The organism is Variovorax xiamenensis (genome assembly GCF_050916385.1).
GTDB lineage: Bacteria > Pseudomonadota > Gammaproteobacteria > Burkholderiales > Burkholderiaceae_C > Variovorax.
The window spans coordinates 6,417,020-6,532,362 of the sequence record NZ_CP139038.1; the positions used below are offsets into that span (position 1 = coordinate 6,417,020).

92 protein-coding genes, 2 tRNA genes, 3 rRNA genes and 1 riboswitch (2 of these 98 running past the window's edge) are annotated in these 115,343 nt (G+C 67.6%); of the genes, 45 read left to right on the forward strand and 52 right to left on the reverse strand.

What is annotated here, in order from left to right; translation table 11 throughout:
- The 5 genes from SFB74_RS29445 to iaaH form a co-directional block, all read left to right on the forward strand.
- Positions 1-795 carry the 3' portion of an acetyl-CoA C-acyltransferase gene (locus SFB74_RS29445; RefSeq protein ID WP_432727946.1) on the forward strand. The gene continues 390 nt to the left of window position 1, outside the view, so only the last 795 of its 1,185 coding nucleotides appear in the window; its start codon lies beyond the left edge, outside the window; it ends in the stop codon at positions 793-795.
- An 87-nt stretch (positions 796-882) separates the two neighbouring features.
- Complete coding sequence (locus tag SFB74_RS29450; protein ID WP_432727947.1) at positions 883-2,133, forward strand: glutamate carboxypeptidase; 1,251 nt, start codon at positions 883-885, stop codon at positions 2,131-2,133.
- 43 nt (positions 2,134-2,176) lie between these two features.
- On the forward strand, positions 2,177-3,307 hold the full coding sequence (locus tag SFB74_RS29455) for an acyl-CoA dehydrogenase family protein (RefSeq protein ID WP_432727948.1): 1,131 nt from the start codon (positions 2,177-2,179) through the stop codon (positions 3,305-3,307).
- Entirely contained in the window at positions 3,304-4,143 is an 840-nt protein-coding gene (locus SFB74_RS29460; protein WP_432727949.1) for a metallophosphoesterase, read from the forward strand. Before SFB74_RS29455 ends, SFB74_RS29460 begins: the two co-directional genes overlap by 4 nt.
- Before the next feature lie 98 nt (positions 4,144-4,241).
- Positions 4,242-5,753, forward strand: coding sequence for an indoleacetamide hydrolase (gene iaaH / locus SFB74_RS29465; RefSeq protein ID WP_432727950.1), 1,512 nt, complete (start codon positions 4,242-4,244; stop codon positions 5,751-5,753).
- Between the two features lie 17 nt (positions 5,754-5,770).
- On the opposite strand, the gene SFB74_RS29470 is transcribed toward iaaH, so the two are convergent.
- Complete coding sequence (locus tag SFB74_RS29470; protein ID WP_432727951.1) at positions 5,771-6,520, reverse strand: response regulator transcription factor; 750 nt, start codon at positions 6,518-6,520, stop codon at positions 5,771-5,773.
- Between the two features lie 131 nt (positions 6,521-6,651).
- Here SFB74_RS29470 and SFB74_RS29475 point away from each other — a divergent pair, with 131 nt between their 5' ends.
- The 3 genes from SFB74_RS29475 (at position 6,652) to thiC (ending at position 11,087) form a co-directional block, all read left to right on the forward strand.
- Positions 6,652-8,475, forward strand: coding sequence for a hybrid sensor histidine kinase/response regulator (locus tag SFB74_RS29475; protein ID WP_432727952.1), 1,824 nt, complete (start codon positions 6,652-6,654; stop codon positions 8,473-8,475).
- 70 nt (positions 8,476-8,545) lie between these two features.
- Entirely contained in the window at positions 8,546-8,965 is a 420-nt protein-coding gene (locus tag SFB74_RS29480; protein WP_432727953.1) for a YchJ family protein, read from the forward strand.
- Positions 8,966-9,006: 41 nt separating this feature from the next.
- Positions 9,007-9,112: riboswitch (TPP riboswitch) on the forward strand.
- Between the two features lie 91 nt (positions 9,113-9,203).
- Entirely contained in the window at positions 9,204-11,087 is a 1,884-nt protein-coding gene (gene thiC, locus SFB74_RS29485; RefSeq protein ID WP_432727954.1) for a phosphomethylpyrimidine synthase ThiC, read from the forward strand.
- Between the two features lie 66 nt (positions 11,088-11,153).
- On the opposite strand, the gene SFB74_RS29490 is transcribed toward thiC, so the two are convergent.
- The 6 genes from SFB74_RS29490 to glyQ form a co-directional block, all read right to left on the reverse strand.
- Positions 11,154-12,128: a YgjP-like metallopeptidase domain-containing protein gene (locus SFB74_RS29490; protein WP_432727955.1), complete on the reverse strand. Its 975-nt coding sequence runs from the start codon at positions 12,126-12,128 to the stop codon at positions 11,154-11,156.
- A gap of 38 nt (positions 12,129-12,166) precedes the next feature.
- Positions 12,167-12,940 carry a lysophospholipid acyltransferase family protein gene (locus SFB74_RS29495; protein WP_432727956.1) on the reverse strand — a complete coding sequence of 258 codons (774 nt, stop codon included), beginning with the start codon at positions 12,938-12,940 and terminating at the stop codon, positions 12,167-12,169.
- Positions 12,940-13,533: a D-glycero-beta-D-manno-heptose 1,7-bisphosphate 7-phosphatase gene (gene gmhB / locus SFB74_RS29500; RefSeq protein ID WP_432727957.1), complete on the reverse strand. Its 594-nt coding sequence runs from the start codon at positions 13,531-13,533 to the stop codon at positions 12,940-12,942. The genes SFB74_RS29495 and gmhB overlap by 1 nt, the downstream gene beginning before the upstream one ends.
- A 25-nt stretch (positions 13,534-13,558) precedes the next feature.
- Positions 13,559-15,712, reverse strand: a complete 2,154-nt coding sequence (gene glyS / locus SFB74_RS29505; protein ID WP_432727958.1) for a glycine--tRNA ligase subunit beta — start codon at positions 15,710-15,712, stop codon at positions 13,559-13,561.
- Between the two features lie 98 nt (positions 15,713-15,810).
- The gene (locus tag SFB74_RS29510; protein ID WP_432727959.1) at positions 15,811-16,362 is read right to left on the reverse strand and encodes a metal-dependent hydrolase; all 552 of its coding nucleotides are present in this window, start codon (positions 16,360-16,362) and stop codon (positions 15,811-15,813) included.
- A 25-nt stretch (positions 16,363-16,387) separates the two neighbouring features.
- A complete protein-coding gene (gene glyQ, locus SFB74_RS29515) occupies positions 16,388-17,311 on the reverse strand; it encodes a glycine--tRNA ligase subunit alpha (protein ID WP_125949599.1) in 924 nt (307 codons plus the stop codon).
- A gap of 150 nt (positions 17,312-17,461) precedes the next feature.
- Between glyQ and SFB74_RS29520 the strand changes: the two genes are divergently transcribed.
- On the forward strand, positions 17,462-18,280 hold the full coding sequence (locus SFB74_RS29520) for a phosphatase PAP2 family protein (protein ID WP_432727960.1): 819 nt from the start codon (positions 17,462-17,464) through the stop codon (positions 18,278-18,280).
- Between the two features lie 89 nt (positions 18,281-18,369).
- On the opposite strand, the gene SFB74_RS29525 is transcribed toward SFB74_RS29520, so the two are convergent.
- Positions 18,370-19,440, reverse strand: coding sequence for an asparaginase (locus tag SFB74_RS29525; protein ID WP_432727961.1), 1,071 nt, complete (start codon positions 19,438-19,440; stop codon positions 18,370-18,372).
- Positions 19,441-19,603: 163 nt separating this feature from the next.
- On the opposite strand from SFB74_RS29525, the gene SFB74_RS29530 reads away from it, so the two are divergent.
- Positions 19,604-20,281 (forward strand): TetR/AcrR family transcriptional regulator, encoded by a 678-nt coding sequence (locus tag SFB74_RS29530; protein ID WP_432727962.1) that lies wholly within the window; start codon positions 19,604-19,606, stop codon positions 20,279-20,281.
- Positions 20,282-20,471: 190 nt separating this feature from the next.
- Positions 20,472-21,599: a hypothetical protein gene (locus SFB74_RS29535; RefSeq protein WP_432727963.1), complete on the forward strand. Its 1,128-nt coding sequence runs from the start codon at positions 20,472-20,474 to the stop codon at positions 21,597-21,599.
- Between the two features lie 26 nt (positions 21,600-21,625).
- Here SFB74_RS29535 and SFB74_RS29540 read toward each other — a convergent pair whose 3' ends face one another.
- The 6 genes from SFB74_RS29540 to SFB74_RS29565 all read right to left on the reverse strand — a co-directional run bounded on the left by SFB74_RS29540 (position 21,626) and on the right by SFB74_RS29565 (position 27,364).
- A complete protein-coding gene (locus tag SFB74_RS29540) occupies positions 21,626-21,940 on the reverse strand; it encodes a hypothetical protein (RefSeq protein ID WP_432727964.1) in 315 nt (104 codons plus the stop codon).
- A gap of 129 nt (positions 21,941-22,069) precedes the next feature.
- On the reverse strand, positions 22,070-22,543 hold the full coding sequence (locus SFB74_RS29545) for a hypothetical protein (protein ID WP_432727965.1): 474 nt from the start codon (positions 22,541-22,543) through the stop codon (positions 22,070-22,072).
- 193 nt (positions 22,544-22,736) lie between these two features.
- Positions 22,737-23,753, reverse strand: a complete 1,017-nt coding sequence (locus tag SFB74_RS29550; protein WP_432727966.1) for a Csu type fimbrial protein — start codon at positions 23,751-23,753, stop codon at positions 22,737-22,739.
- Positions 23,750-26,077: a fimbria/pilus outer membrane usher protein gene (locus SFB74_RS29555; protein ID WP_432727967.1), complete on the reverse strand. Its 2,328-nt coding sequence runs from the start codon at positions 26,075-26,077 to the stop codon at positions 23,750-23,752. Before SFB74_RS29555 ends, SFB74_RS29550 begins: the two co-directional genes overlap by 4 nt.
- Positions 26,078-26,111: 34 nt before the next feature.
- A complete protein-coding gene (locus SFB74_RS29560) occupies positions 26,112-26,843 on the reverse strand; it encodes a fimbrial biogenesis chaperone (protein ID WP_432727968.1) in 732 nt (243 codons plus the stop codon).
- A 14-nt stretch (positions 26,844-26,857) separates the two neighbouring features.
- A complete protein-coding gene (locus SFB74_RS29565; RefSeq protein ID WP_432727970.1) occupies positions 26,858-27,364 on the reverse strand; it encodes a Csu type fimbrial protein in 507 nt (168 codons plus the stop codon).
- Positions 27,365-27,660: 296 nt separating this feature from the next.
- Between SFB74_RS29565 and SFB74_RS29570 the strand changes: the two genes are divergently transcribed.
- The 7 genes from SFB74_RS29570 (at position 27,661) to SFB74_RS29600 (ending at position 34,650) form a co-directional block, all read left to right on the forward strand.
- Positions 27,661-28,248 carry an NAD(P)H-dependent oxidoreductase gene (locus SFB74_RS29570; protein WP_432727971.1) on the forward strand — a complete coding sequence of 196 codons (588 nt, stop codon included), beginning with the start codon at positions 27,661-27,663 and terminating at the stop codon, positions 28,246-28,248.
- On the forward strand, positions 28,245-29,522 hold the full coding sequence (locus SFB74_RS29575; protein WP_432727972.1) for an amidohydrolase family protein: 1,278 nt from the start codon (positions 28,245-28,247) through the stop codon (positions 29,520-29,522). Before SFB74_RS29570 ends, SFB74_RS29575 begins: the two co-directional genes overlap by 4 nt.
- 17 nt (positions 29,523-29,539) lie before the next feature.
- The gene (locus SFB74_RS29580) at positions 29,540-30,403 is read left to right on the forward strand and encodes a creatininase family protein (RefSeq protein ID WP_432727973.1); all 864 of its coding nucleotides are present in this window, start codon (positions 29,540-29,542) and stop codon (positions 30,401-30,403) included.
- Positions 30,404-30,471: 68 nt separating this feature from the next.
- The gene (locus tag SFB74_RS29585) at positions 30,472-31,455 is read left to right on the forward strand and encodes an ABC transporter substrate-binding protein (RefSeq protein WP_432727974.1); all 984 of its coding nucleotides are present in this window, start codon (positions 30,472-30,474) and stop codon (positions 31,453-31,455) included.
- 160 nt (positions 31,456-31,615) lie between these two features.
- Complete coding sequence (locus SFB74_RS29590) at positions 31,616-32,452, forward strand: ABC transporter ATP-binding protein (RefSeq protein WP_093206002.1); 837 nt, start codon at positions 31,616-31,618, stop codon at positions 32,450-32,452.
- A complete protein-coding gene (locus SFB74_RS29595; protein ID WP_432727975.1) occupies positions 32,449-33,258 on the forward strand; it encodes an ABC transporter permease in 810 nt (269 codons plus the stop codon). Before SFB74_RS29590 ends, SFB74_RS29595 begins: the two co-directional genes overlap by 4 nt.
- 9 nt (positions 33,259-33,267) lie before the next feature.
- Positions 33,268-34,650 carry an FAD-binding oxidoreductase gene (locus tag SFB74_RS29600; RefSeq protein WP_432727976.1) on the forward strand — a complete coding sequence of 461 codons (1,383 nt, stop codon included), beginning with the start codon at positions 33,268-33,270 and terminating at the stop codon, positions 34,648-34,650.
- A 3-nt stretch (positions 34,651-34,653) separates the two neighbouring features.
- On the opposite strand, the gene lnt is transcribed toward SFB74_RS29600, so the two are convergent.
- From lnt to SFB74_RS29620, 4 genes are all read right to left on the reverse strand, one after another.
- The gene (gene lnt / locus SFB74_RS29605; RefSeq protein WP_432727977.1) at positions 34,654-36,219 is read right to left on the reverse strand and encodes an apolipoprotein N-acyltransferase; all 1,566 of its coding nucleotides are present in this window, start codon (positions 36,217-36,219) and stop codon (positions 34,654-34,656) included.
- Positions 36,219-37,097: an HlyC/CorC family transporter gene (locus tag SFB74_RS29610; RefSeq protein WP_126023798.1), complete on the reverse strand. Its 879-nt coding sequence runs from the start codon at positions 37,095-37,097 to the stop codon at positions 36,219-36,221. The genes lnt and SFB74_RS29610 overlap by 1 nt, the downstream gene beginning before the upstream one ends.
- Before the next feature lie 118 nt (positions 37,098-37,215).
- The gene (locus tag SFB74_RS29615) at positions 37,216-37,944 is read right to left on the reverse strand and encodes a GNAT family N-acetyltransferase (RefSeq protein WP_125949617.1); all 729 of its coding nucleotides are present in this window, start codon (positions 37,942-37,944) and stop codon (positions 37,216-37,218) included.
- 109 nt (positions 37,945-38,053) lie between these two features.
- Complete coding sequence (locus SFB74_RS29620) at positions 38,054-38,527, reverse strand: Lrp/AsnC family transcriptional regulator (protein WP_093206014.1); 474 nt, start codon at positions 38,525-38,527, stop codon at positions 38,054-38,056.
- Between the two features lie 154 nt (positions 38,528-38,681).
- On the opposite strand from SFB74_RS29620, the gene hppD reads away from it, so the two are divergent.
- From hppD to SFB74_RS29645, 5 genes are all read left to right on the forward strand, one after another.
- On the forward strand, positions 38,682-39,809 hold the full coding sequence (gene hppD / locus SFB74_RS29625) for a 4-hydroxyphenylpyruvate dioxygenase (protein ID WP_432727978.1): 1,128 nt from the start codon (positions 38,682-38,684) through the stop codon (positions 39,807-39,809).
- A 36-nt stretch (positions 39,810-39,845) separates the two neighbouring features.
- Positions 39,846-40,652: a transporter substrate-binding domain-containing protein gene (locus SFB74_RS29630; RefSeq protein ID WP_432727979.1), complete on the forward strand. Its 807-nt coding sequence runs from the start codon at positions 39,846-39,848 to the stop codon at positions 40,650-40,652.
- A gap of 26 nt (positions 40,653-40,678) precedes the next feature.
- Entirely contained in the window at positions 40,679-41,554 is an 876-nt protein-coding gene (gene phhA, locus SFB74_RS29635; protein WP_432727980.1) for a phenylalanine 4-monooxygenase, read from the forward strand.
- A 123-nt stretch (positions 41,555-41,677) separates the two neighbouring features.
- Positions 41,678-43,375 carry an AMP-binding protein gene (locus tag SFB74_RS29640; protein WP_432727981.1) on the forward strand — a complete coding sequence of 566 codons (1,698 nt, stop codon included), beginning with the start codon at positions 41,678-41,680 and terminating at the stop codon, positions 43,373-43,375.
- 3 nt (positions 43,376-43,378) lie between these two features.
- The gene (locus SFB74_RS29645; protein WP_432727982.1) at positions 43,379-44,311 is read left to right on the forward strand and encodes an MBL fold metallo-hydrolase; all 933 of its coding nucleotides are present in this window, start codon (positions 43,379-43,381) and stop codon (positions 44,309-44,311) included.
- A gap of 86 nt (positions 44,312-44,397) precedes the next feature.
- On the opposite strand, the gene rrf is transcribed toward SFB74_RS29645, so the two are convergent.
- The 5 genes from rrf to SFB74_RS29670 form a co-directional block, all read right to left on the reverse strand.
- A 5S ribosomal RNA gene (gene rrf / locus SFB74_RS29650) occupies positions 44,398-44,510 on the reverse strand.
- Between the two features lie 126 nt (positions 44,511-44,636).
- A 23S ribosomal RNA gene (locus SFB74_RS29655) occupies positions 44,637-47,507 on the reverse strand.
- Between the two features lie 317 nt (positions 47,508-47,824).
- Positions 47,825-47,900: transfer RNA gene (locus tag SFB74_RS29660), tRNA-Ala, on the reverse strand.
- A gap of 30 nt (positions 47,901-47,930) precedes the next feature.
- A tRNA-Ile gene (locus tag SFB74_RS29665) sits at positions 47,931-48,007 on the reverse strand.
- Between the two features lie 87 nt (positions 48,008-48,094).
- A 16S ribosomal RNA gene (locus tag SFB74_RS29670) occupies positions 48,095-49,629 on the reverse strand.
- The 16S, 23S and 5S rRNA genes sit together here with 2 tRNA genes alongside, the layout of an rRNA operon.
- A 724-nt stretch (positions 49,630-50,353) precedes the next feature.
- Between SFB74_RS29670 and SFB74_RS29675 the strand changes: the two genes are divergently transcribed.
- Positions 50,354-52,255: an ATP-binding cassette domain-containing protein gene (locus SFB74_RS29675; RefSeq protein WP_432727983.1), complete on the forward strand. Its 1,902-nt coding sequence runs from the start codon at positions 50,354-50,356 to the stop codon at positions 52,253-52,255.
- An 87-nt stretch (positions 52,256-52,342) separates the two neighbouring features.
- Positions 52,343-54,070, forward strand: coding sequence for a phospholipase D family protein (locus SFB74_RS29680; RefSeq protein WP_432727984.1), 1,728 nt, complete (start codon positions 52,343-52,345; stop codon positions 54,068-54,070).
- Positions 54,071-54,079: 9 nt separating this feature from the next.
- Here the strand turns inward: SFB74_RS29680 and SFB74_RS29685 are convergent, their stop codons facing one another.
- The 4 genes from SFB74_RS29685 to SFB74_RS29700 form a co-directional block, all read right to left on the reverse strand.
- Positions 54,080-55,000: a copper chaperone PCu(A)C gene (locus tag SFB74_RS29685; RefSeq protein WP_432727985.1), complete on the reverse strand. Its 921-nt coding sequence runs from the start codon at positions 54,998-55,000 to the stop codon at positions 54,080-54,082.
- A gap of 32 nt (positions 55,001-55,032) precedes the next feature.
- Positions 55,033-57,324, reverse strand: a complete 2,292-nt coding sequence (locus SFB74_RS29690) for a TonB-dependent receptor (protein WP_432727986.1) — start codon at positions 57,322-57,324, stop codon at positions 55,033-55,035.
- A gap of 116 nt (positions 57,325-57,440) precedes the next feature.
- The gene (locus SFB74_RS29695) at positions 57,441-57,812 is read right to left on the reverse strand and encodes a DUF2946 family protein (RefSeq protein WP_432727987.1); all 372 of its coding nucleotides are present in this window, start codon (positions 57,810-57,812) and stop codon (positions 57,441-57,443) included.
- 11 nt (positions 57,813-57,823) lie between these two features.
- Positions 57,824-59,026, reverse strand: coding sequence for a TraB/GumN family protein (locus tag SFB74_RS29700; protein ID WP_432727988.1), 1,203 nt, complete (start codon positions 59,024-59,026; stop codon positions 57,824-57,826).
- Between the two features lie 64 nt (positions 59,027-59,090).
- Between SFB74_RS29700 and SFB74_RS29705 the strand changes: the two genes are divergently transcribed.
- Positions 59,091-59,504 carry a VOC family protein gene (locus tag SFB74_RS29705; RefSeq protein ID WP_432727989.1) on the forward strand — a complete coding sequence of 138 codons (414 nt, stop codon included), beginning with the start codon at positions 59,091-59,093 and terminating at the stop codon, positions 59,502-59,504.
- Between the two features lie 4 nt (positions 59,505-59,508).
- Entirely contained in the window at positions 59,509-60,681 is a 1,173-nt protein-coding gene (locus SFB74_RS29710; protein ID WP_432727990.1) for a toxin-antitoxin system YwqK family antitoxin, read from the forward strand.
- Between the two features lie 117 nt (positions 60,682-60,798).
- Here the strand turns inward: SFB74_RS29710 and SFB74_RS29715 are convergent, their stop codons facing one another.
- The 3 genes from SFB74_RS29715 to SFB74_RS29725 are packed head-to-tail and all read right to left on the reverse strand — an operon-like array spanning position 60,799 to position 63,779.
- Positions 60,799-61,773: a Bug family tripartite tricarboxylate transporter substrate binding protein gene (locus SFB74_RS29715; RefSeq protein ID WP_432727991.1), complete on the reverse strand. Its 975-nt coding sequence runs from the start codon at positions 61,771-61,773 to the stop codon at positions 60,799-60,801.
- Positions 61,774-61,815: 42 nt separating this feature from the next.
- The gene (locus tag SFB74_RS29720) at positions 61,816-62,031 is read right to left on the reverse strand and encodes a hypothetical protein (protein ID WP_093206474.1); all 216 of its coding nucleotides are present in this window, start codon (positions 62,029-62,031) and stop codon (positions 61,816-61,818) included.
- The gene (locus SFB74_RS29725) at positions 62,028-63,779 is read right to left on the reverse strand and encodes an FAD-dependent monooxygenase (protein ID WP_432727992.1); all 1,752 of its coding nucleotides are present in this window, start codon (positions 63,777-63,779) and stop codon (positions 62,028-62,030) included. Before SFB74_RS29725 ends, SFB74_RS29720 begins: the two co-directional genes overlap by 4 nt.
- A gap of 98 nt (positions 63,780-63,877) precedes the next feature.
- On the opposite strand from SFB74_RS29725, the gene SFB74_RS29730 reads away from it, so the two are divergent.
- A complete protein-coding gene (locus tag SFB74_RS29730) occupies positions 63,878-64,660 on the forward strand; it encodes a LuxR C-terminal-related transcriptional regulator (RefSeq protein ID WP_432727993.1) in 783 nt (260 codons plus the stop codon).
- 14 nt (positions 64,661-64,674) lie between these two features.
- Here SFB74_RS29730 and SFB74_RS29735 read toward each other — a convergent pair whose 3' ends face one another.
- On the reverse strand, positions 64,675-65,775 hold the full coding sequence (locus SFB74_RS29735) for a fumarylacetoacetate hydrolase family protein (protein WP_432727994.1): 1,101 nt from the start codon (positions 65,773-65,775) through the stop codon (positions 64,675-64,677).
- 140 nt (positions 65,776-65,915) lie between these two features.
- Here SFB74_RS29735 and SFB74_RS29740 point away from each other — a divergent pair, with 140 nt between their 5' ends.
- On the forward strand, positions 65,916-67,109 hold the full coding sequence (locus SFB74_RS29740) for a DUF3108 domain-containing protein (RefSeq protein ID WP_432727995.1): 1,194 nt from the start codon (positions 65,916-65,918) through the stop codon (positions 67,107-67,109).
- Between the two features lie 114 nt (positions 67,110-67,223).
- Positions 67,224-67,535 carry a BTH_I0359 family protein gene (locus SFB74_RS29745; protein WP_432727996.1) on the forward strand — a complete coding sequence of 104 codons (312 nt, stop codon included), beginning with the start codon at positions 67,224-67,226 and terminating at the stop codon, positions 67,533-67,535.
- 84 nt (positions 67,536-67,619) lie between these two features.
- On the opposite strand, the gene SFB74_RS29750 is transcribed toward SFB74_RS29745, so the two are convergent.
- Positions 67,620-68,675, reverse strand: a complete 1,056-nt coding sequence (locus tag SFB74_RS29750; RefSeq protein WP_432727997.1) for an AbrB family transcriptional regulator — start codon at positions 68,673-68,675, stop codon at positions 67,620-67,622.
- Between the two features lie 78 nt (positions 68,676-68,753).
- Between SFB74_RS29750 and SFB74_RS29755 the strand changes: the two genes are divergently transcribed.
- Positions 68,754-69,635 (forward strand): ChaN family lipoprotein, encoded by an 882-nt coding sequence (locus tag SFB74_RS29755; RefSeq protein WP_432727998.1) that lies wholly within the window; start codon positions 68,754-68,756, stop codon positions 69,633-69,635.
- A gap of 73 nt (positions 69,636-69,708) precedes the next feature.
- Here SFB74_RS29755 and SFB74_RS29760 read toward each other — a convergent pair whose 3' ends face one another.
- The 5 genes from SFB74_RS29760 to SFB74_RS29780 all read right to left on the reverse strand — a co-directional run bounded on the left by SFB74_RS29760 (position 69,709) and on the right by SFB74_RS29780 (position 79,528).
- Complete coding sequence (locus tag SFB74_RS29760) at positions 69,709-75,027, reverse strand: beta strand repeat-containing protein (protein ID WP_432727999.1); 5,319 nt, start codon at positions 75,025-75,027, stop codon at positions 69,709-69,711.
- Positions 75,028-75,106: 79 nt separating this feature from the next.
- The gene (locus tag SFB74_RS29765; RefSeq protein ID WP_432728000.1) at positions 75,107-76,516 is read right to left on the reverse strand and encodes a CsgG/HfaB family protein; all 1,410 of its coding nucleotides are present in this window, start codon (positions 76,514-76,516) and stop codon (positions 75,107-75,109) included.
- Between the two features lie 12 nt (positions 76,517-76,528).
- On the reverse strand, positions 76,529-77,047 hold the full coding sequence (locus SFB74_RS29770) for a hypothetical protein (RefSeq protein ID WP_432728001.1): 519 nt from the start codon (positions 77,045-77,047) through the stop codon (positions 76,529-76,531).
- A 432-nt stretch (positions 77,048-77,479) separates the two neighbouring features.
- A complete protein-coding gene (locus tag SFB74_RS29775; RefSeq protein WP_432728002.1) occupies positions 77,480-78,055 on the reverse strand; it encodes a methylated-DNA--[protein]-cysteine S-methyltransferase in 576 nt (191 codons plus the stop codon).
- 138 nt (positions 78,056-78,193) lie between these two features.
- Entirely contained in the window at positions 78,194-79,528 is a 1,335-nt protein-coding gene (locus SFB74_RS29780; RefSeq protein ID WP_432728003.1) for an aminotransferase class III-fold pyridoxal phosphate-dependent enzyme, read from the reverse strand.
- Positions 79,529-79,602: 74 nt separating this feature from the next.
- Here SFB74_RS29780 and purU point away from each other — a divergent pair, with 74 nt between their 5' ends.
- Entirely contained in the window at positions 79,603-80,469 is an 867-nt protein-coding gene (gene purU, locus SFB74_RS29785) for a formyltetrahydrofolate deformylase (protein WP_432728004.1), read from the forward strand.
- Positions 80,470-80,539: 70 nt separating this feature from the next.
- Here the strand turns inward: purU and SFB74_RS29790 are convergent, their stop codons facing one another.
- From SFB74_RS29790 to SFB74_RS29805, 4 genes are all read right to left on the reverse strand, one after another.
- Positions 80,540-80,914, reverse strand: a complete 375-nt coding sequence (locus tag SFB74_RS29790; protein WP_432728005.1) for a YXWGXW repeat-containing protein — start codon at positions 80,912-80,914, stop codon at positions 80,540-80,542.
- A gap of 152 nt (positions 80,915-81,066) precedes the next feature.
- Positions 81,067-82,386 (reverse strand): SGNH/GDSL hydrolase family protein, encoded by a 1,320-nt coding sequence (locus SFB74_RS29795; RefSeq protein ID WP_432728006.1) that lies wholly within the window; start codon positions 82,384-82,386, stop codon positions 81,067-81,069.
- A gap of 65 nt (positions 82,387-82,451) precedes the next feature.
- A complete protein-coding gene (locus SFB74_RS29800; RefSeq protein ID WP_432732020.1) occupies positions 82,452-85,748 on the reverse strand; it encodes a carboxyl transferase domain-containing protein in 3,297 nt (1,098 codons plus the stop codon).
- Positions 85,749-85,761: 13 nt separating this feature from the next.
- Positions 85,762-87,375, reverse strand: coding sequence for an AMP-binding protein (locus SFB74_RS29805; RefSeq protein WP_432728007.1), 1,614 nt, complete (start codon positions 87,373-87,375; stop codon positions 85,762-85,764).
- Positions 87,376-87,460: 85 nt separating this feature from the next.
- On the opposite strand from SFB74_RS29805, the gene SFB74_RS29810 reads away from it, so the two are divergent.
- From SFB74_RS29810 to SFB74_RS29820, 3 genes are all read left to right on the forward strand, one after another.
- On the forward strand, positions 87,461-88,150 hold the full coding sequence (locus SFB74_RS29810; protein WP_432728008.1) for a TetR family transcriptional regulator: 690 nt from the start codon (positions 87,461-87,463) through the stop codon (positions 88,148-88,150).
- 28 nt (positions 88,151-88,178) lie between these two features.
- Entirely contained in the window at positions 88,179-89,435 is a 1,257-nt protein-coding gene (locus SFB74_RS29815; RefSeq protein WP_432728009.1) for a branched-chain amino acid ABC transporter substrate-binding protein, read from the forward strand.
- 142 nt (positions 89,436-89,577) lie between these two features.
- Entirely contained in the window at positions 89,578-92,796 is a 3,219-nt protein-coding gene (locus tag SFB74_RS29820) for a bifunctional cytochrome P450/NADPH--P450 reductase (protein ID WP_432728010.1), read from the forward strand.
- Positions 92,797-92,799: 3 nt separating this feature from the next.
- Here SFB74_RS29820 and SFB74_RS29825 read toward each other — a convergent pair whose 3' ends face one another.
- Complete coding sequence (locus SFB74_RS29825; RefSeq protein WP_432728011.1) at positions 92,800-93,444, reverse strand: hypothetical protein; 645 nt, start codon at positions 93,442-93,444, stop codon at positions 92,800-92,802.
- Between the two features lie 189 nt (positions 93,445-93,633).
- Here SFB74_RS29825 and SFB74_RS29830 point away from each other — a divergent pair, with 189 nt between their 5' ends.
- Genes SFB74_RS29830 through SFB74_RS29850 form a run of 5 tightly spaced genes read left to right on the forward strand, consistent with a single transcriptional unit; the run spans position 93,634 to position 99,022 of the window.
- Positions 93,634-95,922, forward strand: coding sequence for a type VI secretion system Vgr family protein (locus tag SFB74_RS29830; RefSeq protein WP_432728012.1), 2,289 nt, complete (start codon positions 93,634-93,636; stop codon positions 95,920-95,922).
- A complete protein-coding gene (locus tag SFB74_RS29835) occupies positions 95,915-97,087 on the forward strand; it encodes a DUF2169 family type VI secretion system accessory protein (protein WP_432728013.1) in 1,173 nt (390 codons plus the stop codon). The genes SFB74_RS29830 and SFB74_RS29835 overlap by 8 nt, the downstream gene beginning before the upstream one ends.
- Positions 97,084-97,431 carry a PAAR-like domain-containing protein gene (locus tag SFB74_RS29840; RefSeq protein ID WP_184607300.1) on the forward strand — a complete coding sequence of 116 codons (348 nt, stop codon included), beginning with the start codon at positions 97,084-97,086 and terminating at the stop codon, positions 97,429-97,431. The genes SFB74_RS29835 and SFB74_RS29840 overlap by 4 nt, the downstream gene beginning before the upstream one ends.
- Complete coding sequence (locus SFB74_RS29845) at positions 97,431-98,600, forward strand: hypothetical protein (protein WP_432728014.1); 1,170 nt, start codon at positions 97,431-97,433, stop codon at positions 98,598-98,600. The genes SFB74_RS29840 and SFB74_RS29845 overlap by 1 nt, the downstream gene beginning before the upstream one ends.
- Complete coding sequence (locus SFB74_RS29850; protein WP_432728015.1) at positions 98,597-99,022, forward strand: hypothetical protein; 426 nt, start codon at positions 98,597-98,599, stop codon at positions 99,020-99,022. Before SFB74_RS29845 ends, SFB74_RS29850 begins: the two co-directional genes overlap by 4 nt.
- A gap of 57 nt (positions 99,023-99,079) precedes the next feature.
- On the opposite strand, the gene SFB74_RS29855 is transcribed toward SFB74_RS29850, so the two are convergent.
- From SFB74_RS29855 to SFB74_RS29875, 5 genes are all read right to left on the reverse strand, one after another.
- A complete protein-coding gene (locus SFB74_RS29855; RefSeq protein ID WP_432728016.1) occupies positions 99,080-99,859 on the reverse strand; it encodes an esterase/lipase family protein in 780 nt (259 codons plus the stop codon).
- Between the two features lie 88 nt (positions 99,860-99,947).
- Positions 99,948-100,583, reverse strand: coding sequence for a TetR/AcrR family transcriptional regulator (locus SFB74_RS29860; RefSeq protein ID WP_432728017.1), 636 nt, complete (start codon positions 100,581-100,583; stop codon positions 99,948-99,950).
- A gap of 26 nt (positions 100,584-100,609) precedes the next feature.
- Entirely contained in the window at positions 100,610-101,068 is a 459-nt protein-coding gene (locus SFB74_RS29865) for a phasin family protein (protein WP_432728018.1), read from the reverse strand.
- Between the two features lie 55 nt (positions 101,069-101,123).
- A complete protein-coding gene (locus SFB74_RS29870; protein WP_432728019.1) occupies positions 101,124-101,681 on the reverse strand; it encodes a hypothetical protein in 558 nt (185 codons plus the stop codon).
- Positions 101,682-101,847: 166 nt separating this feature from the next.
- Positions 101,848-103,575, reverse strand: coding sequence for a WS/DGAT/MGAT family O-acyltransferase (locus SFB74_RS29875; protein WP_432728020.1), 1,728 nt, complete (start codon positions 103,573-103,575; stop codon positions 101,848-101,850).
- Positions 103,576-103,789: 214 nt separating this feature from the next.
- Here SFB74_RS29875 and SFB74_RS29880 point away from each other — a divergent pair, with 214 nt between their 5' ends.
- The 5 genes from SFB74_RS29880 (at position 103,790) to rocF (ending at position 110,443) form a co-directional block, all read left to right on the forward strand.
- Entirely contained in the window at positions 103,790-105,859 is a 2,070-nt protein-coding gene (locus SFB74_RS29880) for a prolyl oligopeptidase family serine peptidase (RefSeq protein WP_432728021.1), read from the forward strand.
- Between the two features lie 619 nt (positions 105,860-106,478).
- Positions 106,479-107,153 carry a response regulator transcription factor gene (locus SFB74_RS29885; RefSeq protein WP_432728022.1) on the forward strand — a complete coding sequence of 225 codons (675 nt, stop codon included), beginning with the start codon at positions 106,479-106,481 and terminating at the stop codon, positions 107,151-107,153.
- On the forward strand, positions 107,150-108,526 hold the full coding sequence (locus SFB74_RS29890; RefSeq protein WP_432728023.1) for a sensor histidine kinase: 1,377 nt from the start codon (positions 107,150-107,152) through the stop codon (positions 108,524-108,526). The genes SFB74_RS29885 and SFB74_RS29890 overlap by 4 nt, the downstream gene beginning before the upstream one ends.
- Positions 108,523-109,503 (forward strand): sterol desaturase family protein, encoded by a 981-nt coding sequence (locus SFB74_RS29895; RefSeq protein WP_432728024.1) that lies wholly within the window; start codon positions 108,523-108,525, stop codon positions 109,501-109,503. The genes SFB74_RS29890 and SFB74_RS29895 overlap by 4 nt, the downstream gene beginning before the upstream one ends.
- A gap of 13 nt (positions 109,504-109,516) precedes the next feature.
- Positions 109,517-110,443, forward strand: a complete 927-nt coding sequence (gene rocF / locus SFB74_RS29900) for an arginase (RefSeq protein WP_432728025.1) — start codon at positions 109,517-109,519, stop codon at positions 110,441-110,443.
- Between the two features lie 130 nt (positions 110,444-110,573).
- On the opposite strand, the gene SFB74_RS29905 is transcribed toward rocF, so the two are convergent.
- The 5 genes in view from SFB74_RS29905 to SFB74_RS29925 are tightly spaced (at most 55 nt apart) and all read right to left on the reverse strand, a layout consistent with a single transcriptional unit that may run on beyond the window.
- Entirely contained in the window at positions 110,574-111,137 is a 564-nt protein-coding gene (locus SFB74_RS29905) for a DUF805 domain-containing protein (RefSeq protein WP_432728026.1), read from the reverse strand.
- Positions 111,138-111,192: 55 nt separating this feature from the next.
- The gene (locus SFB74_RS29910; protein ID WP_432728027.1) at positions 111,193-112,578 is read right to left on the reverse strand and encodes a DUF58 domain-containing protein; all 1,386 of its coding nucleotides are present in this window, start codon (positions 112,576-112,578) and stop codon (positions 111,193-111,195) included.
- Between the two features lie 10 nt (positions 112,579-112,588).
- Positions 112,589-113,584: an AAA family ATPase gene (locus SFB74_RS29915; RefSeq protein ID WP_019657549.1), complete on the reverse strand. Its 996-nt coding sequence runs from the start codon at positions 113,582-113,584 to the stop codon at positions 112,589-112,591.
- 14 nt (positions 113,585-113,598) lie between these two features.
- A complete protein-coding gene (locus tag SFB74_RS29920; protein WP_432728028.1) occupies positions 113,599-114,858 on the reverse strand; it encodes a DUF4350 domain-containing protein in 1,260 nt (419 codons plus the stop codon).
- On the reverse strand, positions 114,855-115,343 hold the 3' portion of the coding sequence (locus SFB74_RS29925) for a DUF4129 domain-containing protein (protein ID WP_432728029.1). 315 nt of this gene lie beyond the right edge of the window; 489 of the gene's 804 nt are visible here — the last part of the coding sequence; its start codon lies off the right edge, out of view; the stop codon is at positions 114,855-114,857. The genes SFB74_RS29920 and SFB74_RS29925 overlap by 4 nt, the downstream gene beginning before the upstream one ends.

Below are 115,343 nucleotides of genomic sequence, written 5' to 3' on the forward strand. Positions count from 1 at the left end.
GGCGGCTACCGCATGGGCCACGACCGCATCTTCGACCACATGATGCTCGACGGCCTGGAAGACGCCTACCAGCCGGGCCGCTCGATGGGCACCTTCGGCGAGGACTGCGCCGCCAAGTACAAGTTCACGCGCGAGCAGCAGGACGCTTTCGCCATCGCCAGCGTCGAGCGCGCCAAGAAGGCCACAGACACCGGTCTCTTCAAGGACGAGATTGCGCCCGTCACCGTCAAGGGCCGCGGCGGCGACACCGTGATCTCGGTCGACGAAGGCCCGGGCAAGGTCAAGCTCGACAAGATCCCCACGCTCAAGCCCGCGTTCAAGAAGGAGAACGGCACCATCACCGCCGCATCGAGCTCGTCGATCAACGACGGCGCGGCCGCGCTGGTGATGATGACCGAATCGCACGCGAAGAAGATCGGCGCGAAGCCCATCGCCCGCGTCGTCGGCCATGCCACGCACGCGCAGCAGCCCGAGTGGTTCTCCACGGCGCCCGTCGGTGCCGTGCAGAAGCTCTTCGCCAAGACTGGCTGGAAGGCGCGCGACGTCGACCTGTGGGAGGTGAACGAAGCCTTCGCCGTGGTGCCGATGGCGCTGATGCACGAACTCGACGTGTCGCACGACATCGTCAACGTGCACGGCGGCGCCTGCGCGCTGGGCCACCCGATCGGCGCCAGCGGCGCGCGCATCATGGTCACGCTGATCCACGCGCTGAAGGCACGCGGCAAGACGCGCGGCGTGGCCACCCTGTGCATCGGCGGGGGCGAAGGCACCGCAGTGGCACTCGAATTGCTATAAGAGCAGGGCCGGGAGCGTCCGAGCACGGACTCTCCCGGCTTTTTTCATCCAGACATCCAAATAGAAATGCGTAGAGCAGGAGATTTCATGCGCCCATCCATCCACCGTACCGCCCTTGCCGCCTTGCTGGCCACCGCCTTCCTGGCACCTGCCGCCAGCTGGGCCCAGAAGCGCGACAACGTGCTGTTCCAGGCCGCCACCGACGAGCAGCCCGCGGTGATCAAGACGCTGGAGAAGCTCGTCAACATCGAGACCGGCACCGGTGACGCCGAGGGCATCGCCGCCGCCGGCAACTACCTCGAGGGCGAGCTCAAGAACCTGGGCTTCACCGTCACGCGCAGCAAGTCGGCCGGCCTCGTGGTGGGCGACAACATCGTGGGCAAGATCAAGGGCCGCGGCGGCAAGAACCTGCTGCTGATGTCGCACATGGACACGGTGTACCTGAAGGGCATCCTCGCGAAGGCGCCGTTCCGCGTCGAGGGCGACAAGGCCTACGGCCCCGGCATCGCCGACGACAAGGGCGGCAACGCGGTCATCCTGCACACGCTCAAGCTGCTGAAGGACTACGGCGTGCGCGACTACGGCACCATCACCGTGCTGTTCAACACCGACGAGGAAAAAGGCTCCTTCGGCTCGCGCGACCTGATCCAGGAAGAAGCCAAGCTGGCCGACTACGTGCTCTCCTTCGAACCCACTAGCGCCGGCGACGAAAAGCTCTCGCTGGGCACCTCGGGCATCGCCTACGTGCAGGTCAACATCACCGGCAAGGCCTCGCATGCGGGTGCTGCGCCCGAGCTGGGCGTGAACGCGCTGGTCGAGGCCTCCGACCTGGTGCTGCGCACGATGAACATCGACGACAAGTCGAAGAACCTGCGCTTCAACTGGACCATCGCCAAGGCCGGCAACGTCTCGAACATCATCCCCGCGAGCGCCACGCTGAACGCCGACGTCCGCTACGCGCGCAACGAAGACTTCGACGCCGCCATGAAGACGCTGGAAGAACGCGCGCAGCAGAAGAAGCTGCCCGAAGCCGATGTCAAGGTGATCGTCACGCGCGGCCGCCCGGCCTTCAATGCCGGCGAAGGCGGCAAGAAGCTGGTCGACAAGGCCGTGGCGTACTACAAGGAAGCCGGCGGCACCCTGGGCGTGGAAGAGCGCACCGGCGGCGGCACCGACGCCGCCTATGCCGCGCTCTCGGGCAAGCCCGTGATCGAAAGCCTGGGCCTGCCGGGCTTCGGCTACCACAGCGACAAGGCCGAGTACGTGGACATCAGCGCCATTCCGCGCCGCCTGTACATGGCAGCGCGCCTGATCATGGATCTGGGCGCCGGCAAGTAAGCAAGAAGCAAGAAACGCAAAGAAGAAAACTGGAGACAACGCCATGCTGCTCAGCGCAGACCAGGAAGCCATCCGCGACGCGGTGCGCGACTTCTCGCAAGCCGAACTCTGGCCCAACGCGCCGAAGTGGGACCGCGAGCACAGCTTTCCCAAGGAGGCCCACAAGGGCCTCGCGGCGCTGGGTGCCTACGGCATCTGCGTGTCCGAGGAGCATGGCGGCGCGGGCCTCGACTACCTCACGCTTGCGCTGGTGCTGGAGGAAATCGCGGCCGGCGACGGCGGCACCAGCACCGCAATCAGCGTGACCAACTGCCCGGTCAACGCCATCCTCATGCGTTATGGCAACGCGCAGCAGAAGAAGCAATGGCTGGAGCCGCTGGCGCAGGGGCAGATGCTCGGCGCCTTCTGCCTCACCGAGCCGCAGGCCGGCAGCGATGCATCCAGTCTGCGTACCACGGCGCGCAAGGACGGCGACGGCTACGTGATCGACGGCGTGAAGCAGTTCATCACGAGCGGCAAGAACGGCCAGGTGGCCATCGTCATCGCGGTGACCGACAAGGGCGCCGGCAAGCGCGGCATGAGCGCGTTCATCGTGCCGACCGATGCGCCCGGCTACAACGTGGCTCGCCTCGAAGACAAGCTGGGCCAGCACAGCAGCGACACCGCACAGATCAACTTCGACGGCTGCCGCATTCCGCGCGAGAACCTGATCGGCGCGGAGGGCGAGGGCTACAAGATCGCGCTCGGCGCGCTGGAGGGCGGGCGCATCGGCATCGCTGCGCAGAGCGTGGGCATGGCGCGCAGCGCCTTCGACGCCGCGCTGGCCTATGCCAAGGAGCGTCAGGCCTTCGGCGGTTCGATCTTCGACCAGCAGGCCGTGGGCTTCCGCCTCGCCGAGTGCGCGACGCAGATCGAGGCCGCGCGCCAGCTGATCTGGCACGCGGCGAGCCTGCGCGATGCCGGCCTGCCCTGCCTGAAGGAAGCCGCCATGGCCAAGCTCTTCGCCAGCGAGATGGCCGAGCGCGTGTGCAGCGCGGCCATCCAGACGCTGGGCGGCTATGGCTACGTGAACGACTTCCCGTTGGAGCGCATCTACCGTGACGTGCGTGTATGCCAGATCTATGAAGGCACGTCGGACATCCAGAAGCTGTTGATCCAACGCGCGCTGGCGTGAGCGAACGCCGGAGGCGACGTCCGGGCTGGTGGTACGCCGCGGCATTCGTGCTCGCGGTGCTGGCCGTCTGGAGCTTCGCCATCGAGCCGCGCTGGGTGGCCGCGCGCGTCGAGCCCCTGGGCTCGGAACAGTGGCAAGCGCCCGCAGGCCTGAAGGTCGCCGTGGCGGGTGATTGGCATCTCACCACGCGCTCCGCATGGCGCATCACCAGCGTCGAGCGCGCCACACGCATCGTCGGCCAGATCAACGCGGCGCAGCCCGACGTGGTGCTGCTGCCCGGCGACTTCCTCGCGGGCACGGGCGAGGACGACGAGCCCCTGCCCATCGAGGACATGGCTGCCGTCCTCGGCAAGCTGAAGGCGCCGCAGGGCGTGTACGCCGTGCTCGGCAACCATGACTGGTGGCACGACGGCCAGCGCACCGCGAAGGCACTTGCCGCGCAGGGCATCCGCGTGCTGGAGAACGCCTCGGTGCGCCTGCCGGGGCACGACATCTGGGTGGTCGGCATCGGCGACCATTCCACCGGCCATTCGGAGCCCATGCGCGCGCTGGCCGGCGTGCCGCCCGGTGCCGCGACGCTGGTCATGATGCACGACCCCTTCAGCTTCGCGACCATGCCTCGCACGCGGGGCCTCGTGGTCGCCTCGCACACGCATGGCGGTCAGGTGAGCATTCCCGGCTACGGCGCGCTGGTCGTGCCCGGCGCCGCTCCGCGCGAGTGGGCCTATGGCTGGATCACGCACAAGGACAGGCGCATGTACGTCACCAGCGGGCTGGGCGTCAGCATCCTGCCGGTGCGCTTCAACATGCGCCCCGAGTGGGTGATGTTCCGCTAGAAGCACGGCAGCGCCCGCGCCTGTCATCGGTTTCGACGACAGACAGCCGCGCGCCGCGGGCGCAGCATGGCGGCCTTCTCTTGTCGGAGGTCCTTGCCATGCCCATCTCGAAGAAAGCTCCAGCAACGCTGGCCCTGTTGTTCCTCGGTGCTTCCGTGCCGGCCGTGTTCGCACAGCCCGCGGCGCCAGACATCGCCACGCTCACCGCCAGCGAGGCGGTTCGCCAGCTGTGCGCGGGCACCGTCACCAGCGAGCAGCTGGTCACGGCCTACATCGCGCAAGCCAAGGCGAAAGCGAACCTCAACGCGTTCATCACCCTCGACGAGGCCGGCGCGCTGAAGCAGGCACGCGCGGCCGACGCACTGCGCAAGCGCGGCGGCGCATGCAAGCCGCTCGCAGGGCTGCCGGTGGCCATCAAGGACAACATCCAGGTGCAGGGCCTTCCCGCGACGGCCGGCACGCCCGCGCTCAAGGGCTTCGTGCCCGCCGCCGACGCGCCGGTGGTCGCGAAGCTGCGTGCCGCCGGCGCCATCGTGCTCGGCAAGACGAACATGCACGAGCTGGCCTTCGGCGTCACCGGCTACAACCCCGCCTTCCAGACCGGCCCCGACGTGGGCGTGCGCAATGCCTACGACCCGGGCCGCATCGCGGGCGGATCGTCGTCGGGCAACGGCACGGCGCTGGGCGCGCGAATGGCACCCGCCGCGCTGGGCACCGACACGGGCGGCTCGGTGCGCATTCCCTGCGCATTCAACGGCTGCGCCTCGCTGCGTCCGTCGGTGGGACGCTATCCGCAGCAGGGCATCGCCCCGATCTCGCACACGCGCGACACGGCCGGGCCGATGGCGCAGTCGATGGCCGACGTGGCGCTGCTCGACAGCGTCATCGCCGGCGGCGCACCACCGAAGCCCGCGGACCTGAAGCGCGTGCGGCTCGGCATCGTGCCGGCCTTCCACGCCAACCTCGATGCCGACACGCGCTCCGCCACCGACGCGGCGCTCGAGAAGCTGCGCGCCGCCGGCGTCACGCTGGTGAATGCCGAGATGCCCAAGCTGATGGAGCTCAACGGCGCCGTCGGCTTCCCGCTCGCACTCTACGAGGCGAACGACGACATGGCGGCCTACCTCGCGAAGTACCGCACCGGCGTCGACATCGCGCAGCTCACGGCCGGCATCGCGAGCCCCGACGTCAAGGGCACCTTCGAAGCCTTCGTGATCCCGCGCAAGCTGCCGGCGCCAAATGGTGTGGTCGATGCGAAGCCGGTCTACGACAACGCGATGCGCGTCGCGCGCCCCGCGCTGCAGAAGCTCTATCGCGACACCTTCACGAAGAACAGGCTCGACGCGCTGGTGTTCCCGACGGTGCCGCGCGTGGCCCTGCCGGCCGCGCCGGAAGCCAGCAGCCCGGAGAACTTCGGCGCGCTGATCCAGAACACCGACCCGGGCAGCAACGCCGGCATTCCGGGCGTGCAGCTGCCTTCGGGCATCGGCGCGACGACGGGGCTGCCGGTGGGCCTCGAGCTGGACGGCCCCGCCGGCAGCGACCGCAGGCTGCTGGCGGTGGGCCTCGCGGTGGAGAAGGTGCTGGGCCGGCTGCCGGCGCCGAAGTAACTGGCGGCGGGCGCCAGTCAGCGCGCGGTGGGCGACGTCCAGCCCGCCAGCGCCGAGCGGCGCTCGATGCCCAGCTTGTCGAAGATGCGGCGCAGGTAGGTGCGCACGGTGGGCACGCTCACCGCCATGCGCCGCGCGATCTCCTTGTCGGTGAGGCCTTCGCGCACGCAGCGCGCCACCTCCTGCTCGCGCGCGCTCAGCAGCGCATCGGAAGCGGGAGCACGCGGTGGGATGGCAGCTGCTGCGGCGCGCTGCGCCCGCTGCAGCGCTCCCGCGAACGCAGGCTCGATCAGGTCCAGCAGCGCCTTCTCGTGATCGCCGAAATCGCCGCGCCCCTTGCGGCGCCAGATGCGCAGGTCGCCCAGCGCGTGGTCGCCCTCGAAGGCATGCAGGTTCATTCCCCAGTGCAGCCCGTCGCGCGCGAGGAAGTCGTTGAAGAACGGGGTGCGCATCAGCTCGCGCTGCGGCATCACCTCGGTCACGCGCGTGGCGCGGCGGCGCGACTGCAGCACGAAGGTGATCGGGTCGTGGTGCTGGTGCCACCGCGCGTAGCTGTCGAGGTTCGCCGGGTCCATGTGCAGGGCCACGCGCGAGCCGAAGCTGCCGCTTCCGGCGTCCCACACGAAGGAGGCGAACTGGTCCGCGTGCAGCAGGTCGAGCAGCGCGCGGCCGAGGCGCTCGCGGATCTCCTGCTCGCCGCGGTCGTCCTCTGCCAGCAACGCGAAGACGCCGCGCAGGGCCTGTTGTTCGGGGGCTGTGAGGTACATCGCGGGCTTTCTCGATGGGCTTGTGTAACGCTAACGTTTAGCAAGCGCCGCGCCAATGGTGGATGCCCTCGGGCTGCCCGAAGGCCGTGCAATGCGCGCAAAATCGGACGCCGGGTTCAAGTCCGTCGTCCATGCAGTCGCCCTCTCCCAGCTCCACGCGCGCCCCTGTTCCGGGGTCGATGCTGCGGCGCCTGCGCGACTACTGGGTCGAGTCGCCCAACCCCAATCCGCTGGTCGACCAGAGCCTGGCACGGGCCTACGTGAGCGACACCTACGACACGCCGCTGATGGCGGCCAGCGTCGCCGCCATCTTCTGGATCACTTTTCTCGTGCTCACGCACAACCCCGGCGCGCTGGTGTGGGGCCTGCTGGTGCACACCTCGCAGTGGCAGCGGCACCGCCACCTGCGCCGATTCGATCCCGCGAGCATCGACACCGCCAACGCGGTGCGCATGCGCCAGCAGCTGGAAGTGCGCATGCTGGTGCCGGGGCTGATCTGGGGGCTGGCGCCGTGGCTCTTCTTTCCGCACGACAACCTGACGCTGATCCTGCTGATGTACTTCTTCATCAGCGGCGTCTCGAGCGTGGTCATCGCGGCGCTCGCGCAGTGGTGGCTGGCCGCGCTGTGCTTCAGCGTGCCGATGTTCCTCGGCATGGCGCTGCGGCTGGTGGTGGAGCCGGGCAGCGTGACCTTTCTCATGGGCTGCCTGGTGGTGTCGCAGATGTTCGCGGCGCTCTACTACGCACGCAAGCAGAACCGGCTGATCGTGCGCTCCATCGAGCACGGCTTCGAGAACGCGCGGCTGGCCGACGCGCTCGCGCGCCAGCTCGACCACGTGGCCCAGCTCGCGGCGCAGCGGGCACGCATCTTCGCGGCCGCCAACCACGACCTGCGCCAGCCGATGCACGCGCTGGCGATCTTCGTCGACGCGCTCGACACCCGCAGCGCGCCGAGCGCCGACAACCTGCGCTTCATGCGCGACAGCGTCGACGCGCTGCGCGGCTCGGTCGATGCCCTGCTCGACATCGCGCAGCTCGACGGCGGCGTGGCGCCGGTACGGCTGGAGCCCCTGGCGCTGGACCCGGTCTTCGAAGTGCTGAACGGCCGCTTCGCGGCGCTGGCCGATGCCAAGGGCCTCGCGCTGCGCATCCGCCCGACCGAGGCGGTGGTGCGCGCCGATGCGCGCATGCTCGCGCGGCTGCTCGGCAATCTCGTGGACAACGCCATCAAGTACACGCCCGAGGGCACCGTCTTCGTCTTCGCGCGCCGGTTGCACCGTTCGCCCGAAGGCGTGCCGGCATGGCGCATCGAGGTGCGCGACTCGGGCGTGGGCATCGAGGCGCGGCACCAGGCGCATGTGTTCGAGGAGTTCTTCCAGGTCGACAACCCGGGTCGCGACCGCAGCCGCGGGCTCGGGCTGGGCCTGTCGCTGGTGGCGAGCATGGCGCAGGCAATGGGCTCGCGCATCGAGGTGCGTACCGCGCCGGGGCGCGGCAGCACCTTCTCGCTGGTGCTGGAGGAGGCAACGGTACCTACCGGTGCGTTCGGCCAGCAAGCCGGCGAAGAGACGATTGCCCCCGTCCCCGATGCGGTCCTGGCGCCGATCCGCATCCTCGTGCTGGACGACGAGGAGCCCGTGCGCGAAGCGATGCGCTCGCTGCTGTCGGGCTGGGGCCACGAGGTCGCGCTGGCCTCGAACCCGCGCGAAGCCCTGCAGCACGGCGGCGTGTTCGACCTGATGCTGAGCGACCTGCGGCTGGGCAGCGGCCTCTCGGGCCTCGCCGCGGCGCAGGCCCTGCAGGCAGTGGGCAAGGCGCGCAACGTGGTCATCCTCACAGGCGAGACCGCGCACTCGACGCGGACCGAGGTCGAGCGCGCTGGCTATGCGCTGATCTACAAGCCGGCGGACGCGCAGGCCCTGCAGGAGGCCATCGCCGCGAGCCGGCCCTCGTAGCCCGCTTCTGGCGGTCTCCGGGCTTGCCCTGTCGGCACCCGGGCCGCGAGGTGTTCCAATAGCGGTCTTCATGAGTGCCTCCGACCCCATCGCCGGGCCCTGCCCGTGCGGCCGAACCGACCGCCGCGACAAGCCCATCGCCCATGCCCTGTGCTGCGGCCGCTATCTCGACGATTTCGACAACACGCCCGCGCCCGACGCCGAATCACTGATGCGTTCGCGCTATTCGGCCTTCGTGCTGGAACGCGGCGAGTACCTGCTCGCCACCTGGCATGCATCGAAACGGCCGGCCTCCATCGAGTTCGAACCGGGCGTCAGGTGGCTGGGGCTGGACGTGCGTTCGCGCTCCGTGCTCGACGCGGACCATGCCGAGGTCGAGTTCGTGGCGCGCCAGCGCGGCCCCTCCGGCGCCGCCACGCGCCTGCACGAGCGCAGCCGCTTCGTGCGCGAAGACGGACGCTGGTACTACGTCGACGGCGACCTGCGGTAACAACCCGCGGGTTGACTCGCCGGGCCGGGGCTCGCACAATCGGCCCCGCTCCGGGGTGCACGCATGTGGCGTGCTGAGATGGCAAAGCTGCCGACCCGCGAACTTGATCCGGGTCATACCGGCGTAAGAAGAGCTGCACTCCCTGACTCCGGTCCGTCACTCCCCCTTCCGTGACGGGCATCCCGAAGTCCACCGAGCGATTGCGGAGCACCCTTTCCCTCAACAAGGAGTGCCTCCGATGAATGCCCCCGACAAGTTCACCTCGCTGCTCACGCTGACGCGCGAGCCCTTTCCCGCGTCGCACAAGTGCGTGATTCCGGGCAGCCGGCCCGACCTGTTCGTGCCCGTGCGAGACGTGCAGCTGACCAACGGCGAGACCGTGTCGCTCTACGACACCTCGGGCCCGTACACCGACCCGAAGGTCGAGATCGACGTGCGCCGCGGCCTGCCGGACGTGCGCGGCGCGTGGATCGCCGAGCGCAACGACACCGAGAGCTACGAGGGCCGCATGCACCATGCGCTGGACGACGGCGCGAAGAACGAAGACCGCGACGCCCAGCGCCTCGCCGAACTGCGCGCCGGCGCCTCGGCGCTGCAGCGCACGCCGCGCCGCGCGAAGTCGGGCGCCAACGTCACGCAGATGCACTACGCGCGCCGCGGCATCGTCACGCCCGAGATGGAGTACGTGGCCCTGCGCGAGAACGGCAAGCGCGAGTGGATGGCCGAATACCTCGCCAACGAAGAGCGCGCGAAGCGCGTGGCGGGCAACCCGATGGGCGCGAGCATTCCGCGCATCATCACGCCCGAGTTCGTGCGCGACGAAGTGGCGCGCGGCCGCGCGATCATTCCGGCCAACATCAACCACCCCGAAGTCGAGCCGATGGCCATCGGTCGCAACTTCAAGGTGAAGATCAACGCCAACATCGGCAACTCGGCCGTCACCTCGAGCATCGAGGAAGAGGTCGAGAAGCTGGTGTGGGCCATCCGCTGGGGCGCGGACAACGTGATGGATCTTTCCACCGGCAAGAACATCCACACCACGCGCGACTGGATCGTGCGCAACAGCCCCGTGCCGATCGGCACCGTGCCCATCTACCAGGCGCTCGAGAAGGTCGGCGGCGTGGCCGAGGACCTCACCTGGGAGATCTACCGCGACACGCTGATCGAGCAGGCCGAACAGGGCGTCGACTACTTCACCATTCACGCCGGCCTGCGCCTGCCGTTCATTCATCTCACGGCAAACCGCATGACGGGCATCGTGTCGCGCGGCGGCTCGATCATGGCCAAGTGGTGCATCGCGCATCACAAGGAGAGCTTCCTCTACACGCACTTCGAGGACATCTGCGACATCATGAAGGCCTACGACGTGAGCTTCTCGCTCGGCGACGGCCTGCGTCCCGGCTCGGGCGCCGACGCCAACGACGAGGCCCAGTTCGCCGAGCTGCGTACGCTGGGCGAGCTCACGCAGATCGCGTGGAAGCACGACGTGCAGACCATGATCGAGGGCCCGGGCCATGTGCCGATGCACATGATCCAGTCGAACATGGACGAGCAGTTGAAGCACTGCCACGAGGCGCCGTTCTACACGCTGGGGCCGCTGACCATCGACATCGCGCCGGGCTACGACCACATCGCCAGCGCGATCGGCGCGGCCATGATCGGCTGGGCCGGCACCGCGATGCTCTGCTACGTGACGCCGAAGGAGCACCTGGGGCTGCCCGACCGCGACGACGTGAAGCAGGGGATCATTGCCTACAAGATCGCCGCGCATGCAGCGGACGTGGCCAAGGGACACCCAGGAGCGCGCTCGCGCGACGACGCGCTGAGCAAGGCGCGCTTCGAGTTCCGCTGGCAGGACCAGTTCAACCTGGGCCTCGACCCCGACACGGCGCGCGAATTCCACGACGAGACCCTGCCGAAGGATTCGAGCAAGGTGGCGCACTTCTGCTCGATGTGCGGCCCCAAGTTCTGCTCGATGAAGATCACCCAGGAGGTGCGCGAATACGCCGCGAAGAAGGGCGTGGCCGAGGATCAGGCCATGAGCGAAGGCATGGAAGAGAAGTCGAAGGAGTTCATGGCAGGCGGGGGGGAGATGTACATCCCCATCAAGGCCGTGTCCTGAGGCTTCCGCCCGAGGCCGGGAGCACCGGCCTCGCCCACCTCGACGGCCTTGACGGCCTTGGCGGCCTCAGTTCCAGCGGGGAACCGCCTCGTCCTTGAGCTGCTGCCGCAGCACGTCGTAGTCGGGCACGACGCTCTCCACGGTTTCCCAGAAGCGGTGCGAATGGTCCATCACCCGCAGGTGGGCCAGTTCGTGCGCAACGACGTAGTCGATCACCGGCAGCCGGAAGTGGATGAGGCGCCAGTTGAGCCGTATCGACCCGTCGGCGCTCGCGCTGCCCCAGCGCGTGGCCGCGTTGGACAGCGACAGCTTCTGCCAACGCACGCCGAGCAGCGGCGCGAAGTGGTCGAGCCGCTCGATGAAGAGCTTGCGCGCCTGTCGCATGAGCCAGGCTTGCGCCGCGTCGCGGATCTGCGAGGGCTCGGCGTTCTGCGACACCGCCAGCCGAAGCACGCGCGGCGCGCCGTCTTCGGTGGCCGCATCCAGCGTGCCGCCCACGCTCGCGAAGCCGTGCTTCGGGTCGAGCCGCATCACGACCGGCTCGCCCAGGAACGGAAAACCCGCTCCGTCTTTCCATTCGATGCGCGTGGCCTCGACGCGCGCATGGCGCTGGCGCGTCTCCGTCAGCTTGCGCAGGATCCAGTCGGACTTCTCGTGGATCGCCGCATCGACGTCGCGCAGCGCCACCCAGCGCGGCGCGCGCACCGACAGCCCTTCGGCCCCGACCAGGAAGCCGATGGTCTTGCGCTTGCCGCGCTTGAACTCGTAGGCCACGCGCGCCGAGCCGAGCACGATTTCGCGGGTGGCCTGGGGGTGCGCGAAGTTCGCGAGCGACAGCGTGTCGGCCAGGGGCACCGCGGGCGGCGCATCCGGATCGACGGGCTCGGGAGGAAGGATCGCTGCGTCCGGCGGCGCGAGGGGCGGCACCACCGGCTTGGGCTTCCTGGTACGGCGCGGCCGTGCAGGCGCAGGCGCCGGGGGCGCGAACTCGCTCCCCAGCCCCTCGAACAGATCCATCGTGAACTGGAGCAGTCCCCCCATGGCGGGCTTTCCGATTTGTCCTGGCGGCCGGTCTTGGGTCAGCCCACCGCTTCCTGCTGCGCGGGCTGCGACGGGCTGTTCACGTAGGCCTCGGGGTCGAGGCGGCGCATCTCGGCCTCGATCCATTCCTCGACCTCGCGCATCAGCTCGTCGGGCTTGCGGCCCACGCTGGGAATGGCCGGGCCGATGGACACGTCGACCACGCCGGGGCGCTTGATGAAGGCCTTGCGCGGCCACACCTTGGCCGAGCTCACGGCAATGGGGATCACAGGCACGCCGGTCTCGCAGGCCAGGCGCGTGCCGCCGCTCTTGTAGGTGCCCTTCTGCCCGCGCGGAATGCGCGTGCCCTCGGGGAACATGATGATCCAGATGCCCTGCGCGAGCAGCTTGCGGCCCTGGTTCACGACCTTGTTGAAGGCCTGCGCGCGCTGGCTGCGGTCGATGTGGATCATGTCCAGCCGTGCCATCGCCCAGCCGAAGAAGGGGATGTAGATCAGCTCCTTCTTGAACACGTAGGCCAGCGGATGCGGCATCAGCGTGGGCATCAGGAAGGTCTCGAGCGTGGACTGGTGCTTCACCAGCAGGATCGCGCCGGCGAGCTTGTCGGTCGGCAGGTTCTCCATGCCGCTCACGCGGGTCCTGATGCCCAGCAGCACGCGTGCGCCGCCGATGGCCCAGCCGAGCCAGCGCACGGCCATCCAGTAGAGCGGAATGCCGCGCTTCCAGAGCGAGCTGACGCACATGATGATGCCCCAGGGCACCACGGTGACGAGCATCCACAGTGCGTGGAGAACGGAACGGAACAACGCCATCAGACAGCTACCTGCAGTGCATCCCGCGCTTCGCGCGCGAGCAGAAAGTCGACAAAGGCGGCGAGATCGTCGTGAACCAACGTGTTCGCCGGGTATTCGGAAGGAAGCGGATCGACGCCGCGGCAGGCCGCGCCCATGCCCGTGAGCAGCAGGTGCGGCTCGCAGCCGGCCGCCGCGCCGGCCTGCAGGTCGCGCAGGCTGTCGCCGCAGGTCGGCACGCCCTCGAGGTCGATGCCGTAGCGGTCGCCGATCTGCAGGAACAGGCCCGGCTTGGGCTTGCGGCAGTCGCAGTCCTCGTCGGGGCTGTGCGGGCAGTAGAACACCGCATCGACCTTGCCGCCCACGGCCGCGAGCATCTTGTGCATCTTGGCGTGCATGGCGTTGAGCGAAGCCATGTCGAACAGGCCGCGGCCCAGGCCCGACTGGTTGGACGCGATCACCACGTGCCAGCCCGCATGGTTGAGCCGCGCCACGGCCTCCAGCGCACCGGGCAGCGGCGTCCACTCGATGTCGCTCTTCACGAAGTCTTCGCGATGCACGTTGATCGTGCCGTTGCGGTCGAGGATGACGAGTTTCATGGCGGTGCCGCCCATGGTGATGTTGCCGGAGGAAGGATTCTCAGACGGCCAGCCGCTCGAGCTGCGCGACCCGGTTCATCGCGGCGTGCAGCGACTTCAGCAGGCCCAGCCGGTTCAGCCGCAGGTCGGCCTGTTCGGCATTGACCATCACGCCGTCGAAGAAGGCGTCGACCGGCTCGCGCAGCGCAGCCAGCGTCTGCAGCGAGGCGGTGTAGTCGCCGGCGTCGAACTGCGCGTTGGCGGCGGGCACGACCTGCGCCATGGCCGCGTGCAGCGCCTTCTCGGCGGGCTCCTGAAGCAGCATCTCGCTGACGTGCGCGTCGGCCTCGGGGGCCTTCTTGAGGATGTTGCCGATGCGCTTGTTCGCTGCCGCCAGCGCGGCCGCGGCCGGCAGGGCTGCGAAGGCGCGCACGGCGGCCAGCAGCTTGGGCACCTCGCCCAGGCGCTGCGGGCGATTGGCCAGCACGGCATCGACTTCCTGCGCGCTGGCGCCCTGCTCGCGCAGGGAACCCGCGAGGCGGTCGTAGATGAAGTCGACGACCTGGCTCACGTCCTCCGCCGCCTTGTGCAGCGGGAACTGGCCGGTCTTGCCGATGGCGTCGTCCAGCACCGTGCGCGCATCGCTCACCAGCCTGGTCAGCTCCAGCGGCAGGTCTTTCTCGACCAGCATGCGGATCACGCCCAGCGCATGGCGGCGCAGCGCGAACGGGTCGCGGTCGCCGGTGGGCAGGTTGCCGATGCCGAACATGCCGACCAGCGTCTCAAGCTTGTCTGCCAGGGCCACCACGACGCCCACGGTATTGCGCGGCAGCTCGTCGCCGGCGAAGCGCGGCTTGTAGTGGTCCTCGATGGCGTCGGCCACCGATGCGTCGAGGCCGTCGTGCAGCGCGTAGTAGCGGCCCATGATGCCCTGCAGCTCGGGGAACTCGCCGACCATGTCGGTCACGAGGTCGGCCTTGGCCAGCTGGGCGGCCTGCGTGGCCTGCGCGGCCAGCGCCGCGTCGCCGAGCTTCTCGGCGATGCCGCGCGCGATGCGCATCACGCGCTCCACGCGCTCGCCCTGCGTACCCAGCTTGTTGTGATAGACCACCTTGCCCAGCGACTCGACGCGCGAGGCCAGCGACTTCTTGCGGTCCTGGTCGAAGAAGAACTTGGCGTCGGCCAGGCGCGGGCGCACCACGCGCTCGTTGCCGCCGATGACCGCGCTCGCGTCCTCGGGGCTGATGTTGCTGACGACCAGGAACTTGTTGGTGAGCTTGCCCGACGCGTCGAGCAGCGGAAAGTACTTCTGGTTGGCCTTCATCGTGAGGATGAGGCACTCCTGCGGCACTTCGAGGAACTCGCGCTCGAAGCTGCAGACCAGCACGTTCGGGCGCTCGACCAGCGCGGTCACTTCGTCGAGCAGGGCATCGTCCTCGATGGGCACCGAGCCGCCGCCGGCCTTCACCGCGGCTGCAGCGAGCTGGCGCGCGATCTCGGCGCGGCGCGCCTCGAAGCTCGCGATGACGGCGCCTTCTTCCTGCAACTGCAGCGCATAGCTGTTGGCATCGCGCAGCACGACCGGGTCGACCGCCGCCTCGAAGCGGTGGCCGTGCGTCTCGCGGCCTGCCTTCAGGCCGAGCGCCTCGACAGGCACCACGGCGTCGCCGTATAGCGCCACGAGGCCGTGCGCGGGACGCACGAAGCTCACGCTGCTCCAGCCCGGCAACTCGCAGCCGCTTTCGAGCTGGTAGCTCATGACCTTGGGAATCGGCAGCTTGGCGATGGCTTCGGCCAGCGCCTTCTGCAAGCCTTCTGCCAGCGTGGCGCCCTTGGCGGTGCTTTCGTAGAACAGGGCCTCGGCCTTGCCGTCCATCGCGCGCTTCAGGCCTGGCACGGCGGAGGCGTCGGCGCCGAGCGCGCCCAGACGCTTGAGCAGCGCGGGCGTGGGCTGGCCCGAGGCGTCGAGGCCCACGGCCACGGGCATGAGCTTCTGCGACACAGCCTTGTCGGCGGCGCGCTCGGCCACGTGCGTGATGTGCGCGGCCAGCCGGCGCGGCGAGGCATACGAAGTCAGCACGGCGCCGGGCTCCGCGAGCCCCTGCGCCACCAGCTGTTCACGCAGCACGCCGGCAAAGGCGTCACCGAGCTTCTTCAGCGCCTTGGGCGGCAATTCCTCGACAAACAGTTCGACAAGAAGGCTGGCAGACGACATGGCTCAGAGAGTAGGAGGAAATGGGCCGCGAGCGGCACCGGCCACGGGCGCGCAACTGGGCAGCGCCGTGGAAAGAAAATAAAGAGGAAGAACCGGATTCATGCGGCGACGGCGCCGTCGCGCCGCTCCACGTTGCGGCGCGCGACGAGCACGGCCACGGAGGCCACCAGCAGCGGCGCCCACACGGTCAGCATCTCGTTGAAAAGCACCTGCGCGCCGCGCGGCGAGAAGAACTTCTTCAGCGCGATCGGCGACACCTCGATGGGCCGCCACGGGCTGAAGTAGCGCACGTCGCTGAACGGCCAGAAGAAGGCGATGCCGATGCCGCCGTTGGTCAGCATGTCCAGCAGCGGATGCGACACGGTGCACAGCGAGATCCACGCCCACCCCGCCGCCCGGCGCATGCCCCAGCGGGGCGCGAGCCACCAGCCGGCGAGCGCCAGCAGCAGCGCGAACACCAGCGTGTGCGTGAAGCCGCGGTGCCCCGACATTCCGCCGTAGGCGATGCCGAGCTTGAAGGCCAGGCCGTCGAAGTCGGGCACGATGGACGCGAGCATGCCCGCGAGCAGCGCCGACACGGGCACGCGCCGCGTGCCCAGCGCGATGGCTGCGCAGACGGGAACGGCGACGTGGGTGAAGACGGTGGGCATGGGAAAGGATGTGCGCGAAGGCGCGTCAGGCGGCCTTCTTCGGCGGGATCTGCGCGACCCATTCGCGCGGCGCCATCGGGAAGCCCAGGCGCTCGCGGCTGTCGTAGTAGCTCTGCGCCACGCTGCGCGCGAGGTTGCGGATACGGCCGATGTAGGCGGCGCGCTCGGTCACGCTGATCGCGCCGCGCGCGTCCAGCAGGTTGAAGCTGTGCGCGGCCTTCAGCACCTGCTCGTAGGCCGGCAGCGCGAGCTGGGCGTCCATGAGGTGCTTGGCCTGCTTCTCGTGCGCATTGAAGGCGGTGAACAGGAACTCGGCGTCGCTGTGCTCGAAGTTGTAGGCCGACTGCTCGACCTCGTTCTGCTTGAACACGTCGCCGTAGGTGAGCTTGTTGCCGCCGTGGCCTTCGGTCCACACCAGGTCGTACATGTTCTCCACGCCCTGCAGGTACATGGCCAGCCGCTCGAGGCCGTAGGTGATCTCGCCGGTGATGGGCTTGCAGTCGAGGCCGCCGACCTGCTGGAAGTATGTGAACTGCGTCACTTCCATGCCATTGAGCCAGACTTCCCAGCCCAGGCCCCAGGCGCCGAGCGTGGGGTTCTCCCAGTCGTCCTCGACGAAGCGGATGTCGTTCTTCTTCAGGTCGAAGCCCAGGGCCTCGAGGCTGCCGAGGTAGAGCTCGAGGATGTTCGAGGGCGCCGGCTTCAGCACCACCTGGTACTGGTAGTAGTGCTGGCCGCGGTTCGGGTTCTCGCCGTAGCGGCCGTCCTTGGGGCGGCGGCTGGGCTGCACGTAGGCGGCTTTCCAGGGCTCGGGGCCGAGCGCGCGCAGGAAGGTGGCTGTGTGCGAGGTGCCCGCGCCCACTTCCATGTCGTACGGTTGCAGCAGCGCACAGCCTTGGTCGGCCCAGTACGACTGCAGTTTGAGAATGATTTGTTGGAAGGTCAGCATGGATCTGCGTGAAGGCGGCCGCCCGGCGGGAGAAGACCCCGCGGCGCAACGAACCGGCTATTTTACGAGGCAGCGGGCGGTCAGGAACGGGTCGCTATGCTCTTGCCCTTCCCCTGGAACCCCTTGCCCTGTCGCCCGAACGCCTTACTCATGCCCGTTGACCATGCCGCACTGATCGCCCTGGGAGAACGCCTCGGCGCCCAGGCCTGGCCCGGATTCCTGGTTCTTCTCGCCCTGCTGACGCTGGTCACCGGCCTCGCGGCCTGGGGCTTCGAGCACCTGCGGCGCCGGCGTGCGGCGCAGCCCGAACCGGGCGCCGGGCTGCTGTTCGGCGGGCTGGCCATCGGCGCGGCGGCGGTGCTCGCGCTGGGCTGGGTGTTCGCCGAAGTGGCCGAAGGCCTGGGCGACGGCCGGCCGATGGGCCTGCTGGACGAGACGATCAGCCATTCGGTGGGCGTCCATACCCCGCCGGGCGTGCGCGAGGTGTTCTCGTGGCTCACCCACCTGGCCGACCCGATCACCGTGGTGCTGCTGTGCACCGGCGTGGCGGTGGCGCTGTGGCTGCGCGGGCATCGCGGCTTCGCGGCCGGCTGGGTCGCGGCCACGGTCGGCAACGCGGTGCTCAACCACATGCTCAAGCACATCTTCGAGCGCGCCCGGCCGGTGCACGACTTCGGCTTCGCGCAGGTGTCGGGCTATTCATTTCCGAGCGGCCACAGCTCGGGCTCGATGGTGCTCTACGGCATGCTGGGCTACCTGGGAGTCCGCATGCTGCCCGCGCGCTGGCGGGTGCCCTCGGTGATGGCAGCGACCGCCGTGATCATCACCGTGGCCTGCAGCCGCATCTTCGTGCGAGCGCACTTTCCGAGCGACGTGCTCGCGGGGCTTTGCTCGGGCACCGCATGGCTGGCGATCTGCATCGCGAGCATCGAGTACGCGCGGCACCATCGCGGAACAGACCGCCGCTAGGCGGAAAAAGACAGGAAAAGAAAAGGCCGCGGCGGCTTTCACCGCTGCGGCCTGGCACGCGCGGGGCGCCGAAGACGCCCCAAGGGAGATCAGTACTCCCAGAAGATGCGCTGCAGCTCCTTGGTGTTGCTGGTCTTGGTCAGGGCGACCATCGCCAGGATGCGCGCCTTCTGCGGGCGCAGGTCGTGCGCCACCACCCAGTCGTACTTGTCGTCGGGCTGCTCGGCATTGCGGATCACGAAGCCGTCGGGCACACGGGCGCTGCGGATCACGATCACGCCGTCGGAGCGCGCCTTCTGCAGATTCGGCACGATGCGATCGGCCACCGAGCCGTTGCCGGTGCCGCCATGGATCAGCGCCTTGGCGCCGCTCTTGGCGATGGCGTCGATGGCCACCGAGCTCACGCCCTCGTAGCCCATGGCGATCTCCACCGGCGGCAGCGTGGTGATGCTGTCGATGTCGAACTCCGAGTTCATGGTGTGGCGCTTCACAGGCGCGCGGAACCAGTAGTTGCGGCCCTCGACGATCATGCCCAGCGGGCCCCACTGGCTGGAGAAGGCGTTGGTCTTGATGTTGACGTTCTTGCTCACGTCGCGGCCGGTGTCGATGTTGTCGTTCATCGTCACGAGCACGCCCTTGCCCATCGCGTCCTTGCTGCCCGCCACGTTCACGGCGTTGTACAGGTTGAGCGCGCCGTCGGCCGACAGCGCGGTGCCCGGGCGCATCGAGCCGACCACCACGATCGGCTTGCTGGTGTGCACGGTCAGCGTGAGGAAGTAGGCGGTTTCTTCCAGCGTGTCGGTGCCGTGGGTGATGACGATGCCGTCCACGTCCGACTGCTTCGACAGCGCCGACACGCGCTTGGCCAGCGTCAGCAGGTTGTCGTTGGTCAGGCTTTCCGATGCGACCTGGAACACCTGTTCGCCGCGCACGTTGGCCACCTTGGAGAGCTCCGGCAGGCCGGCGATGAGCTTCTCGACGCCGACCTTGGCGGCCGCGTAGGTGGCGCTGTTGACGGCCGAGGCGCCGGCCCCGGCGATGGTGCCGCCCGTGGCGAGGATCACCACGTTGGGCAGCGCCTGTTGCGCCTGCGCGAGCGCGCTGGCAGCCAGCAGCGCGGCGCCGGCCGCGAAGGCACGGAAACGGGGAGAGAGGTACATAAAGAACTCCTGTGTTGAGTGGAATTTTTCGAGGCGGCGAGGAAGATACAGGAACCATGCCTGCATGCCCTGCCCGCTCATGCCGGCATGGCATGCGGTCATGCGCGGGGCACCGGTGGTATTACCATCGACCGCGCGCACCGCCGCCCGCCCACCCGCCACCATGAACGCCGACTCCGCCGCCCTCCCCGTCTCGACCGCACAGGAAATGCCCGCGCCCGACGGCCCCCTGTCGCGTGCCCGGCCCGGGCGCGAACGCATCATGGCGGCGATCCGCACCGCGGCCGTCACCGAGTTCAGCCTGCATGGCCTGAAGGGCACGTCGACCCAGGCCATCGCGGCGCGCGCCGGCCTCACCAAGCCCCAACTGCACTACTACATCGCCGGCAAGGAAGAGCTCTACGAAGAGCTGCTGATGCAGGTGCTGCACGCGTGGAAAGTGGTGTTCTCCTTCGAGGACGCGAGCGACCCTGCCACGGTGCTGGGCGACTACATCCGCAAGAAGCTGGACCACGCCATCGACAGCCCAGAGATGTCCCGCATCTTCACGCGCGAGATCCTCGACGGCGGACGCAATCTCGACCGCTACTGGCCCAACGCACGGGCCTGGACGCAGAAGAAGATCGACGTCATCAACGGCTGGATCGCACGCGGCCAGATGCGCCCGCTCGACGCGCGCATCCTGCTGATGCACATCTGGGCCATGACGCAGAGCTATGCCGACTACGCGATCCAGACGCGCGTGATGCTCGGCCTGCCGCCCGACGCGCCTTTCGACCGCGAGCCGATCGCGCGCGAACTGGTCGCCTTCGTGCTCCACGGCTGCGGCATCGAGGCCTGAGCGCCGGCTGCGGCCGGGCTCAATCCTTTCTTCTTACCTCCCTTTTCACCTTCCTCCCGTCTCCTGCAACGCAGTGACTTTGTGCACTGTGTTCGGTGCGCCCGCACGCCTACCTTCGCACCCTTCGCCGCCCAGCCTTCCTTTCTTTCTTTCGCGGCGGCGAATCACGAACAAACAGGAGTAGAGGATCATGAAAGCGAGATTGTTCTTTGCCGCGCTCGCGACGGCAGCATTGGTGGCGTGCGGTGGTGGGGGAGGCGGTGGCAGCAGCTTCGACCCGGGGCTCTTCAGCCAGATCCCCCCACCGCCGAAGGAACCGCCGCCAAAGGAGCCGCCACCTGAAGAGCCCGGCCCCGGCACCAATCCGACGCCCATCAACGCCCACTACAAGTGGGTGACCTTCGAGCAGGACCGCGATCCGGATGTCGATCCGGCCGAGAAGCGCTACGACGACTACATCGCGCTGCTGAACCGCGAAGGCGCCGCGGGCTATCGCTATGTCGAAGGCACCCTCGGCGGCAACATCGTGCGGCTGCAGGACAAGTTCATGGTGGTGAAGGACGTCGACACCACCTACACCTACGAGTACAAGACGATCGAGCTCGACATCCTGAAGCGCGACCTGCTGCCGCGGCTGCTGCAGCAGATGAAGGACCAGGGCGCGCAGGGCAAGGTCTTCGTGCAGCTGATGCCGCAGCTGAAGATCCTGCCGCCGCCGAACAGCAACCCGGTGTTCGGCGTGCTCTACCGCAAGGACATGGGCTCGTCGGCCACCTACGACTACAACTCCATCCCCATTCCGAACACCAAGGAAGACATGCTGAACGCGGCCAACGCGCAAGGCGCCAACGGCTTCAGGCCGTGGTTCGCGCCCAGCACCATCAACAACGAGAGCGCGTACTTCTTCATCAAGGACCTGAGCAGCCCCGCGCGCTACGAGATGAAGGCCGTGATCAGCCCGCTGAGCGTGGTCGGCGGCGACTTCCCGGACGTCCCGAAACAGATCCGCGAACAGGGCGCGCTGGGCTACCGCCTGCTGAAGGAACGCTTCCTGACCGACACCGACGGCAGCCGCCCGAGCTTCTTCCTCTACATGAAGGACCTGACGCAGGCGAGCACCTTCGAGTACGAGTTCCCCAAGGCGAACAACATCTACTTCGGTCTTGATGAAAACAACATCGTCCAGGCGAACGAGCAGACGGCCAACGGCCTGCGCTACTTCGGCAACCCGGATGACCCGATCTTCTTCCGGTCGATCAACTGCGCCGGAGCGCTGTGCCTGTCGCCGGACAACACCGAGATCGGCAACCAGGACTGAAAAGGACCGAGCGCGGACGCGGAAGCCTAGAGGCCGTGCACGACCCAGGCGCCAGCAGGTGCCGCGGGTACGTGCACCGTGTTCTCGCCGGGCCGGGCGAAGCGGTACTCGCGGCCGCCGATCGTGATCGACTTCATGTTGGTCCAGACCAGATAGTCGTAACCCTCGGCGGTCTGCGTGGCCCGCAGCACCTGGAACACTGGCGGCACGACCACCACGAGGCGCACCCGTGCCGTCGCGGAGCCGGTGCCGAAGCTGCTCTCCGCCGCGCACATCAGCGGCGCGAGCGCCATCAGCGCAGCCAGGGCGGCGCGCGCCGGTTGAAGCCGATTTCCCGTCATGGGGTCCGATCCGTTGTGGAGGGCGCGCCATCGGCGCCCGACCTCCGGATATCGGCAGGAACGGGAAGAAATGCAGGGCTTGAGTGAGCGCCGCGGCGCCTTGCCCGCGGACTGGTTCTTGCGCTGGTCCTAGTAAGTGACCGTCACCCGGGTCGCATTGCTGCCGTCGCCGGCCGCAGCGCTCGAGGCCTGCGGCGAAGCGCCGCCCGCGGTCGCAGCCATCGCACCGGCCGCGCCTTGCCAGGCGGCACCAAGGCTGTCGCGGCCATCGGCATCGGTACCGGGCACCACGAAGCTCGATTCCCCGACCTTGCTGAACCGGTACTCGTGCCCCTTGATGGTCACCGACGCCATGTTGGTCCATACGCGGTACTCGTGCCCGCCCTTCACAGGCGTGACCTCGAGCACCTTGAAGGTCGGAAGGACGTTGATCGTCAGGTTGAAACGGCCGGTGGCGCTGTTCGCGCCGCGCATCGGCTCCGCGGAACTGAGCTGTAGCGGCAACGGCAGCAGGAGCAGCAGCACGCCGACGGCCGCCAGCGGTGGAGCCGTTTGCGGCGAACGCAGCGCAGTCGCCCTTGCAGTGCGCCTGTTTCCGGGCATGGGAACTCCTCTCGTCACAACCTGTGTGGAGGCATCGGATCGATGCCCAGTCAGGCTTATCGGCAGAGTCGCGGAAAAATGAAGGCCGTCCGGGCGCTATTCTTTGCGCATTGCCTGCAATTTGCCAGCAGGCGTTCCGTGCCGGTGCGGCCGCGGGTGCCGCACTGCCCCAGGGTCGAACCCGGGACCGGAATCAGTAGGTCACGCTGACCGTCACGACGTCCATGTAGCTGTCGGGCCGCACGTTGGTGCTGGCGCCCAGGACGCGGCCATACAGCGTCAGTGCCTGGACCAGGCCGTTGCCAGTGCCCGCGACGGTATTCGTCCCCGTGACGCTGCCCCAGGGATTCGTGCGGCCGGCGTTGCGGTAGAGCTGGTAGGCCACCGTGTCCGTGTTGCCGGGCACGCCCCCCGTCGGAGTCATCACTCCCGCACCGGAGGTCACGTTGTTGGAAGGCGTCAGGGCGACCGTGTAGGAGGTCGGCGTCGTGCAGGTGACGTTGATCGTGCTCGTCTGGTCGACGTTGGCCGCGCCGGGAAGACCCACCACGGAGCCGAAGTTCAGCGGATCGGCCGTGACCACGCAGCTCTTGGAAACGGTCGCGCTGACGATGAAGGCGAACTGGTCCGCCAGCGTCGTGCCGCACGTGGTCGGCGGAGCGCTCGTGCTCGAGGTCAGCGTGATCGAGGTATGGATTCCGGCGAAGTTGTCCTGGTAAGAGCCCGGAGGCACCGTGGTCTGGCCCGCGAGCAGCTCTCCGCGCATCGTGGCGGTCCCCGAGGACGTCGTGGACCGCGCGGGAATGGCGATGTTGATGGTGAACGGATTCGGCACCGCGGCGTTGCCGTTCGAGCCCCAGATCGTGCTGCTCGTCCCCTGGTAGAGCTGGAACTTCAGGGAGTCGCCCGCGCCGCTCTTCATGACGCGCGGATTGAAGTTCGTGAGACCTTCATTGCCGTCGCCGATGTTGAAGCAGACCCTGGCGTATTCGGTGGTGTTGGTGTTGCCGGTCTTGGTGCAGGTGTAGCTCAACGTGGCGTTGGCGGGCGCGGCCGTGCCGGCGACCAGGTCGACCGACCCGAAGGCCACGGCCGTCATCGATGCGGTGCAGTTGATCGATGCCTGGGCACTGCCCGCAGACAGCAGCCACAGCAGCATGCAGAAAAGAGGCAGGCGCAGGGCCCGCAGGGTACGGATCAGAAGACTCATGGCGTCTTGGCCTCCCTGGCGCAGCGCAGCGGCCCGATCTGGGGAATTGCTGCGCCGTCCTTGCGATAGTCGAAGCTGGTCCGGCAGATGCCACCGGGCGTCTGCACGTCGAGCGTGTTGCGGGCCTGGAGCGATTCGAGATACACCGCGCCGTCGAAGCCGACCAGGGCCGGCTCGCCGTCCTGCCCGTTGGCGCGCACGCGGCTGCCCAGCGGCAGGGGCTTGCCCGCCTCGTCCACCAGCAGCAGCGCGGCGGCGCTGATCGGCGTGATGCCGAATCGCACCAGCGTGCCGGAGCGGTCGCTCGGCGTGGCCATCGTCTTCACGCGCTCGATCTTCACGTCGGCCGGCAGCTGCATCGGGTCGATGGACAGCTGGTTGTTTTGGTACGAACGCAGCGGAGCCACCAGCAGCAAGCCCTTGTCGTCCGTGGTGCCGATGTCGCGGTTCTCCAGCTTCACCGGCACGCCGGCAATGCCGTCGGTGGAGACCACCGCGAAGGCGTCGTCGATGCGCCGGGCCGCGAAGGGCTGTCCGCCCATGAACGCGATGGAGCCGGTGGCGCCGGCGTAGGCGTAGCGGTTGTCGCCGAGCACGCTGATGCCGGCCATGGCGCGGCCGTAGCGGCCCAGGTAGTCGATCTCGGCCTGTCCGCCGTTCTGGCCGCCGCCCTGGCGCAGGCCGGCGCGCCAGCCGATGCCGCCATCGCCCGGCATGGAGCTCTGCGCATCGGCGGTGTAGACGGTCTGGCCGCGGTCGCGCTGCACGCCGGCGCTGGCCGTGATGTTGCCGTCCAGCGCCCAGGTGAAGCCGACGAAGAGGCTGCGTTCGCGGCGGTTGTCCAGGTTCTGGTTGAGGCTCACGTTCATCGAGGCGCTCTTCCCGATCGCCCTGAACCAGTAGACGCTCGCCATGCGCGTCGCGTCCTGCGCGGGATAGCGCAGGTAGAGATAGCTCAGGCCGAAGCTGCCGAAATCCTTCGTGGTGTAGCCGATCGACGCCCGGCCCGAACCGCGCGGCGGCGCGCTGCCGTACAGGGAGGCGACGTCGCGGTACTCGCCGCGCGTGCGCGTGCCCTCGACCGCGAAATTGAACTGGTTGTCGCGCCAGCTGTAGCCCAGGTTGAGCAGCGAGCCCCCTTCCCCGCGGTAGCTGCTGTGCGCCACGGCGCCCGTGAAGACGCCGCTCTGCCCGAGCAGCCACGCGCCGCCGACGCCGCCCTTGACCAGGCCCTTGGTGGCCTCGCCGTGCGCCTCCAGCGTGAAGCTGTTGCTCACGCCGTAGCGCCAGGTGCCGGTGGCGGCGGGATCGCTGCCGTAGTCGTTCGAGCGCAGGCCGTAGTTCTTGCGCACCATGCCGAGGTCGACGGACCAGTCGGACAGGCCCTCCTGCAGCAGTCGCTGCGTGTCGTACAGCGAAAAGTCCAGCGTGGTGGCACGGCCGAAGGCGTCGGTAAGAACCACCTGGGCGTTGCCTGCGCCGTTGATGCTCGGCACCGTGTTCAGCTGGAAGGGCCCCGCCGGAACCTGGCCCGTGTATTGGCGCAGGCCGTTGATGTAGAGCTCCACCTGCGAGGGCAGCGCCGCCGCTCCCAGGAACGCCGGCAGCGGGGTGGTGGTGCGATAGGGCTGCAGCGAGAAGTTGCGCGAGAGCTGGATGCCGCCGATCCGCGTGGATCGCGACCAGGGCAGCGATGCGGTGGTGGTGTCGCCCACGCGCAGGGTCAGCATGTCGTCGGGGAACGACTGGCTCCAGGTGGTGTCGAGGCGGACCGAGTCGTGCGTCCAGGCTTCGTTGTCGGTGCGGTAGGCGCGCGACATCATCGTGCTGGTGAACACGCTGCTTCCGCTGAAGGCGCGCACTTCGGCGAGCGCGTTGAGGCTGGTGCTGTTGCCACGGCCCTGCGTGCCGTAGAGGTCGTAGTTGAGCAGCAGGCCGGGAGAGGCGCTGGCCTTCGGCGAGTCGATCGTCGACGTGTTGACCACGGTCTTCGGCAGGCGCAGCACGTCGGCGGAGGCGTTGATGGCAACGCTCTGCCTCGCGGCGTCGTACGCGACCTGAACGCCGGGAAGGCTTTTGAGCCGCACGGGGTCGGAAACGCCCGGAGGCAGCACGAAGCCCAGTTGCCGCAGCGTGGCGGCGCTGGCCCAGAGCTCCCGGTCGCGCAGGCCGAAATGCACCAGCCCCTGGGGGTTGCCGTTGAGGCTCAGTTCCAGATAGAGATCGCTGCCGGTGGGCCCCGTGAGGTCGCTTTCCGCGGCGGATGCGACCAGCCATGAGCCCGGTCCGGCTGCGGCGCCCTCCGCCTGAGCAGCCAAGGGCATCAGACCGGAAAGAAGCAGCAGTGGCAGCAGGCGCTCAGCGGACGCGTTGAAGCGGCGGAATTTTTTCCTGCGTCGCGTTGCCATTGATCTTCGTTTCCAGAACGCCGCCGGGAGCAAAGGCTTCCGCGGGTGTCTTCAGGGGCCAGCGCATGCTCGCCCCCGGCAGCACGTAGCCCATCAGGCCGGCGTGCACCGCGGTGCGCTTGCCGGCGGCATCGACGAAATCCAGATCGGCAAGCTGGGCGTGCATGCCGCCGTTGTTGGCGACTTCGAGCACTGCCTGGCCGCCTTCGCGGCGCAGCGACCACGTGAGCTGGGGCGCGGTCGGCTGCGCGCCAGCGGCTGCGATGAAGATGGGCACCGAATAGCGCAGCACGAGCTGCAAACCCTTCTTTTCCTTCATCTCGACCGGCAGCTCATCGATGATGACCCGGTACGAGTTCTCGACCGCGCCCGCTGGAACGCCGGTGCGAATGACGCGGATCAGCTGCCGCTCGGACGGGGCCAGCTGCACCATCGGCGGGCTCACGAGGATCTCGCGCGAAGGCGTCAGCTTTTCGTTGCCGGCCTCCTGCGACCACTGATAGACCCGCACCTGCGCGTGCACCACATCGTCGCCGGCGTTGCTGAGCCAGAGGCCATCCGCGTTCTGCGTGGCCTGCAGCGTCAGCGTGACCGGAGAAACCTGCAGCCCGCTCGCCGAAGCGGCCGCGTGCGCCAGCAGGGCGAACGCAAGGGCAAGGGTGTGGCGCAGCAAGCGGTGCACGGTCAGGCAATCGATCAGTAGTTGACCTGGACGGTCACGGTGTCGAGGTAGGCGCCAGGCGTCACGTTGACGCTCGCGACCGTGGCCCACACGGGGATCGACTGGGCCGAGCCGGTGCCGGTGCCGCTCACGCCGTTGCCGGGCAGAGTGGACGTGGCGGTGCTGCCCCAGATCGCACCGGTGGCGCTCACCGAGCGCAGTTGGTAGGGGATGGTGTCAGTGACCGCCGCGGTGCTCATCACGCCAGCGCCGGTGGTGCTGTTGTTCGAGGGCAGCAGGCCGATGTTGTAAGGCGTCGACTTGGAGCAGGTCACGCTGATGTTGCTGCTGGCGCTCAGGTTGGTGGCAGAGGAGTCGACCGTATTGAAGTTGATGTTGGAGCCCGCGCCAGCCGTCACCGAGCAAGCCTTGGCAACGGTGATCAGAACCTGGAACGTGGCAGTAGCCGGGCTCGTGGCCGCCAAGACTGCGCTGGTGGTGACTGCAAGGACGGCGGCAACGATAAGGGAAGGTTTTTTCATGATGAGGGAACTCTCGGTAATCGAACAGGTTGATGAAGAGAGAAATGAGGCCCAAAGTTCACAGATTTGGACTGTGAATTTTAGTTAACAATCCCTTCAATGTGTGTGCCGATGTTACGTAAAGGCCTGCGTCTGCCGATTTTTCGCCACGGTTTTCGGTAGTTCCGTGACTTTTGTTACGAAATTCAGACAAGACACATAGAGCCCAGCCCGCCTGTCCCCAACCCGGTGCATCCGCACTGGCACGTCGCTTGCATAACCTGACCACTTGCTCTGATTAAGCGGTCAAACACACCATGCGCGTGCTCGTCGTCTACTGCCACCCGGTCGAAACCAGCTTCCACGCCGCCCTGCACCAGGAGGTGCTGAAGAACCTGCGCGCCGCCGGGCACGAGGTGGACGACTGCGATCTCTACGCCGAGGGCTTCAATCCGGTGCTCTCGCGCGAGGAGCGCCTCGGCTACCACGACGTGCCCTCCAACCAGCTGCCGCTCGCGCCCTACGTGGAGCGGCTGCAGTGGGCCGAGGGCATCGTGTTCTGCTTTCCGACCTGGTGCTTCGGGCTGCCGGCGATGCTCAAGGGCTACTTCGACCGGCTCTTCATGCCGGGCGTGGCCTTCGACATCAGCGACCCGGCCAACGTGAAGCCGATGCTCACGCACATCAAGCGGATCAGCGCCGTCGTCACCTACGGGCGGCCGCGCTGGATGGCGATGTACATGGGCGACCCGCCGCGCAAGATCGTCACGCGCTACATGAAGCGGCTGACCGGCCAGCGCGCGAAGGTGGACTACCACGCCCACTACCACATGAACGTCGCGACCGAGCCCCAGCTCAAGCGCTTCATGACACGCGTGGGCCAGGCCATGGCGCGCTTCGCATGAGCGCGCCATCGCTCCTTTGCAACGTTCGCCTGCCGCGCTGGCTGCTGCCGGCCGAATGGCCGCAGCACGATGGCGTGCCGGTGCTCGCGCACGTCGCGATCGAGGCGGGCCGCGTGCAGTCGGTCGAACCGGCCATCGCCGCCACAACACCGTTGCCGCCTTCGGCCTGGGACCTCGGCGGCGCGCTGGCCCTGCCCTGCTTCGTCGACGCGCACACGCACCTCGACAAGGCCTTCACGCTGCCGCGCATGAAAGAGGTGCGGCCCGGCCTGCTCGGCGCCATCGATGCGATGCTCGCCGATCGCGTGCACTGGACGCCCGAAGACGTGCGCGAGCGCGCCTCGCGCGGCCTGCAGTGGGCCTGGGAATGCGGCACGGCGCACCTGCGCACGCACGTCGACTGGTGGGAGCCCGATGCCGTGCCCATGGCATGGCCGGTGATGGCCGAGCTCGCACAGGAGTGGGCCGGCAGGGTTCGGCTGGAGCAGGTGAGCCTGATCAAACTGCCGCTCTTCGAAGACGCCGCGCAGGCCATGCGCCTTGCCAGGCAGGTGAAGGCGACCGGGCCGCATGCGCTGCTCGGCGGCTTCGTGCATTCGACCAACTGGAGCGAGAACGCGCTGCGCAACCTGCTGCTGTCGGCACAGGCCTGCGACCTCGACATCGACCTGCACGTCGACGAGGAACTCAACGCCTCGGCCGTCGGCCTGCAGACCGCCGCGCGCATCCTGCGCGAGATCGGCTACGAAGGCCGCGTGGTCTGCGGACACATCTGCGCGCTCGCGGCCCAGCCCGAGGCGCAGGCCCTGGCCACGCTCGATGCGGTGGCGCGCGCGCCGATCACTGTCGTTTCGCTGCCCGCCACCAACCTGCTGCTGCAGGACGCCGTCACCGGCCGCACGCCGCGCCTTCGCGGCATCACGCTGGTGAAGGAAGCACGCGAGCGCGGCATTCCGCTGCTCTTCGCGAGCGACAACGTGCAGGACCCGTTCTGCCGTCTCGGCAGCTTCGACCCGGTCGAGGCGCTGGGCACCGCCGCGCTGGTGGCCCAACTCGACGAGCCTTTCGACGAATGGTCACAGGCGCTGTGTCGCGACGACTGGCTGCGCCGCGCGCCCGCCGGGATCCGCCCCACGCTGGTCGGCCAGGGCGCCGACCTGGTGCTGTTCACGCAGGCCGACCGCCACGGCTGGCCTTCTCGCACCGCCACCCGCGTGGTGCTGCGCGACGGCCGCGTCACGCACGGCGACGCGACGCCTTTCTTCCCCAAGTAGAGAACACAAGGACTCCCATGCTCCACGGCTACATCCCGCCCCACCGCTTCCTGCCCTACCTGAGCTGGACCGAGATCGCCGCGCTGCCCGATCGCGAGAACACCGTCATCGTGCTGCCCTGCGGCGCCATCGAGCAGCACGGCCCGCACCTGCCGTGCTCGGTCGACAGCGTGATCTGCTCGGGCGTGATGGGCAAGGCGCTCGAGAAGCTGCCCGCCGAGGTGCGCGCCTTCGCGTTGCCGACCATCACCTACGGCAAGTCGGAAGAGCACCTGCACTTCCCGGGCACCATGACGCTCACGGGCACCACGCTGCTGTCGACCGTGATCGAGATCGGCGAGTCGGTCTACCGCTCGGGCTTTCGCAAGCTGTTGTTCGCCAACGGCCACGGCGGACAGCCGCAAGTGCTGGAGATGGCGGCGCGCGAACTGCGCCTGCGCCACGGTGACTTCGTGATCGTGCCGCACGGCGTGTCGCGCCTGCCCAGCGCTGCGAGCAAGCAGGTGAGCGAACAGGAAAAGAAGCTCGCGATGCACGCAGGCCACTCCGAGACGGCGCTGATGCTCGCGCTGGCGCCCGAGACGGTGCACATGGAGCACGCGGTCGCCAACTTTCCGCCGCCCTTCCCGATCAAGCTGCTGTCGGCCGATGGTCGTCCGGCCTGCGCATGGACCTCGCGCGACTTCGGCCCGAGCGGGGTGATCGGCGATCCGACCACCGCCACGCGCGAGCAGGGCGAAGCCATCCTCGACACGCTCTCCGACAGCTGGGTGCAGGCGCTGACCGAGCTGCACGCGCTGCGCTGGGTGGTGCGCGAGGAAGCCACCTGGGAGCGCGGGCACCAGCAGGGCTTCGTGCAGCAGAGCTTCGAGCCGGCCTGAGCCCGCTTCTTGCAACGGCCGATTCACCTTTTTCTTCTTCAACTCCCCTGCCACGAGAGGTCCCCACCATGCGCTCCTTCGCACTGTCCATCGCCGGCGCCGCCGCCGTCGCATTCCTCGCTGCCGCGCCCGCGCAGGCCGAGGACAAGTTCACCTACATGACCAACTGGTACGCGCAGGCCGAGCACGGCGGCTTCTACCAGGCCGTGGCGCAGGGCATCTACAAGAAGTACGGCCTCGACGTGACCATCAAGATGGGCGGCCCGCAGGTCAACATCACGCAGATGATGGCCGCCGGCCAGGCCGACTGCATCATGGGTTCGAGCGACATCCAGATGATGCAGGTGCGCGAAGGCGGCGTGCCTGTGGTCAACGTGGCGGCCTTCTTCCAGAAGGACCCGCAGGTGCTGATCGCGCACGAGGACGTGAAGAAGTTCGAGGACCTCAAGGGCAAGACGCTGCTGATCGGCGCCCAGGCGCAGCGCGGCTACTGGCCCTGGCTGAAGGCCAAGTTCGGCTTCACCGACGAGCAGACGCGGCCCTACACCTTCAACATCCAGCCCTTCGTCGCCGACAAGAACGCGGCGCAGCAGGGCTACCTGACCTCCGAGCCCTACGCCATCCAGAAGGCCGGCGTGAAGAGCACCGTGCTGATGTTCAGCGACCACGGCTTCCCGGCCTACGCGACCACAGTGTCGTGCATGGAGAAGACCGTGAAGGACCGCAGCAAGCAGGTCGCAGCCTTCGTGAAGGCCTCGGCCGAAGGCTGGAAGAGCTACCTCGCCGACCCGGCGCCCGCCAATGCCCTCATCAAGAAGGACAACCCCAACATGACCGACGACCAGCTGGCCTACAGCGTGGCCAAGCTCAAGGAGATGGGAATGATCACCGGCGGCGACGCGGCCAAGCTCGGCATCGGCGTGATGACGGATGCGCGCGCCAAGGCGAGCTACGACTTCCTGGTGAGCGCGAAGTTGCTCGACCCGTCGAAGGTGGAGCTGGCCAAGACCTACACGACCGATTTCGTCAAGGATGCGAAGGTCATTCCTTGATGCTCGCCCCCAGGCTGCGCGCACTTCGTGTCGCTTCGCCAACCCCCTACCGGGGGCAACACCTGCGGCCCGGCAAAGCCGGTTCCGCGGTGTTTCACGAAGAGGCCGCGACGCGCCATTGCGCATTTCTCACGCAGCTACGTATCGGAGAACTCAGATTGTGAATCGCATCGACCCTCACACGCTGGCGCCCCCGCCTGAACTCGCGCCCGCCGTGCCGGCAGTGGAAGTGCTCTCGGCCGAGAAGACGTACCCCAATGGCACGCAGGCGCTGCTGCCGGTGGACCTGTCCATCGCCGAGGGCGAATTCGTCACCCTGCTCGGCCCCTCGGGCTGCGGCAAGAGCACGCTGCTGAAGATGGTGGCGGGCATGCTCGAGCCCAGCGACGGCCGCCTGCTGGTGTGGCGCAGGCCGGTGGCGCAGCTGCACGACTGCCCGCACAAGATGTCCTTCGTGTTCCAGTCGCCCACGCTGATGCCGTGGGCCAGCGTTCGCACCAACGTGCGGCTGCCGCTGGACCTGGCCGGCGTGCCGCGCAAGGAGGCCGATGCGCGGGTGATGGAATCGCTCGCGCTCGTGGGGCTCGAGAAGTTCGCCGACGCGCTGCCGCGCGCTCTCTCGGGCGGCATGCAGATGCGCGTGTCGATCGCGCGCGGCCTCGTCACGCAGCCCGACCTGCTGCTGATGGACGAGCCCTTCGGCGCGCTCGACGAGATCACGCGCCACAAGCTCGACGCCGACCTGCTGGAGCTGTGGCGCAAGAAGAAGCTCACGGTGATCTTCGTGACGCACTCGATCCACGAGGCTGTGTTCCTGTCGAGCCGGGTGGTGATGATGGCCGCGCGACCGGGCCGCGTGGTGGAGGAATTCCGCATCGACGAGCCCTATCCGCGCAGCGCGGACTTCATGGTCACGCCAGAGTTCGCGCGCCACGCCAAGCGGCTGCAGGACAGCCTGCTGCGCGCCAGCAGCACCGACGAGGAGGCCGCACGATGACCGCCAAGGCCGTTCCCCTGCTGGGCCAGCCGCGCGTGCAGCGCGTGCTCTACCCCGTGCTGATCGGGGTGGTGCTGATCGCGTTGTGGCAATGGATGGTGGTGGCCATGGAACTGCCGCCCTACCTGGTGCCCTCGCCCTACCTGATGGTGCAGACGCTGGTGACCGACTGGGCGCCGCTGGGCAATGCGCTGCTGGTCACGCTGAAGATCACGGTGCTGTCGTTCCTGCTCGCTACGGTCGCGGGCGTGCTGATCTCGTTCCTGTTCGTGCAGAGCAAGCGCATCGAGACCGCGCTCTTCCCGTACGCGGTGCTGCTGCAGGTGACGCCGATCGTGGCGGTGGCGCCGCTCATCATCATCTGGGTGAAGAACCCGGTGGCGGCGATGACGGTGTGCGCGGCGCTGGTGGCGCTGTTCCCCATCATCAGCAACACCACGCTGGGCCTGCGCAGCATCGACCCCGACCTGCAGAGCTACTTCAAGCTCAACCGTGCCACGCGCTGGCAGCAGCTGGTGCGGCTGCGCATTCCGAGCGCGCTGCCGTACTTCTTCGGCGGGCTGCGCATCTCCAGCGGCCTCGCGCTGATCGGCGCGGTGGTGGCTGAATTCGTCGCGGGCACCGGCGGCTCGGGTGCGGGGCTGGCCTACCAGATCCTGCAGGCGGGCTTCCAGCTGAACATTCCGCGCATGTTCGCGGCGCTGCTGCTCATCTCGCTCACCGGTGTCGCGCTCTTCGTGCTGATGGCCTGGCTCACGAAGCTGGCGCTGGGCTCCTGGCATGCGAGCGAACTTTCCCAGGATTGAACCTTGACCATGAATGCTCCCGTTTCCGCCATCGAGCAGTTGCTGCTCGAACTGCCAGACCTCGACTGGATCACCGACGAAAGCCGCGTCACCCGGCTGTCCTCCGACTTCTCGTGGTTCAGCCCGGTGCTCGTGCGCCAGCTGAAGGACAAGCGCGCCGACGTCGTCGTGCGCCCGCGAACCGAGGAAGAGATCCGCGCGGTAGTCGGCGCCTGCGCGCGCCGCTGCGTGCCGATCACCATCCGCGGCAGCGGCACCGGCAACTACGGACAGACCACGCCGCTGGCCGGCGGCGTGGTGCTCGACATGACGGGCTACAACAGCTGCCTCTGGGTGCGCCCAGGCGTGGCGCGCGCGCAGGCGGGCATCCGGCTCGGCGAACTCGAGAAGCAGACGAAGCCCACGGGGCAGGAGCTGCGCTGCGTGCCCTCCACCTACCGCAGCGCGACGCTGGGCGGCCTCTTCGGCGGCGGCTTCGGCGGCGTGGGCTCCATCAACTACGGGCCGCTGGGAGCGCCGGGCAACGTGATCGGCATTCGCGCGATGACCATCGAGGCCGAGCCGCAGGTGGTCGAACTGCGCGGTGCCGAGGCGATGCGCATGCACCACCTGTGGGGCACCAACGGCCTCGTGCTGGAGCTGGAGATCGCGCTGGCACCCGCGCATCCATGGCTCGAGACGCTGGTGACCTTCGGCGACTTCGAGAGCGCGCTGAACTTCGCCGACAAGCTCGCGCACGCGCCGGGCATCGTGAAGCGCGGCGTCACCTTCTTCGCGGCGCCGATCTCCGACCATCTGGCGCAACTAGCCGCGCACCTGCCGAAGGGCTGCCACACGGTGCTGTCACTGGTGGCCGAGTCGTGCGAGAGCGCGATGCTGCAGCTGGTGGAAGCGCATAGCGGCACCGTGAGCTACCGCAAGACGGCTGAAGAGGTACAGAAGAGCAACCGCACGCTGATGGAATTCACCTGGAACCACACGACGCTGCATGCGCTGAAGATCGACCCGAACCTGACCTACCTGCAGAGCGGCTTCATTCCCGGCAGGCACGTCGAGCAGGTCATCGAGATGGAGAGGCTGCTGGGCGGTGAGAACGGCGAGGTGATGATGCACATCGAGTTCCTGCGCAACGTGGCCGGCCTCATGACCTGCAGCGGGCTGCAGCTCGTGCGCTTCAGCACCGAGGAACGGCTGCAGGAGATCATGCGCATCCATCGCGAGCACAACGTGCACATCAACAACCCGCACGTGAACATCGTGGAAGACGGCAAGGCCGGCGGGCCGTTGCCGCCGGAAGTCATCGAGGTGAAGAAGCGCTTCGACCCGCTGGGCCTGCTGAACCCGGGCAAGCTGCGCGACTGGCCGGTGAAGGCCCTGCCCGCGGCAGCCTGAGGCTCAGCGACTGCGGCGGCCTTGTACCCAGGCCATCGCCACGATGGCCATGGCCAGCAGCCACAACGGCCAGAGGCCGAAGGGCGCCACCCAGCGCGCAAAGGGCGTGAGGCCGCGCCGGCCTTCCACGCTGGCTTCGAGCACGCCGCGCGTGAGGCGCGGCAGTTCGTGCGTCACGCGGCCCTGGGCGTCGATCACGACGGTCGCGCCGGTGTTGGTGGAGCGCACCATCGGCCGGGCGAATTCGAGCGCGCGCATGCGCGAGATCGACAGGTGCTCGTCGATGGCGACGGTGTCGCCGAACCACGCGATGTTGCTCACGTTGAGCAGGATGGTGGGCGCCGTGGCCTCGTCGCGGAAGTTCGCGCCGATCTCGTCGCCGAACAAGTCCTCATAGCAGATGTTCGGCGCGATGCGCTGGCCCTGCCAGACGAAGGGCGCCTGCGCGAGCCCGCCGCGCGCGAAGTCGCCGAGCGGAATGTTCATCATCTGGATGAACCAGCGAAAGCCCAGCGGAATGAATTCGCCGAAAGGCACCAGGTGGTGCTTGCTGTAGACGTAGGGCTGCGCGTCGCCGGGGCGGAAGCCGAGCACCGCGTTGCTGTAAGTGCCTTGCCCTCCCAGCGGCAGGCCGACGACGGCGGCCTGGTTGCCCTGGCTGTAGCGCGCCTTGATCGCTTCCAGATAGCCGGCCGGCAACTGCACGGGCAGCAGCGGCAGGGCGGTTTCGGGCGTGACGACGAGCGAAGCCTTTGCATCGCGCAGCTGTTCGCCGTACCAGCGCAGCGCGGTCTCGATGCCGCCGCCGGGAATGAATTTCTCGTCCTGCGGGATGTTGCCCTGCAAGAGTGCGACGCTCAGGCTGCCGGTCGCGCCTTTCGCGCCCTGCACGTCGTCACGGAGCGCGGGCACGAGGTTCGGCACCGCGAACGCCAGCGCGATCAGCACCACGCCCTGCACGGCTTGCGCGATGCGAAGCGGGCGACGCAGTGCGACCAGCGCAACGGTCAACGCGGCCGCCGCGCCGATGCCGTACACGCCCACCCACGGCGCCAGCGCTGCAAGCGGCCCCTCGACGTGCGCATAGCCGCCGGCACCCCATGGAAAGCCGGTGAACCAGCTGCCGCGCACGAGCTCTGCCAGCGTCCACAGCGCGGCGAAAACCAATGCGCCCGTCACGCGCCCCGCCGGCCCGCGCACCACGAACCATGCGGCTGCGACGGCGTAGTACAGGCCCAGGGCGGCGGCGAGCGCCAGTACGGCGATGGCCGCCAGTGGCGCCGGCAGGCCGCCGTAGGTGTGCATCGAGATGAAGAGCCACCAGAAGCTGCCCGTGAGCCAGGCGGTGGAGAACAGCCAGCCGTGCAGCCCGGCGCGGCGCCAGCCGGCGCCTTGGGCGCGCAGTCCGTCGAGCAGCCACACGAGCGCGCCGAGCGACAGCAGCTGCAGCCACCACAGCGGCTTGCCGCCGGCAGGCGATGCCATCGAGAGCGCCTGCGCCAGCCCGGCGGCAATGAAGCCGAGCGGGCGGAACAGGGAAGCGAGGGAGGAAGCCGGCGCGCGAGCCATCAGTCGGCCGCGTCGCCGCCGCGTGCCGGGGACACCTTGAACCAGCGCACCGCGCCGCCCTTGGTGTGCAGCACGACGAAGTCGAAACCGCCGATCGCGTGGTGCTCGCCGCGCTTGGGCACGTGGCCCATCTCGTGCGCGATCAGGCCGCCGATGGTGTCGAAGTCTTCGCTGAGCTGTTCTTCGTCGAACACGATGCCGAAGGCTTCGGCGACGCGCTCGATGGGCGTGTCGCCCGAGACGCGGTAGGTGTGGTCGGCGAGGCCGAAGATGTCACCCTCGTCCTCGGCGATGTCGAACTCGTCCTCGATCTCGCCGACGATCTGCTCGAGCACGTCCTCGATGGTGATGAGGCCCGCCACGCGGCCGAACTCGTCGATGACGATGGCCAGGTGGTTGCGGTTGCCGCGGAACTCGCGCAGCAGGTCGTTCAGGCCCTTGCTCTCGGGAACGAAGGTGGCCGGGCGCAGCAGCGCGCGGATGTTCAGGCCCGGCGCGCGCTGCAGCTTGAGCAGGTCCTTCGCGAGCAGGATGCCGATGATGTTTTCCTTCTCGCCCTCGTACACCGGAAAGCGCGAGTGCGCGGTGTCGATGACCAGGTGCAGCAGCGCGTCGAAGGGCGCGTCGATGTTCACCAGGTCCATGCGCGGCGCGGCGACCATCACATCGCCGGCGGTCATGTCGGCCATGCGCAGCACGCCTTCGAGCATCACGCGCGACTCCGCGCCGATCACCTCGTTGTCCTCGGCATCTGCCAGGGTTTCGATCAGCTCGTCGCGCGAATCAGGGCCGGGGTGGATGAATTCGGCGAGTTTCTGGAGAAAGCTGCGCTTGTCTTCCCGTTCGACGGGAGCGCGTTCAGGGTGAGGTTCGGCCACTGCGGGAGGGCGGAGTTGAGGAGGGACAAGGATACCGGATTGCGTGTGACACGCTCTACCGGGCCCTCCCCGGGGGCAGGAACGGAAGCGGCCGCAGGGGCTGCGGGGGCCGCGAGGCTCAGGGCGCCGACTTCTTCCGGGCGTCGCGCATGCCGCTGCGCACTTCCTGCAGGCTGGCCAGGAAGGCCCAGAACTGCTTGGCGCGGCTCTTGAGCGCGAAGTCGACCGCGGCGTAGTGCTCCAGTGCGATCTCGCTCATGCGGCTGTCGAAGGTGGCGCTGGGCAGCTCGAGGTGGGCCTCGGCTTCCGAGCCGCTGCGCACCACGGTAGCGCCGGCGTTGCGGGCGATCTTCAGCATGGCGGCGTTCTCGCTCAGCGCATGGATGAAGAGCATGCCGACGCCTTCGTTGCGCGCCACGACCACTGCGCGCTCGAACAGGCGGGCGCCGTAGCCGCGTCCGCGGGCGTGGGCCGAGACGGAAACGCCGAACTCGGCGCAGTCGCTGTGCTGGTCGCCGGGAGCGAAGGCCAGGTGAGCCATCGCGATCAGGTCGAGGCGGCGGTTGTAGATGCCGAAGAGCTCGTCGCGCTCGAAGTCGAGGCCGTCGACGTAGCGCTGGATCTGCTCGTCGGCCGCCGCGTAGCCGAAGCGCAGGTAGCGGTCGTGCGGGGTGAGGTCGAGCAGGTGGCGGGCGATGCGCTCGCGTTCGCGGGGGCCGATCGAACGGATCGGCACCATCACCGGTTGAGGCGCGCTGACTGCGCGTGGTTGCGCCTCGACCATCGGCGCTTTCAGGAAAGAGCCAATGCCGAGAGACGCTTTGAGAAGGGTCTTGGCGGTAAGCATGGCTCCAATGTAAGGGTTTTCACCTAAACAACAAGTTCACAAGGTTAATCCGGAGACACATTCGTGACCCCTTACCAGAACGTGTGGCGCTCACGCAACCAAAATGTGGCTAGACAGGCACAGCTGTTGTGGCCTTGACACGGTCGAGCACGAAGCTGGTCTTGCAGTCCTCGACGCTAGGGTGCTTGAGCAGGGTGTCCATGATGAAGCGGCTGTAGTGGGCCATGTCGGCCACCACCACGCGCAGCAGGTAATCCATGTCGCCGGTGAGGGCGGCGCATTCGACGACCTCGGGCCACGTCTGTACGCTGGCGCGGAACAGGTCCATGGGGTTGCGCTTGTGGGTCTCGGTGTGCTTTTCGAGCCGCACGTTGAGATATGCGGTCAGCCCCAGGCCGATGGCTTCGGGCTGGACCAGGGCCACGTAGCGGTCGATCACGCGGTGCTCCTCCAGCCGCTTGACCCGGCGCAGCACGGCGCTGGGCGACAGGCTCACCTGCTCGGCGATCTGGTCGTAGGTGGCGCGGCCGTCTGCTTGCAGCGTGCGCAAAATGAGCCGATCAATCTTGTCCAGTGCTTCCATTTCGCCATTCTTGCAGTTTTACTGCGCCATAGCCACCACAAGCGCCCGGAAACGCAGAAAACCTGAGAGGCATCCACCCTACATTGCATGACCGGCCGATTTCGCGCCCTGTTCATTCAATCCAATCAATCCCCACCTCTACCGGAGACCGCACATGAGCCAAGCCGACGCACCCGCCTTCACGCCCTGGGAGAACCCCATGGGCACCGACGGCTTCGAATTCATCGAGTACGCGGCACCCGATCCGATCGCCATGGGCAAGGTGTTCGAGCGCATGGGCTTCAAGGCCGTGGCCAAGCACCGCCACAAGAACGTGCTGCTTTATCGCCAGGGCACGATCAACTTCATCCTGAATGCGGAGCCCGACTCCTTCGCGCAGAAATTCGCCCGCGAGCACGGCCCGAGCGTGTGCGCCATTGCCTTCCGCGTGCAGGATGCCAAGCAGGCCTACGAACGCGCCACAGCACTGGGCGCCTGGGGCTTCGCCGACAAGGCCGGCCCCGGAGAGCTGAACATTCCCGCCATCAAGGGCATCGGCGACAGCCTGATCTACCTGGTGGACCGCTGGCCCGGCAAGAACGGGGCGAAGCCCGGCGACATCGGCAACATCGGCTTCTACGACGTCGACTTCGAGGCACTGCCCGGCGTGACCCCGGAACAGGCGCTTTCGCCGTTCGGCAACGGCCTGACCTACATCGACCACCTGACGCACAACGTGTACCGCGGCCGGATGAACGTCTGGGCCGGCTTCTACGAGAAGCTCTTCAATTTCCGCGAGATCAAGTACTTCGACATCGAAGGCCAGGTGACGGGCGTGAAGAGCAAGGCCATGACCAGCCCTTGCGGCAAGATCCGCATTCCGATCAACGAGGAAGGCAAGGAGCAGGCGGGCCAGATCCAGGAATACCTGGACATGTACAAGGGCGAGGGCATCCAGCACATCGCCATGGGCTCGGACGACCTGTACTCGACCGTCGACGCGCTGCGCGCCAACGGCGTGACGCTGCTGGACACCATCGACACCTACTACGAGCTGGTCGACAAGCGCATCCCGGGCCACGGCGAAAGCGTGGAAGCGCTGCACAAGCGCAAGATCCTGATCGACGGCAAGAAGGACGCCCTGCTGCTGCAGATCTTCAGCGAGAACCAGCTGGGCCCGATCTTCTTCGAGTTCATCCAGCGCAAGGGCGACGACGGCTTCGGCAACGGCAACTTCAAGGCGCTGTTCGAGAGCATCGAGCTTGACCAGATGCGCCGCGGCGTGCTGAGCGCCGCAAAATAAGGGCCCTTCCCTTATTTACCTGCTTCTGGAGAACGCATGCGCAGCTGTACGCCTTCGATCGGTCTGACCTTCATCGCGGCGGCTGCCGCCGTTCTTTCGGGTTGCGCCATGGCGCCGGCAGCCACGCCGGCGGCGGGCGCCTCGCACCTGGACGCGGTGCAGAAGGCGGCGGTGCTGCGCATCTGCACGCCGGGCGACTACAAGCCCTTCAGCTTCCAGAAGCCCGACGGTGCCTTCGAGGGCATCGACGTCGACCTGATGACCGGCTTCAGCGCCAGCCTCGGCGCGAAGCCCGAGTGGGTCAAGACCACCTGGGCCAACCTGCTGCCCGACCTGGCCGCCGGCAAGTGCGACATCGCCGTGGGCGGCGTGTCGGTCACCACCGATCGGCAGAAGCGCGCCTTCTTCAGCGCGCCCTACATGGTCAACGGCAAGACGCCCATCGCGCGCTGCGCGGACGTGGCCAAGTACCAGAGCGTGGCGGCCATCGACAAGCCGTCGGTGCGCGTCATCTTCAACCCGGGCGGCAGCAACGAGCGCTTCGCCCGCGCCAACTTCAAGCAGGCCAAGCTCACGCTGCACGGCGAGAACGTGACGATCTTCGACGAGATCCTCGCCAACCGCGCCGACGTGTTCGTCACCGAGGCGGCCGAGGCCATCACGCAGCAGAAGCTCAAGCCGGGCCTGTGCGCGGTCAACCCCGACAAGCCGCTGCAGTACGGCGAAATGGCGTGGATGCTGCCGCGCGACGACGTGGCATTCAAGTCGTACGTCGACCAGTGGCTGCACCTGCAGCAGGCCGGCGGCGACTTCCAGCGGACGATGGACCGCTGGCTCAAGTAACTCTTCTTTCCCGAGATCGTTTTTTCATGGACTCCCCCGCCGCCGCAGTTGTCACTCCCGCCGTCTACGGCGCCTCGGACCGCCCGCCGCGCGGCGACTACTCGCGCGGCGGCGCGGTGCTGGCCGACTACACCTGCCCACAGGACTGGGCCAGCTACACGCCGGCCGACCACGACACGTACCGCCGACTCTACGAGCGGCAGGTGGCGCAACTGCCGGGGCTGGCCTGCGATGCCTTCATCAAGGCGCTGCCGTCGCTGGGCGTGAAGGACCGCATCCCGCGCTTCGACGAGCTCAACGAACGGCTGCACCGCGCGACGGGCTGGGAGATCGTGGCAGTGCCGGGGCTGATTCCGGAGCTGCCGTTCTTCACGCTGCTCGCGAACCGCAAGTTTCCGGTGACGGACTGGATCCGCAAGCCTGAGGAGTTCGACTACATCGTCGAGCCCGACGTGTTCCACGACCTGTTCGGCCACGTGCCGATGCTGTTCGACCCGACGTTTGCCGACTACGTGCAGCGCTACGGCCAGGGCGGCATCAAGGCGCATGAGCTGGGCGCGGGCGAGAAGCTCGCGCGGCTCTACTGGTACACGGTGGAGTTCGGGCTGATTCGCCAGCCCGATGGCCTGCGTGCCTATGGCGCCGGCATCCTCAGTTCGGTGGGCGAGCTCAGGCACGCGGTGCTCAGCGACGAGCCGCGCAGGCTGCCGCTGGACCTGCTGCGCACCATGCGCACGCGCTACAAGATCGACACCTACCAGGCCAACTACTTCGTGATCGACAGCTTCAGGCAGCTGTTCGATTTGACGGAGCCCGACTTCACGCCGCTGTACGAGTCGCTGGAGGTCGCGACCGACATCGAGGCCGGGGTGCTGCTGCCGGGCGAGTCCGGCAAGGCCTGAAACTTCGAAGGGTTGTTCGCGCGCGAGCTATCGCGCGCGCGACAGCACGCGCCCTTCCCCTAGGACAAGCCCGCTGGTCGCGAAGGCACAGTGCCTTCCACAATCCGCGCCAAAGGAGCTTGCATGCAGACCACATCTTCCGCGCGACAGAACTATCCGGCCGGTGTGCCGCACGAGATTCATCCGGAGCAGTACCGCTCGCTGCCCCAGATGTTCGACGAGGCCTTCGCCCGCTATGCGGACCGGCCGTTTTCGGTCTGCATGGAGCGCTGGATGTCCTATGGCGAGCTCGACACGCTCTCGAAGGCGCTGGGTGCCTGGCTGCAGTCGCGCGGGCTCGAACCCGGTGCACGGGTGGCGATCATGCTGCCCAACATTCCTCAGTTCGCGGTCACCATGTGCGGCGTGCTGCGCGCGGGGTACACCTGCGTCAACGTGAATCCGCTGTACACGGCGCGTGAGCTCGAGCACCAGCTGAAGGACTCCGGCGCGACGGCCATCGTCATTCTCGAGAACTTCGCGTCCACGCTCGAGAAGGTGATCGAGCGCACGCCGGTGAAGCACGTGGTCATGACCTCGATGGGCGACCTGCTCGGCGGCTTGTACGGCGCATGGATCACGGTGGCCGTACGGCACCTCGCGAAGCTGGTGCCTGCCTACAAACTGCCGCTGAGCGACGGGCGCACCGTGACGCCGTTCAGCCAGGCGATTGCCGAGGGGCGTGGCCGTACGCTGGGGCCTGACCAGAGCACGCTCGATTCGATTGCCTTCCTGCAGTACACAGGCGGCACGACCGGCTTGTCGAAGGGGGCGGTGCTGACCCACCGGAACATCGTCGCGGCCACCCTGCAGGCAGAGGCCTGGTTCACGCCGGCGCTGTCGCGGGCCGGGGATCTGGCAAAGGTCAACAGCATTGCGGCGCTGCCGCTGTATCACATCTTCGCGCTGACGCTGTGCCTGCTGGTGATCCGCCAGGGGTCGCGCATGACGCTGATTCCGAACCCGCGGGATTTCAACAAGTTCATTGCGGTGCTGAAGAAGCGGCCCTTCCATATGCTGCCCGCGGTGAACACCTTGTTCAATGCGCTGCTGATGCATCCGGACTTCAAGTCGATCGATTTTTCGACGCTGTTCGTCTCGCAGGCGGGTGGCATGGCGGCCTCGGAAGGCACGGCACGCAAATGGTTCGAGGCCACCGGCTGCCCGATGATCGAAGGCTGGGGCATGAGCGAGACCTGTGCGATCGGGACGAACAATCCGGTGTCGAACACCGAGTTCACCGGCACGATCGGACTGCCGCTGCCCAGCATCGAGATCGCGGTTAAGGATGACGAAGGGAATTCACTGCCCGTCGGTCAGGCCGGGGAGCTCTGCATCAAGGGGCCGAACGTGATGAACGGTTATTACAACCAGCCGGCCGAGACTGCGGCGGCGTTCACGGCCGACGGGTTCATGCGCACCGGCGACATCGCGGTGATGCAGGAGGACGGCTACAGCCGCATCGTCGATCGCAAGAAGGACATGATCCTGGTGAGCGGCTTCAATGTGTTCCCGAACGAACTCGAGAACGTGATTTCGCTGTGCCCGGGCGTGGTGGAGTGCGCGGCGGTGGGCGTGCCGGACGAGAAGCAGGGTGAGGCCATCAAGGTTTTCGTGGTCCGCAGGGACCCGGCGCTGACCGAGGACGCGGTGCTGCAGTATTGCCATTCGCAGCTCACGGGTTACAAGCGGCCGAAGCACATCGAGTTCAGGGAATCGCTGCCGAAGACCAATGTCGGGAAGATCCTGCGACGTGAGCTTCGTGTCAACGCGGGCGCCTGAACGATGAGTCATTCGTCGGCGAGCGCCGGGCTGCCGGCGAATGTCGTCGTTTTCGAGCGAGGCTGGCTTTCCTCGAACAATGTGCTTTTCGTTGGGGAGGGAGAGACGGCCGTTGTCGATACGGGGTATGCGACGCATGCGGAGCAGACACTGGCCCTCGTTGAGTCGGTACTCGACAACAGGCCGCTCGATCGCATCCTGAATACGCACCTGCACAGCGATCACTGCGGTGGGAATGCGGCATTGCAGGCACGTTATCCGTCAGTTCGCACGGACATACCGCCAGGCGAGGCTGCTTTCGTCGAAAGCTGGGATCAGCAAGGCTTGAGCTTCCTGGCGACGGGGCAAACCTGCCCGCGATTCGGCTTCACCGGGTTGTTGCGACCAGGGAGCGAGTGCATGCTTGGGGACAAGCCTTGGCAGGTGCACGCCGCGCCAGGGCACGATCCTCATTCGGTCATTCTGTTCGAGCCTGAAACCCGGACGTTGATTTCGGCGGATGCTCTTTGGGAGAACGGATTCGGCATTGCGTTTCCCGAGTTGGCGGGGGAGCCTTCATTCGACGAGGTGGGAGCGACCTTGGACCTGATCGCGGAGCTTGCGCCGCGGCAGGTGATTCCGGGGCATGGAGCCGTGTTCGATGACGTCGATGCAGCTTTGTCTGTTGCACATCGACGCCTCGATAGCTTGCAGCGCGATCCGGTCAAGCATGCGCGGCATGCCATCAAGGTGCTGATGAAGTTCAAGCTGCTGGAAGTGCAGTCGATCTCCATTGCAGATTGGGAAGCCTGGCTGCGAGGCACTGCTTATCTGGATGCAATTCGGTCGCGCTTTTTCGGCGATATTGAGCTGACTCGACTGACCGGAGACATCTTGTCGGAGCTAGTGGCGTCGGGCGCGGCGGAGTTGGATAGCTCAGGCGTGCGCAACCTTTAGCTGGTTTTCTGTTTCTGTTCTGTTTTCAGCTCTGCAAAGCAAAAACCCCCAGCCGGTATACGACTGGGGGTTTCTGGGCTGTAAGAGCCTGACGATGACCTACTTTCACACGGGAACCCGCACTATCATCGGCGCTGAGTCGTTTCACTGTCCTGTTCGGGATGGGAAGGAGTGGGACCAACTCGCTATGGTCATCAGGCATAAAGGGTTGTCTGACTGATCACGCGATCAATCAAACGAATTCATAGAGTTTGGAATCAGTTTTCTGAATTGTTTTGAATGCGTCAACTTGGCATAACACCTTGATCTGACTGATCAAAGTTATAGGGTCAAGCCGCACGAGCAATTAGTATCAGTTAGCTTAACGCATTACTGCGCTTCCACACCTGACCTATCAACGTCCTGGTCTTGAACGACTCTTCAGGGGGCTCAAGGCCCCGGCAGATCTCATCTTGAAACGAGTTTCCCGCTTAGATGCTTTCAGCGGTTATCTCTTCCACACTTAGCTACTCGGCAATGCCACTGGCGTGACAACCGATACACCAGAGGTGTGTCCACTCCGGTCCTCTCGTACTAGGAGCAGGCTTCCTCAAATCTGCAGCGCCCACGGAAGATAGGGACCAAACTGTCTCACGACGTTTTAAACCCAGCTCACGTACCTCTTTAAATGGCGAACAGCCATACCCTTGGGACCGGCTACAGCCCCAGGATGAGATGAGCCGACATCGAGGTGCCAAACACCGCCGTCGATATGAACTCTTGGGCGGTATCAGCCTGTTATCCCCAGAGTACCTTTTATCCGTTGAGCGATGGCCCTTCCATACAGAACCACCGGATCACTATGTCCTGCTTTCGCATCTGCTCGACTTGTCAGTCTCGCAGTTAAGCACGCTTATGCCATTGCACTATCGTCACGATGTCCGACCGTAACTAGCGTACCTTCGAACTCCTCCGTTACGCTTTGGGAGGAGACCGCCCCAGTCAAACTGCCTACCATGCACTGTCCCCGATCCAGATAATGGACCTAGGTTAGAACCTCAAACACACCAGGGTGGTATTTCAACGTTGGCTCCACAAGATCTAGCGACCCTGCTTCAAAGCCTCCCACCTATCCTACACAGATCTGTTCAAAGTCCAATACAAAGCTACAGTAAAGGTTCATGGGGTCTTTCCGTCTTTCCGCGGGGAGATTGCATCATCACAAACATTTCAACTTCGCTGAGTCTCAGGAGGAGACAGTGTGGCCATCGTTACGCCATTCGTGCAGGTCGGAACTTACCCGACAAGGAATTTCGCTACCTTAGGACCGTTATAGTTACGGCCGCCGTTTACTGGGACTTCAATCAAGAGCTTGCACCCCATCATTTAATCTTCCAGCACCGGGCAGGCGTCACACCCTATACGTCCACTTTCGTGTTTGCAGAGTGCTGTGTTTTTAATAAACAGTCGCAGCCACCGATTTTTTGCAACCCGTTCATGCTCCGCTGCTCGCTTCACACTAATAGGGCACACCTTCTTCCGAAGTTACGGTGTCAATTTGCCGAGTTCCTTCTCCTGAGTTCTCTCAAGCGCCTTAGAATACTCATCTCGCGCACCAGTGTCGGTTTGCGGTACGGTCGTTGTTAGCTGAAGCTTAGTGGCTTTTCCTGGAACCTCGTTCAATCACTTCACCAGCAAGCTGGCTCGATCGATGGCCTCGGTATATGTGCACCGGATTTGCCTAATGCACGCCTACATCCATCTAAACCGGGATATCCAACACCCGGATGACCTATTAAGATCCGTCCCCACATCGCACTAACAATCGGTACAGGAATATTGACCTGTTTCCCATCAGCTACGCATCTCTGCCTCGCCTTAGGGGCCGACTCACTCTACGCCGATGAACGTTGCGTAGAAAACCTTGCGCTTACGGCGAGGGGGCTTTTCACCCCCTTTAACGCTACTCATGTCAGCATTCGCACTTCTGATACCTCCAGCACGCTTTACAACGCACCTTCACAGGCTTACAGAACGCTCTCCTACCACTTGCAATAAATTGCAAATCCGCAGCTTCGGTAACTGGCTTAGCCCCGTTACATCTTCCGCGCAGGACGACTCGATCAGTGAGCTATTACGCTTTCTTTAAATGATGGCTGCTTCTAAGCCAACATCCTGACTGTTTTAGCCTTCCCACTTCGTTTCCCACTTAGCCAATTTTAGGGACCTTAGCTGGCGGTCTGGGTTGTTTCCCTCTTGAGTCCGGACGTTAGCACCCGGTGCTCTGTCTCCCAAGCTGTACTCTTCGGTATTCGGAGTTTGCCTTGGTTTGGTAAGTCGCCATGACCCCCTAGCCAAAACAGTGCTCTACCCCCGAAGGTAATACTTGAGGCACTACCTAAATAGTTTTCGGAGAGAACCAGCTATTTCCAAGTTTGTTTAGCCTTTCACCCCTATCCACAGCTCATCCGCTAGTTTTGCAACACTAGTCGGTTCGGACCTCCAGTACCTGTTACGGCACCTTCATCCTGGCCATGGATAGATCACTTGGTTTCGGGTCTACACCCAGCGACTGATCGCCCTATTCGGACTCGATTTCTCTACGGCTTCCCTATTCGGTTAACCTTGCCACTGAATGTAAGTCGCTGACCCATTATACAAAAGGTACGCAGTCACCCTTGCGGGCTCCTACTTTTTGTAAGCACGCGGTTTCAGGATCTATTTCACTCCCCTCCCGGGGTTCTTTTCGCCTTTCCCTCACGGTACTAGTTCACTATCGGTCAATGATGAGTATTTAGCCTTGGAGGATGGTCCCCCCATATTCAGACAGGATTTCTCGTGTCCCGCCCTACTTGTCGTTAGCTCAGTACCACACAGGTCATTTCACGTACGGGGCTATCACCCGCTATGGCCAGCCTTTCCAAGCTGTTCCGTTATGTCTTGTGCTATCACTAACAGGCTTCTCCGATTTCGCTCGCCACTACTTTCGGAATCTCGGTTGATGTCTTTTCCTCGAGCTACTGAGATGTTTCAGTTCACCCGGTTCGCCTCGTTACCCTATGTATTCAGATAACGATACCTTTCGGTGGGTTTCCCCATTCGGAAATCTCCGGATCAAAGCTAATTTGCCAGCTCCCCGAAGCTTATCGCAGGCTATCACGTCCTTCGTCGCCTATCATTGCCAAGGCATCCACCACGTGCTCTTATTCACTTGACCCTATAACTTTGACGTTTCCTCACGGAAACCAAAGTCAATCAAGGAATTGCCAGGTCTTTCACCTAGCGCGTTATGCCGTCTTCAAAAATCGATTTGATTCGAAATTGAAGTTTCTTTTGACGCAATCAAAAATTCTATGTTGCTGATGGCACGGTCTGCACTAAACCTTTACGAATGTGCAGTTTCCATCAGCAACGCTGATTCGACTCTATGAATTTTTAAAGAACAGCCGATTGATCAAGAGATCCTGATCAACAACAAAGAAGCCTCATGCTTTCGCAAGAAGCTGCTTTGGTGTTGAATAAGCATCGAGTTGTTGGTGGAGGATGACGGGATCGAACCGACGACCCCCTGCTTGCAAAGCAGGTGCTCTCCCAGCTGAGCTAATCCCCCTCAAACTCTCACACGAGATATCAGAAGATTTGGTGGGTCTAGTTGGGCTCGAACCAACGACCCCCGCCTTATCAAGACGGTGCTCTAACCAGCTGAGCTACAGACCCATTCGCCAATTATCTTCACATGAAGACAACCGACTTCTTCCAACAACCGATAAGTGTGGGCGTTTAAATTAAATTGCCTGTTTCCAGAAAGGAGGTGATCCAGCCGCACCTTCCGATACGGCTACCTTGTTACGACTTCACCCCAGTCACGAACCCTGCCGTGGTAATCGCCCTCCTTGCGGTTAAGCTAACTACTTCTGGCAGAACCCGCTCCCATGGTGTGACGGGCGGTGTGTACAAGACCCGGGAACGTATTCACCGTGACATTCTGATCCACGATTACTAGCGATTCCGACTTCACGCAGTCGAGTTGCAGACTGCGATCCGGACTACGACTGGTTTTATGGGATTAGCTCCCCCTCGCGGGTTGGCAACCCTTTGTACCAGCCATTGTATGACGTGTGTAGCCCCACCTATAAGGGCCATGAGGACTTGACGTCATCCCCACCTTCCTCCGGTTTGTCACCGGCAGTCTCATTAGAGTGCCCAACTGAATGTAGCAACTAATGACAAGGGTTGCGCTCGTTGCGGGACTTAACCCAACATCTCACGACACGAGCTGACGACAGCCATGCAGCACCTGTGTTACGGCTCTCTTTCGAGCACTAAGCCATCTCTGGCAAATTCCGTACATGTCAAAGGTGGGTAAGGTTTTTCGCGTTGCATCGAATTAAACCACATCATCCACCGCTTGTGCGGGTCCCCGTCAATTCCTTTGAGTTTCAACCTTGCGGCCGTACTCCCCAGGCGGTCAACTTCACGCGTTAGCTTCGTTACTGAGTCAGTGAAGACCCAACAACCAGTTGACATCGTTTAGGGCGTGGACTACCAGGGTATCTAATCCTGTTTGCTCCCCACGCTTTCGTGCATGAGCGTCAGTACAGGCCCAGGGGATTGCCTTCGCCATCGGTGTTCCTCCGCATATCTACGCATTTCACTGCTACACGCGGAATTCCATCCCCCTCTGCCGTACTCCAGCAATGCAGTCACAGATGCAGTTCCCAGGTTGAGCCCGGGGATTTCACAACTGTCTTACATCACCGCCTGCGCACGCTTTACGCCCAGTAATTCCGATTAACGCTTGCACCCTACGTATTACCGCGGCTGCTGGCACGTAGTTAGCCGGTGCTTATTCTTACGGTACCGTCATTAGCCCTCTTTATTAGAAAAGGCCGTTTCGTTCCGTACAAAAGCAGTTTACAACCCGAAGGCCTTCATCCTGCACGCGGCATGGCTGGATCAGGCTTGCGCCCATTGTCCAAAATTCCCCACTGCTGCCTCCCGTAGGAGTCTGGGCCGTGTCTCAGTCCCAGTGTGGCTGGTCGTCCTCTCAGACCAGCTACAGATCGAAGGCTTGGTGAGCCTTTACCTCACCAACTACCTAATCTGCCATCGGCCGCTCCATTCGCGCAAGGTCTTGCGATCCCCTGCTTTCATCCGTAGATCGTATGCGGTATTAGCACAGCTTTCGCTGCGTTATCCCCCACGATTGGGCACGTTCCGATGTATTACTCACCCGTTCGCCACTCGCCGCCAGGATTGCTCCCGCGCTGCCGTTCGACTTGCATGTGTAAGGCATGCCGCCAGCGTTCAATCTGAGCCAGGATCAAACTCTATAGTTCGATCTTGATTTTTGCGCCCCATCTCGCGATGGAGCAAAACTCACAAAAACGGAATTGAAGTGAACTTCACTTCTATTCTCATGAGCGTTTTAAGTCTTGCGACTTGTTCCGAAGAACTTGTGCAATTACCTTCAAACGCCCACGCTTATCGGCTGTAATTTTTTAACGATCACCGAAGCAACTTGTCGTTTACTTCGTTTGCTTGCTGCGATCAGCGAAGCCTTGTAGTCTAGCACGATTTTTAAAGAATCGCCAAACTTTTTTTCGCTTTCTATTTCTTCGTTATCCGCAGCTCACAATTTTCATTGTCAGCCGCCGAAGTCATTTCAGCGGAGCCTTGCAGTCTAGCACGATTTTTTCAAATCTCACCAAACTATTTTGGCTTTTCGCATCGACCAACTTCTTTCGCAACCCGCAACTTTCATTGCAAGTTGCTGAAGCAGTTCGTTTCAGCGAAGCCTTCGATTATGCACCGTTTTTTCAAACCGCGTCAACTTTCGAAGACTTTTTCTTCAGCCCATCCAACCAACCCCGAAGAGACCGACTGGACCTGAACACCAGAGGCATTCAGCAGCGAAGCCCACGAGTATATGACAGATTTTGGTCTCCGCAAGACCCTCCGAAGAGAAACTTGAAACGAGCCCGCTCGAGCGCTCCTACACATATAGAGAGAAGCCGCCCGTCGCCAGGCCCCGTCATTGGCTCCTCCGATAATCCGCGCCACATGGCACTCATCACACTCCTCGACGCGCAGCTCGCGTTCGGTCACGTTCCGCTGCTGGATCATGCGGACTTCTCCCTTCTCGAATCGGAGCGCGTCGGCCTGATCGGCCGCAACGGCGCCGGCAAGTCTTCGCTGCTCAAGATACTGGGCGGCCTGGAGAAGACCGACGACGGCACTCTCCAGCTGCAGCAGAACCTGCGGGTGGCCTATGTCGCCCAGGAACCTGCATTGGACATGGATGCGGACGTCTTCACCGCAGCCAGCCAGGGCCTCGCCCCCGTCATCGCCGTGCGCGATCTCTATCTCTCCGGCGCCGATGGCCTCGACCTCGACGCCCTCCAGTCCCAGATCGAAGCCTTCGACGCCTGGAACTGGGAGCAGCGCGTGGAAGAAACGCTGCACCGCCTGCACCTCGACCGCGATGCCCGCGTCGGCTCCCTCTCCGGCGGCACCCGCAAGCGCGTGGCCCTCGCCCAGGCCCTCGTGGCCGCCCCTGACGTCCTCCTGCTCGACGAGCCCACCAACCACCTGGACCTCGACTCCATCGAATGGCTCGAGCAGCTGCTGATCGACTTCAAGGGCAGCGTCGTCACCGTCACCCATGACCGCAGCTTCCTGAACCGCGTCGCCACCCGCATCGTCGAGCTCGACCGGGGCAAGCTGGGCTCCTACCCCGGCAACTTCGAGCAGTACCTCGCCCAGAAGGAAGAGCAGCTCGCCCAGGAGGCGGTCATCAACGCCAAGGCCGACAAGCTCCTGGCCCAGGAGGAAATCTGGATCCGCAAGGGCGTGGAAGCCCGCCGCACCCGCAGCCAGAGCCGAATCACCCGCCTGCAGGAACTGCGTGCCAGCCACGCCGCCCGCCGGAACGTGCAGGGCAGCGTCAATATGGACGTCGCTTCGGGCCAGGCCAGCGGCAAGATCGTGGCCGAGCTCACCGATGCCACCAAGTCCTTCGGCGAGAAGACCGTGATCCGCAAGTTCAGCGGCACCATCCTGCGCGGCGACAAGGTCGGCCTGCTCGGCCCCAACGGCGCGGGCAAGACCACCCTGCTGAAGCTGATCCTCGGAGAACTCGAGCCCGACAGCGGCAAGATCCGCCGCGGCACCAACCTGCAGGTGGCGTACTTCGACCAGATGCGCGACAAGCTCGACCTCGACGCCACGCTGGAAGATTTCATCAGCCCCGGCAGCGAGTGGATCGAGATCGGCACCCAGAAGAAGCACGTCAAGAGCTATCTCTCCGACTTTCTCTTCTCTCCGGCGCGCGCCAACTCCCCCGTGCGCTCGCTCAGCGGCGGCGAGCGCAACCGCCTGCTGCTGGCGCGCCTGTTCGCCCGTCCGGCCAACGTGCTGGTGCTCGACGAACCCACCAACGACCTCGATATCGACACCCTCGAGCTGCTCGAGAGCCTGCTGCAGGACTACGACGGCACCGTGTTCCTCGTGAGCCACGACCGCACCTTCCTGGACAACGTCGTCACCAGCACCATCGCCTATGAAGGCGACGGCCGCTGGCGCGAATACGAAGGCAGCGTGCAGGACTGGCTGACCCAGTCGAAACGCGCCCGAGAGATCGCCGAGCAGCGCCTCGCCGCATCCGCACCGCCTGCGGCTCCCGCGCCTGCCCCCGCCGCCGAAGCCCCCGCATCCAAGGCAGCAGCGGGCGCCCGCAAGAAGCTCTCATATAAAGAGCAGCGCGAGCTCGACGCCCTTCCCGCCCAGATCGAGGCCCTCGAGACCGAGCAGAAGCGCATCACCGAAATGCTCGAGCTCGACGGAGGCGCCATCTACGCCACCGACTCCTCGCGCGCGGCCGAGCTGGCGGAGCGCCACGCCAGGATCGACGACGAGCTGCTCGCCGCCATGGAGCGCCAGGAAGAACTCGCCGCCGGGCGCTGACACCCGGGCACGCCCGCCGTCCGACGCGCAGCGGGCGCGGACTAGGCTATATATGCGGCACCGCCCTCCAAGCCCCGGGAAAGCCGCATGCCTTCTTCCTTCCAGACGTTCTTCCGCCGATCGACCGCACTGCTGGCGCTGCTGATCCTCGGCGCCTGCGCGCAACTGCCGCAGAACGTCGACCGCCCCGTCTCGACCGCGCTCTCCGCGCCCGCCACCGGCACCGCCCTGGCCGACCTCGTGCAGCAGCGCCGGCAGGCCGAGAAGGCCCGCTACGAATCCGGTTTCCTTCTTTTGGGTGGACCGCAGGCCGCCTACGGCAGCCGACTCGCGCTGATCGAAGGCGCCCAGAAGACGCTCGACCTCCAGTACTACGCCATCCACGCCGACGCCAGCACCGGCCGGCTGGTGCGCGGCCTGCGCGCGGCGGCCGAGCGCGGCGTGCGGGTGCGCGTGCTGCTGGACGACTTCCACAGCACCGGCCGCGACGCGCTGGTGCTGGGACTGGCCTTCATTCCCAACATCCAGATGCGGCTTTTCAACCCGCTCGCGGGTTCACGCGATTCCACCTTCAGCCGCCTGCTCAACTCGATCGACGACGCCTCGCGCATCCAGCAGCGCATGCACAACAAGCTGTTCCTCGCCGACAACGTGCTGGGCGTGACGGGCGGTCGCAACCTCGGCGACGCCTATTTCGGCAACGCGACCACCGGCAACTTCGTCGATGTCGACGTGCTCGCGGCCGGCCCCATCGTGCAGGACCTTTCGCGCAGCTTCGACAGCTACTGGAACAACGAGCGCGCCTACCCGGTGCAGTCGCTGGTCACGCGCGAGGAGCTCCAGGCCATGCGCGACCGCGCGAAGAAAGCCGACCAGGAACTCGCCGACGAATCGGCCCGCCGGCAGGAAGATTCCGGAGCCCCCACCGCCGCCCAGCGCGCCCGCGCCTGGGACGAGAAGCCGCTGGACCTGCGCACCGCCACCTTCGTCTGGGCCCCGGCCGTGATGCTGGCCGACAAGCCCGGCAAGATTCCCGCCGACTCGGACCCCGGCAACACCAAGGCCCCCGGCCTCGTGGTCAGCCGCCCCGACGACAAGGCCGGCACCTCGCGCGGCGCGGCCTCGCTGGAAGCCGCCTCCGACCTCGCCGCCAGCGGCGACACCGTGGTCGAGGGGCTGCTGCAGCTCATCGGCCAGGCGCGAACCGACCTGACCATCATCTCGCCCTACTTCGTGCCCGGAAAGGACATGCTGCAGGCCTTCTCTGCCGCCCGCGGCCGCGGCGTGCGCATCCGCGTGCTGACCAATTCGCTGGCCTCGAACGACGCGCCGGTGGCGCACGTGGGCTACGCGCGCCACCGCGAGGAGCTGCTGAAGATGGGCATCGAGCTCTACGAACTGCGCAGCGAGCAGGCCAGCTTCGGCAACGTCTTCGGCGGCTCCTCGGGCGGCAGCAGCGCGGGAAGCACGGGCGTCTCGGGCGAATCGCGCGCGATGCTGCATTCCAAGGTGCTGGTGATGGACGGCCGGCTGCTGGTGGTGGGCTCGATGAACCTCGACCTGCGCTCGCAGCTGCAGAACACCGAGATCGCGCTGCTGATCCGCAGCGGCGAGCTCTCGCGCGCCGCCTCGGAGCAGATCGAGCGCGGCATGCGCGAGCGCTCATGGCGCGTCGAGCTGGTCGACGGCTCGCTGCTGTGGCGTGCGCCCGAGGGCAGCGGCCTGAAGGACGCCACCACCGAGCCCGACGCCGGCGCCATGCTGCGGCTGATGCTCAGGCTCTTCGGGCCGCTGGCGCCAGACCAGTTGCTCTGAAGCTGCCGCTCAGTGCTTGTGCTGGTGCGCGGCACCGCCCGCATCGGCACCTTCGGGCGCACCCACCGGCAGCGTGACGTCGAGCGCGGTCTTCACGCCTTTGGCGTCCTCGAACTTCAGCGTCATCGGCACGGTCGCGCCCTTCGCCAGCGCTCCCTTCAGGTCCATCATCATCACGTGATAACCGCCGGGCTTGAGCTCGACGGTCTGGCCCGCGGGCAGGTCGAGGCCACCCGAGAGCTCGCGCATCTTCATGGTGTCGCCTTCCATCTTCATCTCGTGCACTTCGGCAACACCCGCGGCCGGCGTCGAGATGCTCACCAGCTTCGCGCCGGTGGGCGAGGTCAGCTTCATGAAGGCGCCGGTGCCGCTCTGGCCCGGCACCGACTGGCGCACCCAGCCGTCGCGCACGTCGACCGTGGCCACGCCCTGCGCCACCACGTTCAGCTTCGCGGCCGGGCTCTTCAGGCCGGCGGTCGAGTTGCCTGAAGCCGGCACCTCGGCCCAGTCGGCCACGCCCACGTCGCAGGTCTGCAGCACCTTGAACCACAGCGTGCCCGGCGTCGCCGGCACCTTGCCGCGCAGCACGAACTCGGCGCGCTCGCTGCCGGACAGCGCGTTCCCGGGCGTCTCGGCGGTCCAGCGCACCTCGCCGTCTCCGTCCTTCGCGCTCTTCTGCACGTCGAGCTTCCAGCCCTTGCGCGCCTGCGCGTCGCTCAGGATGAAGCCCTTGGGCAGGCGCACGGCCAGGCCGGTGGTGGCCTTGGCGCCTTCGCAGGCATGGCCGACGCGGAAGGCGGCGTCGTAGTCGCTGCCCACGGTCGCGCCGCCCGGCGGCAGGGTCACGTGCGCCACGGCGGCGCCCATGCCGGCCAGCATGGCGCAGGCGGCCGTGGTCCTGAGGATGGCCATCGGAGTCGTGTTCATCATGTCGTGTGGTCCTTGCGGTTGAAGTGGAAGAGTCAGAGGTCGAACTTGAGTTCGGCCACGTAGGTGCGCTGCGGGTACGGGTGGAAGGCCCAGTACTTGTTGTTGTTCAGGTTGTCGATGCCGAAGGAGGCGCTCCACTGCCGGTCGATCCGGTAGCGTATGCGCGCATCGACCACGAAGAACTTCGAGAAGCCCATGTACGCGAAGCCGTTGGGGTCGCTGTTGTCGAGCGTGCCGTACTGCTTGCCGCTGTAGCGCGCGCCGACGGTGTAGCTCCAGCGGTCGTCGGGCCTGTAGGTGGCGAGCAGCGTGGCGCGCACTCTCGGCACGCGCGGCTGGTCGTGGCCGACGCTGACCGGGAAGCCGCTGTTGGCCGTGATCTTCGATCGCGTCAGCGTGAGGCTGCCGCTCAGGTCCAGCCCGCGCACGCCCACATCGACCGCGTTCAGCGCCACCTCGAGCCCGCGCGTGCGGATGGCGTCTACGTTCTGCACCGTGCTCACGAGGTTGTTGAGCGCCTGCGTGTAGAGCGCGTCCTTCGTGTTCTCGAAGAACAGCGTGGTGCGCAGCACGCCGTCGAGCCCCCAGCCCTTGAGGTCGCGTTCCGCGGTGAGCTCGGTGGTCCACGAGCGCTCGGGGCGCAGGTTGGGGTTGGTGTTGACGATGCGGTTGCCGTCGATCGAGCCCTGGTAGAGCTCGGTCACCGTCGGCATGCGCACCGCGCGGCCGGTCGAGGCCTTGAGCAGCCAGTCGGAGGTGGCCTGCCACGCGACGGCGGCCTTGGGCGAGTCGTAGCTGTTCTTGCGCGGCGAGAAGTTCAGCAGCGTGCTCGCGTTGCCGAGCTGGCCGCCGTAGGCCTCCCAGCGTTCGTGGCGCAGGCCCAGCGTGGTCTTCCAGTCCTTCGCGAAGCGCCAGGTGTCCTGCACGTAGAGCGACTGCAGCCGGGTGTTGCCGTTGAAGGCCGAGAACGGCGTGACGGGCGAGCCGTCGATCCAGTCCAGCGTGTTGCCCACGCTGGTGCGAAGCCGCGCCGTGTCCTGCTGGAAGCCGAAGTCGACCACGTGCGCGCCCACGCCCTCGGCCGAACCGGTGGGCCGCCAGGTGCCGGCCGCCTTGAAGGTGGTCCAGCCGGTGCCGCCCATGTCGGTGGTGCGGCCAGGGCCGCCGTTGAAAGCGCCAGGCAGCGGCGTGGTGGGCGTGCGCGAGGTGTCGCGCGAATAGTCGTAAAGGCTCGCGGCCACCTCCCAGTCGAACACGCCGCCGGTATGGCTCTTCACCGAGAGGCCGTGCATGTAGTGCGTGAGCGCGGTCTCGGTCGGTGCGAGCGCGGCGCTGGGTGAATCGAGGTTGTAGGTGCGCCCGCCGATGTTCACCCGCCCGCCGTACACCGGCCGCCCGAGGGCATCGCGCAGCCAGGTGTCGACGCCGCCGTGGGTGGTGTTGTTCCACGCGCCCAGCGTATAGGTGGCGCGCACGGTGGGCGAGAAGTCGTAGGCCACCTTGAGCTTGGCCTGCTCCTGCGTGGTGTCGTAGATGGTGGAGCCGCCCACCAGCCACCAGGGCTGGTTCGACGGGTTCAGCCCGCCCACTGCGCCGGTGACGGGTGTGCCTGCATTGCCCACCGTGCCGGCGCTGACGAGCCGGTTGCCGAACACCAGCGCCTGCCCCTTGCTGTGCGTGCGCGAGGCGCTGAGCCACCACGACCAGTCGCCGCTGCGGCTGCCCAGCGACAGGTCGAGCTGCTGGCCGGCCGGCGAGGAGTGGCTGTTGTACAGGTCGAAGTTCGACACGAAGCCGCTGAGCTTGACGTGCGCCTCCAGCTTCGTGGGCATGCGCGTCACGTAGTCGACCACCGCACCCACCGAGTTGCCGGGGTACGCGGCCGAGAAAGGCCCGTAGAGCACGTCGACGCGCTCGATCTCCTCCGGCGACACCATGCCCCAGCGCGGCGCGTAGGTGGCGCCGTTGCCCAGCGGGTTCGACAGCATGATGCCGTCGGCGTACACCATCGAGCGCGCGCTGTTGCCGGTGCCCGAGGCGCGCGTGGCCAGCACGGCATGGTTGAAGTCGCCGATGTAGCGCTTGCGCACGACCAGGCTCGGCAGGTACTTCAGCGCGTCCTCGCTGTCGGTGGCGTTGACGGTCTCGACGATCTGGTCGTGCGTCACGCCTTCGATGGTGGTGGGAATCTGCGCGGGCAGCGAGGTCGGCCGCCCGCCCGTCACGGTGATGGTGCTCAGCGTGCGGCCGCCGGGGCCGCCTTCAGGCGCGTCGGCGGGCTGCGGCTGCTGCGCCAGCGCGGGCGCGCCAAGGGGAAATGCCATGGCGATCGCCAGGGCGCGGGAGTGCTTTTTCAAGGGGAACCTTCTCCACGAAACTTCGAGCCGGACAGGCCGCGCAAGCGCATGGACGCGCGCACACGGCTACGGTTTTGAGAGCGTCAGGAGAAAGTCGGGGGCCCGCGCGCCGGCAGCGGCGCGGCGGTGGCCGCGGCCAGGCGCGCGGCGGGAATGGGCTGGACCACGCGGCCCAGCGGCAGGGGAAGATCGAAGACAGGGGCGGCCATGGCCGGCGGCGGCGCGCCGGTCAGCACGCACAGCGGGCAGTCCATGTGCGAGGCGCCCATTTCCTTCACGCCGTCCTCGGTGTGGACCACCACCTTGATGGAGCCCGCGCCGGAGCACACCAGCTCCATGGCCTGCGGGTTCACCAGCGGCGAGGCCACCGCCACGCCCAGCGACATCACGAACCACAGAAGCACCCATCGCCCGGCAAGGGCAATGGAGCGGGTGGATCGGAGCAGCGCGTGCATGGCGGCCGCGATTATCTGCGCACTTTGCCCTTGGCGGCAGGGGCCGCGGCCTTGGAGGCCGTTGTCTTGGTGGCTGCCTTGGCCGGAGCCCGGGCCCCCCCCTTGGCAGCGGCGGGCGCCGCCTTCGCCGACTTTCCGCCCCTCGCAGCCGCGGCGGGCGCAGCCTTTCCGCGCTGGCCCTTGACCGCCTTGCCGCCGCGCGCGGCCCTGGGAGCGGGCGAAGGCGCCGCGAGCGCGGGCATCGGCTGCGCCGTCTGCTCCTGCGCGTTAGTCAGCACCGGCGTCACGGTGAAGCCGCGCGCCGCCATCAGCGTGGGCAGCCCCTGCGGGCCGATCATGTGCAGCGCGCCCACTGCGGCGAACACGCCCTTGCCACCGGCGTGCAGGCGCTCGATGCCGTCGGCGAGATTCGGGTTGCGGTCGTCGAGCAGGCGCTTCAGCAGCCGCTGCTCGGCGGGCGTCTTGAGGCAGTCGCACCACTCGGGATAGCGGGCCAGCCTGGCCGCATCGCTGCGGGCCCAGACGTCGGCCAGTTCCTTGATCTGGCCGCGCAGCTTGCCCGACTCGAGCTCGTCGAGGGCTGCGTCGACCTGCTCGGCCTCCTCGGCCTCGGAGTCGCCGGTCAGCACCTTGATCTGGTCGGCTGCATTCTCGAGAGCGACGATGGTCTTGTTGCTGTTGCGCGCGGCAACCGCCAGCGTCTCGTCCACGCCGAATTCCGGATAGAGGCCGTCGGCGCGCCCCACCAGCCCGGCCAGCGCCGTGACCTGCAGGATCGGCTGCAGCTTCGACAGCGAACCCGGCGGCACGCAGGCTTCGCTGTTCTGGCGCTCCAGCCGGCGTGCGCGCTCGCCGCTGATCATGCGGGCCAGCAGCTCGGGGTCGGCCGGGCGGGCCATGGCGCGCGCGGTGGCTTCGTCGCGCATGTCGAGTTCGAGCGCGACGGTGTCGCTTTGCGTCAGTGCCCTCTGGATGATGGGGCCGGGCCGCACCCAGTCGCCGCGGCCGATGTGGATGGTGCCGTAGAGCCACGAGGTGCGCCCGTCGCGCTCGATGCGCCAGAGCACGCCGCGGTCGATGCCGTTGCGCAGGGCGACGCCGGGCTTCTCGAGGCTGGCGATGGCGGAGGGCGGGCAGGCGGCCTGGGCCGCCCCGAAGGTGAAGAGAAGAGCGATGCCGCACAGGGGCGCGGCGAGGATCCGGAGTATCCGCAAGGCTTGCTCCACGATGAAAGAAAGTCCGGCATTCTCACAGCACCGCTGCCCATAATCCGAAACCATGCAGAGCATCTTCCACCTTGCCTTTCACGTTCGCGACCTCGACGTCGCCCGCAGCTTCTACGGCGACGTGCTCGGTTGCGCCGAGGGCCGCAGCACCGACACCTGGGTCGACTTCGACTTTTTCGGCCACCAGATTTCTCTTCATTTGGGCGAACCCTTCGCCACCGCCCGTACCGGCCGCGTCGGCGACGTGATGGTGCCCATGCCCCACTTCGGCCTGGCGCTCGCGCTGCCCGACTGGCAGGCCATGGCCGGGCGCCTCGAGGCCGCCGGCACCGACTTCGTACTCAAGCCTCAGGTGCGCTTCGAGGGGCAGCCGGGCGAGCAATGGACGATGTTCTTCCTCGACCCGTTCGGCAATCCGATCGAGGTCAAGGGCTTCCGTTCCCTGGACACCCTCTACGACAAGTAAGCAAATGATCCCGCGCCCGGCCGCCGTCATCGCGCCCCTCGCGCTGCTGTGCGCCACCCTGGCGCACGCGCAGCTCGACTGCGAGCTCAACGGCCGCCCCGTAAACCCCGACAACGGCAGCAGCACCGCGGGCAAGACCGGCCTGCTGCGCTGCAAGGACCGCACGAGCGGCGAGCTGCAGCGCGAGGAGCAGATCCAGAACGGCGTGTCGATGGGCCTCGTGCGCATCTACGAGAAGGGCAAGCTCGCCAGGGAGCAGAGCGTCAATGCCAAGGGCAACCTGCAGGGTCGCGCCCGCGAGTTCTCGCCCACCGGCCGCGTGCTGCGCGACGCCACCTACGACGACGGCCAGGAGCGCGGCCTGGTGCGCAGCTTCTACCCCGACGGCAAGCTGCGCCGCGCGATCTTCTATCCCACCTCCGACACCGGCGGCGGCAACGAGCGCGCCTCGGTCGAGTTCACCGAGCACGGCCAGCTCGCGGCCCTGCGCTGCGCCGACGCGCCCACGCTGGCACCGGTGGTCGACGACGCCAAACTCTGCGGCTTCTCGGGCACGGGGCCCTCGCAGGTCGACCTGTTCGATGCACGCGGCACCCTGCGCTCGCGGCTCGCGTACGTGTCGGGCAAGCGGGTGCGGGCGCAGAGCTTCTACGACAACGGCAAGACCTCGTCGCTCGACGAGACCGTGGGCAACCAGCGCACCGAACAGAGCTACTCGTCAGAAGGCGTCAAGCGCCGCGAGACGGCCTTCCTGCTGGTTGAACGCGCCAGCATCCGCGTGCGCGAGCAGGCCTTCTCCGAAAAGGGAACGCTGGTGCGCGACCAGCGATGGAACAGCGCGGGCGAGCCGATCGTCGACGACAGCTACTACCTCAACGGCCAGCCGCGCAGCAAGTCGGCCTACAGCGGCAGCGGCGACGCGCGCGCGGTCGAGATCACCGAGTTCTACGACAGCGGCCAGCGCGCCGCGCAGGGCCGCTACGAGATCCAGGGCCGCAACCGGCAGATTCCGGTGGGCACCCACCAGCGCTTCAGCGAAAAGGGCACGCTGCTGGCCGAATCGAACTTCGACGCCAAGGGCCGCGTCACGCGCGAGCGTGCCTGGGACGAGAACGGCGAACTGCAGCGCGACGACGAAGTCTTCGAGGACGGCTCGCGCAAGGCGTACACAAGATAACGCCCCCAGGCTCCGCGCACTTCGTGTCGCTGCGCCAACCCCCTACCGGGGGCGACACCTGCGGCCCGGCGAAGCCGGTTCCGCGGTGTGCCGCGAAAAGAGCTGCTCCTGGCGAGCTCAGTCCAGCTTGATCCCCGCCTGCTTGATGATCGGACCCCAGCGCTTCGACTCGGCGCGCGACAGCGCCGCGAACTGCGCCGGCGTGCCCGGCATCGCTTCCATGCCGAAGTCGTCGAAGCGCTTCTGCACCGCGGGCGTGCTGAAGGCCTTGTTCAGGTCGCCGTTGAGCTTGTTCACCACGGCCGCCGGCAGGCCGGCCGGGCCGAGGATGCCCTGGAAGGCGAACACCTCCGTATTGGGCACGCCCACCTCGGCCAGCGTCGGCACGTTGGGCAGCGGCTTGCTGCGTGCGCCCGAGCCGATGGCCAGCACGCGCACCTTGTTGCTCTGCATGATCGGCAGGCCCGAGGCCAGGTCGAGGAACATGCAGGGCACCTGGCCGCCCATCACGTCGGCCATGGCCGGCGCCGCGCCGCGGTACGGAATGTGGGTGATGAAGGTGCCGGTGCGCACCTTGAACATTTCCATGGCCAGGTGGTGCGGCGAGCCGTTGCCGGGCGAGGCGTAGTTGACCTTGCCGGGGTTGGCCTTCACGTAGGCCAGGAAGTCATTGAAGTTCTTCGCCGGGAAGTCGGGGTGCACGACCAGTGCCAGCGGGAACTTGCCGATGGCGCCGATGTAGGTGAAGTCTTTCTCGGGGCTGAAGGGCAGCTTGCTGAAGAGATGCTCGTTGAAGGCCAGCACCGCGTTGTCTGCCGAGAGGATCGTGTAGCCGTCGGGTTTGCTCTTGGCGACGATGTCGGCGCCGATGTTGGTCGATGCGCCGGGGCGGTTGTCGACCACGATCTGCTGGCCCAGCGTCTGGCGCATGGCCTCGGCCAGCACGCGCGCGATCACGTCGGTGCCGCCGCCTGCCGGATAGGGCACGACCCACTTGATGAGCTGTCCGGGATATTCCTGCGCGCGGGCGAAGGGCGATGCGGCCATTGCGGCGCCGGAGGCGAGCGTGGCGAGAAGGGTGCGGCGATCCATGGAAGCGGTCTCCAATCAGCTAGTTGTATGTAATTCCGGAAATCAGGAAGCGGACAGCGATGGTACGGGCAGAGCCCGCAGCGCGTCGGCCAGCGCGGCGCGGCAGCGTGCCTCGTCGCCGACCTGCTCGAACAGCAGCAGCGCGAGCCGCGCGAGGAACAGCGATTCGCGCTCGGCGCCGGCTTCGGAGATGGCGCGCGCGCACTCGGCATAGAGCCGGTCGCGGGCGTCGGGTTGAAGTTGGGATGCGGTAGTCATGCGGAAAGCTCCCCGGCCGCGCGGGCCATTGCGGGTTGCAGGGCGCCGGCCGGCAGGCGAAGCCAGCGCGCGGCAACGTGGCCATCGGGGCGCAGCAGGTAGACCGCGCCGTCCTGCGCGCCGAGCGCGTCGAAGACTTCGGGCGCGGCGTGCGCGTCGGCGCCGTCGGTGCCCGGGCTCGCGATGCTGCGAACCACGAAGGGCAGCGCGCCCTTGCGTGCCCGCTCGACATCTTCGGCCGGCAGCGCGACGAGGTCGGGCCGCAGCACCAGCAGCGTGAAGGTGGGCGCGATCCAGTCGGTGAGGTGGCCGTGCTCGAGCTGCTGCTCGGGCATCGCCTCGCCCGGCAGCGGGCCGGCGGGCAGCGCGTCGCCCTCGCTCGACAGCGGCGAGGCGGCATAGCGCACCGCCTGCGTCTGGCGCGGATTGATGAGCTGCGCGATGCCGCGATGCGCTTCCGACAGCGACAGCGCCGCCTCGCGAAGCAGGTCGAAGCCGCGCGAGGGCGGCGACATGAACTCGGTGCTGCGCATCGCGTTCTCGGCGTTCACGTGGAAGGCCTCGATGCGCTCCTGAGAGTACGAGTCGAGCAGCGCGGCATCCGACAGGCCCCGGGCGACGAAGGCCAGCTTCCACGCGAGGTTGTCCGCGTCGTCGAAACCCGAGTTGAGCCCGCGCACGCCGAAGATCGGCATCGCATGCGCCGCGTTGCCCGCGAAGACGACGCGGCCGTGGCGGTAGCTCTCGAGCGTCATCGCGCCGGCGCGGTAGACCGAGGTCCACACCGTCTTCCACGGCAGATGGCCCTCGCCGATGGCGTCGAGATGGCGCTGCACGAATTCGGCCACGGCCGCCGGCTGCAGCGCTTCCTCGGTGCTCTGGCCGGGGCGCAGCTGGTAGTCGATGCGCCAGATGTCGTCGGGCTGGCGGTGCATGAGCACGGTCGAGCCCGGGTTCCACGGCGGGTCGAACCAGGCGCGGCGCTCGGTCGGGTGGCCGCTCTTCAGCTCGATGTCGATGATCACGTAGCGGCCTTCATAGCCCGTGCCCTCGAGCGCGAGGCCCATCTGCTTGCGCACGAAGCTTTGTCCACCGTCGCAGGCCGCGAGCCACTGGCCGCGCAGCCGGTAGCTGCCCTCGGCGTTGCGCACGTCGAGCGTCACGCCTTCATCGTCCTGCGCGAGGCCGGTGAGCTCGGTGCCCCAGCGGATGTCGACGAGCCCCGGCGTGCGCTCGTTGCGGCGCAGGATCTCTTCCAGCAGGTAGTGCTCGGCGTAGTACTGCTCGAGGTTGATCATCGGCGGCAGCTTCTGCCGCTCGTCGTTCGGCATCTCGAAGCGGAACACCTCGGCCGTCTTGTAGAAGCTGCGCCCGCCGGTCCAGGGCAGGCCCTTGTCCATGAAGGCACGCAGTACGCCGAGCCGTTCCATGATCTCCAGGCTGCGGCGCGAGATGCAGGCCGCGCGACTGCCAACGCACACGGTGTCGTCGGCTTCGAGGACTACGCTGCGCACGCCATGGTTCGCGAGCCCCAGCGCGAGCGCCATGCCGACCGGGCCGCCGCCCGCGATCACCACCGGGTGGCTGCCGGCTTCGGCGCCGTCGGGCCCGAGCGTGGGCGTCGCGGGCTCGTAGCGCGTGTAATGGAAGGCGCCTACCGAGGGCGGCAATCCGGCGTCGGCGCCGGGCTTCGGCGGCACGGGGCCGCTGGCGGCATCGCCGAGGGTGGCAGCGGGAGAGTTCGTCATCCGGCGGGATTGTCCCGATGCGCGGGAGGCGGCAATGTCATAACTTCGTACGAGGTGTTTACCCGCATCCGCCCCCACTACCCCTCCTTTCTTCCCGCATGAGACGCTGGCGCATCCACCCCGCCGAAGACACCGCGCTGGCCGCGGCCGTGGTCGGCGACGTGCTCTCCGGCGTGGGCACGCCGCTGCTGGCAACCAGCTATCTCAAGGCCATGCAGCGCGTGATGCCGGTGACCTTCTGCACCGTGTTCGTGGTCGATGCCGCCGGACGCATCGAGCTGGTGTCGGCCGCCAGCAGCTACGGCAGCACGGCCGAGCGCACATCGGAGCGCTACGTGGCGCAGCGCTTCGACCTGCTCGACCCGAACATGGCCTGGCTCGCGGCGCGCAAGCTGCCCAAGCGCGCACAGCTATGGATGGGCCACCAGCGCGCCGACGAGGTGGCAGACCCGGTGTACCGCGCCGCCTGCTATGGCGACGTGGGCATCCGCGAGCGCGCATCTGTGCTGTTGCTGCAGCCCACGGGGCAGCGCGTGGCCGTGAGCTTCTACCGCAGCCTCGCGCAGCCGGAGTTCGGCGCGGCGGACTTCGCGCTCATCGAGGCGCACGCCACGCTGCTGGCCGATGCCACCGCCGCGCACGGCCGCAGCGCCGTGGGCGCGCGCAAGGCGGTGGAGCCCGACCTCGCCGAGCGGCTGCTGAGGCTGAGCCTGCGCGAGCGCGAAGTCATCGGCCACCTGATGGCAGGCCGCACAGCCAAGGAGGCCGCGCGCGAAATAGGCGTTGAGCTGACGACGGTGCGCACTCACCAGTACCGGGCATTCCGGCGGCTGGGGATACGGTCGCAGAAGGAGCTGCTGCGCGGCGCCGGGCCGCACTGAGCAAGCGGGCCTCCTCAGTCTTCCGGGGTTTCTTCTTCCGCCTGCGGGGCCTCGTCTGCGGCCTGCTGCGGCTTCACGAGCGACACGGGCGCTTCCTTCGGCCGTCCGGCGGTCGACACGATCTCCTGGTCGATGGCGCCGAAGATCGAGCGCCCGTCGAGCCCCTTCATCTCGATGCGGATGGTGTCGCCGAACTTCATGAAGTCGGTGTAGGGCTGGCCGGTCTGGATGGTCTCGATGCAGCGCTTCTCGGCGATACACGAATAGCCCTTGGGCCAGTCCATCTGGCCGTCCTTCTTCTCCACGCCCTTGTTGCTGACGGTGCCGCTGCCGACGATGCTGCCGGCGCGCACGTTGCGCGTCTTGGCGATGTGGGCGATGAGCTGGCCGAAGTGGAAGGTCATCTCCGGGCCGGCGTCGCACATGCCGACCTTGCGGCCGTTCCAGCTGCTTTGCAGCGCCAGGTGCACGCGGCCGTGCTGCCAGGCTTCGCCGAGTTCGTCGAGCGTGATGGCCACGGGGCTGAAGGCGGTGGCGGGCTTGCTCTGGAAGAAGCCGAAGCCCTTGGCCAGCTCGGCCGGGATGAGGTTGCGCAGGCTCACGTCGTTGGCCAGCATCACGAGGCGGATGCCGTCCAGGGCCTGGTCGGGCGTGGCGCCCATGCGCACGTCGCCGGTGATGACCGCGATCTCGGCCTCGAAGTCGATGCCCATGGCCTCGCTGGGCACGATCACGTCGTCGGTCGGGCCGATGAAGTCGTCGCTGCCGCCCTGGTACATCAGCGGGTCGGTGTAGAAGCTCTCGGGCACCTCGGCATTGCGCGCCTTGCGCACCAGCTCGACGTGGTTGATGTAGGCCGAGCCGTCGGCCCACTGGTAGGCGCGCGGCAGCGGGGCCATGCACATCGACGGGTCGAAGGGAAAGGCGTGGCGCGCGCGGCCTGCGTTGAGATTCGCGTACAGGTCCTGCAGCTGCGGGCTCATGAAGCCCCAGTCGTCCAGCACCTGCTGCAGCCGGTTCGCGATGCCGGTGGCGTAGTGGGCGAGCGTGAGGTCGCGCGATACGACGACGAGCTGGCCGTCGCGCGAGCCGTCCTTCAGGGTGGCGAGTTTCATGATGCGGTGCGTGCGTGAGAGTGGGGACGGGGCGCCGGCACGGGGCACGGCGGCGCTCCCACTTAAACTGGTTGAACGGGCGGCAGTTTACCGAGGTGGTCTTCGTGAACCTCCGGGCCGGCGCCTCACTCCACATACCGATGCCGACGCTCGTCGCCCACTCCTCTCCCCTGCTGCCTGCCGGCCTGCCCGGGCGTCCGTCGTGGCGTGCGCTGGCCGGGCTGACGCTGCTGGTGGGGCTGATCCACGTGCTGCTGCTCGGGCTGGCGCCGATGGCCATCGGGCCGGAGCCCTCGCCGCTGGCGAGCAAGTTCAGCACCCGGACCATCGTGATCGCGCCCCCGGCCTCCGAGGCGCCAGCACCGGCTGCCGCGCCCGCCGAGGCGAAGCCGCCTGCCCCGCCCAAGCCGAAGCGCCCGCGCGAGGCGTCGGTACCCAGGCCGAAACCGAAGCCGGCCGCCGTCGAGCCGGCGTCCACGCGAGAGCCGGATGCGTCCACGCTGCCTGCCCCGGAAACACCCGACCTGACAGCCCAGGCCGCTACCGATTCAGGAGCGACACCGCCGGAGGCAGCGGCCAGCGCACCAACGGGTGCGACATCGCCCTCCGGTGGCACCGGGACCGGCACCGCGGCTGCAGCGGGCGGCGAAGCCTCGGGCACCATCGCCGGCACCCAGGCGATGAAGATCCCCGGCTCGGTCACGCTGGACTTCGAAGCCACCGGCCAGACGGGCGCGTCGCCGCAGCGCGGGGTGTTCGGCGAACTGGTCTGGCTGCAGGACGGCAGCCGCTACGACGGGCGCCTGACGCTCAAGGCGGTGTTCTTCACCCTGCTCAACTGGCACAGCACCGGGCGCATCGGCCCCTCGGGGCTGGAGCCGGAGCGCTACTCCGAGAGCCGCAAGTCCGAGGTGGCCTCGCATTTCGTGCGCGACCAGGGGCAGATCGTGTTCAGCAACAACACGCCGCCGGTGCCGCTGCTGCCGGGCGCGCAGGACCGCATGAGCGTCATGATGCAGCTCGGCGGCCTTCTGGCGGCCAGCCCGGGGCGCTATCCGGCCGGCACCAAGATTTCTGTCCAGACCGTGGGGCCGAAGGATGCCGAGGTCTGGGTCTTCGTCGTCGGCGAGGAAGAGAAGCTCAGCCTGCCGGCCGGCGAGTTCACCGCGCGCAAGCTCACGCGCGATCCACGCCGTGCTTTCGATAGAAAACTGGAGCTCTGGCTTGCGCCGGAGTACGGCTACCTGCCCGTGCGCATCAAGCAGACGGAGGCCAACGGGGACTTCGCTGACGCGCAGTTGCGCAAACCCCTTCCTGCGAGCCCGCCAAATTGAGGAGAAAGTCACACCAACGAAGCAAAAGGAGCCGGAGATAGGCCGATTAGCTAGTTGGTTTTACAGATAGACAACCTATCTTGAAACTGGCGCGTTGATTGCTATCTAACCCCCATGAACGCCATCGACATTCTCACAGGGCCCGCCATGAACATGCTTTATGACTCGGAGTCTTTCGTCGTCGTCCACGTGCAATCCAACGAGGGAGACGAGCCCGCGCAGCCGAACGTGCCGGTGCTGGAGCGGCATGGCTTCGAGATCGTGGACAAGCGTTCGGGTAAAGAGGTCTACCTCGACGGCTCCTGGGCCGAACTGTTCCAGCAGCAGATCGCCGCGTGGCAGCTCAACACCCCCACCCAGGAAGAAGTGGAAGACACGCTCGAGGGCTACGCCGAACTGGCGCATACCCCGGTTCTGGTGCACTGAGCCCGATCCGGCCGGTTTCCCGAAAGATCACCAAAAAGCGCCCCGAGGGGCGCTTTTTCATTTCTTGCCGGCCTTGCAGCACCCTCAGCGGTAGATCCACCGGAACATCGGTCCCACGATCAGCAGCACCGCCACCAGCCGGCAGACCTGGAATGCCGTGACCACCGGCACGCCCAGCTGCAGCACCTTGGCGGTAATCGACATCTCGGCGATGCCGCCCGGCGAGGTGCCCAAAATCATCGTGGCCGGATGCAGCCCCGTCGCCCAGGCCAGCAGCCAGGCCACGGCGGCGCACAGCACCAGCATGCCGAAGGTGCCCAGCACCACCGAACCCAGCCAGCGCGGCGCCGTGTGCAGGAACTCGCGGCTGAAGCGCACGCCCAGGCTCACCGCGATCACCAGCTGCGCCGTGTTCGACATCCAGGTGGGCACCGCCGACAGCGACTGCCCCGCCATGGTGAAGCCCATCGCCACCAGCAACGGGCCGATGAACCACGGATTGGTGCGCTTGAGCGCGCGCATCGCGAGGCCGCCGATGCCGGTCGCCACCGTCAGCAGCGCGAGGCCCCCGGGGTTCACCTCGCGCACGCCGGGCGGGTTGATTTCCAGCCCGTGCAGCCCGCTCCACTGCATCGCGAAGGGAATGGTCACCGTCACCACCACCAGCCGCAGGCTGTGCGCCGCGGCCACCAAGTCGGTGCGCGCGCCGGCCGACTCGGCCATCAGCGTCATCTCGGACGCGCCACCGATGGCGCCCGAGAAGTAAGTCGTGGCTCTCATGGATTTCGCCGGCACCTGCGGCATGCGCGACGCATGCATCGCGTGCAGCCAGCGCCCGAAACCGACGCCCAGCAGCAGCGCCCAGGCAATCGCCAGCACGATCGCCCACCACACGCTGGCCACCAGCCCCACCACATGCGGCGTGAAGTACAGCCCCAGCGCGGTGCCGATGGTCCACTGCCCCGCGTTGCGCAGCGGCGTGTAGCTCGCGGTGGGCGCGCCGGCAATCGAGGCCAGCGACACCGCGAGCAGCGGGCCGATCATCCAGGGCAGCGGCGTGCGCAGCGCCAGGCACGCGCCCGCGGCAGCGAGCGCCAGCAACAGCGTGGCCAGCACGCGAACGGGATATCGGGAAGACACGGACCGGAAGAAGGGACGACAGGGAAAAGCGGCGACGGACGGCACCGCGTGCGCGCGCCGAGGGCATAGTATGGCGCGATGCCTCTTCCATACCGGCCCGCCCGGGCTTCCGGGCTCTCGCTGCTGTTCCCCTTGTTCGCCGCTGCCGCGCTCGCGGGCTGCTCGGCGTTTTCCTCTCTTTCGGCCTCAGGCGCAGATGCGCCCGACGCCCCCATCGCGCGCCGCGTCGCCGCTCTCCAGCCGGTCGACGCCCTGCTGCTCGGCGAACAGCACGACGCGCCCGAGCACCACGTCATCGAACGCGAGACCGTCGAGGCGCTGGCCGCGCGCGGCCATCTCGCCGCGCTGGCGCTGGAGATGGCCGAGGAAGGCCGCAGCACCGCGCAGCTCGCCCCTACCGCCACCGAATCGCAGGTGCAGACCGCCCTCGACTGGAGCGACAAGGCCTGGCCCTGGGCCAGCTACGGCCCCGCCGTGATGGCCGCCGTGCGCGCCGGCGTGCCGGTGATCGGCGCCAACCTGCCACGCGCCCGCATGAAGGATGCGATGGCCGACGTCTCGCTTGACGTGCAGCTCAACGGCGAGGCCTACGGCGCGCAGCAGGAGGCCGTGCGCGAGGGCCACTGCAGGATGCTGCCCGAGTCGCAGATCGTTCCCATGACCCGCGTGCAGGTCGGCCGCGACCGCGCGATGGCGCAGGCCATCGTCAAGGCCAGGAAGCCGGGCCAGACGGTGCTGCTGATCGCCGGCGCCGGCCACGTGGTGCGCGCGCTCGGCGTGCCGCAGCACCTGCCCGACGAGGTCAAGGTCGCCACCGTGCGGCTGCTGGCCGCGCCGGCCACTTCGGCGACAGACCCTGCCACGGGCGACTACGACCGCATCTGGCGCACGCCGCCCCTGCCCGAAAAAGACTACTGCGCCGAGTTCAAGCGCCAGGCCAGGCCGCAGCCGAAGACCTGAAAAGCAAGAATGCAAAGAAAAAAGCCGCCGGCCCGAAGGCCCGCGGCTTTTCTTTCTTCAGGAGTCCGCAGACTCAGCGCGAGGTGATCGTCGACACCGCCGAGTTGCCCGTCGCCGAGGCCGTGATCTGGTTGCCCGTGGTGCGCAGCGTGCTGTTGCCCACCGGGCCCGAGACCGCCACGCCGAAGTTCACGCTCGTCACCGTGGCCGTCACCGCGCCGCTGTTGACCTGGTAGTTGCCGATGGCCGCGCTCGGCGCGCCGGTGTTCAGCGCCGTCTGCGTCACGCGGTTGGTCGCGCTGTTGCCGAAGGCCTGCGCGGCCAGCGTGTTGCCGGTGACGCCGGCCGTGCCGTTCGACACGCCCGCGCCGGTGCCGTTGAGCGCCACCTGGTAGCTGGTGCCCGTGCTGGTGGCCGTCACAGCGCCCGCGTTGTTCTGGCTGTTGAGGATCGCCGCGCTGGCGCCTACGTTCAGTGCCAGCGGCACGCCGACCAGGCTCGACGTACCGACCGTGGCCGCGCCGCCGTAGCTGCTGCCGGCGCCGGACTCGAGCACGTTGGTCGCCGCGTTGCCGCGCGCAAGCGCCGCCGTGGTGTTGCCGTCGAGCGAGACGGTGCTGCCGTTGAGCGGCACCGCGCTCGCCAGCGTGGCATTGGCCACCGTGCTGGACGTCGCCGTCACGCCCGCCGTGCTGCCCTGCACGTTGACGATGCCGGTGCTGGCGCCCTGCGTCGCGCTGCTCGCCACCGTGGCGGTGTTGGCCGCGCGGTTGGCCGTGGCTTCGGCGAAGGTGCTGTTGCCGGAGATGGTGAGCGCGCCGTTGATCAGCCCCGTGGTGGGCGCGGCGTTGTCGTCGTTGTGGATCGAGGTGGCGGCCGTGCTGCTCACCGTCGATGCGGCCGTCTGGCGGTTCGACAGCACGTGGTCGCCGGTGGCCGTCACGTTGTCGGCGCTGCCGGTCTCGCCGAGCGTGGCCGAGCCCGTCGCGCCCGCCGGCAGGGTGTTGACCGCGCTCACGCTCAGCGTGTTCGACACATCGTTCATCACGCCCAGCGCGGTGTTGCTGTTGCCCGAGAGCCGCACCGTCGAGCCGGTGGACCCGGCCGGCGCGAACAGCTCCTGCGTGGACGATGCCGTCACCGGCGCGGTGCCCGCCTGGCTCGACTGCAGCGCGGTGCGCGCGCCCACGTTCGAGCCTGCCAGCGTCACGCTGTTGAGCGCCGTGTTGGCCACCGCCTTCGCGCTGTGGCTGTTGTTCGTCACGCCCAGCGTCGAGGCATTGACCGCGGACAGCGGCGCCGAGTCGATGCCGATGCTGCCAGTGGCGGTGGCCGACACCGCGCCGGAGCCGACCTGCACGTTCGCCAGCGCATGGTCGGCCGACACCGCCGCGGACGAAGCCGGCCCGCCCGTTGCGGTGGCCGACGCAGGCGCACCGCCCGCGATCGCGCCGCTCTTCACGTCGATGCTGTTGGTGGCGGCGCTGCCGGTCGCGGCCGCGATGGTGCTGTTGCCGTCCAGCGTGGCGCTGCTGCCGGTGAGCGCGGTGGGGCCGGTCAGCGTGAGCTTCGTCGCGTTGTTGGCGTTGGCGGTCACGGCCGCGCTGCTGTCCTGCGCGTTCAGCACCGCCGTCCTGGCCGACTGCGAGGCGCCGCCGGCCAGCGAGGCCGCATTGGTCGCGCGGTTGGCGGACGCTTCCGAATACGTCGTGTTGCCCGAGGCTGCGAAGCTGCTGTTGACCAGGCCCGAGTTGCCGGCCACCAGCCGGTCCTCGTTGTAGATCGCGGTGTCGGCGGTGCTGGTGACGGAGGTGCCGGCCGACTGGCGGTTCACCAGCACCTGGTCGCCCGCGGCGATGGTGTTGCCGGGCAGCGGGCCCTGCGCGATGAGCGCCGGCGCCGGCAGCGAGCCCGAGGTGCCGCCCGTGACGGCGAGCTTGTTGTCCACGTCGTTGATCACGCCCAGCGCCGTGTTGGCGTTGTTCGACAGCTTCACCGACGAGCCCGACACCGAGGCCGGCGCGAAGGCCTGCATGAACGAACGCGCCTCCACCGCCGCCGTGCTGCCCTGCCCCGACATCAGCGCGGCGCGGGCCGACACGTCGGTGGCCGCGAGCGCGATGGCGTTGCTGCCGGTGTTGGCCACGGCCTTCGCGCTCTGCGTGTTGTTGGAAGCGCTCAGGGTCGAGCCGGCGATCACGGCGCCGGGCACCGTGTCCACGCCGAAGGCGGCCGCCGTCTTGGAAGTGATGGTCGGGCTGGTCACGAGCTGGATGTTCGACAGCGCATGGTCGGCCACCGCGCCTGCAATGCCGGCGATGCTGGTCGCGCCGCCGAACGGCAGTCCATTGCCCACCGCGATGGTGTTGCCCTTCACGTCGATGCGGTTGGCCGCGGCGTTGCCGGTGGCCGAGCCGCCTGCGGAGTTGCCGTCCACCGTGATCTGCGAGCCCTGGATGCTCGCGCCGCCCAGCACCACCTGCACGCCGTCCTTGTTGCTCAGCAGCGGGCCTTCCTGGCCGGTGAGCGAGCTCACCGCCGCGCTGGTGAGCTGCAGGTTCTGCACCGCGGTGGTGGTCGAGACGCCGACGGCATCGATGCTCACGCCGTTGGCCGCGCTGTTGCTGGTCGCGCCGGCCAGCGTGGCGTTGCCGGTGGCTGCGATCTTCGAGTTGCTGACCGCGCCGCCGACCGTGATGTCGACTTCGGGTCCGCCGCTGCGCTGCGCCGACACCGTGCCCTGGCCCGACTGTGCGTTCTGCACGCTGAAGGCGGCGTTGGTGGCGAGCACGTTGCCTGTCAGCGTCGCGCCCGACAGCGAGAGGCCGGAGGTGTTGATGTTGTTGCCCGTCACCTTCACCGTATTGCCGGTGGCGCGGCTGCCATAGGCCAGCGCTTCCGCCGTGTTGCCCGAGCTGGTGACGGAGCCATTGGCCAGCGTGCCCGTGACCGTGGTGCGCGCCACGATGCCGCCGGCCGCGATGGCCGAGACGCCGGTGGCCGCGCCCGCCACCGCCTGCGTGTTGGTGACGTTGGCCACCGAGGCGTTCGCGCCGCTCACGTTGTTGAGGTTCAGCGTCACGCCGCTGGCCGCGTCGTTGCCATAGGCGGCGGCAACGAAGGCGTTGTTGCTGTTCGCGACGCTGGCGGCGGAGACGTTGCCGGCGACCGCGGCCGCGAAGGTGTTCGGGCCGGTGGCCGCGGAATTGACGTTCGCCTGCACCGACTGGTCGTTCAGCACGCCGTAGGCGGCGCTCACCGTCGGCAGCGCACCGGCCGAGTTGCTGAAGGGCAGCCCGCTGAGCAGGTCGACCGTGACGCTCGATGCCGGCGTGATGCCCAGTCCGGGCGCAGCCGCGAGGTTGCCCGCGCTCACGCCCAGCGTGTTGGTGGCCGAGTTGCCGTAGGCGATGGCGCGCTGCAGGTTGTCGGTGAGCGCGGCCGAGCCGCCCGAGAGGTTGCCGTTCACCGAAAGCCGCGCCTCGGGATTCGCCAGCCCCGCGCCGACGGCGGAGTTCGCGTCGTTCATCTGCACGCTCGCGATGCCCGCGCCGGTGCCCACCGAGTTGCCCGAGAGCGTGAGCGTGTTGGTGGCGCCGCTGCCCAGCGCCACGGCTTCCTGGCGGTTGCCGTCCAGCGACAGCGTGCTGTTGGCCACCGGTGCGCCGCCGCCGTTGGCGGCCAGCCAGATCTGCGAGCCGATGTTGACAGCCGCGACGCCGCCACCGTAGTTGCCCTGCAGGTTGGTGAGCGTGGCGGAGCCGCCGGCGGACACGCGCCCGTCGGAGTTCGTGCCGCCCGTGAGCGTGGCGTTGCCGGCACCCAGCGCGACCGTGCCCGCCTGCAGCGCCAGGCTCTGCGTGATCTGGTTGCCCTGCGCGGTGGCCGCCGAGGTGTTGTCGGAAACGCTGACCGTGCTGCCGGTGGTCTGGCCCGTGCCGGGCGACTCGCCCGTCTGCGCCGCGATGACCGAGGGCAGCAGCAGAGCGCTGACCGGCGCGTTGGAATTGGCCTGCTGGTTCGACACCGCCGTGGTGCCGGTGAACGAGGCCGCGTTCTTGCCGGTGGCGATGGTGCTGGAGGCCGTGTTGCCGTTGGCGGCCGCCGTGATGCTGTTGTCCGCAAGCGTGACCTGGCTGTTCTTGCTCGACTGCACGCCGGCCAGGATCTGCGCACCCAGAGTCTGCGCGACGGTGGTCACGCCGAGGTTGCCCTGGCTGTTGACGATGGCCAGGTCGCTGTTGACGTTGCTGGTCACGCCCACGCCGTTGTGGATGCTGTTGTTGGCCGCGGTGGCGGCCGTGCCGCTGCCCGCGACGCTCACGTCGTCGATCAGGATGCGATTGCCCGCCACGCCGGCCGTGGCGCCCAGCGCCTCATTGCCCGTGGCCGCGCTGGAGACCGCATTGCCCCGCACCGACAGCGAGCCCTGCAGCACGTTGGAGCCGCCCGCGGGCGCGCCGCTGACGATGCCCATGATCACCGAGCCGGAGTTCGTCGCATCGCGCACCGCGAGGATGCCGTTGCCGTTCGCCTGCAGGTTCGCGACCACCGCCGAGCCGGCGAAGGTCGGCGCGCCGCCCGACTGGATCTCGGCCGTGCTGTTGGCGCTGTTGGCCTTGAGCACGGCGGAGATCGAATTGCGCTCGAGCGATGCGGCCGTGGTCAGCGTGTTGCCCGCGTTCGCAGTCAGCATCAGGTCGACCATGTTGCCCAGCACCAGCGCGCTGGAGCCCGCTCCCGTGGCCGACTGCAGCGAGGTGACCACGATGTTGCCCTTGGCGTCGAAGAGCGGCGCGCCCGCGGGATAGGTCAGCACCGAGGTGCCGGCCTGCGCCGGCGCGCTGGCCGCGGCGGCGCCCGAGATCACCGAGCTGCCGCTGTTGAGCGTGGTCGCGGCCGAGATGGTGTTGTCCGCGTTGACCACGCTGCCGGTCTGCAGCGTGCTCGACTCCGAGGCGAGCTTGCTGCCGGTCACGCTGCTGTTGATCGCGCCGGTGTTGGTGGCCACGCCGAGGGTGGCGGCGTTGTTCACCGGCGAGCCGGGCGCCGGCTGGATGCCGTTGGCGAAGCTGTTGCCGGTGGCCGTGGCGCCGATCAGGTTGCCCGTGGTGCTCACGGCCACCGGGTTGGGGTTCGACGGCGTGCCCGTCGCGGTGGTGCCTACCGTCGCGCCTGTGATGGTGGCGTTGACGGTGGCCGAGTTGGTGGTGCCCGCATTCACCGAAGGCGTTCCCGTGGCGGTGCCGTTGTAGGCGGCGTCGACCGAGGTCTCCGCGGCCTGCGCGCCGGAGGCCGCGGCGATCAGCGCCATCGCGACTGCGCTGCCGATGCTGCTGCGGCTGAACATGGGCGCGCGTGCGGCCCGGCTCTGGATCTTGCGTGCTTTCATGTCGTGACTCCTCGGATGTTGGATGCGGTCTGGCTTGGAAAACGGATGAATGCGGGATGCGCGGAACGCGCGGAGCCGGTCAGTCGCCCTTGACGGCGCCGTCGGAAGAAGAAGACGAAGAAGGCGCCGCGCCGCTGACCACCGGGCTGCCGATGCGCAGCTTGGCGATCTCCTGCAGGCCCGGGCCGTCGCGGTGGATCGAGGTGTCGGCCGCGTCGGGCCGCCAGGTGATGCTGATGGCGCCCGGCGCCACGCCGCGGTTGGCCAGCGCCGAGGTGACGGCCGCGATGCGCTGGTCGGTGAGCTCGTCGCGCTTGCGGGCGTCCCAGTTCTCGGTGTCGCGCGCCACCAGCACGATGTCGGTCGTGCCCTTCTTGGCCGCGCCGGCGATCTGGTCGATGAGCGCGAGCGAGCTGCCGCCCAGCGTGGTCGCGCCGAAGTCGAAAGGCACCTGCGTCGCCGTTCCCGTGAGGCGCGCACCGCCCGCGCCGCCCGCGTTGACGGCCACGCCGCCCTGCGCCACCGGAGAAGTGACGGCCGCGCCGCCGGCAGCCGCGTCCGCGCCCGGGTTGTCGACCTTGCGCAGCTCGGCCGCGGGCGTGAGCGGAATGGGCTCGCCGCCGCCCGGGCGCATCGTCATGCAGGGCCGGTAGTCCACCTGCGTGACGGCCGACATGAGGCGGACGACGCCTTCCTCGAGCGCGGCGCGCACGCCCATCTGCACCGGCTCCTGGCCCTTGGCGCCGATGTCCACGTCGTAGAGCTTGCTGCCGAAGAAGCGGAACACGTTCAGCCCCACTTCGTAGCCGTTGAACTGCTTGGTGAGGCTCACGGTGCGCACCACCATCAGCGACTTGGTGTCGACGATGCGCAGGTCGATGCTCACCGACTGGCTGAAGGTGCGCGCCTTCACGCCCACCTGGTTCACGCCGAACTCCGCGCCACCCGAGTTGATGTTGTAGTTGAGCTCGGTGATGCCGCCGACGATGAAGTAGTCGGACTTGTTGATGGTGCCGCCGAAGTACGGCAGCCACGGCACGTTCTGCCCGCCGTTGGGTCCGCCGAGCTGGTGCGTGCGGCCGTCGCCGAGCTGGCGGCGGTCGGCGTACGCGAGCTCGCGCTCGGCGATCACCGGGTCGAAGCGCTCGGCGATGCTCACCGCGCCGCCGAGCTTGCCGAGCGCCGAATACACCATGAGCGCGCCGCCCTGCGTGATGGCGTTGCCTTCGTTGATGCTGTACTTGCCCGTGTAGTCCTTCACGTCGCCCACGCCGATGATCACCGGCGGGCGCCGCGTGGCCGCGATGTGATCGGCGTAGCAGGCGAGCACCGCCTCCATCGGCGTGACGTTGTCGCGCACCGAGGGGCCGAGCACCACCGGTGCCTCGTTCGGTGCGAAGCGCTGCTGCGGCGCGGAAACGCAACCGGCGAGCGCCAGCGTGGCGACGGCGGCTGCGAGAACGAATGTGCGGCGAATGCGATGTTGCATGGCTCGCCCCGCTCAGTTGAGCACGCCGAAGGCGCAGGCCGAGCTGCCGCCCACGCTCGCGGTCTGCGTGCCGGTGTTGCCCTGCGCCGAGTTCAACGCCTGGTTGGCCGCGCCCTGCACCTGCGAGCTCGTGCCGCCGACGATGCCCGACGCGACCGCGCCCGAGTTGGCCTGCGAGGTGCCCACCGTTGCGCCGCCGAGCGTGCCCACGGCCGTGCGGCTGTCGTTGCCCGATGCGTTGGAGGTGGAGCCGGCGGTGCTCGGCGAATTCGCGACGGTGCTGTTGTTGCCGTCGTTGCCCGTCGAGGTGGCCGAGACGTTGCAGTTGTACTGCCGGCCGATGTTGTTGGTCGTGTTGTAGACCGGTGCAGAGTAGTAGCCGCTCTTCTGCTTTCGGATCATGTCCTGGATCGCGGCCTGGTTGACCTTGTCGGTGCTGGTCTGGAACTGCCATGCGGCGTTCTCGCCGACGTTGTTGGCATGCGCAGCCAGAGGCACGCACAGCAGTGCCCAAAGAAATACGCGTTGCATGACGATCCCTCTTTCGAAAACACACCCGACGGATTCACGGGTGCTACGTTTCGCGAAGGGATGCTAGGGATCGGGCGACATGGCCGGTATCCCTGGAACCGGTAGGCGGCATCCCGCGAACCGGTAGAAATGAAAGAGGCACGCTCACGGCCTCGCGAGGGCCGACGGAGCCGCGCGGCGCTTGCGGCCGCGCATCGGAAGTTCAGGCTAGTCGCCGAACCAGAACAACAGCCAGACGCTGACCGAACCCAGCGTCGCCATCACCAGAATGAACTGGAGACTGGCGGGAAGCGGCTTGCTCATCCAACGCTCGAAGTCTTCTTCCATCTCCGTCTCCTCGTTCTGGCATGAGGGGCCGGAGCGTGAAGCGTTTGCCGCCTTCTGTCAAAGCAGAAGAAATACCTCGTCGATTTCTTCGTCGGCCTTTCTCATTCAGAACGGAAGCGACATCGTTGCCGGCTCCGCGAGCCTGCGGCCAGGCTTCGCATCGACCGCCGGCAGCGCGCCCTCGTGCTGCAGCAGTCGCTGCTTGCGAAAGACGCCACCGGCATAGCCCTTGAGCTCGCCGTTCTTGCCGATCACGCGATGGCACGGCACGACGATGCTGATCGGGTTCGATCCGTTGGCCGCGCCGACGTCGACGGCGGCGCGTGGATCGTCGAGGCCCAGATGCCGTGCAAGCTCGCCGTAGCTCGTGGTGCGGCCCGCCGGAATGCGGCGCAGCGCGGCCCACACCTTCTGCTGCAGCGCATCGCCCAGCGTGGCGACGGGCAGCGTCTCGATGGCCGCGAGGTCGCCGTCGAAGTAGCGGCCGATGGCATCGGCCACCGCCTGCGGCACTGCGCTTTCGCTCAGCTCCACCTCGTCGTCGTGCAGTTGCCGCAGGAGACGATGCAGGCGGGCGCGATGGTCGGCGAAGTCCAGCGCATGGATCGCGCCGGTGTCGTCGGTGACGAGAAGGAGCCCGCCCAGCGGCGAGTCGAGATGGCTCAGTTGCAGCTTCAGCATGATCGTGTCCTCGGAAGAAGAGAAGGCGGCGGGAGCCGCGAACATTCACATGTTGCGCGTACCCCGCCGCCTTCACTCGCCGTATCCGGACATCGATCTGCGGCTGCCGCCGCACGTCCTTTTCAGCGCTTCTTCAGTTCAGGCGTGCGCCTTGATCGAATCGGCCAGCGTGTTCACCAGCGTGTCGATGTGCGACTTCTCGACGATGTAGGGCGGCGCGATCACCAGCACGTCGCCGGCCGGCCGCACCAGCGCGCCCTTGTGGAAGCAGTCGAGGAAGATCTCGTAGGCGCGCTTGCCCGGCGTGCCCGCGATGGGCGCGAGTTCCACCGCGGCGGCAAGGCCGAGGCTGCGGATGCCGATGACGTTGGGCAGGCCCTTGAAGGCGCTGTGGAACGCGTCGCCCAGCACCTTGCCCATCTCGCCGGCGCGCGAGAACAGGTTCTCCTGTTTGAACAGATCGAGCGTGGCGATGGCCGCGGCGCAGGCCACCGGGTGGCCCGAGTAGGTGTAGCCGTGGAAGAACTCGACCACGTGCTCGGGCGCGTCGGTCTTCATCATCGCGTCGTAGAGCTTGTCGCGGCAGATCACGCCGCCCAGCGGAATGACGCCGTTGGTCACGCACTTGGCGAAGTTCAGCATGTCGGGCACCACGCCGAAGTAGTCGGACGCGAAGTTGGTGCCCATGCGGCCGAAGCCGGTGATGACCTCGTCGAAGATCAGCAGGATGCCGTGCTTGTCGCAGATTTCGCGCAGGCGCTTGAGGTAGCCCTTGGGCGGCAGGTACCAGCCCGCCGAACCGGCCACCGGCTCCACGATGATCGCGGCCACGTTGCTCGGGTCGTGCAGCGGCAGGATGCGCGTCTCGAGTTCGACCAGCGGGTCTTCGGCCCACACCGGCTCCTCGTTGTGGATGTAGGCATGGTTCACCGGATCGTGGATGAAGCGCATGTGGTCCACGCGCGGCAGGAAGGCCGAGCCGAACACCTTGCGGTTGCCCGGGATGCCGCCCACCGACATGCCGCCGAAGCCCACGCCGTGGTAGCCCTTCTCGCGGCCGATGAACACGTTGCGGTGGCCCTCGCCGCGCGCGCGGTGATAGGCCAGCGCCACCTTCATCGAGGTGTCGGCGGCTTCCGAGCCCGAGTTGCAGAAGAGCACCTTGTTCAGGTCGCCCGGGGCCAGCGAGGCGATCATCTCGGCCGCCTTGAAGGCCTTGTCGTTGCTCACCTGGAAGGCGGTGGCGTAGTCGAGCGTGTCGAGCTGCTGCTTGATCGCCTCGTTGATCGGCTTGCGGTTGTGGCCCGCGCCCACGCACCACAGCGAGGAGATGCCGTCGATCACCTTGCGGCCGTCGTGGGTGGTGAACTCCATGCCGTCGGCCGCCACGAACACGCGCGGGTCCTTGCGGAAATGACGGTTGGGGGTGAAGGGCAACCACTGGTTGTCCATGTTGAAGTTCTGGTAGGCCATGTCTCGCTCCTGCGGTTGGGTTATCTGGGGAGGAAAATCGCGATTCTGGCACCCCTGCCACAATTACGCCCCTGATGACGACCCAAACGCCCACCTCGCCCGCCTACATCCTGAACCTCTCGTGCCCCGACCGGACGGGCATCGTGCACGCCGTCTCGGGCTTCCTGCTCGAGCGCGGCGCCAACATCGAGGAGGCGGCCCAGTACAACGACCACGACACGGGTCTTTTCTTCATGCGCGTGCGCTTCGCCTGCGGCGCCCACAGCGAGGCCGTGCTGCGCGAGGAGCTGAAGGCCTTCGCCGCCGGCTTCGGCATGACGCTGCAGCTGCACGCGGCCGCCCAGCCGATGAAGACGGTCATCATGGTCAGCAAGGAAGGCCACTGCCTCAACGACCTGCTGTTCCGCTGGAAGAGCGGCCTGCTCGCCATCGACGTGCGCGCCATCATCTCGAACCACCGCGACTTCTACCAGCTGGCCGCCAGCTACAACGTGCCCTTCCACCACATCCCGGTGACGGCCGCGACCAAGGCGCAGGCCGAGGCGAAGCAGCTGGAAATCATCGAAGCCGAGGGCGCCGAGCTTGTGGTGCTCGCGCGCTACATGCAGATCCTGAGCGACAACCTGTGCCGCAGCCTCTCGGGCCGCGCGATCAACATCCACCACTCGTTCCTGCCCAGCTTCAAGGGCGCCAAGCCCTACTACCAGGCGCACGACCGCGGCGTGAAGCTCATCGGCGCCACCGCCCACTACGTGACGGCCGACCTCGACGAAGGCCCGATCATCGAACAGGACGTGGCCCGCGCCGACCACACCGACACGGTCGAAGACCTCACGGCCCGCGGTCGCGACACCGAGAGCCAGGTGCTGGCGCGCGCGGTGAAGTGGCACAGCGAGCATCGGGTGCTGCTGAACGGGCACCGCACGGTGGTGTTCCGCTGAGCCTCCGGAAGCAGTCCCCAGAACGAACATGCCCCCTTTTCAGGGGGCATGTGTGCTTCAGGCGCTGCCGTCAGTTGCGATACGGATTGTTCGGCCGGCGGTCGTAGCGGTTCGGCACGCCGTCGCCGTCACGGTCCCAGCGGCCCGCGTTGTAGACCCAGCGTCCGCCGTCCTGGCGCCACTCCGGCGGACGGTAGGCGTAGCCCGGGCGGGCACGCACCCAGCCGCCGCCGATCCACACGTGGCGGCCGCCACGCCACTCGTAGTGCCCCGGCGCCCACACGTAGCCGCGGCGCGGCGGCGGAACGCGTTCATAGCGCGGCGGAGGCGGGGGCACCTGGATGGTGACCACGGGTTGCGCCTGCGCGGCCGTCGGGACGGTCAGTGCGCCCACCGACAGAAGCGATGCAGCGCCGACGGAAAGAGCCAATGCGAGTTTTTTCATGAAGAACTCCTCATGAGTTGTTGGAGGAGCCTTCATGCTGCCCAGCCCTTGTGAACCTCCTGTAAGCCGCGCACGAAGTCTTGTGTAAAGCTGTGACGCGCCTTTGGGGTCTTTTCGGCTCTTGCTAGCGCTCACTCACTCTCACGCAAAGCTCATTCCTGCAGTTCGCGCAGGTCGATGGCGGCCGCCATGGCCGCGTGGCCGGCCTTGTTGGGATGAAGGTGGTCGCCCGAATCGAAAAGCGGATTCAGCGCCTGCGGGTCGACAGGGTCGCGCAGCGCGGCGTCGAAATCGATCACGCCGTCGATGTCCTGCTTGCCGCGGATCCAGCGGTTCACGGCCTCGCGCATGGCCTCGTTCGCCTCGCTCCAGTAGGGCGTGTTCCTGAAAGGCGGCACCGTGCCCAGCAGCACCTTCACGCCCTTGGCGCGTGCCTGCTTCACGAGCTGCTGCAGTCCCTCGGTGATGCGCTCGGCCGTCGGCATGTCGCGCGGCTTCAGCTCGGCGCCCGGCACCTTGGCGAACATCGCGCGGCCGATGTCGTTGGTGCCCAGCAGGACGATCGCGTGCGTCGCGCTGCTCTGCTTCAGCACGTCGAGTTCGAAGCGAGAGAGCCCGCTGGGCCCGATGCCGTCGGCCAGCAGGCGGTTGCCCCCGATGCCGACATTGAGCACGGCGACGTCCTGCCCGCCGGGTTGCGTGTCGCGCAGGCGCGTGGCCAGCATGTCGGGGTAGGAGCCCATGGTGGCCTCGGCACCGCCTGCGGTGATCGAGTCGCCGAAGGCTACGACAGTGCGAATGGATTTGGTCGTGAGCACGTCGATCCCGGTCACGATCTGATTGAACAGGAGCGGCATGGGGTCCTGGAGCTTCGGCGACCTCACCGCGTTGCCAGGCGTCATCCATGTCGTGCCCGGTTCCTGCAGCGCGATGGTGGCGAAGGGCGCGGTGCGATCGAAGAAGGCGCTCGCGATCACGGTCTGCCCCCCCTGGACCGACAGGTCGACACCATCGCTCCACACCTCGGCACCGGGCGCGATGGTGACGCTGGGCCGCCCGCCGAAGCGCAGTTCGCGCAAGGAGGTCGGCGAAAAGGCTTCGGCACCGGTGCCGCGCGCCGCGCTCGCAGCGGCGATGCGCAGCGGCGTCTTTCCGAAGCGGTTCGAGAAACGGATGCGGATGCGCTCGCCGTCGAGCGACAGCTCCACCTTCTGGCGAAGCGTCCGCCCGTGGAGGTCATTGCCCGCGGGCGAAGAGTACTTGGAGCCGCCCGGACTCGCGGACAGCTCAGCGAAATCGAGGGGAGCAATGGCCCAACTCGCGACCCAATGCGCCTCCGCAGGCTGCCGCGGCTCCCCGTCGGGCGTGACGGCCTGCACGCCGACGGCCAGCAGGGCAAGGAGGAAAGCAGCCACCCAATGCGCGACGGCAACGTCGCGGAGGCGGGCTGCCCATCGGGAGACCAGATTCATGCGCGCAAAGCGGCCCAGTGTACGGAGCCACCGTTCCCCCGCGCGTGACGAGGTCTAAAGCCCGGTTACCAGGTGTCTACATACGCAACGGCCGGCCCTTGCGTCTTCGTCGCGGAAGACAGGCCGCGCACCAACCAGGTGCGCGTCTCGGCAGGATCGATCACCGCGTCGATCTCCAGCGTCTGCGCCATGTGGATCGCCTCGCCGTTCTCGTACTGCTGGGCCACCAGCTTCCTGAAGAGCGCATCGCGCTCGGCGCCCTCGGCAGCCGCGGCCAGTTCCTTGCGGAAACCCAGCCGCACGGCACCCTCCAGCCCCATTGCGCCGAATTCGCCGGTGGGCCAGGCCACGGTGAACACGGGCGCATCGAAGCCGCCGGCCGTCATCGCCTGCGCGCCGAGGCCATAACCCTTTCGCAGCACCACGGCGAAAAAGGGAACGCGCAGGTGCGAGGCCACCATGAACATGCGGCACACGTGGCGCACCTGCGCCTGCGCCTCGATCTCGGGCCCGACCATGAAGCCGGGCGTGTCGCACAACGAAACAATTGGAAGGCCGTGCGCGTTGCACAGCTGCATGAATCGCGCGGACTTGTCGGCCGCTTCCACGTCGATCGCGCCGCCAAGGTGATGCGGGTTGTTGGCCATCAGGCCCACGGGCCTGCCCTCGATGCGCGCGAGCGCGGTGACGATGCCCGCGCCGAAGCCCGCGCGCAGCTCGAGCAGCGAGCCGGTGTCGGCCACGCCGCGCATCGCGGCGCGCACGTCGTACACGCGCAGGCGGTTCTCCGGCACCACGTGGCGCAGCGTGCGCGGGTCGGCGCACTGCCAATCGGCGGTGGCGCCCTGGAAGTACGAGAGGTACTGCTTCGCGGCGGCCACCGCGGCGGCTTCGTCTTCCACCAGGATGTCGATCACGCCGTTGCGCGACTGCACGCCGCTCGGCCCGATCTGCTCGGGCGCGAAGGTGCCGAGCCCGCCGCCCTCGATCATCGCGGGGCCGCTCATGCCGATGTTGCTGCCCCTGGTGGCAATGATGACGTCGGCGCAGCCCAGCAGCGCCGCGTTGCCCGCGAAGCAGCGGCCATGCACGATGCCCACCACGGGCACCTTGCCCGAGAGCGCCGCGAACTGGCTGAAGGTGTGGTTGTTGAGGCCGGCCACGATGGGCATGTCGGTGTCGCCCGGACGCCCGCCGCCGCCTTCCGCGAACAGCACCACCGGCAGCTTCAGCTGATGCGCGACCGCCAGCAGCCGGTCGGTCTTGTGATGGTTGCGCATGCCCTGCGTGCCGGCCAGCACCGTGTAGTCGTAGGCCAGCACCGCGCAGCGCGAAGCCTCGGGGCCGAACTGCTTCGCGTTGATGCTGCCCAGCCCGGTGACCATGCCGTCGGCCGGCGTGTTGACGACCAGGTCTTCCAGCGTGCGGCGGCGCGTCTGCGCGGCGATGGCGAGCGCGCCGTACTCGATGAAGTTGGAGGGGTCGGACGCCGTGTCGCACAGGTCGGCGATGTTCTCGCGCGCGGTGCGGCCGCCCTGCGCATGGCGCTTGTCGACGGCCGCCTTGCGATTGGCATCGAGCGTGTAGGCATGGCGGTCGATCACCTTCCGCAGGTCGGGGCGGATCGCATCGAGGTCGTGCTCGGCGCGGGCTTCCGCCTGCACGGCCTGCGCATCGACGGCCTCCAGCTGCACCAGAGACTGCCCCTCGACGAGGTAGTCGCCCGGCGCGGCCAGCAGCGCGACCACGCGGCCGGCCACGGGCGCGTGCAGCAGGTGCTCCATCTTCATGGCTTCGAGCACGCCGAGTTGCGCGCCGACCGGCAGCACGTCGCCCACCTCGACCTCGAACTGCACGAGGCGCGCCGGCATCGGGGCCTTGACGGTGAGTTCATCCGATCCGTCATCGGCGGAAACAGCCAGTGCCTCCGCGGGCGCAGCCACCGTCTTCCTCGCCTGCTTCTCGAAGGCCGACGCAGCAGCGAGCAGATCGCCCAGATGCGCCTCCACGAAGCGCGTGTGCACCGCCTGCGTCGCGAACTCGGGCCGCGACGCGATGGCGCGCAACAGCGCCAGGTTGGTGGCGATGCCGTCGATGTGGCATTCGTCGAGCGCGCGCAGCGAGCGGCGCAGCGCGTCCTCGAAGCGCGGCGACGGCGAATGCACGATGAGCTTGGCGAGCAGCGTGTCGTAGTGCGGCGAGGGCGCGAGGCCCGCGTAGCCGTGCGTGTCCACGCGCACGCCGGGACCGGCCGGCAGGTCGAAGCGCGCGAGCGTGCCGCCCGAGGGCCGCGCATTGCCCTGCGCATCGAGCGTCTCGGCATTGATGCGCCACTGCACCGCGAAGCCGCGTTGCGCCGCTGTGCGATCGGCCTCTACGCCCAGCTCGGCCAGCGGCTGGCCGGCAGCGACCGCGATCTGCAGCTGCACCAGGTCCAGCCCCGTCACCGCCTCGGTCACCGTGTGCTCGACCTGCAGGCGCGGATTTGCCTCGATGAAGACGAAGGGCAGCGTCGCCGATGCCGCATCGACGAGAAATTCGAAAGTGCCGAGCCCGCGATAGCCCACCGCCTTCGCCATGCGCAGCGCGGCCTGCGTGACCTGCGCGCGCAATGCCTCGGGCAGCGAGGGGCTGGGCGCGATCTCCACCAGCTTCTGGAAGCGCCGCTGCAGCGTGCACTCGCGCTCGCCGAGGCTGGCGACAGCCTTGCCGTCGCCCAGCACCTGCACCTCGATGTGCCGCGCATTGCGCATCAGCCGCTCGACATACACCCCTTCGATGCCGAAGGCGGCCTTGGCCTCCGACATGCAACGCGCATGCGCCTCGGGCAACTCTTCCGCGTTCAGCACGGCGCGCATGCCGCGCCCGCCGCCGCCGCCGATGGCCTTCACCATCACGCCCGCACCCTGCGCATGCTGTTCGGCGAAGAAGGCCTGCGCCTGCGCGAGCGTCACCGCACCGGCGCTGCCCGGCATCACGGGCACGTCGCACTGCGTGGCCAGTTCGCGTGCACGCGCCTTGTCGCCGAACAGGCCGAGCTGCTCCGGCGTCGGGCCGATGAAGACGAGGCCCGCGTCGGCACAGGCCTGCGCGAAGTCGGCCCGCTCGCTGAGAAAGCCGTAGCCGGGGTGCACCGCGTCGCAGCCCCGCGCCTTCGCCACCGCGATCAGCGCCGCGACATCGAGGTACGCGGAAGGCCCGGTCGCATCCAGCGCCACCGCCGTGTCGGCCAGCTGCACGTGCAGTGCTGCCGCGTCGTCGCGCGCATGCACCGCCACGCTGGCAATGCCCAGGTCGCGCAGCGCGCGCACCAGCCGCACGGCGATCTCGCCGCGGTTGGCAATCAGAACTTTGGAGAACAGCAAACGGAACCTCTCAGCTTTTGTCTTTGAGCAGGCGACGCAGAACCTTGCCCGCGCCGGTCGTGGGCAGTGCGTCGATGAAGCTCACCGAACGCGGCGCCTTGTAGCTCGCCATGTTGTCGCGCGACCAGGCGATGAGCACATCGGCTTCGAGCGCCGCGCCGGGCTTGCGCACGATGAACGCCTTCACGACCTCGCCTTTCTCCGCATCGGGCTGCGCGATGACTGCGGCCTGCGCCACCGCCGGATGCTTGATGAGAATGGTCTCGACCTCCTCCGGGAACACGCTGTAGCCCGAGACCTTGATCATTTCCTTGAAGCGGCCGATGAAGGTCAGGTAGCCGTCGGCGTCGATCTTGCCCATGTCGCCCGTGTGCACCCAGCCGTTGCGCAGCGTGGCGGCCGTGGCCTCGGGCTTGTTCCAGTAGCCCTTGAAGGTGCCGGGGCTGGTGAGCACGATCTCGCCGACCTCGCCCGCGGGCATGTCGGCCTGCGTATCGGTGTCGATGATCCGGATCGTCACGCCCGGCACCGCCACGCCCTGCGTGCCCCAGCGCGGCGCGTGATGCGGCGTGTAGGTGTCGCAGGTGTGGGTCTCGCTCAGGCCGTAGGCGGCCTCGAAAGATGTGCAGTTGGGCGCGTGCGAGCGCCACTGCTGCGCCAGCGGCTCGGTGAAGGTGATGCCGAAGCTGGTCACCGGGTTCATCTTCAGGCTCGACAGGTCGAACCCGGCGATGTCCGGCACCTGCATGCAGGCCACGTTCATCGGCGCGATGCTGTACCACCAGCTCACCTTGTAAGCGGCAATGGCCTGCAGCGCGGCGCGCGGATCGAAGCGGTGCAGCAGCACCGAGGCCGCGCCGGTGAGCACCGGCACGTTCACGCCCATGAGCATGCCCGCGATGTGATACAGCGGCGCGATGGACAGCAGCACGTCGGCGGGGCCCACGCCGTTGCAGTCGGCGGCGGCGCGCGTCTTGAAGAGCGCGTTGCCGTAGCTCAGCATCGCGCCCTTGGGCAGGCCGGTGGTGCCCGAGGTGTAGGTCATGAGCGCCACGTCGTCCATGCCGATGGCCACGGACTGCGGCTTCGCGTTGCCGCGCATCGCGGCGAGGAAGTCTTCGCAGCCTTCGGCCGTTGCGCGCCCGGCCTTGCGTTCGGCGGCGAGTTCCGCCGGCAGGTCCAGCGATGCCGGATCGGGCAGCAGGTCCGCGTAGTGCACCACGAACACGTGTTCGAGCGAGCTCTCTGGCTGCACCTTGCGCACCACCGGCAGCAGCGGCGCGGCGGCGACGATCACGCGCGCCTTCAGGTCGTTGACCTGGTAGGCCAGCTCGTGCTCCTTGTTGAGCGGGCCGCTCGGGCAGACGATGGCGCCGATCTTCTGGATGCCGAAGTGCGCCACCAGGTACTGCGGGCAGTTGTTGAGGAAGAGCACCACCGGTTCGCCCTTCTTCACGCCCAGCGCCTGCAGGCGCGCCGCGAAGGCGTCGCTGGCGCGGTCGAGCTCGCTCCAGCTCATCGAGTGCCCGTACCAGATGCAGGCGGGGCTGTCGCCGCGCTCTCGCGCGTGGGCGCGCAGGTATTCGTGCAGGGGCTGCTGCGGGCGGTCGGGCAATGTCTCCATGGCGTCACTTTCTCAGGGTTATCGATAGCAGCCCGCAAGGGGCTGGCGCTTGCCAATGGTGCATGGTGCACGAACAATCCTACCCATGGGTATAACTTCCGCGACACGGCAAAAACCCTCTGGAGACCAGAGCAGCGTCACGGCGCAGCCGCACCTGCCCCAGGGCACGGGCCGGCAGCGCGCGGCCACGCAGGGCACCGACACGCAGCGCGAGCGCATACTGCAGGCCGCCGCGCAGCTCTTCGCCGCGCAGGGCTACGCCAACACCACCATGGCGCAGATCGTGCGCGAGCTGGGCATGACCAAGCCCTTCGTGTACTACTACTTCCGCGACAAGCAGGAGATCTTCGAGACGCTGTCGTGGCGCCCCGCCGTCGACTGCTTCACCGCGCTCGACTTCGCGGCGACCGATCCGCGCCGCGCGAGCGAGAAGGTGCTGGAGGGCATCGAGCGGCTGATCCGCGCGACCATCTCGCACCACCCCGTGGCCTTCTTCCCGTACCGCGAGCCGCAGGTGTACCGGCCCGAGTACATCGCCGCACAGAAGAAGCTGGCGCACCACTTCTACGACCAGCTGTGCCCGCTGCTCGAAGAGGCGCGCGCCGACGGCGACCTCGACTTCACCGAGACCAAGATCACCGCGCTCGCGGCCTGCAGCCTGCCGGGTTTCCTCTACAGCTGGTACCGCCCCGGCGGCCGCCTTGCGCCCGACGAAGTCGTGGCCGAGCTCACCAAGCTGGCGAGCCGCGTGATCGGGCTGCGCACGAAGAACTGAAGACAACAACCTCCGGAGACAAACCATCATGAAGTTCAGGAAAGCGCCACTGGCGCGGATCGCCCTTGCCTGCCTGATTGCCACCGCCGGCGCGGCGCACGCCCAGCAGGCGACCTACAAGATCGCCTACATCGATCCGCTGTCGGGCCCCTTCGCCAACGTGGGCGAGCTGATGCTGATGCACACGCAGTACGCCATCGAGGACATCAACGCCAAGGGCGGCGTGCTCGGCGGCACCAAGCTGCAGCTGCTGCAGTTCGACAGCAAGCTCTCGGCGCAGGAAAGCCAGAGCGCGCTGCAGGCGGCCATCGACCAGGGCGCGAAGGCCATCGTGACCGGCGGCTCGGGCTCCTCGGTGGTCACGGCGCTGGTGCAGTCGGTGGCGCGCTGGAACCAGCGCAACCCGGGCAAGGAGCTGATCGTGCTGAACCACTCCTCCATCGACCCCGAGATGACGGGCAAGGCCTGCAGCTTCTGGCACTTCCAGACCGAGGCCAACACGGCGATGAAGATGAAGGCGCTGGCCAACTACATCAAGAAGACGCCGGACGTGAAGAAGATCTACCTGCTGAACCAGGACTACGCGCACGGCAAGCAATGGGCGAGCTACGGCAGGCAGCTGGTGGGCCTGGCGCGGCCCGACATCCAGTTCGTGGGCGAGACGCTGCACCCCATCGGCCGCGTGAAGGACTTCGCGCCCTACATCGCCAACGTGAAGCAAAGCGGCGCCGACTCGGTCATCACCGGCAACTGGGGCCAGGACATGACGCTGCTGCTGAAGGCCGCGGGCGACGCCGGCTACAACCTGCGCTACTTCAACCACAGCGCCGGCTCGGTGCCGGGCACGGTCACGGCCGTGTCGCAGGCCAGGCTGGGCCAGCTGACCTGGGTGGCCGAATGGCACCCGGGCGAGGCCGACACGCCGAAGGTCGACGCGCTGGCCAAGGCCTACAAGGCCAAGACGGGCAAGGACTTCCTGGCGCCGCGCATCGACATGACGCCGCGCCTGCTGGCCGCGGCCATCAACAAGGCAGGCTCCACCGACACGGTGAAGGTCGCGCATGCCCTCGAAGACCTGAGTTTCGACTCGGTGGTGGGCCCGGTGCGCATGCGCGCCGAAGACCACCAGCTGCTGCTGCCGCAGGTGGTCAACACCATCGTTCCGGTGGACGGCAAGACGGTGAAGACCGGCTGGGAAGGCACCAACTACGGCTTCCGCACCGACGCGGTCTATACCGGCAACGAGCTCGCGCAGGGCACGGAATGCAAGATGGTCCGCCCCTGAGCGTGCACTTTCTTCACGACTGCTGAAGAGGACGGGGGTTGTAAGGGAAACCCCGTCCTGCCTGCCGCCTGTGCCGTCGGGATACTCCGGCTTCGAAGCCCGGATATCAGAGGCGGGTCCATTCCAAAGGCACAACAAGACCATGGCAGGCAAAAACTCGCTCCATCCGATCCCTCATCCGGCGAAGAAACCCTTCGTCGGCAACCTGCTGTCGATCGGCTCCGACTCCCCCGTGCTCGACATGTGGAAGATCGCGCAGGACCTCGGCGGCATCTACTGGCTGGACATGCCGGGCATGCCGGTGATCGTGGTGTCCTCGCCCGCGCTGGTGGACGAACTCTGCGAGGAGGAGCGCTTCGACAAGAGCACGCGCGGCGCGCTGCGCCGGCTGCGCGCCGCCTCGCACGGCCTCTTCACCTCCGACACGCACGAGGAGACTTGGTCGAAGCCGCACAACATCCTGCTGGCCAACTTCAGCCAGCGCGCGATGCAGGCCTACCACCCGATGATGCTGGACATCGCGGGGCAGCTGGTCACCAAGTGGGAGCGCCTGAACTTCGACGAAGAGGTGGACGTGGTGCGCGACATGACCGCGCTCACGCTCGACACCATCGGCCTGTGCGGCTTCGGCTACCGCTTCAACTCCTTCTACCGCGAGGGCTTCCATCCCTTCGTCGACGCGATGGTGCGCACGCTGGAGACGGTACAGAACCGCCGCGGCCTTCCGCTCGAAGAGCTGATGCTGAAGAAGGAGCTCGCACAGCAGCGCAAGGACATCCGCTACATGCACAAGATGGTGGAGGACATCATCGAGGAGCGGCGCGCGAGCGGGGCCGACATTGCCACCAAGCCCGACCTGCTGAGCTACATGATCGCGGGCGTGGACAAGAAGAGCGGCGAGAAGCTCACCGACAAGATGATCCGCGACGAGTGCATCGAATTCCTCATCGCGGGGCACGAGACCACCAGCGGCCTGCTCTCCTTCGCCATCTACTTCCTGCTGAACAACCCGGAGGCCATGGCCAAGGCGCAGGCCGAGGTCGACAACGTGTTCGGCCCCGACACCACGCAGAAGCCCACCTACGCGCAGGTCAACCGCCTGCAGTACGTGATGCAGGTGCTGAAGGAGTCGCTGCGCCTGTACCCGACCGCGCCCGCGATCTCGATGCGCGCCAAGGAAGAAACGAAGATCGGCGGCCAGTACACGATCAAGAAGAACAACATGGTCATCATGCATGCGCTGGCGCTGCATCGTGACAAGGGCATCTGGGGCGAGGACGCCGACCAGTTCAACCCCGACCACTTCAGCCGCGAGGCCGAGCGCGAGCGGCCGGTGAATGCCTTCAAGCCCTTCGGCAACGGGCAGCGCGCCTGCATCGGGCGCCAGTTCGCGCTGCAGGAGGCGGTGCTCACGCTGGGCATGATCCTGCAGCGCTTCAACCTCGTGGACCACACGGGCTACAAGCTGAAGATCAAGGAAGCGCTGACGATCAAGCCCGAGAACTTCAGGATCAAGGCGCTGCTGCGCGACCCGGCCACGCGCCCGCGCGGCAACATGAGCGATGCGGCCGCCGCGCCGGTGCAGCCCGCGAAGGCCGCCGATCGCAAGCCGCAGGCGGCGCGCCACGGCACCTCGCTGCTGGTGTTGCAGGGCTCGAACCTCGGCACGGCCGAAGACCTCGCGCGCCAGCTGGCAGAGGCCGGCGAGATGCGCGGCTTCTCCACGCAGCTGGCCTCGCTCGACGACTATGCCGAGCGGCTGCCGGCCAACGGCGCGGTCGCCATCGTCTGCGCCTCGTACAACGGCGCGGCACCCGACAACGCGGCCGAGTTCCACCGCTGGCTCGACAAGGCCGACGACTCGCTCAACGGCGTGCGCTTCAGCGTCTTCGGTTGCGGCAACACCGACTGGGCCTCCACCTACCAGGCCGTGCCGCGCCGCATCGACGAGCGGCTCGAGGCACTGGGTGCCGCGCGCGTGCATTCGCGCGGCGAAGGCGATGCGCGCGAGGACATGGACGGCGCCTTCCAGGACTGGAGCGACGCCCTGTGGCCCGAACTGGCGAAGGCCTTCGGCATCAAGACAGGCGCCGACACGCCCGCGCAGAGCGAGCCGCTCTACACGCTGGAAGAGCTGCCGCCGCCGCAGAAGAACGCGATCGTCGATGCGCTGGGCGCGGTGGCGCTGCGGGTGATCGAGAACCGCGAGCTGCAGAACGGCGGCAACGGAGAGGCCGGCCGCTCCACGCGCCACGTCGAGCTGATGCTGCCCGAGGGCCTGGTCTACCGCGCCGGCGACCACCTGAGCGTGGTGCCGCGCAATGGCCCGGCGCAGGTCGAACGCGCGATGGCGCGCTTCGGCTTCGACCGCACGGCCCACGTGCGCCTGCATGCCGTCGCGGGCCGCAAGGCGGCGCTGCCGGTCGAACAGGTGATCGCCGTCGACCGCCTGCTGGGCGACTACGTCGAGCTGCAGGACGTGGCCACGCGCAAGCAGATCGCCACGCTGGCGGCATACACCGAGTGCCCCTTCACCAAGCCGAAGCTGGTGGCCCTGTCGGGCAGCGACGAGGCCTCGCAGGCGGCATACAAGGCCGACGTGCTGCACAAGCGCAAGTCGCTGCTCGACCTGCTGGAAGAGCACCGCGCCTGCCAGGTGCCGTTCGCCGTGTTCCTGGAGATGCTGTCGCCGCTTTCGCCGCGCTACTACTCGATCTCCTCGTCTCCCACGATGACGCCCGGCCGCTGCAGCGTGACGGTGGGCGTGGTGAGCGGCCCGGCCAAGTCGGGCATCGGCACCTTCGAGGGCGTGTGCTCCAACTTCCTGGCGCGCGCCGAGGCCGGCGACACGGTGCACGGCGTGGTGCGCGAGACCACGGCCGAAGGCTTCAGGCTGCCGGAGGATGCGAGCCGGCCGCTCATCATGGTGGGCCCGGGCACCGGCCTCGCGCCTTTCCGCGGCTTCCTGCAGGAGCGCGCGGCGCAGGCCGAGGCGGGCACAGCGCTCGGCGAGGCGCTGCTCTTCTTCGGCTGCCGCCATCCCGACCAGGACTTCATCTACGCCGACGAACTGCAGGCCTGGGCGCACCGCGGCCTGATGAAGCTGCACACCGCCTTCTCGCGCGCAGGCGAGCGCAAGGTCTACGTGCAGGACCTGATCCGCGAGCAAGCTGCCCACGTGTGGAAGCTGCTGGAAGCCGGCGCAGTCGTCTACGTGTGCGGCGACGGCTCGCGCATGGAGCCCGACGTGCGGCGCACGCTGAGCGACCTCGCGCGCGAGCACGGCCACGACAGCAGCGCGTGGATGGACAGGATGATTGCCGACCAGCGCTACGTGCTGGACGTTTGGGCGGGCAGCTGAAGCTCAGGCTTCCATCGCCGGCGCGAAAGCCTCCAGCGTGCCGCGGACGCACCAGCCGTCCGGGGTCAGCGCCATCACCTTGCCGGAAAGGCCATCTGCCGCGGCCGCAGCCCTGACCTTGCTGGCGGCGCAACACATGCGGCCCAGCGCATCGGCGGCGGTGACGGTCTCGCCGCGCGACTCGAAGCTCCCCCGGCTGTCGGTGAAGTAGACGACGTCGCGGCTCGGCACCACCGCGACCAGTTCGCCCTCGAAGCCCTGCGCGAGCTGCTCCCACAGATCGGGCAGCAGCAGCATGCAGGCCTCGAAGCCGTCGCCCGCGACGAGCGCCTTGTAGCAGCCGAAATCCCGCGTACGGACGTTGGGCGCCACGAGCCGAAGCATGTTGTCGATGGCCAGCTCGTACATCGACTGCGTGTCGAGCCCCGTCTCCAGCAGGCCTTCGCGGGTCAGCGTGACGAATCGCGCCGACGTGTCGACCACGAAACTCACCACGAGGTCGGAGTCCGCCGCGAGTGGAAAAGCCACGGCCTCGTGCGCCTCGCGGCTGCCGCCGAGCGTCTCGACCAGGTCGAGCACCGGCCGCATCGCTTCCTCGAAGAAGCCGGCATTCCTGATGCGAGGGTAGACGGGCGGCAGGCTGTGCATGGTGCCGTTATTGTTTTGGGCGGTCGGGAGGCGCCGCAAGTGACGGAAGTCATGGAGTGGCGGTCGTCATGTGACGCATCGCACGGAACCACGGAAATGCCCGATCTGTAGCAATCTATCGTCTTACTGGCGTTTCAGGCTCGAATTGCTACGATTTGTCTCGTCAGCCAAGAACATCAGGGAGATTTCATGCCTGTCGGCGCAGCGCAGCTTGCGCGTGTACTCACCGCCTCCTCGTCCGCCATGCCCACGCTGGGCGATGCGCCGGCACTGGAACCCGTCTCCATCGTGGGCAACGAAGGCCTGAGCAGCCTGTTTCGCTATACGCTGACACTGGCCACGCCCGAGCAGCAGGGCTACAACGAGCGCCAGGCGGCCAATGTCGCCGTCAAGCAGTTGGTCGGCGAAATGATGTCCGCGCACATCGTGCTCGACGGGCGACCGGGCTCAGGTCCGCAGCAACGTCACATCTCGGGTCTGGTCACGCGCGTTCGCTTCCTGCGCCTGGAGAACCGGCGCGCGCTCTACGAGGCCGTGATCGAGCCATGGCTCACGCTGGCCACGCGCACGAGCGACTACCGCATCTTCCAGAACCAGAGCGTGCTGGACATCGTCAAGACGGTGCTCGGCAAGTACAGCCAGCCCTTCGAGATCCGGGCCACGCGCAGCTATCCGCCGCGCGAATTCCAGGTGCAGTACGGCGAAAGCGACTACGACTTCGTCGCGCGGCTGCTGCACGAATGGGGCCTGTACTACCACTTCGAGCACGAGGAAAGCAGCCACAAGCTGGTCATCGTGGACGAGATGGCTTCGCACCAGCCCTTCGCCCACGAGGGCTACCAGACCATTCCCTTCCATCCGGAGGACGCGACCGTACGCGAGGAGCACTGCGATCGCTTCAATGCCTGCGAGGAACTGCAAAGCGGCCGCTGGGTGACGGACGACTTCGACTTCAAGCGCCCCAGGGCCGAGTTGCAGCAGATCAGCGCCATGCCCCGCAAGACCGCGCAGAACACCTGGGAGCGCTACGGCTGGCCGGGCGACTACGTCGTCGAGTCCGAAGGCGAGCAGCTGGTGCGCACGCGCATGGAGGAAACCGGCAGCCAGGGCGAGCTCGCCAGCGGTTCGGGCAACCTGCGTGCAGTGGTGCCGGGTTGCCTGGTGACGCTGGAGCGCCATCCGCAGAACGAATCGAACCGGCAGTATCTGGTCACGCATGCGCATCTGGAGCTGCAGGACGTTGGCGATGCGAGTTCGCAGCAGGCATTCGAATGCCGCGTCGACTTCGACGTGATTCCGTCGAGCAAAGTCTTTCGCGCGCCGGCGCCGCCGGTGCCCAGGCCGCGCACCACGGGTCCACAGACCGCCATCGTCACCGGTCCGGCCGGCCGCGAGATCTGGACCGACGAATACGGCAGCGTGAAGCTCAGTTTTCACTGGAACCGCTATTGCACGAAGGACGAGAACAGCTCCTGCTGGGTGCGCGTTTCCTCGCCGTGGGCCGGCACCAACTTCGGTGGCATCCAGATCCCGCGCATCGGCCAGGAGGTGATCGTCGACTTCGAGAACGGCGACCCCGACCGGCCCATCGTCACCGGCCGCGTCTACAACGCCGACAACATGCCGCCCTGGCCGCTGCCCGACAACGCCACTCAAAGCGGCCTGCTCACGCGCAGTTCCGAAGGAGGCAGCGGCGCCAACGCCAACGCACTGCGCTTCGAGGACAAGAAGGGACAGGAGCAGGTATGGCTGCATGCCGAGCGCAACCAGGACATCGAGGTCGAGCACGACGAGACCCACTCGGTGGGACGCGACCGCAGCAAGAAGGTCGGGCGCAACCAGATGGCCACCGTCGGCATGGCCTACATGCACAACGTGGGCCTGGCCAAGATGGTGAACATCGGGCTGGCCTACTCCTTCAACGTCGGCATGCTGCGCAACAGCGTGGTCGGAATGATGGACAACACCATGGTCGGCAAGACGCAGACCACCAACGTCGGCGAGAAGTACCTGCTGTCCGTGGGCGGCGAGAAGGGCAGCCACATCGAGATGGACGGCAAGACCATCTCGCTGCGGGTGGGCGCATCGGTGGTGCAGCTCAAGGCCGACGGCTCCATCGCGGTCACGGGCAAGAAGATCAACATCACGGCGCAGGGCGACGACGTGACCGTTAATGGCGAGCACATCTGGCTCAACCCAAAGGGCGGCGGCGCGGCGCTGCAACCGAATGCGGTGCCCACCCCGCCGCCGGCCGAGCCACCGGGCAGCCCGCTCGCGAGCCTCGGCGCGCTGATGGGCGGCAACCCTGCCGACCTGCTGGGCAAGGCGGGACAGCTCGCGTCGATCGCGCAACAGGTGGCCGGAGGCGGTGGCGGCGGAGCGACGGGCCAGGCGACGCAGGTGCTGGGCACCGTCTCCGCGGCCGTCTCCGCCGGCATCGGGAAGATGGCGGTGGACAAGGGCGACACCCGTGGCTGAGCCCGCGCCGCCGATACCCGCGCCGCGCCTCGAACAGCTGCGCAACGCAACGCCCTTTCCGCACTTCCAGTTCGACAAGATGGGCAAGGGACGTCGTTTCCACGACGTGGTGGTTGTGTGCGCGAGCTTCGTGCTGGCACCCGGGCGACTCGAGCCAGCCGCCTTTCACCGGGGACCGGTCTTCGCCGACGAGCCTTGGGATGCCTCCTTCCCCACGCTGTCGAGCCTGCGCATGGCGACCGACGTGCTGCTGTGCAAGCCCGCCGCCGACGTCTACGTGACCGGCACCGCGCACGCCCTCGACTGGACGCCGAGGCCCGATTGGCAGGCAGAGCTTCTGGTGCACCAGCAGCATCGGCCGTTGCTGCACAAGGCGCTGCGCCTGACGGGCCCGCGCCAGTGGGACTGGCAGACCGACGCCACGCAGCGCACCCTCTCCGATCCGCAACCCACGCTGGCCGTGCCGCTGCGCTACGAGCTCGCCTACGGTGGCTGGGGCTTCGACCGGGGCGACGGCGAATCGGCCGCGCCACGCACCCATCCGGCCAACCCTTGCGGCAGCGGATGGTTCGGCAGCGCGAGCCGCGACGATCACCCCGCCGCGCGCCATGCTGCGGGCCAGCCTTTTCCCGGACCACAGATCGAGCACGCCGATGCGCCACTCCAGCAGGCCAACAACGATGACGCCCAGCCAGCCGGCTTCGGGCCCGTCGCGCGCTTCTGGCAGCCGCGCGTCGCGCTGGCCGGCACCTACGACGAGGCCTGGCGCGAACGTCATGCCGGACAGCCCTACATGGACTACGCCGACGATTTCGACGAGCGCTTCTTCCAGTACGCGCCCGCCGACCAGGTCGTGGCCGGCGGCCTGCGGGGAGATGAATCGGTGCGCATGAGCGGCTTCTTCGCCTCCGCGCCGCACGTCGAGTTCCAGCTGCCGCAGCTGTGGATCGAGGCGCTGTGCAGGGACGGCGATGGCACGGAGCGCAGCGAAGCAATGCGGCTCGACACGGTGCACGTCGACCTCGACGAGATGCTCGTGCATCTGACCTGGCGGCTCACGCTGGACCAGGCGCTCGATACGGTAGCGGTCGACCTCTTCCACCGGCAGCTTGCCGAAGTCATCACAACCGATGGAAATGCCCGCCAGGAAGAGGTGTCGGCATGAGCACCGAAAAACACATCGCCGACGCCGAGTCGGGCTTCATGGTGGTCAACGTCGTGCCCGACTTCTGCATCGTCGGCAAGCAGGTCGTTCCCTTCGATATCGTGTCGATCCTCCCTCCGGAGAAGGCCGCCTACTCGCACACAGTGTTCGCGCGCAGCGAAAAGGTGCTGATGGTCGACAGCATCGTCAAGGGCGTGGCAGGCAACGCGGGCAGCGGCGTGCGCTCGGGCGTCTCGCTCGGCGCGGGCAACGTGAAGATCGTCTCGGGCTCGCAGACGGTCTTCGTCGAGAGCCGCCCCGTGGCCCGCCACGGCGATCTCTGCGAGATGAACGGAGCGGCCTGATGGGTTCGATGCCCGACGACAAGAAGACGCTGGGGCAGGTACTGTCCACGTCTTCCACTTCTTCGTCGCCCTTCTCGACACCGCCCTTCAACAGCAACGGCACGCTCGGCAGGGTGTTGACCTTCGAGGTGCCCAAGGGGCCGATGCTGCGGCGCAAGCCCGGCATCTGCAGCGAGCGGTACGAACGGGAAAAGGCGGAGTTCGAAAAGATTCCGTGGTACGAGCGGATGTGGATCGGCACCGGCCGCGACGCGCGCCTGGAGCCGACCGACGCACTGCAATCGGCCAAGACGTTCCAGCGGGCATGCGAACAGATGCCCGACGAGATCCCGAAGTCGGCACTGGACGAGAAGCTCCAGCAATTGAACGACCACTACAGCGGCAAGAATCCCCTGCCGCCCGAACAGTCTCTGGAGTTGAAAAGAAGGACATCCTTCTTGCAGGACGTCTATACGCCGGGGCCGCGCTGGGAGAACAGCATTTCCGGCGCCGAGAGTGCCTGGCTGAGCGAGCAGAACCTGCGCTTCGGCAACTCGCTGGGTATCGCCTTGCTGGGACCTCTCTTCGGTGCCCCTGGCGCGGCCACGCGTGTGCTCGGAGGGTCGGAGCAGCAGGTCGCAGCGGCCAATCAAGTCGGCGCCGCCGCATTCGACATGGCTGCTGCGCATGTGGGTCTTGGTGGGAAGAGGCCTGCCCCCGAGCCTTTGCCGAAACCGGGGGTCGAGGTGGTGCGTGGAGCACCTCTCGAGCCGGGCGTCAGACCATCGCCGGGAGTCGTCGTGAAACGACCGGCGAGCAACTTCGGGGCGCCGCTTCCCTCAAGGCACAGCATCCGTAGCGTGCGGCAAGGGGGCCTCAAGAAAGGCCAGAACACGGTCGCCGAACCCGGCATCGACATGAAGAGAGACGTCGATGCCATCAACGCCGGTCAGGGCACCAGGGACGGCAACTTCTATACAGTCAACGGTCGAACATACGAATTGATCCGCGGCGACCACCTGGTTCCTTCCAGCGGCCCGGGCTTTCATTCGCTGAATCGAGGGGAATTCGATGCACTGGGAATCTTCAACAAGTTCGGAGACACCCCTCAGGCCTTCGGTTACGCGACGAATGCCGCTGGCGAAGCCGGTGCAAACAGGGCCTTGAATATCTGGAGACTTGGACAATGATCTGGTTTGACGCTGCGCTGGAACAGGATGTTGGCGCAGAACCCCTGCGCCGCGGCCTGTCGACCGTCCTTGAGGTCGATCACGACGCCGTGAAGGTGGTGCACGACATCACCGAGATGAGACGTGACGATCCTGCTACGTGCCTGGTCGATTCGCGATCAGGAGAAGCGTTCTCCCAGATCATTTCTATCTATCTGACGATCCCCATCCCCGAGGGCGGCATTCTGGATGGTGCCAGTCGCCTGGCGAAACTGCTTCAGACCCGACTGCTGCTGGCGGATGACGAGAGCCAGGATCCGTACGCGTTCGTCCTCGTGTCAACGGCAGGATCGATGACCAAGGTTGAAGTGGATGCAGAAGAACTGGATCTGAACGACCGCTACGTGATCTTTGAGCCCACGGGCAATTCAGCCAGCACGTGACAGCGCGGTCATTGGCCGCACGTCCCGGACCTGAAAAGAGTCGCCAGCCAGGTCTTGTCAGGCGTCCCGATCCGGATCCGGATAGACCAGCGGCCCCAGCACCCCGCGATTGAACGGCTTCCACTCGCCTTCCGGCTGCGCCAGCCGGTCCGCCAACGCATAGAGCACCGCCGGGTGCGCGCCCAGCCCCAGGTGGCTGGCGATGACCTCGATGTTCTCCGACTGCGGGCCGGTCTTCTCGATGCTGCAGCGCCATGCCACGACGCCGTCGGTGCGGCTGAAGATGGAGGTGGTGGGCACGGGCGGCGTGGGCTGCACGAACTTCATGCGGCGCGGGTCGTGCGAGCTCTGGCCGCTCACGCCTTCGTACACGCGCCATGCGTTGGTTGCGCGCGGGCTGCCCGAGAAGGGGCTGCCCAGCGTGATGACGTTGCGGATCATGTGCGAGTACGAAGAGGCCAGCAGTCGCGCATACACGCCACCCAGGCTCCAGCCGATGATGCTGACCTTCTGGCCGCTGTTGTCGTGCAGCGTCTTCAGCAACTCGACCATGCCCTGCTCCACGCCTTCGCGCGGGCCGAAGTTGCGGCCCTGGCCCCAGCCGTGGGCGTCGTAGCCGCGGCTGCACAGGTACCGGCGCAGCAGCAGCGTGGAGCCGTCGCCCGCCACCAGGCCCGGCAGCACGAGCACCGGGTGACCGTCGCCGCGCGGCGTGAGCTGCAGCAGCGGCCACATGGCGAGGCCGGCGCCGGTCTCCCAGAGCGCGCGGGCTTCGGCCAGCAGCAGCAGGCGCGACGGCGGCGCGACGGGTTGCTTGGCGTAGGTGGCGGTGGTCATGATGGATGGCTCCTTTGTGGTTCTTGTATCTGCTTCTGGACGAAGATGAGGCCGGCGGAGTCGATGTCCCGTCGGACGACAACGGCATTTATCCGAGGTATTTGGCCCTCAGGTAATCAAGATAAGCCCTCGATTCGCTGGAAACATACGGGGAAACCAGCGTGAGCGTGTAGAAAGCCGCCAAACCGGGGTCGGCCTGCGCCAGCGCCTCGCGCCCCGGCACCAGCCGCTCGAACGAGAGCCAGCAGGTGGTGGTGAAGACCATCTGCAGCGCCAGGATGCGGGCCTGCTCCGCGCTGGTCTCGATGACGCCCGAGGCCACGAGGCCCTCGCACAGCGTCTGCGCGGCCAGCAGGTTCTGCGCGGTGAGGGCCTGCGCTCGCTGGCCCAGCGCCGGGTATTCGCTGGCCAGGAAGGCCATGTCGCGGTAGATGAAGCGGTATTCGTCGATGGCCTCGAAGCGCAGGTGCAGCGCGAGCCAGAGGTCGTCGATGGCCGCGATGGAGGCCGACGAGCCGTTCAGGGCTTCCATCCGCTGCTCGAAGCGCCTGAACAGCCATTCGACGATGAGCTGCTTGGCCTTGAAGTGATAGTGCAGGTTGCCCGGGCTGATGCCCAGTTCGGCTGCGATCTTGTGGGTCGACACGGCCGCGAGGCCTTGCGCATTGAACAGCGCGAGGCTGGCCTGCAGGATGCGATCGCGCGTGGTGTTGGAGCTGGCCACAACCGGCTTGCAGCGTTGCCTGCCGTTCAGCGCTTGCCGCGCCCGCGAGGCGTGCCGGTACCGGCGGTGCCTTCGAGTTGCGCCACGCGCTCGCGCAGCCTCGCCACTTCGTCGCGCAGGGCCTGCACCTGCTCGGCGTCGGGCATGCCCAGGCGCTGCATGGCGGTGGCGACGCGCTGGTCGAACACGTCCTCGAACTTGCGGATGCCGAAGCTGTCGAGCCCCAGGCCGGGAACCTTGCCCTGGCCGATGCCGAGCAGGCCTTCGATCACGTTGGCCTGGCGCTTGGCGACGTCGTTGCGCACGTTGTCCAGCGCCTTGAGACCGGCGCGCAGCAGGCCTTCGGCCTTGCTGCCGGGCTGCTCCGCCGCCACCGCCTTCCTGGCGGCGGGAGCCCTCTTCTTCGCGGCCGGCGCCTTACTGGCCGCCTTCGCGGGCGCCGCCCTCTTCTTCAACCTTGCAGTTTCGTCGGGACGGGTGGCCATTCGGTGCTCCAGATGCCGGAAGAAAAATGAAAAGGGGCGCCGGGCGCCCCTGGGGTCAGGCCGCCTTGCGGGCAGCAGCGCGGCGAACCGGCTTCTTGGCGACGGTGGCCTTGGCCTTCACCGTGCGAACCGGCTTGGCGGCTTCTTCGGTGCCGTTCACGCGGGCTTCGATCTGCTTCGTGCCGGCGGCGATGCGGTCGGCGATCTGCACCGAGACGGTGGCCAGCGGCTGGTTCAGCGCGCCGAGGGCGTTGATCACCGAGGTGGCGACCGGCGATTCGACGCGGGCCACGCGGCCGGCAACGGCTTCGATGCCGCTGGTGGTGCCGGCGGCGACGCGGTCCATCACGTTCACGATGCGGCCGGTGTCGATATCCACGCGGTTGGCCAGGAAGCCGTTGATCCTCTCCTGCGCGCCGATCAGGTTGGCCTTGACCTGCTCGCTCACCAGCGGGAGCTGGCGGCTGCCGAGGAAGTCGCTGTAGCGCGAAGCGGCGCCGCCCAGCAGGCGGTGCACGCCGGCGCGGTAGGCGCCGACAAGGGTCTTGCCCGCGTCGTTGTACTGGCCGACGACGTGAACGGCTGCGGAGGCGATGGAGGTTTGCGTGGACATGATGAAGATTTCCTTGAAGTTGATGGGCTTCGCGAAGGAAACAGGAGCTGGATCAGTCGCGATGGGCCTATCTTCTTCCAGGGGGCCTAGGCCTGGAAAACTAGAACGGTCGGAAAACTAGTCCAACTGCCCCAATTTTCCTTCCAGGGCCTGCCCCTCGTGCCGGTCAGGCCGCGGCAGCCCTTGGCGCGGCGCCCGAAGAGCGCTTGGCCGGGGCGGCCTTGCGGGCCGGCGGCTTGGGCGCGGTCTTCTTCGCCGCGGCCTTGGCCGGCGCTGCCTTCGCGGCCACCTTCGCTGCCGCTTTCACTGTTGCCTTGACGGGTGCCTTCTTTGCCGCGACCTTGACCGGAGCCTTCTTGCGGGCGGCCGGCTTCTTCTTCGCGGCGGCGGCAACGGGCCTGGCTTCGGCTTCGTCGTCCGAGGGCTCTTCCACCGTCTTCGGCGGCACCGGCGCGGGTGCGGCACCGGCGGCGGCCGGGTGCTTCTGCGTCAGCTCCATCAGCAGCTTGTGCTCGGCCAGCATGTAGTCGCCGATCTCGGTGATGTCGGGCACGGCGCGGCGGCAGGCGATCAGCCCGTAGTCCATGCGGCCGTTGTAGCTCTGCACGGTCACGTTGAGGGCCGTGCCGTGGCTGGCGATCGACACCGGGTAGTAGCAGGTGACCAGCGCGCCCGCGAAGTACATCGGGAAGGGCGCGCCCGCCACGTTGGAGACCGCCACGTTGGCCGCCGGCGGCAGCAGGTTGACGATGCCAGAGCGCCCCACCATCGACGCGATGCCAGACACCAGCCAGGGCGCGGCGAAGGTCGGGAAATCGTCGAGGACCACCGCCTTGAAGCGGTTCATGGTCGACTTGGAGCTGGTCGACGAGGCATTGATCGCCTTCAGCCGCTGCACCGGGTCGGTGATGTCGCTGGCCAGGCTCACGAGGATCATGCTGGCCTGGTTGTTGGCCGTGTCGTCGCCCGCCTCGCGCAGGCTCACCGGCACGCCGGCCACCAGCGGCTTGGCCGGCAGCTCGTTGTTGTCGGCCAGGTAGTGGCGCAATGCGCCCGACACCGTGGCCAGCACCACGTCGTTGAGCGACACGCCGAAGTGCTTGGCGATGTACTTGGTCTCGGCCAGCGAGATGGTTCGCCCGGCGAAGGTGCGCTGGTTGGTGATCGACACGTTGAGCGACGTGCGCGGCGCGAAGAGGTTGAACTTCTTCGGCGCGGCGGCCGCGTCCTTCTCGGCCGCCTTCTCGTCGGGCTTGGCGATGCCGCTGATGGCCCGCGCGATGGCCGGCGCCATCTTGAAGAGCTTCACGTACTGCTGCGCGGTGTTGCGCAGCGCCGCGGTCGCGAGCTCGGCCATGCCCAGCTGGTAGTTGTTGCCGCGGGAGCGGGAGCGCGGCGGCTTCACCACGCGGCCGGTGGCCTCGAGGTCGAAGATGGCCTTGCCCACTTCCACGCCCGCCTGGCCGTCGATGCCCGCGTGATGCACCTTGGTGTAGAGCGCCACCTGCCCGCTCTTGAGGCCGTCGATGATGTAGAACTCCCACATCGGCCGGCTGCGGTCGATGAGCGACGAATGCAGCCGCGCCACGTACTGCTGCAACTGCCGGTTGGTTCCGGGCTTGGGCAGCGTGATGTGGCGCACGTGGTAGTCGAGGTCGATGTCGTTGTCTTCCACCCAGACCGGATTGGTCATGTCGAAGGGCATCAGCGCGAGCTTGCGCGTGAACACGTCGGCCAGGTGGATGCGGCTGGCCATGAAGTTCTTGGCGTCTTCGTAGAAGTCGCCCGTGTAGCCCTTGGGCAGGTCGAGCACGTTCAGCGAACCCACGTGCATCGGCATTTCCGGCGTTTCCAGGTGCAGGAAGGTGGCATCAAGACCGCTCAGGTGTTTCATGTGTAGTGTCTCCTTGGTGGGGCATGAGCCGTCTGGCAGGATACCGTGGGCATCGCGTTCCAGGGCCCTCGCTTCTTCAGTGTTTCCACCGAGGGCAGGCACCGGCGCGACAGGGGTTTGCCCCAGTAATCCGAAAGTGCGGCATCCGCAAAGGCCCCGCAACAACTGCTCACAAGGCGTCCTGCTTTTCACGACGCCTCCGTACACTGGGGCCATGACATCCAGTCTCCCCCCGCAGCAGCAGCAACCGCAACAGGACGACGACAACCTCTGGCTAGAGGACATCGACGGAGAGAAGCAACTGGCCTGGGCGCGCGCGCAGAACGCCACCACGGTGCAGGCCTACGCGCAGTCGCCCTCGTTCGAGGCGCTCCAGCAGGGCATCCTCGAGGTGCTCGACTCCGACGAGCGCATTCCGATGGTCGGCAAGATCGGACCGCGCTTCTTCTACAACTTCTGGCGCGACAAGGAACATCCGAAGGGCCTGTGGCGCCGCACCACGCTCGACGAATACCGCAAGCCCCGCCCCGAATGGGAGACCGTGCTCGACCTCGACGCGCTGGCCGCGGCCGACGGCGAGAACTGGGTCTGGCACGGCGCCGACTGCCTGGAGCCCGAGTACCGGCGCTGCCTGATCTCGCTGTCGCGCGGCGGCGCCGACGCCGACGTGGTGCGCGAGTTCGACCTGGAAACGAAGCAGTTCGTCGAAGGCGGCTTCTCGCTGCCCGAGGCCAAGAACCAGGTGGGCTGGAAAGACATCGACAACCTCTACATCGCCACCGACTTCGGCCCCGGCTCCATGACCAGCTCCAGCTACCCGCGCATCGTGAAGCAGTGGCGGCGCGGCACGCCGCTCGAGAGCGCGGTAACGGTCTACGAGGGCCTGCACGAGGACATGTCCGTGAGCGCATGGCGCGACAACACGCCCGGCTTCGAGCGCGACTTCGTCTCCCGGCAGATGGACTTCTACGAAAGCGAGACCTGGCTGCGCGGCGCGGACGGCAAGCTCGTGAAGATCGACGTGCCCGACGACTCCGACACCGACATCACGCGCGAGTGGATGCTGGTCGAGCCGCGCGAAGACTGGACCGTGGGCGGCGCCACCTACAGGTCGGGCTCGCTGCTGGCCGCGAAGTTCGACGACTTCATGGCGGGCCGGCGCGAGCTGACGGTGCTGTTCGAGCCCGACGACACCACCGCGCTCGACGACTACTCGTGGACGCGCAACCACCTGATCCTCAACGTGATGCACGACGTGGTGAACCGGCTGGAGGTGCTCACGCCGCCGCCGGGCGGCACCGGCGCCTGGAAGCGCGAGAGCCTGGGCGGAGCACCCGCGCTCTCGACCATCGCGGCGGGCGGCATCGACGAGGACGACAACGACGACTACTTTCTCACGGTGAGCGGCTTCCTGCAGCCGACCACGCTCTACATCGGCACCATCGGGCAGGGAGAGCCGCAGGTGCTCAAGGACAGCCCCTCGTTCTTCGACGCCTCGCGCCATCGCGTGAGCCAGCACTTCGCCACCTCGAAGGACGGCACGCGCGTGCCCTACTTCGAGATCGCCCCGAAGGACCTGGAGGCCGACGGCACCAACCCCACGCTGCAGTACGCCTACGGCGGCTTCGAGGTGCCCCTGCAGCCCGCCTACAGCGGCAGCATCGGCCGCGCGTGGCTGGACAAGGGCGGCGTGTACGTCGTCGCCAACATCCGCGGCGGCGGCGAGTACGGCCCGCGCTGGCACCAGGCCGCGCTGCAGGAGAACCGGCTGCGCACCTGCGAGGACTTCGCGGCCGTCTCAGAAGACCTCATCGCGCGGAAGATCACGTCGCCCGCGCACCTGGGCGCGATGGGCGGCAGCAACGGCGGCCTGCTCATGGGCAACATGCTCACGCTCTACCCGCGGCTGTACGGCGCCATCGTGAGCGAGGTGGCCCTGCTGGACATGCGGCGCTACACGCACCTGTCGGCCGGCGCCTCGTGGATCGCGGAATACGGCGACCCGGACCAGCCTGAGGAATGGGAGTTCATCCGCACCTTCTCGCCCTACGAGAACGCGAAGCCGGGCCAGGCCTATCCGCCCGCGCTCTTCACCACCTCCACGCGCGACGACCGCGTGGGCCCGGTGCATGCGCGCAAGATGCACGCGAAGATGAGCACGCTGGGCTACGACAGCAGCTTCTACGAGAACCTGGAAGGCGGACACAGCGCGGCGACGGACAACAAGGAGTCCGCCTTCATGGATGCGCTGGGCTACGCCTATCTCTGGAAGCACATCCGCTAGCGGGCGGCACCAGCCGAAGCCGCGCGAGGCTTCGTCCAGCGCACCGTAGGGACGGTAGTAGGGGCCGTTGTAGTAGCGCCTGCGCTCGCGGCGATCCAGCCGCTCTCGCAACTCCGCGCAGCTCATGGGGCGGCCGTTGCTGTAGCGCCCGTCGGTGCACGGGTCGGTGCCCCAGCGGTCGGGGTCGCCGAAGCGGGGGCGGCGTTCCCGCTCCCGCTCTTCTTCCTCGCGGCCGAGCCGGCGCAGCAGCTCGTCGCAGCTCATCGGACGGCCATAGCTGTAGCGCCCGTCGCGGCAGGGATCGTAGCCCGGGTCGTGAACGAGCTGCGGCTCCTCGAAGCCGGCCAGCACTTCCGCCACCGCTGCGGAGGCGAAGAGGCACGACACCGCCAGGACGATCACTTCGAGGACAAGGGTGGTCTGCAGGATGCGCATGTGTACTCCGGTGCACGGGCCCCATGCGGGCCCCCGGCGCATGTTGCGGCCCGAGCATGGAGGGAACATTGCGTCTTCATGCATGGCACGTGCGCGCGGCCCGGCGCAATACTCATGCAATGCACCCTGCCTAGAGTCCGGCTCCGCATTCATTCGTGCGGACGACGGAAAGAAGGAGCAGACAGTGCGCATCCTGCTGGTGGAAGACGAGCCCGAGATGGCGTCGGTGCTGCGCACTGCGCTGCACAAGCGCGGCATCCTGGTGGATCACGCGGCCACGGTGGCCGATGGCGGCCGCCACGTGCACGCCACGCCCTACGACGCGCTGGTGCTCGACCGCCGGCTGCCCGACGGCGACGGCCTCTCGCTGGTGTCGGACCTGCGCGCGGTCGGCAACCACGTGCCGGTGCTGATGCTCACCGCGCGCGACGCGCTCGACGACCGCGTGGCCGGCCTGGACGCCGGCGCCGACGACTACCTCGGCAAGCCCTTCGCGGTGGAAGAGCTGCTGGCTCGCATCCGCGCGCTGCTGCGCAGGCCCGCCGCGGCGCAGCCCGACACGCTGCGCATCGCCGCCCTCAGCTTCGACTTCACGCACTGCGAGGCCAGCGTGGACGCGCGGCGCATGGAGCTGCCGCGCCGCGAGCTGCTCGCGCTGGAAGCCCTGGTGCGGCGCGCCGGCCGCACGGTGCTGCGCAGCTCGCTGGAGCGCGCGGTGTTCGGGCTGGACGCCGAGATCCAGTCGAACGCGCTCGACACGCACCTGTCGCGCCTGCGCAAGAAGCTCGCCGACGTCGACGCCGGCGTCGAGATCTCCAGCATCCGCGGCGTCGGCTACCTGCTGCGCGCCCAGCCATGAGCACGACCGCGGAAGGCGCCCAGCCTTCGCTCAAGCGCCGGCTGATCCGGCAGCTGGTGCTGCTGCAGGTGGCGATCCAGCTGCTGGTGATGGGCGCGCTGGCCGCGTCGGGGCAGCTGATCGACTTCAGCTCGCAGGAGAACACGATCGAGATCCTGCAGGAGGCCGTGGCGCGCGAGGCCGACGGCCGCCTCGTGATGCGGCCCACCGAGCGGCTGGTCGCGCTGCGCCGGGCGCAGCCGCAACTGTGGTTCTCCATACGCGACACGCAGGGCCGGCGAGTGGTGGAAGGCAGCATCCCACCCGAGTTCGCGCGCATCGGCGACACGCTCGACCAGGTGCGGCAGGCGCGGCTGGGCTGGAACGCAGGCGACGCGCCGCGCCAGGCCGCGCGCATGCGCTGGGTGGATTCGCCCGCCGGGGAAGTGCAGATACTTGCCGGCGCCGACAGCCCCATCACCTGGCGCAACCTCGGCTTCTCGGTGCTGCTGCTGTTGCTGAAAGTGGTGCTGCCGATCATGGCGATCACGGTGACGGCCACGCTGCTGGCCACGCACCTGGTGGTGCGCCGCACGCTGGCCGGGCTGGACGCCGCTGCCGCGCGGGCCGGCCAGATCGATGCCGACCAGCGCGGCGTGCGGCTGCCGGTCTCCGACGTGCCGGGCGAGGTGGCCACGCTGGTGGCCGCGTTCAACGACGCGCTGCAGCGGCTGGACGACGGCCATGCGCGCCACGAGCGCTTCCTTGCCGATGCCGCGCACGAGCTGCGCACGCCCCTCGCCATCCTGAACACGCGCCTGGAGAACCTGCCCGACGGCACGGAGAAGACGCGCCTGCTGGCGGATGCGGCGCGCCTGTCGGTGCTGGCGGGTCAACTGCTCGACCTTCAGCGCATGAAGGGCCGCGAGGAGCATCTGCGGCGCGTGGACCTGGTCGAGATGGCGCGAGAAGTGGTCGCCGAGATGGCGCCGCTCGCGCTGGCCTCGGGCTACGACATTTCCTTCGAGCCGCGGGCCGCGCGCGTGGAAGTCGACGGCGACCGCGACGCGCTGGCGCGCGCGCTGACCAACCTGGTCCGCAACGCGATCGACCACGCGGGCGGCCAGGGCGGCGTGGTGGTGCGTGTCGATGCCACGGGCGATCTCGACGTGATCGACGAGGGCCCCGGCATTCCGCCGGCGCAGCGCGCGCACATCTTCAAGCCCTTCTACCGCATGCATGCCGGTGGACCGGGCGCCGGACTCGGCCTGAGCCTGGTGCAGGAGATCGCGCGGCTGCACGGCGGCGAGGTGTCGGTGCACGACGGCCCCGGCGGCGGCGCGCTGTTCCGCATGCGCCTGCGGCCCGCGACGGCCACCGGGGCACCGCAATGAGCCGCGCGCTCCGTGACGCGCGCACACGGCTGCGCGGGCTGCTGCCGTGGCTGATGTGGCCGGCCCTCTACTGCGCCGGGCTGCTCGGCGCGGGCGTGGCCTTCGGCAGCCGGGCGCCGCTGTTGTGGTTCAACCTGGCGTATCTCTCGCTGGCGCTCGCCATCGCCGCCTGCGAACGCTGGATGCCGCACGAGCCGCTCTGGCTGAAGGACGACGGCGAGACGCCGTGCAACCTCGCGCACACGCTGCTGACCAAGGGCCTTGCCCAGACTGTCGCGGCGCTCACGGCCAGCGTGCCTCTCGCCGCAGCGATGGCGATGTCCGCCGTGCACGCCAGCTCTGGCCCGTGGCCCGCCCACTGGCCGCTGGCGGCGCAGGTGGTGCTCGCGCTGCTGGTCGCCGAGTTCGGCCTCTACGTCGCGCACCGTTCGGCCCACCAGTGGCCGCTGCTGTGGCGCTTCCACGCGCTGCATCACAGCGTGCGCCGGCTCTGGGTGCTGAACACCGGGCGATTTCATTTCGTCGACAGCATCTTCAAGGCGCTGCTGGGCCAGCTGCCGCTGTACCTGCTCGGCGCGCCGCTGGCTGTGTTCATGTGGGTGGGCGCGGTGACGGCGGTGACCGGGCTGCTCACCCACTGCAACATCGAGATGCGCACCGGCTGGCTCGACCACGTCTTCAGCACGCCGGCGCTGCACCGCTGGCATCACTCGAAGGTGCTGGCCGAGGGCAACCGCAACTACGGCGAGAACATCGTGCTGTGGGACCAGCTCTTCGGCACCTGGTACAACCCGCCGCGCCGTCCGCCGGCGGACATCGGCATCGACGGCCGGATCGCGCGGCGCTTCCTGACGCAGCTGGTGCAGCCGTTCACCGCGTCGGGCGTGCGGCAGATCATGGGCATGCCCGCGGTTCGTCGGCACAATGGGCCGTCCGGCGCCGCGCAGGCGCCGGAGAACCCCGCCCGCAAGACATGACGAGAGCCCCGGCATGAGCATCAACGCCAGCACCATCACCCTCGAACTGATCGGCGCGCCCACCGATGTCGGCGCCAGCGTGCGCGGCGCCGGCATGGGCCCCGACGCGCTGCGCGTGGCGGGCCTGCCGGAGGCGCTCGCGCGACAGGGCTATGCGGTCATCGACCGGGGCAACCTCGCGGGGCCGGCCACGCCGTGGGCTGCGCCGGCCAACGGGCTGCGCCATCTCGACGAGGTGATCGCGTGGAACCGCGCCGTCTACGCGGCCATCGACGCCGCGCTGGGCGCCGGCCACGTGCCGCTGATGATGGGCGGCGACCACTGCCTGGCCATCGGCTCGATCAGCGCTGTTGCGTGGCATGCGCGCAAGCGCGGCAAGAAGCTGCGCGTGCTGTGGCTCGATGCGCACTCCGACGTCAACACCGAGACCACGAGCCCCAGCGGCAACCTGCACGGCATGCCAGTGTCCTGCCTGCTGGGCCACGGGCCCGCGGTGCTCACGGGCTGGAGCGGCGAGCGCGCGGCGCTGCAGCACGATGCGATCCGCTTCATCGGCATCCGCAGCGTGGACGGCGACGAGAAGGAAGCCATCCGCACGCTGGGCCTGAACGTGTTCGACATGCGCCACATCGACGAGCACGGCATGCGCACCACCATGACCGAGGCGCTGCAGGACGTCGATGAAGACACCCACCTGCACGTGAGCTTCGACCTCGACTGCCTCGATCCGGCCGACGCGCCCGGCGTGGGTACCGGCGTGCGCGGCGGCCCCACCTACCGCGAGATGCAGCTGTGCATGGAAATGATCGCCGACACCGGGCGGCTCTGCTCGCTGGACGTGGTGGAGCTGAACCCGGCGCTCGACGTGCGCAACCAGACGGCCGAAGTGGCCGTGGAGCTCATCGAGAGCCTGTTCGGCAAATCGACGCTGGTGAGATAACAGGAACTCCCCCAGGCTTCGCGCACTTCGTGTCGCTTCTCCTCCCCCCTCGCTGGGGGCGACACCTGCGGCCCGGCAAAGCCGGTTCCGCGGTGTCTCGCGAACGGGCCATGCCAAGCATCGAAATGAATCAGGGGCGCTCGACCTGCGCCGCCTTGGCGCGCGTCGTGTAGCCCTGGTAGGCAGGCAGCGCGATGGCCGCGAGGATGCCGAGCACCGTGATCACCGGCAGCAGCCACGCGCCGATCAGCACGCCGACGCCGTTGGGCGGCGGCGGCGCGCCGAAGCGGTTGCGGCCCTTGGTTCCCGACTTGAAGACCCAGATGAGGGCGACGAACGGAATCAGCGCCAGGAACAGCATCCAGCCCGACCAGTCCATGTCGTGCGAACGCTGGATGCCGGTCAGCACGTAGAAGACCAGGTAGGGAATCGCCAGCAGGAAGGTCAGCCCGCCGATCACGCCCTCGGAGCGCGCGAGGCCGGTGACGCCGAGGATTCCGCCCATCACCGCGGCCGCGACGATGAAGATGAGATAAGAAAAAAGCGTGTACGCGAGGAACCGCGCCCGCCCGATGCGCCCCTTGGCGGACCACAGCTTCACCGGCTGCACGGCATCGGTGCCGCCGTCGTACACGTCAGCCACAGTAGCGCGCGGCGCCGCGTACGGATTGGGATTGGTGAAATCGGTCGTCATTTGCTTCTCTCTCCTCTGCCTTGATTTGTGAAGAGCCCATTGTGGGCAAAGACCTTTACAAAAGACCAGCCCTTTTGACTGCGTGGTAACGATTCACCAACGCCACGGCGAGATCGGCCGGCTCCACGTCGACCGACAGCGGGTCGTTGCCCACCACCCGCGCGAAGGCGTCGCGGCGCGACTGCTCGAACAGGTGCGCCGCCGCCACGTCGACCGCGTCGCGCGCATGCACCAGCGGCTGGCTGGCGATGTGGCCGAGCACGCGCTCGCGCAGGCTGGCGACCAACACGAGGTGCTTGCGGCGCAGCAGCTTGATGGCGGGGCGCAGCTCGGCCGCGTCCTCGTCGCGGAAGTTGGTCAGCACGATGACCAGCGCGCGCCGCTTCTGCACGCGCAGCAGTTCCTGCGCGGCCAGCAGGTAGTCGGAGTGGGTGGCGCCGGGCTGGATGTCGTGCAGCCGGTTCATCAGCGCGTTGAGCGTGGCGCTGCCCTTGCGCGGTGCGAAGTCGCGCCGCTCCTCGGGCGGGCAGCCGAAGGTCATCGCGCCGACCTCGTCGCCCTCCTTCAGCGCCACGTAGCTCAGCAGCATCAGTGCGTTGAGCGCCTCGTCGAAATGGCTGCTGCCATTGCTGCCGCCGCTGCCGGCCTGCTGCTCGAGCGAGCCCTCGTCGGCGCGCATGCGGCGGCCGCAGTCGAGCAGGAACAGCACGCACTGGTCGCGGTCGTCCTGGAACTCGCGCACGATGGGCCGGCGCTGGCGTTGCGTGGCTTTCCAGTCGATGTGGCGCAGCGAGTCGCCGGTCTTGTAGTCGGCGAGCTGCCGGAAATCGGTGCCCAGCCCGCGCTGCGCATAGGTCTTGATGCCGATCTGCGCCAGCCGCCGGTCGCCCGAGAGCCACGCGTAGCGCGCCAGCGCGGCGAAGTTGGGATACACGCGCAGCCGGCGCGGCTCGCCCAGCGTCTGCCGCATCTCGAAGAAGCCGTGGCGGGTGCGCCAGCGCAGCTGGGTGGCGCCGAACTGCGCCACGCCGCGCTGCGTGGCGGTGGCGGTGTAGCGCAGCGAGACGCGCGAGAGCGCCGGCACGATGTGCTCCTGCGGCAGCCCCTCGAAGGCGAAGTGCGCATCGATTTCGTCGAACACCGACACCCGCCAGGCCTGCATGCCTTCGTTCACAAGCGTGAGCGTGAGCACCGTAGGCACGCCCAGCGAGAACGCGCCGGGCAGGTTGCGCTCGATGCGCAGCGGCGCGGCGCGCCACAGGCGCAGGCTCTGCCAGAGATCGAAGCCCGCCATCACGAAGCCCAGCGCGAGCAGCACGCCGGCCGCAACGGCGACGTATTCCAGCGGCGCGCCCAGCAGCAGCGCCACCGTGGCGGCGACGCTCAGGCCGGCCAGCGCCAGCACGGGCGCGCGCGCGGGGATCGGAATGGCAGCTCGCATCCGCGCGGGCCTACAGCCTCGGGGCTTCGACGCTGTCGCGCGCGGCGCGCAAAAGCGTGTCGACGCTCAGGCCTTCGAGCTGCGCATCGGGCGAGATCATCACGCGGTGTCGCAGCGCCGGCAGCGCCTGGCGCGCCACGTCGTCGGGCGTGATGAAGTCGCGCCCGGCCATCAGCGCGGCGGCGCGGGCGGCGCGCACCAGCGCCATGGTGCCGCGCGGCCCCGCGCCCGACGACAGGCCCGGCCAGTCGCGCGTGGCGCGCGCGATGCGCACCGCGTAGTCGATCACGCGCTCGTCGGCCTGCACCAGGCAGGCCAGCCGCTGCAGCTCGAGCACCTGCGCCTCGTCGAGGCAGGGTCGCACGGCCTCGAGCGGAAACTGGTTGCCCGCGCGCTGGCGCGTGGTGAGCTGCACGATGGCGTTCTCCTCGCTGTGGCTCGGGAAGCCGATGTCGATCTTCAGCAGGAAGCGGTCGAGCTGCGCCTCGGGCAGCGGATAGGTGCCCTCGGTGTCGATCGGGTTCTGCGTGGCCATCACCATGAAGGGACGCGGCAGCGCCATGGCCTTGCCTTCGAGCGTGACCTGGTACTCCTGCATGACTTCGAGCAGCGCGCTCTGGGTCTTGGCGGGCGCTCGGTTGATCTCGTCGGCCAGCAGCAGGTTGGTGAACACCGGCCCCTGGTGCACGCGCAGGGTGCCCAGGCTGCCGTCGCCGCGCGAGGCGATGTCGAGCACCGCGTGGCCGGTGACGTCCGAGGGCATCAGGTCGGGCGTGAACTGCACGCGCGAATAGCGCAGCGTCATGGCCTGCGCGAGCGCGCGCGCGAGCAGGGTCTTGCCCAGCCCCGGGACGCCTTCGATCAGCACGTGGCCCGAAGCCACCAGCGCGACCAGCGTCTGGTCGACCGCCTCGAGCTGGCCGACCACGGCCTGGCCGACCTCGGCGCGCAGTGTCTGCAGCCACTGGGCCGCACGCGTCAGTTCTTCGGGTTGGATGGCTTGCATGAGCGTCTCTCGGTTCAGGATGAGGAGGAGGAAGAAGAAGTCGGTGAAGACGACGAAGGCATGAACGGCCCGCGCGCATCGAGCCGCCTGCGCGCGGTCTCGAGCACTTCCAGGTCGATCGCCATGCCGCCCGCATGGCGGGCCCGTGCCTCGTCCATCGCGCGCACGAGCATGGCCGGCTCCAGCCCTGTGGCCTGGGCGATGGCGGCGGCACGCGCCGCCGGGTCGCGAAGCGCATAGCCGCGCAACTGGCGGCGGGCGGATTCGTTCAGCGCGCGCAGCTGCGCCACGTGCAGCGCGCCAGCGCCGTGCGCGTGCAGGAAGCCGGCGGTGCCGCGCACCTGCTCGGCCATCGAGCGCCGGTGCGTGCCGGCCGAAGGCGCGAGCGGCCCGAAGCGCACGGCGGCGCGCCAGAGCGCGACGGCCAGCGCCAGCAAGCCCACGACCAGCGCCACCCAGCCCTTGTGCCAGAGCCACAGCATGAAGGGCTCGCGCGCTTCCTCGGCCACGAACCAGATCTCGGCGCCGCCGCGCGCCTGCACCGCGGCGGCCGCGAACAGCGCGTTGTCGCCGCGCAGCAGGCTGTCGTTGTGCCAGAGCCCCCAGGGCATCACGGTGACGGTGCCGCGGCCGACGCCCACGCGGATCGCCTCGGTGCCGCGCGAGCCGGCCGCCGTCCACAGTGCCGGCGGCTGCTTGTCGGCGGGCCGGTAGCGCGACGGCGACCACCATGTGCAGACCCGGAAGCTGCGGCCGCCGGCGAAGCTCGCGGGCACGGTCTCCGGCTCGCTCACGACGCGGCAGTCGGCGTCTTTCGCGGACGGGTCGGGAAGGGCCGGGACGGTGGTTCTCTTTTTCTTCTTCGGCTCGGGCGTGTCTTTTTTCTCGTCCGATGCGGGCGACTTCTCGCGGACCAGCGGCAGCCAGTCTTCCAGCTGGTCGCCGCCGACGAGGTAGCCCGGCATCACCAGGTGCCCGCCCTGCTCCACCCATTCGCGCAGGCGCCGGCCGCGCTCGGGAAACATGTCCCAGTGGCTGGAGCCCAGCACCAGCCGCGCCTGCGCGGGCGGCATGGCATCGAGGCTGTCGCGCTTGACCACCTTCATGCCGAGTTCGCGCAGCATTGCCTGCGCGCCGTAGAAGCGGTTCGTCTTCGCCTCGCCGTTCGCGGGCGTCGACACCTCGGTGTCGGCCCACTCGGTGGAAGTGACGAGCCAGTAGCCGGCCAGCGCCAGCACGAGCACCGTGACGATGCGGACCACCCATGCGTTCATGCGGCCGAGCCCTTCATCAGGCTGTCGGCCTGCTCGACGGCTACGGGCTTGCCGGACAGATGCAGGTCGAACTCGCCGCAGACCGCCAGCACCTGCGCCGTGGAAGGCAGCCGGCCGCCGTAGGCCGCAAGTTGCCACGCTTCGACCAGCCGCACGAAGAAGGCCTGCGCGTCCGGCGCGAGCCGGGTCGCGGCCAGCGCCACGCATTCGCCCTCGGTGCTCGCCGCGCGCACCGGCACCGCGTGCCAATGCACCAGCCGCGACAGCGCGCCGCGGTACAGCAGCGACAGCGCGGGCCGGTGCTGGCCACGCTGCCAGAGTCCGGCGGCGGCGTTGCCGATGTCGTCGGGAAGGCTTTCGGGCCGGATGTCGAGGCTGCCCACGTGGCTGGGCAGCGGTGCCTTGCCGGGCCGCGCGCCGCCGGCTCGCACCCGCACCCAGCGATGCAGGCGAACCGCCAGCCAGGCCAGCGCCAGCGCGGCCAG

Bases quoted from the DNA above. Each gene is read 5' to 3' on its own strand.
- SFB74_RS29450 (WP_432727947.1), top strand. From the start codon at position 883: ATGCGCCCATCCATCCACCGTACCGCCCTTGCCGCCTTGCTGGCCACC.
- SFB74_RS29455 (WP_432727948.1), top strand. From the start codon at position 2,177: ATGCTGCTCAGCGCAGACCAGGAAGCCATCCGCGACGCGGTGCGCGAC.
- iaaH (WP_432727950.1), top strand. From the start codon at position 4,242: ATGCCCATCTCGAAGAAAGCTCCAGCAACGCTGGCCCTGTTGTTCCTC.
- SFB74_RS29470 (WP_432727951.1), bottom strand. From the start codon at position 6,520: ATGTACCTCACAGCCCCCGAACAACAGGCCCTGCGCGGCGTCTTCGCG.
- SFB74_RS29475 (WP_432727952.1), top strand. From the start codon at position 6,652: ATGCAGTCGCCCTCTCCCAGCTCCACGCGCGCCCCTGTTCCGGGGTCG.
- SFB74_RS29480 (WP_432727953.1), top strand. From the start codon at position 8,546: ATGAGTGCCTCCGACCCCATCGCCGGGCCCTGCCCGTGCGGCCGAACC.
- thiC (WP_432727954.1), top strand. From the start codon at position 9,204: ATGAATGCCCCCGACAAGTTCACCTCGCTGCTCACGCTGACGCGCGAG.
- SFB74_RS29490 (WP_432727955.1), bottom strand. From the start codon at position 12,128: ATGGGGGGACTGCTCCAGTTCACGATGGATCTGTTCGAGGGGCTGGGG.
- SFB74_RS29495 (WP_432727956.1), bottom strand. From the start codon at position 12,940: ATGGCGTTGTTCCGTTCCGTTCTCCACGCACTGTGGATGCTCGTCACC.
- gmhB (WP_432727957.1), bottom strand. From the start codon at position 13,533: ATGGGCGGCACCGCCATGAAACTCGTCATCCTCGACCGCAACGGCACG.
- glyS (WP_432727958.1), bottom strand. From the start codon at position 15,712: ATGTCGTCTGCCAGCCTTCTTGTCGAACTGTTTGTCGAGGAATTGCCG.
- SFB74_RS29510 (WP_432727959.1), bottom strand. From the start codon at position 16,362: ATGCCCACCGTCTTCACCCACGTCGCCGTTCCCGTCTGCGCAGCCATC.
- glyQ (WP_125949599.1), bottom strand. From the start codon at position 17,311: ATGCTGACCTTCCAACAAATCATTCTCAAACTGCAGTCGTACTGGGCC.
- SFB74_RS29520 (WP_432727960.1), top strand. From the start codon at position 17,462: ATGCCCGTTGACCATGCCGCACTGATCGCCCTGGGAGAACGCCTCGGC.
- SFB74_RS29525 (WP_432727961.1), bottom strand. From the start codon at position 19,440: ATGTACCTCTCTCCCCGTTTCCGTGCCTTCGCGGCCGGCGCCGCGCTG.
- SFB74_RS29530 (WP_432727962.1), top strand. From the start codon at position 19,604: ATGAACGCCGACTCCGCCGCCCTCCCCGTCTCGACCGCACAGGAAATG.
- SFB74_RS29535 (WP_432727963.1), top strand. From the start codon at position 20,472: ATGAAAGCGAGATTGTTCTTTGCCGCGCTCGCGACGGCAGCATTGGTG.
- SFB74_RS29540 (WP_432727964.1), bottom strand. From the start codon at position 21,940: ATGACGGGAAATCGGCTTCAACCGGCGCGCGCCGCCCTGGCTGCGCTG.
- SFB74_RS29545 (WP_432727965.1), bottom strand. From the start codon at position 22,543: ATGCCCGGAAACAGGCGCACTGCAAGGGCGACTGCGCTGCGTTCGCCG.
- SFB74_RS29550 (WP_432727966.1), bottom strand. From the start codon at position 23,753: ATGAGTCTTCTGATCCGTACCCTGCGGGCCCTGCGCCTGCCTCTTTTC.
- SFB74_RS29555 (WP_432727967.1), bottom strand. From the start codon at position 26,077: ATGCCCTTGGCTGCTCAGGCGGAGGGCGCCGCAGCCGGACCGGGCTCA.
- SFB74_RS29565 (WP_432727970.1), bottom strand. From the start codon at position 27,364: ATGAAAAAACCTTCCCTTATCGTTGCCGCCGTCCTTGCAGTCACCACC.
- SFB74_RS29570 (WP_432727971.1), top strand. From the start codon at position 27,661: ATGCGCGTGCTCGTCGTCTACTGCCACCCGGTCGAAACCAGCTTCCAC.
- SFB74_RS29575 (WP_432727972.1), top strand. From the start codon at position 28,245: ATGAGCGCGCCATCGCTCCTTTGCAACGTTCGCCTGCCGCGCTGGCTG.
- SFB74_RS29580 (WP_432727973.1), top strand. From the start codon at position 29,540: ATGCTCCACGGCTACATCCCGCCCCACCGCTTCCTGCCCTACCTGAGC.
- SFB74_RS29585 (WP_432727974.1), top strand. From the start codon at position 30,472: ATGCGCTCCTTCGCACTGTCCATCGCCGGCGCCGCCGCCGTCGCATTC.
- SFB74_RS29595 (WP_432727975.1), top strand. From the start codon at position 32,449: ATGACCGCCAAGGCCGTTCCCCTGCTGGGCCAGCCGCGCGTGCAGCGC.
- SFB74_RS29600 (WP_432727976.1), top strand. From the start codon at position 33,268: ATGAATGCTCCCGTTTCCGCCATCGAGCAGTTGCTGCTCGAACTGCCA.
- lnt (WP_432727977.1), bottom strand. From the start codon at position 36,219: ATGGCTCGCGCGCCGGCTTCCTCCCTCGCTTCCCTGTTCCGCCCGCTC.
- SFB74_RS29615 (WP_125949617.1), bottom strand. From the start codon at position 37,944: ATGCTTACCGCCAAGACCCTTCTCAAAGCGTCTCTCGGCATTGGCTCT.
- SFB74_RS29620 (WP_093206014.1), bottom strand. From the start codon at position 38,527: ATGGAAGCACTGGACAAGATTGATCGGCTCATTTTGCGCACGCTGCAA.
- hppD (WP_432727978.1), top strand. From the start codon at position 38,682: ATGAGCCAAGCCGACGCACCCGCCTTCACGCCCTGGGAGAACCCCATG.
- SFB74_RS29630 (WP_432727979.1), top strand. From the start codon at position 39,846: ATGCGCAGCTGTACGCCTTCGATCGGTCTGACCTTCATCGCGGCGGCT.
- phhA (WP_432727980.1), top strand. From the start codon at position 40,679: ATGGACTCCCCCGCCGCCGCAGTTGTCACTCCCGCCGTCTACGGCGCC.
- SFB74_RS29640 (WP_432727981.1), top strand. From the start codon at position 41,678: ATGCAGACCACATCTTCCGCGCGACAGAACTATCCGGCCGGTGTGCCG.
- SFB74_RS29645 (WP_432727982.1), top strand. From the start codon at position 43,379: ATGAGTCATTCGTCGGCGAGCGCCGGGCTGCCGGCGAATGTCGTCGTT.
- SFB74_RS29675 (WP_432727983.1), top strand. From the start codon at position 50,354: ATGGCACTCATCACACTCCTCGACGCGCAGCTCGCGTTCGGTCACGTT.
- SFB74_RS29680 (WP_432727984.1), top strand. From the start codon at position 52,343: ATGCCTTCTTCCTTCCAGACGTTCTTCCGCCGATCGACCGCACTGCTG.
- SFB74_RS29685 (WP_432727985.1), bottom strand. From the start codon at position 55,000: ATGATGAACACGACTCCGATGGCCATCCTCAGGACCACGGCCGCCTGC.
- SFB74_RS29690 (WP_432727986.1), bottom strand. From the start codon at position 57,324: ATGGCATTTCCCCTTGGCGCGCCCGCGCTGGCGCAGCAGCCGCAGCCC.
- SFB74_RS29695 (WP_432727987.1), bottom strand. From the start codon at position 57,812: ATGCACGCGCTGCTCCGATCCACCCGCTCCATTGCCCTTGCCGGGCGA.
- SFB74_RS29705 (WP_432727989.1), top strand. From the start codon at position 59,091: ATGCAGAGCATCTTCCACCTTGCCTTTCACGTTCGCGACCTCGACGTC.
- SFB74_RS29710 (WP_432727990.1), top strand. From the start codon at position 59,509: ATGATCCCGCGCCCGGCCGCCGTCATCGCGCCCCTCGCGCTGCTGTGC.
- SFB74_RS29715 (WP_432727991.1), bottom strand. From the start codon at position 61,773: ATGGATCGCCGCACCCTTCTCGCCACGCTCGCCTCCGGCGCCGCAATG.
- SFB74_RS29720 (WP_093206474.1), bottom strand. From the start codon at position 62,031: ATGACTACCGCATCCCAACTTCAACCCGACGCCCGCGACCGGCTCTAT.
- SFB74_RS29725 (WP_432727992.1), bottom strand. From the start codon at position 63,779: ATGACGAACTCTCCCGCTGCCACCCTCGGCGATGCCGCCAGCGGCCCC.
- SFB74_RS29730 (WP_432727993.1), top strand. From the start codon at position 63,878: ATGAGACGCTGGCGCATCCACCCCGCCGAAGACACCGCGCTGGCCGCG.
- SFB74_RS29735 (WP_432727994.1), bottom strand. From the start codon at position 65,775: ATGAAACTCGCCACCCTGAAGGACGGCTCGCGCGACGGCCAGCTCGTC.
- SFB74_RS29740 (WP_432727995.1), top strand. From the start codon at position 65,916: ATGCCGACGCTCGTCGCCCACTCCTCTCCCCTGCTGCCTGCCGGCCTG.
- SFB74_RS29745 (WP_432727996.1), top strand. From the start codon at position 67,224: ATGAACGCCATCGACATTCTCACAGGGCCCGCCATGAACATGCTTTAT.
- SFB74_RS29755 (WP_432727998.1), top strand. From the start codon at position 68,754: ATGCCTCTTCCATACCGGCCCGCCCGGGCTTCCGGGCTCTCGCTGCTG.
- SFB74_RS29760 (WP_432727999.1), bottom strand. From the start codon at position 75,027: ATGAAAGCACGCAAGATCCAGAGCCGGGCCGCACGCGCGCCCATGTTC.
- SFB74_RS29765 (WP_432728000.1), bottom strand. From the start codon at position 76,516: ATGCAACATCGCATTCGCCGCACATTCGTTCTCGCAGCCGCCGTCGCC.
- SFB74_RS29770 (WP_432728001.1), bottom strand. From the start codon at position 77,047: ATGCAACGCGTATTTCTTTGGGCACTGCTGTGCGTGCCTCTGGCTGCG.
- SFB74_RS29775 (WP_432728002.1), bottom strand. From the start codon at position 78,055: ATGCTGAAGCTGCAACTGAGCCATCTCGACTCGCCGCTGGGCGGGCTC.
- SFB74_RS29780 (WP_432728003.1), bottom strand. From the start codon at position 79,528: ATGGCCTACCAGAACTTCAACATGGACAACCAGTGGTTGCCCTTCACC.
- purU (WP_432728004.1), top strand. From the start codon at position 79,603: ATGACGACCCAAACGCCCACCTCGCCCGCCTACATCCTGAACCTCTCG.
- SFB74_RS29790 (WP_432728005.1), bottom strand. From the start codon at position 80,914: ATGAAAAAACTCGCATTGGCTCTTTCCGTCGGCGCTGCATCGCTTCTG.
- SFB74_RS29795 (WP_432728006.1), bottom strand. From the start codon at position 82,386: ATGAATCTGGTCTCCCGATGGGCAGCCCGCCTCCGCGACGTTGCCGTC.
- SFB74_RS29805 (WP_432728007.1), bottom strand. From the start codon at position 87,375: ATGGAGACATTGCCCGACCGCCCGCAGCAGCCCCTGCACGAATACCTG.
- SFB74_RS29810 (WP_432728008.1), top strand. From the start codon at position 87,461: ATGGGTATAACTTCCGCGACACGGCAAAAACCCTCTGGAGACCAGAGC.
- SFB74_RS29815 (WP_432728009.1), top strand. From the start codon at position 88,179: ATGAAGTTCAGGAAAGCGCCACTGGCGCGGATCGCCCTTGCCTGCCTG.
- SFB74_RS29820 (WP_432728010.1), top strand. From the start codon at position 89,578: ATGGCAGGCAAAAACTCGCTCCATCCGATCCCTCATCCGGCGAAGAAA.
- SFB74_RS29825 (WP_432728011.1), bottom strand. From the start codon at position 93,444: ATGCACAGCCTGCCGCCCGTCTACCCTCGCATCAGGAATGCCGGCTTC.
- SFB74_RS29830 (WP_432728012.1), top strand. From the start codon at position 93,634: ATGCCTGTCGGCGCAGCGCAGCTTGCGCGTGTACTCACCGCCTCCTCG.
- SFB74_RS29840 (WP_184607300.1), top strand. From the start codon at position 97,084: ATGAGCACCGAAAAACACATCGCCGACGCCGAGTCGGGCTTCATGGTG.
- SFB74_RS29845 (WP_432728014.1), top strand. From the start codon at position 97,431: ATGGGTTCGATGCCCGACGACAAGAAGACGCTGGGGCAGGTACTGTCC.
- SFB74_RS29850 (WP_432728015.1), top strand. From the start codon at position 98,597: ATGATCTGGTTTGACGCTGCGCTGGAACAGGATGTTGGCGCAGAACCC.
- SFB74_RS29855 (WP_432728016.1), bottom strand. From the start codon at position 99,859: ATGACCACCGCCACCTACGCCAAGCAACCCGTCGCGCCGCCGTCGCGC.
- SFB74_RS29865 (WP_432728018.1), bottom strand. From the start codon at position 101,068: ATGGCCACCCGTCCCGACGAAACTGCAAGGTTGAAGAAGAGGGCGGCG.
- SFB74_RS29870 (WP_432728019.1), bottom strand. From the start codon at position 101,681: ATGTCCACGCAAACCTCCATCGCCTCCGCAGCCGTTCACGTCGTCGGC.
- SFB74_RS29875 (WP_432728020.1), bottom strand. From the start codon at position 103,575: ATGAAACACCTGAGCGGTCTTGATGCCACCTTCCTGCACCTGGAAACG.
- SFB74_RS29880 (WP_432728021.1), top strand. From the start codon at position 103,790: ATGACATCCAGTCTCCCCCCGCAGCAGCAGCAACCGCAACAGGACGAC.
- SFB74_RS29890 (WP_432728023.1), top strand. From the start codon at position 107,150: ATGAGCACGACCGCGGAAGGCGCCCAGCCTTCGCTCAAGCGCCGGCTG.
- SFB74_RS29895 (WP_432728024.1), top strand. From the start codon at position 108,523: ATGAGCCGCGCGCTCCGTGACGCGCGCACACGGCTGCGCGGGCTGCTG.
- rocF (WP_432728025.1), top strand. From the start codon at position 109,517: ATGAGCATCAACGCCAGCACCATCACCCTCGAACTGATCGGCGCGCCC.
- SFB74_RS29905 (WP_432728026.1), bottom strand. From the start codon at position 111,137: ATGACGACCGATTTCACCAATCCCAATCCGTACGCGGCGCCGCGCGCT.
- SFB74_RS29910 (WP_432728027.1), bottom strand. From the start codon at position 112,578: ATGCGAGCTGCCATTCCGATCCCCGCGCGCGCGCCCGTGCTGGCGCTG.
- SFB74_RS29915 (WP_019657549.1), bottom strand. From the start codon at position 113,584: ATGCAAGCCATCCAACCCGAAGAACTGACGCGTGCGGCCCAGTGGCTG.
- SFB74_RS29920 (WP_432728028.1), bottom strand. From the start codon at position 114,858: ATGAACGCATGGGTGGTCCGCATCGTCACGGTGCTCGTGCTGGCGCTG.